This is a genomic window from Mycoplana sp. BE70, assembly GCF_031455855.1.
Classification (GTDB): domain Bacteria; phylum Pseudomonadota; class Alphaproteobacteria; order Rhizobiales; family Rhizobiaceae; genus Mycoplana.
The window spans coordinates 453,393-567,859 of record NZ_JAVDTM010000002.1 but is presented as its reverse complement, the minus strand read 5'-3'; the positions used below and the strand labels follow the sequence as shown (position 1 = coordinate 567,859).

Sequence of the window (114,467 nt, the reverse complement as noted above, 5' to 3'; positions counted from 1 at the left end):
TGGACTTTGCCGTCACTCCGCTCTCCAACGCCCAGACGATGCTGACGTTCGTCAACATCACCGACAGCGTGCGCGTGGAGCGCGCCCTGACGGAGAAGAACGAGGCACTGCGCAAGGCGGACGCCTTGAAGAACGATTTTGTCCAACACGTCTCCTACGAGCTGCGCTCGCCGCTGACGAACATTATCGGGTTCGCCGACCTGCTCAAAACGCCGTCGATGGGGACGCTGAGCGAGCGCCAGGCCGAATATGTCGATCACATCGCCACCTCGTCCGCAGTTCTGCTGACGATCGTCAACGACATCCTCGATCTGGCGACGGTCGACGCCGGGATCATGCAACTCGACCTTTCCGAGATCAGCCTGGCGGGCCTGCTCGACGAGGTCGCGGCGGTGTTTGCCGACCGACTGCAGGAAAGCCACGTGACGCTGGATGTCGTCGCATCGGACGCGCTGGGCACGATCGTGGCCGATCACCAGCGATTGAAGCAGATCCTCATCAAGCTCCTGGCGAACGCTGCGAACTTTGCCGCGGACGGGACGAAAATTGAACTGAAATGCTGGCGTGAGGGCGAGGATCTGGCCTTCACCGTCTCCGACAATGGTCCCGGTATTCCGCAGGACGTGCTGCGCACCGTGTTCAGCCGGTTCGAAAGTCATGGCCGCCGCGGTGGCGCCGGTCTCGGCCTCTCCATCGTCGAGAGCTTCGTCAGCCTGCACCACGGCACCGTGACGATCGATAGCCGCGAGGGAGAAGGCACCCGCGTCACCTGCCGCATCCCGGCCGCCCAACTGCCGACGATCGTGGCAGCGGAATAGGACCATGCTCGTCGGCACGATCCATCTTTCGGACGAAGCGGAAACCATCCGCTTCGGCGAGGACATCGCCCGTGCGCTGCGCCCGGGCGATCTGGTTGCTCTTTCCGGCGATCTCGGCGCCGGTAAGTCGACCTTTGCCCGCGCGCTGATCCGCGCCGTTGCCGACGACGAGTTCCTGGAAGTGCCGAGCCCGACGTTTACGTTGGTGCAGAGCTATACGCTCCGTCTTCCGATCGCGCATTTCGACCTCTACCGCATCGCCGAGACAGCGGAACTGGACGAGCTCGGGCTGGAGGAGGCGCTGGAGGATGGCATCTGTCTCGTGGAATGGCCGGAGCGCGCGGAAGACGCCCTGCCGGCCGAGCGGCTCGCCCTGCGGTTCCTGCACGAAGGAACCGGCCGGCGCGTCGAGATCGAGGCCCCGGACGCCATCGCCGCGCGCGTCAGGCGAACGCTCGACATCCGCGCCTTCCTCGCTGGCGCCGGTTACCCGGACGCACGCCGGCGGCACCTGACGGGCGATGCATCCGTCCGGGCCTACGAGCACGTCTACGTGGGTGGCCAGCGCTTTGTCCTGATGGATTCGCCGCGCCACCCGCCGGGCCCGATCCTCGAGAACGGCAAATACTATCAGCAGATCGCCCACATCGCCGAAGACGTGCGCCCCTTCGTGGCGATCGCAGCCTATCTCGGCAGCCGTGGCTTTGCCGCGCCTGCGGTCTTCCACCACGACCTGGACCGCGGCATTCTCCTGCTCGAGGACCTCGGGAGCGAGGGCGTCCTCGATCCTGAAGGCCGGCCGATCGCCGAGCGCTATCTGGAAAGCGTGGCAGTGCTCGCCGAACTGCATTCGCAGCCGGTTAGCAAAACGATCCCGATCGGCGATGGAGCGAACTTCCGCATCCCCGACTTCGACCACGACGCGATCCAGATCGAGGTCAGCCTTCTGACCGACTGGTACCTGCCCTGGCGGACCGGAAGCCCCGCCAGCGATACCCTGCGGGCGGAATACAGGGCAATCTGGACCAGCCTGGCCAGCCGGTTGGCATCGGCTGAAAAGAACCTGCTGTTGCGCGACTTCCATTCGCCCAACATCATCTGGCGGCCGCAGGCGCAGGGTGTCGACCGCGTCGGCATCATCGACTTCCAGGATGCGATGATCGGGCCCGCAGCCTATGACGTCGCCTCGCTGGTACAGGACGCGCGCGTCGATGTCCCCGTCGAGCTTGCGCAACAGATGCTGGAGCGGTATCTGGACCTCAGGGCGCGGTCGGAAAACTTCGATCGCGACGCCTTTCTCAAGGCCTGGCACATCATGGCCGCGCAACGCAACTGCAAGCTCGTCGGCATCTGGGTCCGGCTCATGCAGCGCGACAGCAAGCCGGCCTATATGAGACATATGCCACGAACCCTGGAAAACCTGCGTGTTGCGCTCGGTCATCCATGCCTCTCCCCCTTGCGCGACTGGTGCAGAAAGGCTGGAATCCTGTCCGACGAATCATAAGGACGGATGCCGGCGATGAAGATCGAAAATGCCATGCTGCTCGCCGCAGGCCTCGGCACGCGCTTGCGCCCGGTCACCGATACGATGCCGAAGCCGCTGGTACCGATCGCGGGAAAGCCGATGATCGACTATGGACTGGACGCGCTCGCTGCGGCCGGCGTGCGTCGCGCCGTCGTCAACGTGCATCACTTTGCCGACCAGATGATCGATCACCTGTCCCGCCGCCAGCGCCCCGACATCCTGATCTCCGACGAGACGAATGCGCTGATGGATTCCGGCGGCGGCCTCGCCAAGGGTCTGCAACTGCTCGGACCTGAGCCCGTCTTCGTCCTCAATGCGGACCTGTTCTGGGTCGGCGAGCGCCAGGGCGAGGAGACGAACCTGCGCCGCCTCGCTGCCATCTTCGATCCGGCCCGGATGGATATGGCGTTACTCTGCGTGCGCCTCGAAAACACCACCGGGCACAACGGCAGGAACGACTTCTCGATGGATGCAGAAGGCCGGCTGACACGTTTCAGCGCGGACCATGGCGAACCGGTGGTCTATGCCGGGGCGATCGCGATGCTGCCCGCGCGTCTCGCCGACGCACCGGACGGGCCTTTCAATCTCAACATCTACTTCGATCGCGCCATCGCTGCCGGCCGTCTCCACGGCCTTATGCTGGACGGGCACTGGATTACCGTCGGCACCCCGGAAGCGATTGCCGAGGCCGAGGCAGCTGTCGGCAGGAAGGCCGGTGCGGCATGAGCAGGCCGATTCAGCAGGCGGGCAACGTCTATTCGATCCATCCCGGCCTGCCGTTTCTGCGGACGCTCGCGCAAAAGATCTGCGAAGGCGCGATCACTCCGGGCTTCCGCTACGATCCGGAAGATCCGCTTTCGCTCGCCGACCTGACGGTCTATGTGCCGACACGCCGATCGGCGCGAACGCTGCGCTCCGAATTTGTCGACCTGCTCGGCGGCCGCTCGGCGATCCTGCCTGTCATTCGCCCGCTCGGCGAAACCGACGACGACAGCGGTTTCTTCGACGAGATCGCTCCGGCCGCGCTCGACATGGCCGAGCCGCTGTCCGGCCCCGCACGCCTTCTCGAACTCGCCCGGCTCGTTCTCGCCTGGCGCAACAGCCTGCCGGCCGCCATCACCGCCGTCCATGCCGAAAGCCCGCTCGTTGCCCCTGCGAGCCCGGCCGACGCGATCTGGCTCGCCCGCGAGCTTGCCGATCTCATCGATGCGATGGAGACGGAGGAACGCGATTGGCAGGCGCTCGAGACGATCGACGCCAATGACCATGCGCAATGGTGGCAACTGACCCTGGCCTTCCTGCGGATCGCCAGCGTGTTCTGGCCGCAACGGCTGCAGGAGCTGAACCGCTCGTCGCCCTCGATTCGCCGAAACGCCACGCTTGAAGCGGAAACTGAACGCTATCGGACCGCACCACCCGCGGGTCCGGTGATCATCGCCGGCTCCACGGGTTCGATTCCCGCTACCGCCCGGTTGATCGAGGCCGTCGTGGCAATGCCGAACGGTGCTGTCGTGTTGCCCGGGCTCGATTTTTCGATGTCGAACGACGAATGGCAGCTGGTCGCGCACGATCCATCGGGCAACCCCTCCCAAGAGGCGTCAAACCGCAGCCACCCGCAATACGGCCTGAGCCGCCTGCTCGAGCGCCTCGGCCTCGACCGCACGATGGTCGCCCCGCTTGGACAACCGCTGCCCGATCTTGAATGGCGGGCCGAGGTGCTATCGCGGGCCCTCCTGCCCGTCCACGCCACCGCCGGCTGGGAAGAGCAACGGCGAAGCGTGGACGAAGGCGCGCTGCGCGATGCCTTTGCCGGCGTCTCGCTGGTGGAGGCGCCCAATGAACGCGCGGAGGCGACCGCGATCGCCATCGCCCTTCGTCTTGCGCTCGAAGCCGGCGAAGAAAGCCAGGCCGCGCTGATCACGCCCGACCGCAAGCTGGCGCGGCGCGTCGCCATCGAACTCGCCCGCTTCGGCATCGAGGCCGACGATTCCGCCGGCACGCCGCTACTGTCGACGCCACAGGGCGGCCTCGTGCGGCTTCTGCTGGAAGCCACGCTTCGTCCCGGCGATCCCGTCGCCCTTGTGGCTCTGCTGAAACATCCGCTGGCGCGCTTCGGCCTGCCCCTCGAGACGATGAGCCAGGCAGCGACCGCATTGGAGCTCTACGCGCTTCGCGGCGGAACGACCGAGGTCGACGTTTCCGCGCTCGAACCCCTGTTGGACGAAGCCCTTTCACGCCACTCCGCCGACAGGAAGCCGCCCGCCTGGCGCGAAGCGATCAGCGACGATGCCGCGCCCATGGCCCGCGACCTGGCAAGGCGGATTGCCGCCGCCGTCGAGCCGCTGGCTGGCGTGTTGGTGCGCCACGGCCGCAGCGGACGGCGCTACACCTCGGCGCTGCCGCTGTCCGATTGGGCCGAGCGCACCGGGCGGGCATTGGAGGCCGTTGCTGTCGACGAGCATGGCAGCCTCGCCGGCCTCTGGTCCGGGGAGGCCGGCGACGGCCTCGCATCGCTCCTCAAGGGCGTCATGGAAGCAGTGGGCCAGCTCGAGGCGGACGGGCCGCAATGGTGCGATGCGCTCGAAGCGCTCGGCGCCAGCGAAACCGTCAAACCGCGCTCCATGCGCCATCCGCGGGTGTTCATCTTCGGGGCGCTCGAATCGCGCCTGCAAAGCGTCGATACGATCGTCATCGGCGGCCTGAACGAGGGAACCTGGCCGGGACAGACGACCAACGACGCCTTCCTGTCGCGCGTCATGAAGGCCAATATCGGGCTGGAGCCGCCGGAGCGGCGCATCGGCCAGCTCGCGCACGATTTCCAGATGGCCTGCGCCGCAAGGAACCTGGTGTTGACCCGCGCGATGCGCAGCGGCACGTCCCCCACCGTCGCCTCGCGCTGGCTACAGCGGCTGCTTGCCGTCGGAGGCGAGGCACTTGGCAACGATCTCCGCAGGCGAGGCAGGGACTTCCTGCATTGGTCGAACCTCCTTGACGAACGCCCGCCGCAAAAGCCGGCGGCGCGGCCCGAGCCTCGTCCCCCGGCCGAGTTCCAGCCGCGCAGCTATTCTTTCAGCGAGGTCGGGCGGCTGCGCCGCGATCCCTATGCGATCTATGCGCGCCGGATCCTGCGCCTTCACCCGGTCGCGCCGTTCAACGTCGATCCGGGTGCTGCCGAGCGCGGAACACTCTACCACCGGATCGTCGATCGCTACGTGCGCGAGCGGTCGAGCGACGGCGCCGATACCCAGCTGATGGGCCGCATTACCGCGGAAGAGTTCGACCGCATCGCTCTGCCCTTGCACATTGACGCCGTCTGGCGTCCGCGCTTCCAGGCGGTCGCGCGCGCCTTTCTCGACTGGGACACCAGGCGACGCGCCTCGGTCGTCAAGAGCCTGACGGAAGTGCCCGCCTCGCTCGAACTCGGCATTCCCGGCTTGCGGCTGACCGGCGTCGCCGACCGCATCGATCTGCACGCCGATGGCCGCGCCGACCTGATCGACTACAAGACCGGCAGCTCGCCATCGCTGAGGATCGCCCGCGCGCTGCTCGATCCGCAGCTTGCGCTCGAAGCCGCCGCCCTCAAGCGAGGCGGGTTCCGCGACCTCAAGCAAATAGCGCCGGCCGACCTCACCTATGTCCGGCTGAAGCCCGGCGACCGCTTCGACGCCGAAAACGTCAACAACGAGCACGCGAAGCCGACGAAGGACCGCCAACCAAAATCGGCCGCGGATCTCGCCGACGAGGCCCTCAGCGAGCTCGAAAAGCTGCTGACGCAGCTGCTTGCCGGGCGCTACGGCTTCGCCTCGCGGGTCATTCCGGAAGCAGAGCGCAACTTTGGCGGCGAATACGATCACCTGGCGCGGGTGGCGGAATGGTCGACGGCCGAAGGCAGCGAAGGAGAGGACGATGCTTAAGGACGACCGGCCGCATGCCGACGATCCCGGCGCCTGGCTGAGCTGGACCGGCCGCAAGCAGGCCGCCGCCTCCGATCCCTCCGGTTCGGCCTGGGTTTCGGCCAATGCCGGCTCTGGCAAGACGCACGTGCTGACGCAACGGGTGATCCGGCTGCTGCTCGCCGGCTGCCGACCCTCGGCCATCCTCTGCCTCACCTACACCAAGGCGGCAGCATCGGAAATGTCGAACCGCGTCTTCGACCGCCTCGCCGAATGGGCGGTGCTGCCCGACGAGGCGCTGGCCGCCCGCGTCGAGGAGATCGAAGGCGTGCGCCCGGACGAGCTGAAGCTCGCGGAAGCGCGCCGTCTTTTCGCCCGCGCGCTGGAGACGCCGGGTGGCCTGAAGATCCAGACCATTCACGCCTTCTGCGAGGCGCTGCTGCATCAGTTTCCGCTCGAAGCCAACGTCGCCGGCCATTTCTCCGTGCTCGACGACCGGGCCGCGGCGGTTCTCCTCGCTGATGCCCGCAGATCGCTCCTGACCGCCACCTCGACGGAGGACGACCCCGCACTTGCCGAAGCGTTCGCGACGGTCCTCGACATTGCCGACGACACCGGGCTCGAACGGCTGATCGCCGATATCATCGCCAACCGGGGCGCCATTCGCGACTTCATCGAGACGGCCACGGACCATGGCGGCACGCAGGCTTTCCTGCGCGAGCAGCTCGGCTTTGGGCCGGGGGAAGACGCGGCAAGCCTCACCGAAGCCTTCTGGCCGCCCCGCAACTTCGACGCAAGCCTGTTCCGGCGGTACATCGAGACGGCGCTCTCTATCGGCAGCGACACCGTCAAGGGCAATGTCGCGGTCCTTGCAACTGTGCCCGAACTGCGCGATCCGGAGCAGCGGCGAACGACCCTATGCGAAATCTTCTTCACCGCCAGCGGGACGCCCGCCAGCCTCGACCGCGCCCTTCTATCGAAGAAGATCAAGGATGCGTCTGCCGATTTCGAGCCGTTCTTTGCCGACTTTCAGAGCGACGTGATCGCCTGCCAGGACCGCTTGCGGCGGTTTGACATGTTCGAGGCCACCTGTGCTGCGCTTGTCATCGCCGAGCGGCTGATCGGAGACTATGAGGACCTCAAGCGCGGCCGTAGCCTGCTCGACTTTGACGACCTCATCGACCGCGCCGCCGCGCTGCTGACCCGCAGCGATGTCGGCGCCTGGATTCACTACAAGCTCGACCAGGGCATCGATCACGTGCTGGTGGACGAGGCCCAGGACACAAGCCCGCGGCAATGGGCGATCATCGGCGCGCTGACCGGTGAATTCTTCGCGGGCACCAGTGCGCGCAACGCGGTGCGCACCGTCTTTGCCGTTGGCGATGAAAAGCAGTCGATCTATTCCTTCCAGGGCGCACGCCCGGAGCGCTTCGCGCAGGAAGGTCGGGAAACGGCGCGCCGGGCGAATGACGCGGAGATCGCCTTCCAGACAATCCGGCTGCTGCTGTCCTTCCGCTCGACTCGCGACGTGCTCTCCGCCGTGGACCAGGTCTTCTCGATTCCCGATCATGCGCGCGGGCTCTCGCCCGACAACGCCGATATCGTCCACGCCTCGAACCGGGGCCGTGAACCCGGCGCGGTGGACGTCTGGGAAGTGATCGCGCCGGTCGAAACGATCGACGAGGAGGATTGGACGGCCCCCTTCGACGCGGTGCCGGAACGGGCCCCGGTCAATATCCTTGCCCGGCGCATCGCCGATACGATTGCCAGCTGGATCGGCCAGGAGACAGTAACGGAAAAGGGCGTCACGCGGCCGATGCGGCCCGGCGACATCATCGTCCTCGTTCGCAAGCGCGATGCCTTCGTCAACGCCCTGACGCGCGCGTTGAAGCAGACGCATCAGATCCCCGTCGCCGGCGCCGACCGGCTGGTACTAACCGGGCACATCGCCGTGCTGGACCTGCTTGCGCTCGGTCGCTTTGCGCTGCTGCCCGAGGACGACCTGTCGCTGGCTGCGCTTTTGAAAAGCCCGCTGTTCGGATTTTCCGAGGAAACGCTGTTCGAGCTTGCGGCGCGCCGGCTGGAACGGACAAGCCTCTGGTACCACCTGCAAACCCAGGCCGAAGGAGACGACGTCGTTTCAGCAATCGTGAGCCGGCTGGAACACTTCGCACAGTTGGCCCGCGCGCTGCCCGTTCATGATTTCTATGCCCGCGTGATCGGCGCGCTCGGCGGCCGTGCAGCCTTCCTTGCGCGCCTGGGGCAGGAAGCCGGCGAAATCATCGACGAATTCCTCTCCTTCGCGCTGGAGCAGGAGGAGAACGGGCTGCCTGGCCTGCAAGCGTTCATCTCCACTCTGGAGTTGGAGGCGCCGAGCGTCAAGCGGGAGCAGGACAAGGGTCGCGACGAAGTGCGCATCATGACGGTGCACGCGGCCAAGGGGCTCGAGGCTCCTGTCGTTTTTCTCGTGGACGGCGGCGGCGCGCCGTTCACGCACACGCATATGCCGAAATTTCGCTTCCTGACCGGAGCAGGCAGCGATGGCGGCGCCCTGCCTGCCTGGCTGCCAACCACCTCCCTCGGCAATGCCCTGACGGAGACCGATGCCCTGCGCCTCAGCACGCAGGCGGAAGAGGAATATCGCCGCCTGCTCTATGTCGCCATGACCCGCGCCGCCGACCGACTGATCGTCTGCGGTTACCGCGGCAAGAAGGAAAGCAAGGGCACCTGGCATGGAATGGTTCAACTGGCACTCTCGCAGGACGCCCGCTGCAGCGAGATCACATTTTCGACCGCGTCGGACCAATGGCTTGGCCATGCCTGGCGGGAGCCCGATGCCCGAGGCGGTTCACCCGAAGCCGTCATTCGGGCCGAGGCGGAGCGTGCATCGCCGCTACCACCGGCGCTGAGCCGCCCCCTGCCGCCGCAATGCCACCTGCCCCGCCCCTTGAGCCCCTCCGGCGCGGCCGCTGTTATCGACACATCGCAATCCGATCTGATTGTTGGCTCGGCGCTCTTTGCGCCGCGCACGGGATCGGGGTCCGGCCGCTCGCTCGAACGCGGCCGGATTCTCCATCGCTTCTTGCAGATCCTGCCCGGATTGCCCGTTGCCGACCGCCCTGCGGCGGCGCGGCGGTACCTTGACCGCGCCACGCGGCATTGGCCCGGCCGTGACCGAGACAATCTGGTCAGTGCCGCTTTTGCGATCATGCAGGAACCATCTCTTGCTGCGATCTTTTCACCGCTCGCACGCGCCGAGGTCTCCATCATGGGCACGCTGAGACTCGGACGGACGGACTATGCGGTGTCCGGGCGCATCGACCGGATGGTCGTCACGCAGGACGCGGTCGAGATCGTCGACTTCAAAACGAATCGGCAGCCGCCAACCTCCAGAGCCGAGCTCCCCTTCGAGCATGTCGCGCAGCTCGCGATCTATCGTGCGGTCCTGGCGCCGCTCTATCCCGGCCGGACGATCCATTGCGGCCTGGTCTATACCGAAGCTCCGCAGGTCTTCTGGCTTGCTGACGAAGCCATGGCCGCAAGTCTTGCCGAGCTTGCGACAAAGTGAGATACCGGCATTGAAATGGCTCCGGCCCCTCATCACATGAAGTGCAACCTCAATCCCCCAAGGAGCAGCCCCTCATGGCTACCGTGAAAGTCGACAATTCCAATTTCCAGGCCGAAGTCCTCAATTCCGCCGAGCCGGTGGTCGTAGATTTCTGGGCGGAATGGTGTGGCCCGTGCAAGATGATCGCCCCCGCGCTGGAGGAGATCTCCGCCGAGCTCGCCGGCAAGGTGAAGGTTGCCAAGCTGAACATCGATGAGAACCCGGAACTTGCTGCGCAGTTCGGCGTGCGCTCGATCCCGACGCTTGCCATGTTCAAGGGCGGCCAGGTGGCGGACATCAAGGTCGGCGCGGCCCCAAAGACGGCGCTGTCGTCCTGGATTTCGACTGCAGCGGCATAATCCGCTTGCGCACTGATGCATTGAAAGGCCCGGTTTTTCCGGGCCTTTTTGTTGTTGGGTGACATTGTTCGACCGGTGCGGCCACCCTCAGGTCGGCGGCGTTCCATTGTCGGCAAGTACGTCGCCGGCGAGATAAAGCGAACCGCCGATAAGGATGCGGGGCGCGACCGCGTCGTCCTCGACGATACGGGCGATCGCATGCAGTGCTTCGGCAACGGAGGAGACCGGCTCGGCCTGCAGTCCAGCATCCATGGCATCGCTTGCCAGCGCGACTGGATCAATGCCCGCGTCCGAGCCGCGAATCGGCACGGTGAAGACGCGCTCGGCAATCCCCCGGAATGCCTCGAAGAAGCCAACCGGATCCTTGGTGTTGATCATGCCGATGACGAGAAAAAGTGGCCGCGGATCGCGTTCCTCGTACGTCGCCATCGTCTCGGCGATTACCACGCCGGCGCCCGGATTGTGTCCGCCGTCGACCCAGATCTCCGAGGATGCCGGCGCGACCTTCGTCAACGCACCGACGGTAAGCCGTTGCAAACGTCCCGGCCACTCGACCGAAACGAGACCCCGTTCGATGGCTCGCTCGGTCACCGGCAGACCGGTTGCCTTGACCGCACGGATTGCCGCAGCGGCGTTCGCAAACTGATGCCGCCCGGGAAGCTTTGGCGGCGGGAGGTCAAAAAGGCCGAACTCGTCCTGATAGACCATGCGGCCAAACTCCTCGTAGGCGAGGAAATCCTGGCCGTAGACCGCATGCGGGCAGGAGAGACGCTCGGCAGTGGCGACGAGCACGTCGCGAGCCGCATCCTCGGCCTGCTGCCCGATAACGACGGGCGCACCCTTCTTCATGATCCCGGCCTTCTCGGCCGCGATCAGCTCGACGCGATCACCGAGATAGGCCTGGTGATCCAGGGCGATCGGCATGATGACCGATACCGCCGGCTGCTCGATGACATTGGTGGCGTCGAAGCGGCCACCGAGCCCGACCTCGATGATCGCAACATCGGCCGGATGCTCGGAAAAAAGGAGGAATGTGACGGCGGTCAGGATCTCGAAAACCGTGATCTTCTCGCCGCCATTGGCTTCGGCAACACGGCGCACGGCGTCGGCCAGGACCGGGTCGGAAACGAACGCGCCACCGCCATCCTTCCGGCCAAGCCGGTAGCGCTCGTGCCAATTGACGAGATGGGGAGAGGTGTGGACGTGGACGGAAAGGCCGGCGGCTTCCAGAATGGCTCGACTGAAGGCGGTGACCGATCCCTTGCCATTCGTGCCGGCGACATGGATCACGGGCGGGAGGTGCTTGTGCGGATCGCCAAGCGCCGAAAGCAGGCGCGTGATGCGATCCAGCGACAAATCGAAACCCTTGGGGTGCAGGGCAAGGAGCTTCTCGATCTCCCGACCCGCCTCGGTCATGTCGGCCGTTTCCATGTCGCGCCTCTGCCCCGGATCAATCAGGCGCTGGCGGCAATGGCGACAACGCCAGCCGACTTGGTGGCCTCTGCAACCGGTTTTTTCGTCAGAATCTTCAGAATGCGCGCCAGCGTATCGGGGATGTCGTGGCGCTTGACCACCATGTCCACCATACCGTGCTCCAGCAGGTACTCGGACGTCTGGAAGCCTTCCGGCAACTGTTCGCGGATCGTCTGTTCGATCACCCGCTTGCCGGCAAAGCAGATCTCGGCACCCGGTTCGGCCATGTGGACGTCGCCGAGCATGGCATAGGATGCCGTGACGCCGCCGGTCGTGGGGTTGGTCAGGACAACAATATAGGGCAGCCCCGCTTCCTTCAGCATCTCGACCGCGACCGTCGTGCGCGGCAGCTGCATCAGCGACAGGATCCCCTCCTGCATGCGCGCGCCACCGGAGGCCGGGAACATCACCAGCGGGCACTTTTCCGAAATCGCCCGCTCAAAGGCCTTGACGATCGCCTCGCCCGCAGCAATGCCGAGCGAGCCGCCCATGAAGTTGAATTCATGCACGACAGCGACGAGCTTCAGGCCGCGGACACGTCCGACGCCCGCCAGAATCGTGTCTTCCTGCTCGGTCTTGGCGCGGCTGTCCTTGAGGCGGTCGACATACTTCTTGGAATCGCGAAATTTCAGCGGATCCTGCGCCACCTTCGGCTGCGGGAGGGCCTCATAGGCGCCGTCATCGAACAGGTCCTTCAGCCGAGCCTTGGCCGGCATCTTCATGTGATAGCCGGAAGCCGGAATCACCCACTTGTTCTCTTCGAGGTCGCGATGAAAGACCATCTCGCCCGTTTCCGGGCACTTGATCCAGAGGTTCTCCGGAACTTCCCTGCGGCCCAGCATCGAATTGATCTTCGGCCGAACGTAGTTTGTGATCCAGTTCACTGAAGTTACTCCTGAATTTTTCGCCCCTATGTGGGGATTTATTCCGCTGCGGCAAGCCGGGCGCCGCGCACGCCCGATGCGAGGCTGCGCACCAGCGCCTCAACACCGGCGACGGTCGCTTCGCTGGCAGCGCCCTCGGCCGTGAGGCTCGACGCGATCTGGTTGACGATTGCGCTGCCGACGACGACGCCGTCCGCCGAGGCGCCGATGGCGCGCGCGTGCTCCGCCGTCTTGACACCGAAGCCGACGCAGACGGGCAGTTTCGTATGGTTCTTGATCTTGCTGACGGCGCCGCCGATCAAGGCCGGATCCGGCAGCGCCGATCCGGTAATGCCGTTCATCGACACGTAGTAGACGAACCCGGACGTGTTCTCGAGCACCTTCGGAAGGCGCTTCGCGTCCGTTGTCGGCGTTGCCAGCCGGATGAAGTTGATTCCCCGCTCAAGCGCCGGAATGCAGAGTTCGTCGTCCATCTCCGGCGGAAGGTCGACGACGATCAGCCCGTCGATACCGGCTGCCAGCGCATCCTCCAGGAAACGGTCGACGCCGTAGATGTAGATCGGATTGTAGTATCCCATCAGCACGATCGGCGTGTCGGCGTCCTCGAGGCGGAAGTCGCGCGCCATCTGCAGGGTCTTGGCCAGTGTCTGCCCGCCCTTCAGCGAGCGCTGGCCCGCCAGCTGGATCGCCGGGCCGTCGGCCATCGGATCGGAAAAGGGCATGCCGAGTTCGATCACATCCGCACCGGCCTTCGGCAAGGCCTTCATGATGGCAAGCGAGCTTGCGTAATCCGGGTCGCCGCCCATGAAATAGGTCACGAGCGCCGGGCGGCCCTCGGCTGCGAGATCGGCAAAGCGTTTGTCCATGCGCGCGGTCATCTTAGAGCTCCATGCCGAGAATCTTGCCGACGGTGAAGATGTCCTTGTCGCCGCGGCCGGAGAGATTCATCAGGATGATTTCGTCCTTGCCCATCTTCGGTGCGCGCTTGATCACCTCTGCCAACGCATGGCTCGGCTCGAGCGCCGGAATGATGCCTTCGACCCGGGTCAGAAGCTGGAAAGCTTCGAGCGCCTCGTGGTCCATGATCGGCACGTATTCCGCGCGGCCGACGTCGTTCAGCCAGGAGTGCTCCGGGCCAATGCCCGGATAGTCGAGACCCGCCGATATCGAATGGCCTTCCTTGATCTGGCCGTCGCCGTCCTGCAGCAGATAGGTGCGGTTGCCGTGCAGCACGCCCGGCGAGCCCGCCGTGATCGAGGCGCAGTGCTCCTCGCCGTCGAGCCCCTTGCCGCCGGCCTCGACGCCGACGATCTTGACGTCCTTGTCGTCGAGGAAGGGATGGAAGATGCCGATGGCGTTCGATCCACCGCCCACGGCGGCGATGACGACGTCGGGCAGCCGGCCTTCCGCCGCCAGGATCTGTTCGCGCGCCTCGCGGCCGATCACGGCCTGGAAGTCGCGCACCATTTCCGGATAGGGGTGCGGGCCTGCGGCCGTGCCAATCAGGTAATAGGTGTCGTCGACATTCGTGACCCAGTCGCGCAGGGCCTCGTTCATTGCATCCTTCAGCGTGCCGTGGCCGGCGGTGACCGGCTTCACCTCGGCGCCGAGCAGCTTCATGCGGAAGACGTTCGGCGCCTGGCGCGAGACGTCGGTGGCGCCCATGTAGACGACGCAAGGCAGACCGAAGCGCGCGGCAACCGTCGCGGAGGCAACGCCGTGCTGTCCAGCACCGGTCTCGGCGATGATCCGCGTCTTGCCCATGCGCTTGGCCAGCAGGATCTGGCCGATGCAGTTGTTGATCTTGTGCGAGCCGGTGTGGTTCAGTTCCTCGCGCTTGAAGTAGATTTTCGCGCCACCGAGATGCTCCGTGAGGCGCTCGGCGAAGTACAGCGGCGAGGGCCGGCCGATGTAATGGGTACCGAGATTGGCCAGTTCCTTTTGGAACTCCGGATCCGTCTTCGCCTCGTCCCATTTCTCCTGCAGGTCGAGGATCAGCGGCATCAACGTTTCGGCGACGAAGCGGCCGCCATAGATGCCAAAGCGCCCGTCCTCATCGGGACCACCGCGAAACGAATTCAGATTGGGTGACTGATTCACATCCTGCTCCCTGCGGCCACGGCCGGATCGGTCGCCCGCCGTACCGCTGCAAAAAACTCTTCCATCTTGCCGATGTCCTTGACGCCAGGGGCACTTTCGACCCCAGACGAGATATCGATGCCCGGCGCGCGCGTCACCGCGATGGCTTCGCCGACATTGTCCTTATTCAATCCACCGGAAAGCATGTAATCGAGGCCGTCGTCAAGCGCATGCATCAGGGCCCAGTCGAAGGATACGCCATTGCCGCCGGGTAGATCGGAACCGGCCGGCGGTTTTGCATCGAACAGGAACCGGTCGGCGATGCCGACGTAGGCGTCGATCTTTTCCAGATCCGCCGCCTCACGCACGGAAAAGGCCTTCATCACCGGCAGCCCGTAAACGGCCTTGATCGTCAGGACGCGCTCCGGACTTTCGCTGCCATGCAATTGCAGGATATCCGGCCGCAGAAGCGCAACGATTTCGTCCAGATCATCGTTGTCGGCGTTTACGGTCACGGCGACGATCTTCGCGCGGCCACGCGCCAGTTCGGCCAGCTCGGCAGCGTCCGCCGGCTCGATATTGCGCGGGCTTTTTGCGAAGAAGATGAAGCCGATGTGGCTGGCACCGAGATCGACGGCACGCTGCACTGCCTCACGGGTTTTCAGCCCGCAAATCTTGATGTCGAGGTTTGTCCTGGCACTGCTGTTCATGGGGATGGACCTCGCATGAAATCGCCGAAGAGTCGAGGACATTCGCCTCGCCCCTGACAAGGCGGTCAGTCGAAATCGAGAGCGTGAAGCATCGTACCGTTACGCTTGAGCCAGTGCTTGGCTTCGTCGACGCGCGGGCACAGCTCTCCGCACAGTCTCCAGAACGCGGGGCCGTGGTTCATCTCACGCAAATGCGCAACCTCGTGAGCGGCGAGATAGTCTATCACGAAGGAAGGGGCCATGACGATTCGCCAGGAAAAGCTGAGCGCGCCATCCGCAGAGCAGGAACCCCAGCGGCTGCGCGTGTCCCGCAGCGTCAGCGAACGGACCTTGCGGCCAACGTTCGGTGCATGGATTGCGACACGCGCCTCCAGGTCCTTCCGTGCTTCCTTCTTGAGAAAGTCGGAAATGCGCCGCGGCACGTGCTCGCTCAGGCCGCTGACACGCAGGACCGGCTCACCGTCGACCATCATGGCCTCTGTCAGGCCGCGCAGCTTGCCGGTTTCCTCGATGCGATGGGCAACCCCGCGGATTAGGATGTGATGGCCGTCCGACAGCGCCGTGGTCGTAGAAAACCGTGCGAGCTTGGTCATCAGCCAAGCCTGATGCCGATCGAGAAAATCCCGGATCTCACGCTCGGGAAGGCCGGTCGGCACCGTCATCCTCAGTGCCCGTCCGCCGGGCTCGATGCGCAGCGTCAGCCGTGTCGCTTGGGCGTTACGGCGGATCGTCAACGGCACGCTCCTGCCATTCACCTCGACCTGCCTGGTCTCCGGTGGAGGCGGCGTCCCGGAGGCACGGCGAGATTTCAGAAGAGAGGAAAACATCAGGTCCTTATTAGCCGATTCGCGTTGCCATTGAACCACGCAAAACCGGCGCCGCGAGGGCGCCGGCAATCACGTCGGCCAGCACATCGCCGTCAGGCGTTCGGGGCGACCGGCACCGAGCCGCCATTGCCGGAGCGGCGCTCGCGCATGAAGCGGTCGAACTCCTCCTTGTCCTTCGCCTTGCGCAGTTCGTGCATATACGCGTCGAATTCCTCGCGCATCTCGTCGAGCTTGCGGCGCTCCTCTTCGAGGCGCTTCAGTTCGGCATCGCGCCATTCGTCAAAGGCGACGTTGCCAGATCCGAAGCCATGGCCGCGAAACCCGCGGCGATGCCCGCGGCAGGAGGCGAAAAAGCCATCCGCTCTCTCGTTGGCATCTTTCTTGAAGCTTTTCAGCCGCTCACCGAAGATGATGTAGGCGAGCATGGCCAGGCCCAGGGGCCAGAAGACCATAAAGCCCAGCACCATCAGCGCGATGGTCGCAGGCGTCCAGTCGGGACGCAGCAGTGCAGACTGGTTCATTTGCAATCTTCCTCACATTCGCCCGACCGCCACCACGGCGCCCGGTGATTTCGATGTGGTAAGGTGAAGATCGCCCTTCAAGACGCCGTCCGGCGGAATCGGACAAGCGCCTGAAAGCTCCACGCAAAATCGATGTGGAGCTATTTCCCGCTTGCGGACTTGCCGCCTTTGACAACGCGCGGGACGGTTTTCTCTCCGCGGCCGTTGGTAGCGATGAAGGAGAGGATGCGCGGGGCGATCTCGCGACGGAAGCGCGAGCCGTTGAACACGCCATAGTGACCGACATCCGGCTGCATGTAGTGCATGCGCATGTTTTCCGGGATGTTGGTGCAGATCGTCTGCGCGGCCTTGGTTTGGCCGACGCCGGAGATATCGTCATTCTCGCCCTCCACGGTCAGGAGTGCGACGTTGCGGATCGCCGTCGTGTCGACGCGCCGGCCGCGGTGCATCATCTCCCCCTTCGGAAGGGCATGCTTCATGAACACCGTCTCGACTGTCTGCAGATAGAACTCGGCCGTCATGTCCATCACTGCCAGGTACTCGTCGTAGAAGTCGCGGTGTTTTTCCGCCGCGTCACCGTCGTTCTTGACGAGATGCGCGAAGAACTCCTTGTGGGCAATCAGGTGTCGGTCGAGGTTCATCGACATGAAGCCGGAAAGCTGCAGGAAGCCGGGATAGACCAGGCGCATGAAACCGGGTTGAGGCCACGGCACCGGCATGATCACATTGTCCCGGAACCAGTCGATCGGACGTTCCTCGGCAAGACGGTTCACCGCGGTCGGGTTGACGCGCGTATCGATTGGACCGCCCATCAGCGTCATGGACGACGGCGAGAGCGGATCGCCGTCCTCTTCCATGCGCGCGACGGCGGCGAGCACCGGCACGGACGGCTGACAGACTGCGATTACGTGCGTGTCCGGTCCCAGCGCGTGCAGCATCTGGACGATGTAGTCGATGAAATCGTCGAGATCGAAGGCGCCATCAGACAGCGGCACCATCCGGGCGTCGACCCAGTCCGTGATGTAGATTTCCGCATCGGGCAGCAGCGTTTCGACCGTGCCGCGCAGGAGGGTTGCGTAGTGGCCCGACATCGGCGCCACCATCAGGATCTTCGGATCGGGCCGGTGCCCGGCCGGCAGGCAGCGCTCGAAATGGATGAGATTGCAGAACGGACGTTGCCAGACGATCTTCTCGTGAACAGACACAGTCTTGCCATCGATCACGGTTTCGTCGAGACCGAACGCCGGCTTGGCGTAGCGCCGGGTCGCCCGCTCCAAAACCTCCAGCCCCGCCGCCATCGACCGACCGAAATAGGTGTGCGAGAGGGGATTGAGCGGGTTGCTGTAGGCAAGCCGCATCTGGTCGGCCACAGCGCGCCAGGGCGCCATCATGGCGTGATTCATTTCATAGAGCTGGTAGTACATTCTAAGCAATCACCCCGTCGTGAACTTTTGGAAGCCGCCGTTCCGTTCGGGCGCGCACTGCGCTCGGTGCATGCTGCTGATCCGTAATTATTAACACACTATCATGTTTTCGCTGCGGTGCAACAGAACGGGCTCTGGCCGATTGGGGGCAAAAACTGCCCCCGATAAGCTGTTGCCGGGTCGCTACCCCGTCCAGCCGCCATCGATCACATAGGCCTGGCCGGTCGTGTAGGTCGCGCCGGAGAGATAGACGGCGAGATCGGCGATCTCCTCCGGCGTTCCGATCCGCCCCATCGGCTGGCGCGCGACAAAGGCGGCGCGCGCCGCCTCGTAGTCACCGCCCGCCCGCATGCGCTCCTGCAGCGACGGACTTTCCACCGTTCCGGGGCAAATCGCGTTACAGCGGATATTCTGGCCGACATAGTCGGCGGCAATGGACTTGGTCAGGCCGATCACCGCAGCCTTGGTCACGGAATAGGCAAAGCGGTTCGGCACGCCTTTCACGCTGCTTGCAACGGAAGACATGTTGACGATGGCGCCGCCGCCCCGCGCCAGCATGCCCGGCAGCACGGCCCGCACGGTGCGCACCATGGAACGGACGTTGATGTCCCATGCAAACTCCAGTTCCTCGTCCTTCACATCGAGGACGGTTCCTCCATGGACGACACCAGCACAGTTGAAGAGAACGTCGACCGCGCCGATCTCTGCGATTGCACCCCTTACCGCCGTCTCGTCGCGGACATCGAGAAGACGCGTGGAAATGCCCTCCACGGTCAGCGTTTGCAGGGCTTCGTTGTTGATGTCCGTTGCGATCACGTTTGCGCCGGCACGCTTGTAGGCGAGCGCCGACGCGCGGCCGATCCCCTGCCCCGCGGCCGTGACCAGCGCCGTCTTGCCCGTCAGGTTTGCGCTCATGTTGCTGTCCTCGACATCTGGGTTCTTCAGGGATGGATGGTACGGCATGCAACCAGCCGGAGACCTTCGCTACCGCCTTGATCAGACCATGCTTCCGCGTCGAAGTGGCCTCGTCAACGGCTGCTGCGGCGGCGCAGCTGGTCGAAATAGACAATCACGATGATCAGCAGGCCGGTGATGATGCGCTGCCAGAACGAATTGACATTCAGCAGGTTCGCGCCGTTGTTGATGGTCGCCAGGATGAAGGCGCCGATCAGCGGGCCATGGACCGAGCCGACCGCCCCGAAAAGGCTGGTTCCGCCGATGACCGACGAGGCGATCGCCTGCAACTCCCAACCCTCTGCCTGCGTCGCGTTGCCGATGCCGATGCGCGAGGCGAGCAACACACCGACGAAGGCCGCGCAGGTCGCCGACAGGATATAGGCCATGTAGATCGTGCGATTCACGTTGACGCCGGAAAGGCGCGCAGCCTCGCTGTTGGAGCCGACGGCGAAGAGATAGCGGCCCCAGCGGCTCAGATGCAGGAACACGTAGGCCGGCACCGCGATCAGGATCACCATCCAGAAAAGGCTCGGAATGCCGAGGAAATCGGATCGGGCGAAATTGGTGAACGCCTCGTTGGTGATCGAGATCGTCGAGCCATTGGTGATCAGCAGACCGATGCCGCGCAAGGCCGTCAGTGTCGCAAGGGTAATGATGAACGGAGGAAGCCCCATGCGCACGATGCCGAAGCCGTGAAAGACGCCGATCGCGACACCCAGGAGAAGCGTGGCTGCGATGGCGATCCAGAGCGGCACGCCTGCCTGCAGAAGCCAGGCGAGGATGACGCTGGAAAAGCCGACGATCGCACCGACCGACAGGTCGATGCCGGCGGTGATGATGACGAAGGTCTGGCCGACCGCGAGGATGGCCGTCATCGCCCCTTGCCGCAGCAGATTGGAGATGTTCAGCGGCGTCCAGAAACTCGCGGTGACGATGCCGAGCGCGATCCACAGAAGAAGAAGCAGGCCGATGAGCGTCAGGCTGAAGAGGATGTTCATCCCGCGCCGCGGTGCGACGGCTGCGGCGTCCGTTGAAGTGATGGTCATGCTTGCTTCTCCCTCTTCACTCTCGCGTCCGCCTAGACGCCAATCGCTTCGCCGAGCACTTCTTCGTGGGTCGCATCATGGAAATCGTGGCTGCCGACGAGCCTGCCGCCACGGAACACGTGCAGTCGGTCCGCCAGCTCGTAGACTTCCGGCAGATAGGAGGAGATCAGGATGATGCCTGCGCCCTCCTTCAGGAGCTTGGCGAAGAGCCGGTAGATCTCCGCCTTCGTGCCGACGTCCACGCCGACGGTCGGCTCATCGAAGATGAAAAGTCGTGCACCGTAGCTCAGCCACTTGCCGATGACGATCTTCTGCTGGTTACCGCCCGACATCGCCGAGGCGAGCGCGCGGCGGGTCGGGGTCTTGATGCTGAGGTCACGGATCTGCTTGTCAGCATTTGCCGCTTCCTCGGCGCGGCCGATCACCGGGCCGTGGCTCAGTTTCCTGAACACCGGAAGATTGATATTGAGGCCGATCGGCAGGTTGAGGCACAGCCCCTGGTCGCGGCGACTTTCCGGGGCAAGGGCAATGCCCAGTTCCATCGCCGTCCGTTCGTTCCTGATCTCGACCTTGCTACCCATCCAACGAATCTCGCCTGCTGAGATCGGATGGCGCCCGTAGAGGCCGAGCGCAAACTCGCTGCGGCCGGCGCCGATCAGGCCATAGAGGCCGACGATCTCGCCCGCCCGCACCGACAGCGAAATGTCTTCGAAGCCCGGACCGGAGAGAGCGCGCGTCTCGAGAATCGTTTCGCCGAGCGGGATCTCCTCCTTGTGGTAGATCTGCTCGATCGAGCGGTTGATCATCAGCGCGATCAGCTCGTTCTCGTTGGTGTCGCCGATATTCCGCGTGCCGACATGCGTGCCGTCCCGCAGAACCGAGACCCGGTCGGCTAATTCGAACACTTCCTCCAGGCGATGGCTGATGTAGACGATCGTCACGCCCTCGCTCTGCAGGCGCCGGATCAGCTTGAAGAGCTGCGCGGATTCCTGGCGCGTCAGATAGGCGGTCGGCTCGTCAAAGATGAGAAACTGCGTGCCGCGCATCGCCGCCCGGGCGGTGGCAACGAGCTGCTGCTGGCCGATCGTCAATGAACCGAGGGGCACATCCGCAGGCAGGCCGAAGCCCAGATCGTCGAGAACGGCCCGGGCCATCTTCTCCATCTGTTTCTTCCGCATCAGGCCGTTGCGGTTTACCTCGTCGCCGAGGAAGAGATTTGCCGCCACCGTCAGGTGTGGGCAGAGGACCACTTCCTGATGCACCGCATTGATGCCGCGGGCGATCGCTTCGTTCGGCGTGGCAAGCGTAACCGGGTGACCGCACCACAGGATTTCGCCGGCGGTGCGCGTGATGACGCCGGTCAAAAGCTTGATGAGGGTGGATTTGCCCGCGCCGTTCTCGCCGACGATCGCGTGGATTTCGCCGGCCAGAAACGTCATCGTCGCCGGCTTCAGCGCCTGCACGTAGCCGTAGTTCTTCTGCAAACCCTTCAATTCAAGGATCGGAGTGCCCGCGGCAATACGGCTTCCTTCGGTCAACAGCGCGTCATCGTGGCGATGCGCGAGTTCTTCCAGCCGACTCATGGACGTCTCCTCCCGTCATGTCCGGTGGCCCCTAAACGTCGGGGACGTCCAAGGGGCCTATGTCAAAGCCAGCCGCGCCGGCACGCCAGTGTCGGCGCGGCTGCGAAGCGCCTACTTGATCTTGGGGTTGATCAGCGCGTCGATTTTCGGGTCGCTCATGTTGACCTTCGTCACCAGGTTCGCGCCGGTGTCGACATTTTCCGGCACACTCTCGCCCTTCGAGACCGCGAGCGCCGTCTTTATGCCGTCATAGCCCATACGGTAGGGGTCCTGCACGACGAGACCGGCAAGCGAGCCGTCCTTCAGGAAGCCGACCGTCTTGTCATCGCTGTCAAAGGCAATGACCTTGAGCTTGCTGCCGAGGTTGTTTTCCGCGATCGCCTGACCGACGCCCTGCCCCAGGATCAGGTTCGATGCAAAGGCACCGACGAGGTTCGGATTGGCGGTGATCAGGTCGGTCATCATGTTGAGCCCGGTCGTTGCCTGACCATCACCGTATTTGTCGGCGATGACCTTGAGGCCGGGATACTTCGTCTTGACCTGGTCCAGGAAGCCCTCGCGGCGCTGCTCAAGCGAGCCGACGCCGGGGAGATTGGTGAGGATCACGACTTCGCCCTCTTCCTTGCCGGTCATTTCCTTGATGGCGGCGGCCAGACCATCAGCGGCGATGCGCCCGCCCTGGACGTTGTCGGTCGTCAGGAACGACTTGAAGGCCTTGGAATCCGCGGCCGAGTCGATGCCGATGATCGGCACGGCTTTTGCCGCTTCGTCGATCGGCTTGCCGAGCGCCTTGAATTCGGTCGGTGCGATCACCACCGCCGCCGGCTTGCCGGCAACCGCGTTCTCGAGAATGCTGATTTGACCATTGATGTCGGCCTCCGACTGCGCACCCAGTTCCGGCACGTTCACGCCGAGATCCTTGCCTGCGGCGCGGGCGCCGGCGAGCACGATCTGCCAGTAGAACGAGGTCGTGTCTTTCACGATGATCGGAATGGTGACGTCCTGCGCAAGGGATGCGGCCGGCGACATCGTCGCGAGAACGGCGGCACCGGCAAGCGCGGTAAAGGCGCGGCGGGACAAAAGCGATTTGGCGATGCGCATTTGAAAGTTCTCCTCTCTCGGGTGCGTTCTCTCCTCCAGAAACCGAACCGCTGAACGCACTGCGGATGGTTTTTATCTATAAAAAACATCTATTCAGGTGCGCTGACCGCAGCGACATCGCTTGGCAAACAATTGGCCGCCCCAGTTTTTCGGCTCCCCCTGCCACAGGCGCTTTGGCACAGTTCCTTCTACTTTCCGCAACCCGACCGACCTTCGATCGACGGAAACTGCCCAAGTGAAACATCGGTTCCGCCTCGTTGTCAACGCAGAACATTCATTCCATTATCCGGTTACGGTCAGGCCTTGAAGACTTCGTTCGGGAGCACGACGCCCTTCCTGAGAATGATATTGCCGTAAAGCCGAAATTCGGTGGTGGCGACGATACAGGCCGCCTTCCTGGCCATCTCGTAGAACGCAAAGCGCTCCACCGAATGGACGGCGAAGTCGCCGGCAAACCGGTTGACGACCTTCTGGAACTCGGCGCAGACCGGCGGCACGTCGGCCGGATCCCCGACGACCTGCATTCGCCAGGCCGCTTGGGGTACGAAGGTGTCGAGCGGCATGTGTGTCAACACCGCCTCGGTCATGCTGATCGCATCGACGCCATCGGCGCGAATGACCCGGGGTCCCATGGAACTCGCCGGAAAATTCGCGTCCGCAATGACGATGTCGTCGCCGTGGCCCATCGTCCGCAACGCATGCAGCAGGTCGGGTCCGAGAAGGGGATGGATGCCTTTCAACATGCGCCAGATTCCTCTTGGTGAACTTCCTACTGACGGACGGCCTCGGTTCCGAGCGGGGGAGCCACCAGGCTATAGGCCGATGCCTCAGCATAGAACGCATCCGGCACGGGCGTCCTCAGCAATTCGGCATTGCGGCGCAGGCTGGACGGCTTGGCCGTACCGATCAGGACGGAGGCAACCGCCGGATGCCGACGAGGAAACTGCATTGCGGCAGCAGCAAGCGGAACACCATTCGCGCCGGCCAGTTCCTCCAGTGCGCGCACCCTCGAAAGTACGTCGTTCGATGCCGGCATGTAGTCGAAATGCGCGCCCTCAGCAGCCCCGGTTGCCAGAATGCCGGAATTGAAGACGCCGCCCGCGACGACAGAGGTATTGCGCTCCAGGCAGAGCGGCAACAGATCATCGACGGCCGTCCGATCCAGCAGCGTGTAGCGGCCGGCCAGAAGAATGCAGTCAATCGACGCATGCTTCATCACGTCGAGACAGATCGGGACCTCGTTCACCCCCAGCCCGTAGGCCTTGATCGTGCCGGATGTCTTGAGTTCCTCAAGCGCCTTCAGCCCGGAATCCATCAGCGCCTTGAAATGGTATGCATTGCTCTCTGCCCCGTGCGTGTAAACGCCGATGTCATGGACATACAGGATGTCGATCCGGTTCAGGCCGAGCCGGGCATAGCTCAGTTCCAGTGATCGCATGATGCCGTCGTAGCTGTAATCATAGCGCACGTCGAACGGCAGCGGATCGATGTAGCCGTAGTTCGGGATCTTGTCGTCGGCGACTGGAAACATGATACGGCCGACCTTGGTAGACAGGACCCATTCCTGCTTCGGCTTGTCTCGCAGGAAATCGCCAAGCTCGCGTTCGGCGAGACCGAAACCGTACCAGGGCGCGGTATCGAAATACCGAATCCCCTCGTCCCAGGCCGCCCGCAACGTTTCCATCGCCACGTCGCGCGGGCAGGCACGGTAGAGACCGCCCAGCGCGGCCGTGCCGAAGCTGTATTCAGTGACGGAAAGACCCGTCGTCCCAATGGCGCTTGTCAGCATGGCGCCTCCCGCAGCACGCTGGACCACCCTGCGCGCAGTGCTTTGCGCTAAACCCTTCTGTCTTTTAACTACAATAGACAGATCAAGGTCAATGGTCTATGTGCTCAGCAGCAGTAGGGAGTAGGAACCGGCGCGCTTCGGCATCAACCGACTGGATAAGGCGCCGACTACTGCTTAAGGGAGCGCGACGGCACCTCATTCCTCCGGGCGGGATTCATGGCCAAGCAGAACACCGTGTTCAAGGATGCATTCAATCGCTGCCTCGGTCTCATCGAGAAGGCCGACAGGCTGCCATCCGAACCGGAACTCGGCAGCCAGCTCGGCGTCAGTCGCACCACCGTCCGTGCGATCCTGGCGCGCCTGGAGGAGATCGGGCTGATCGAGTGGTCCAAGCGCCGCAAGGTCGTCCTCCGCAAACCTTCTCGGTCCGACCACTTCCCGGCGGAAGAGACCGACTCGCTTTCCGAGATCATCGAGCGCAGCTTCATGCGGCGGATTCTCGCCGGCGGCGCCGAGCCCGGCATGCAGATCAACGAACTGGAGCTTGCCCGCGAGATCGGCACCGGCACAACGAGCGTGCGCGAATTCCTGATCCGGTTCAGCCGGTTCGGCCTGATCGAGAAGCGGCCGAACAGCCATTGGGTGCTGAAGGGATTCACACCCGAGTTCGCACTGGAACTGACAGAGGTGCGCGAGATGTTCGAATTGCGCTCCGCAGCCGCCTTCGCACACCTGCCGGCAGAGCATCATGCCTGGGCGGAACTGGACGCGATCGCCGCCCTCCACCGCGAAATCCTCTCCGACGTGGAAAACCGCTACCGCGAGTTCTCCGCATTGGACGAGAGGTTTCACCTGCTCGTGCACAAGGCCTCGAAGAACCGCTTCATCGTCGATTTCTACGACATCATCGCGATCGTCTTCCACTACCACTACCAGTGGAACAAGACGAATGCCCGCCAGCGCAATGCTCGCGCACTGGAGGAACACCTTGCCTATATCCAGGCGTTGCAGTCGCGTGACCCCGCCCGGATCGACGAAGCCTGCAGGCGGCACTTGAAGTCGGCGCGGGAAACCCTGCTGCAATCGATCAGTTGAAGGTCCGGTCGTCTCTTTACGGCTTCAGTAGCCGCCGCCCTTTTGCTGCGTCTCGGCCAGGCCGAGGAAGTCGCGCCGCAACCGGTCGATCGCCCCTACCAGGCAATTGACGTCGGTGCCGATCGCCATGAAATCGGCGCCCATGGCCCGGTATTCGTGCGCCTGATCCAGCAGAACGGTCATAATGCCGCGCGCCTTGCCATGCTTTTGAACGCGCGCGAAGGCATCGCGGATCGCCTCCGTCACCGGCGGAGCCGACGGTTGGCCGAGATAGCCCATGTCGGCGGCGAGATCGGAAGGGCCGATGAAGATGCCGTCGACGCCCTCGATTGCGGCGATCTCGTCGAGCGCGGCCAATCCGGCCCGGCTCTCGATCTGCACGATCAGGCAAATCTCGTCATTTGCCGTTGTCAGATATTCGGGGGTGCGGTTGAAATCGCTCGCGCGCCCGAGCCCGGCCCCGACGCCGCGGATACCGGCGGGCGGATAGCGCACGGCGCGCACTAGCGCGCCCGCCTGCTCGGCGGTCTCCACCATCGGGATCAAAAAGCTCTGCGCGCCCTGGTCGAGCAGTTGCTTCAACAGCCACGCCTCGCCCATGGGCGGGCGGACGATCGGGTGACTGGCGGTGCCGCGCAGGGCACCGATCTGGGCACCGAGCAGCGGCATGTCGTTCGGTCCGTGCTCGCCGTCCAAAAGCAGCCAGTCGTAGCCGCTTCCGGACGCGATCTCCGCCGCATAGGCACTGCCGAGCGCGACCCACAGGCCGAGCTGAAACCGGCCCTCCCGAAGGGCGGCCTTGAAGGTGTTCTTGGGGGCGGACATGGCGCAATTCCTCGGTGCGACGATTGACGGTTCACCGGCCGGTTCGGCCCGGCCGGTGAAGGATTACGTTGATCAGGCGATGCCACCAAGGCAGACATACTTGATCTCAGTGAACTCCTCGATGCCGTACTTCGAGCCCTCCCGGCCCAGGCCCGACAGCTTGACGCCGCCGAACGGCGCCTCGGCCGTCGAGATCAGCCCGGTGTTGACGCCAACCATGCCGTATTCCAGCGCCTCGGCGACGCGGAAGACCCGGGCGAGATCCTTGGCGTAGAAGTACGAGGCCAGTCCGAATTCGGTGTCGTTCGCCTGCGCGATCACGTCCGCCTCGTCCTTGAACCGGAAGAGTGGCGCCACCGGGCCAAAAGTCTCCTCGCGGGCGACCGCCATTTCCGGCGTGACGTCGGCAATGACGGTGGCTTCATAGAAGGTGCCGCCGAGCGCATGGCGCTTGCCGCCCTGGACGACACGACCGCCCTTGGAAACCGCGTCGGAAACATGCTCCTCGACCTTGGCGAGCGCCGCCTGGTCGATCAGCGGCCCGAGGATCACGCCCTCGTCGAAACCGTTGCCGGTCTTGAGCTTGCCGACGGCAGCCGCCAGCTTCTCGGCAAACGCCTCGTAGACTCCGTCCTGCGCATAGATGCGGTTGGCACAGACGCAGGTCTGGCCGTTGTTGCGGAATTTCGCGATCAGGGCGCCCTCGACGGCCGCATCGAGATCGGCATCGTCGAAGACGATGAAGGGCGCGTTGCCGCCAAGCTCGAGACCGAGCTTCTTGATGGTCGGCGCGCTTTGGCGGTAGAGTTCGGCGCCGATCTCGGTCGAACCGGTGAACGTCAGCTTGCGCACGGTCGGATTCGCGGTCATTTCCGCGCCGATCGCCGCCGCCGAGCCGGTGATGACGCTGAACAGGCCGGCAGGCAGGCCGGCACGCTCGGCAAGCAGCGCAATGGCAATTGCCGAGAACGGGGTCTGCGACGCCGGCTTCAACACCATCGCGCAGCCGGCGGCGAAGGCCGGGCCGGCCTTGCGGGTAATCATCGCGTTCGGGAAATTCCACGGCGTGATTGCCGCGACGACACCGATCGGCTGCTTCATCACCAGGATGCGCTTGTCCTTCTGGTGGCCCGGCATGATGTCGCCATAGACCCGGCGCGCCTCTTCGGCGAACCACTCGACGAAGCTGGCGCCATAGGCGATCTCACCCTTGGCTTCCGCCAGCGGCTTGCCCTGCTCCATCGTCAGGATCCGGCCGAGGTCGTCCTGGTTTGCCATCATCAGCTCGAACCATTTGCGAAGGATCGTCGAGCGGTCCTTGGCGGTGCGGCCGGCCCATTCCTTCTGGGCCTTTTCCGCAGTCGCGATCGCTTCCTTGGTCTCGGCGGCACCGAGCTTCGGCACGTAGCCCACGAGCTCGCCGGTTGCCGGGTTCTTCACGGCGATCGCCGACTTCGGATCGGCCTCGATCCAGCGTGTGCCGACCAGGGCTGCCTGGCGCAGCAGTGTGGGATCCTTCAAGCTCATCAGGGGGTCTCCTCGATTCATTTCATTTGGCGCGGTTATAGGCTCTTTCGCGCCGTTTCGACAATCACGTCGAAGGCGGTTTCCGCGTCCGCCTCGGTCATCTCGAACTGTCCCGCCTGGAAACGGATGACGAGGCGCCCGCCGACACGCGTCTGCGTCAGGTAGATGCGGCCGTCATCGTTGATCGCGTCCAGGAGCGCCTGATTGTGCTGATCCGCGTCCCCATCGGTCCGGTGGCGGAAAGAGAAGAGCGACAGCACCGGCTCGGTGACGATCTCGAAATCCGGCTCCGCCGCCAGGCGCTGCGCCAGCTGCTGCGACCAGGCGACGTGATTGCGGATCATCTTCTTCAATCCGGATAGTCCGTGATAGCGGATGAGGAACCAGAGCTTCAGCGCGCGAAAACGCCGACCGAGCGGCACCGACCACTCCGAGTAGTTAATGATGCCGTCCTTGCCGTGCGTCTTCAGATATTCGGGCTGGATTGCCAGGGTGCGGACCAGATCGTCCGGGTTGCGCAGGAAATGCGCCGAGCAGTCGAACTGGGCGCCGAGCCATTTGTGCGGATTGAACACGACCGAATCGGCGCCTTCAACGCCCCGCCACAACGACCTGAACTCCTCGCAGATCATCGCCGCTCCCGCCCAGGCGGCGTCGACATGGACATAGAGCTCGTACCGCCTCGCCACTTCGACGACGGCGCCAATGTCATCGCACGCGCCCGTGCTGGTGCCGCCCGTGCAGGCGACGATCCCGGCCGGTCGGTAGCCGGATTCCAGATCCAACTTGATTGCATCCTCGAGTGCGCCGATATCCATTCCGCGAAGCTGTCCCGCCACCGGAATTCGGACGAGGTTTTCCTCGCCGATGCCGGAAACCCAGATTGCGCGGTCGATGGAGGTGTGGACCTGGTCCGATGCATAGACGCGCACGCGGTCGCCGCCCGACAGGCCGCTCTTGTTGCCTTTCCACTGCAGCGCCCGTTCGCGCATCACCAGCACGGCGGCGAGCGTCGCCGAGGAGGCTGAATCCTGGATCACGCCGGCAAAGCCTTCGGGCAAGCCGATAGCCTGCCGCAGCCAGTCGAGCACTTTCGTCTCGAGTTCGGTTGCCGCCGGCGAGGTCTGCCAGAGCATGCACTGCGCCGCCATCGCGCTGACAAGATACTCGGCGACCACGGATACGGGGGCTGCATTGGCCGGAAAGTAAGCGAAGAAGCGCGGATGCTGCCAATGGGTCATGCCGGGCACGATCTTGTTTTCGAAGTCGGCGAAGATCTGTTCCATCGGCTCGCCTGCTTCAGGCGGCGACGCCGGAATTTTTGATCCGGTTTCACCTGGTACCAGGGCGGGCCGTACGGGACGTTCACGGATGGTCTCTCGATAATCCGCGCCCCATTCGGCCGCCTTGGCCGACCAATGCCTGAATTCGCCTGCGTCCATGTCGTTGTCGCTCCTCGCTCAATCTACTCGACATAAATGCTTTTCGATTGACCGATCAAGCCTCGTGCAGACGCGCTGGCGTCGGCATCTATCCGGCAAGACCTGGCGACTTTTCTCTTCCTATCGACCTACACAACCGCTCGCCCGCGATCGGGAATGGCGTGCACGGTTATCGGCAGGCGCTCGGATGCCGATCCGTCAGCGCTTTCTCAGAACAGCATCTCCTGCGCCGGCCCGACCGGCACGATTCCGGCCGGGTTAAGCGAAGCGATCGAATAGTAGCCGCGTTTGATGTGATCGAGATTGACCGTTTCTGCCACGCCGGGCCAGTCATGCAGGCGGCGGACGAAGGCACGCAGCCGCGGATAATCCGCAAGCCTTCGCAAGTTGCACTTGAACAGGCCGTGATAAGCGGCGTCGAAACGGACCAGAGTGACGAACAGCCGGATATCCGCCTCCGTCGGGTGGTCGGCGAAGAGGAAGGACCGATCACCGAGTTCGCCCACGACCCAGTCGAGTGTCGTAAAGACGTCAAGGAATGCCTCCTCATAGGCAAGTTGTGTCGTGGCGAAGCCGGCGCGATAAACGCCGTTGTTCAAGCCGGGATAGATCCGGGCATTGAACGCGTCGATCGCCTCGCGATGCTGCTCCGGATAGAGGTCGATCATCCCGGTGGCGAGATCGCCGAACCCGTCATTCATCATGCGGAGGATGTCGGCCGATTCGTTGTTGACGATCGTTCCGCGCTCTTTGTCCCAGAGCACCGGCACCGTCGCACGGCCGGTATAGTGGGGATCGGCGCGTGTGTAGATCTCATGCATGTAGGTGGCGCCGTTCACCTCGTCGTGAGTCGACCCCGGATAGCCGCCGAAGCGCCAGCCCTCCTTCGTCAGGGCCGGCTCCACCACAGAGAGGCCGATCACGTCCTCCAGCCCCTTGAGGCTTCGGCCGATCAGCGTCCTGGATGCCCAGGGACAGATATAGGCGACATAGAGGTGATAGCGACCGGCCTCGGCAGCAAAGCCCTCGCCCGTCGGTCCCGGCGCACCATCGGGCGTGACCCAATTGCGAAAACCGGAAATCTGTCGAACAAACCCGCCCTTTTCGTCCTTTGCCTGTACCGGCTGCCAGTCAGTCGTCCATTTGCCATCCACCAGCATGACGGTCTCCTCTGCTCGCGTGTTCTTGCGGACGGGTCAGCCGCGCCATTGGCGACGACCGCGTTCGATCACGAACCAAAACACCAACCGTGTCAATTTTCTGAGGTGCGGGACTTTTGATTTCGCTAAAACAATAATGAAAAGCCCCGCGACAACGCGGGGCTTCCTTATCCGTTCCAGCAAATCGATGCCGACAATACCGCCAATCAGATGTCCAGATTGGCGACGCTGAGTGCATTCTCCTGAATGAACTCGCGGCGCGGTTCCACCTCGTCTCCCATCAGGCGCGAGAACAGGCCGTCCGCATCGGTGGCATCGGACACGCGAACCTGCAGCAGGGTCCGAACGTTCGGATCAAGCGTCGTTTCCCAGAGCTGCTCGGCATTCATTTCGCCAAGGCCCTTGTAGCGCTGCAGGGTCAGGCCCTTGCGGCCGGCCGCGAAGATCGTGTCAAGTAGCATGCGTGGTCCGCTGATCTCGATCTCCGAATCCTTCCGCCGCAGCTTCGGGGGAATCGCGTAGATGTCCTTCAGCCGCAGCGACAACTGGTCAAGGTGGCGCGCATCGGACGAGCCGACCAAGGCCATGTCGAGATGGGCATATTCCCTCACCCCGCGCACGGTGCGCTCGAACGCCAACCCGCCATCGGAGGCGACCGACCCGCTCCAGCCACGTTCGGTTTCTTCGGCAATCAGGTCCAGCCGGCGCGCAACCTGTTCGGCCATCTCGGCGTAGCCTTCGCGGTTGTGGCTCAGTTCCAGATTGAGCGCACCGCAAATGGCCGCCTGCTCGACGATTGAGCGATTGTAGCGCGAATGCAGGCCATCTAGCAGTGCACGCAGCCGCAGTGCGTCCTGGATCACCTCGCGCATGTCCTGCCCGGCGCGCACCTCGCCCGAGCCGAGCTCCAGCGCCGCATCTTCCAGGCCCGCCGAGATCAGGTAGTCGTCAAGCGCCTTTTCGTCCTTGAGGTACTGGCCCGACTTTCCGCGCGAAACCTTGTAGAGCGGTGGCTGGGCGATATAGAGGTGACCGCGCTCGATCAGTTCCGGCATCTGGCGGAAGAAGAAGGTCAGAAGCAGCGTGCGGATATGCGCGCCGTCGACGTCGGCGTCGGTCATGATGATGATCTTGTGGTAGCGCAGCTTATCCGGATTGAACTCGTCCTTGCCGATCGAGGTGCCGAGCGCCGTGATCAGGGTGCCGATTTCCTGGCTCGACAGCATCTTGTCGAAGCGGGCACGCTCGACGTTGAGGATCTTGCCGCGCAGCGGCAGGATCGCCTGGTTCTCGCGCGACCGGCCCTGCTTTGCCGAGCCGCCGGCCGAGTCGCCCTCCACCAGGAAGACCTCGGACTTTGCCGGGTCACGTTCGGAACAATCGGCAAGCTTGCCGGGCAGCGAGGAGATGTCGAGCGCGCCCTTGCGGCGCGTCAGCTCGCGCGCCTTGCGGGCGGCCTCGCGGGCGGCTGCGGCTTCGACCACTTTGCCGACCAATACCTTGGCCTCGGAAGGATGCTCCTCAAGCCAATTGCTCAATGCTTCGCTGACAAGGCTCTCCACGACTGGCCGGACCTCGGACGAGACGAGCTTGTCCTTCGTCTGCGAGGAGAACTTCGGGTCGGGGACCTTGACGGAGAGAACCGCGGTCAGGCCTTCGCGGCAGTCGTCGCCGGTCAGGGAGACCTTCTCCCTCCTGAGGATGCCCGAGCTCTCGCCATAGGAGACGACCTGGCGCGTCAGCGCGCCGCGGAAGCCGGCAAGGTGCGTGCCGCCGTCGCGCTGGGGGATGTTGTTGGTGAAGCAGAGCACGTTTTCGTGGTAACTGTCGTTCCACCACATCGCCACCTCGACCGTGATGCCATCGCGCTCGCCTCGGATGGCGATGGGCTTGGGCACCAGCGGCTTCTTGGCGCGGTCCAGGAAATGGACGAAGGCCTCGAGGCCACCGTCATACATCAGTTCGTCCTGCTTGACGTCGGAGTGGCGCCGGTCGGTGAGGAGAATTCGCACGCCGGAGTTCAGGAAGGCGAGTTCGCGCAGCCGGTGCTCGAGCGTCTGATAGTTGAACTCGATGTTTGAAAACGTCTCCGGGCTCGGCAGGAAGGTCACCGCGGTGCCCGTCTCATCGCCGCAGTCGCCGGTCACCGTCAGCGGCCCGTCGGCGACGCCGTGGGTGAAACTCATCTCGTGGATGTGGCCGCCGCGGCGGATCTTGAGCCTCAGCGAAACCGAAAGCGCGTTCACGACCGAAACACCAACGCCGTGCAGGCCGCCGGAGACCTTGTAGGAGTTCTGGTCGAACTTCCCGCCCGCGTGCAACTGGGTCATGATGACTTCAGCGGCGGAGACACCTTCTTCCTTGTGGATGTCGGTCGGAATCCCGCGTCCATTGTCGGTAACGGTCACAGATCCGTCGGCGTTTAGTGTCACCGTGACGATATCGGCGTGCCCGGCCAACGCCTCGTCGATCGCGTTGTCCACCACCTCGTAGACCATATGGTGAAGCCCCGAACCGTCGTCCGTGTCACCGATATACATGCCCGGCCGCTTGCGCACGGCATCGAGGCCCTTGAGCACCTTGATGGAATCGGCGCCATACTCGGCCGGGCCGCTGTTTTCGGTCTCATGCGTATCGGTCATGCGGGGTGTCTTTCCAGGGTTCCACGAGGAGCACGGACGCGGCGAATCACCACGCATCCAGCCCGTCGAATATAGGGATTTTGGCCCAGCTTTCCAAATCTTGTGGCCGCCAATAGCGGCAGAAATCAGGGGAACACATCATTTTGCCCGGCTATTGCAGGCCTTTTCGAGAATGCCGGCGAGGCGCCTGATGGTTTCTGGCGGCAGATCGCGAATTTCCGCCGCGAGACGATTGGCAAGGGCGGTGTACTCCGGAGGCAATCCGGCCGTGTCAACGGTGATTTTCGGGTCGGAGATGCGCGCCAGCCGGAACAGCTCCTCGGCCTCGTCCCAGATGACGTTGAAGTAGCCTGCGACGCGCTGGAGAAAGTCGAAGCTCGGCATACCGCGCCGGCCGTGCTCCAGTGCCGAAAGATAAGCCGGCGAAACGTTCAGGGCCGCCGCCATCTCCTTTTGCGAGACGCGCTTTTGTTCCCGCAGGTGTCTAACTGCGACGCCGAACGGGGTCGTCATGACCGGTCGGCCTTGTGGCGGGCAAGCCGCACATAGAGCGCACCGTCGCCGCCGTGATTGCGCGCCGCTGGCTCGTAGGAGGAAATCAGCGGACGGAACTCCGGCAACGAGAACCAGAGCGGTACCGCGCGCTTCAGCGCACCGTCGCTGCCGAGGGATGTTCCCTTGCCCGTGATCACCAGCACGTGGCGCATCCCCCGGGCGTGCGCCTTGATCAAGAAACTCAAGAGGAGGCCGTGCGCCTCGCTCTGGATCATTCCATGCAGGTCCAGCCGTGCCTCGAGTGCCAGATGCCCCTTGGCAATCTTGCGCTTGACGGGACGTTCCAGCGGATGAAGGCGGCGCTCGTTCGGGGCGGTCGTTATCCGGATTCCGCTGTCCTTCGCCCCGTTGCGCTGCGCTTCGGGCGTTACGGCGGTCACCAAATGCGCCTCTTCCTTCGGCGCGAGGAATGCTTCCAGTGCTTCCAGCTCCTGCAGCCGGCCCGGCAGGGCGCGGGCACTCCGCGCAACCTTGCCCCAAAGAATGCGGTCTTCGCCGCTGAGGGGCTTATCCTTCGCCATGCTCATATCTCTGCGCGGCCGTTTTCGGTATGAAGACGAAAAAATCGGCAGCGTTGCGGACGTGCCCAGCGAGGTCGCCGGCGGCATAACCGGAACCGGTAAAGATATCACCGCGGTTCGGCCCGACGATGGCTGAACCCGTGTCCAGCGCCAGCATGGTCCGGGCAAAGGGTTCGCCGCCATCGAGATGGGTCAGGCCCTCGCTGCGGATGAAGAACGGCGTGCCGAACGTATGAATCTGGCGGTCCACCGCAAGCGATCGTCCGGCAACGATGGGAACCTTTGCGGCTGCAACCGGACCCAGCGCTGAATCGTCGACGGGCGCGTCCCGGAAGAAAATATAGGATCGATTGTGCCAGAGCACCGCGTCCACCTGCACGGGATGGCGGGCAAGCCAATCGCGGATCGAGGCCATGGACACCGTCGCCGCATCGATCTCGCCGCGCTCGATCAAGAGCTTGCCGATCGGCGAGAAGCGATGGCCGGTCTTGGCGGCATAGGTAATGCGCCGGACGGTTCCGTCGGGATAATGCAGGCGCGCCGCGCCCTGGATGTGGATGAAGAAGACATCCACCTTGGAGCGGCAAAAGGCGATTTCCAAACCGCGGCCGCGAAGCAGTCCCTGGTCGATCGCCGCCCGATCGGGGTATTCCTCGATCCGGCCGTCGCGAAGGCGGCCAAAGGCAAAGTAAGGATCAAAACCCGCCGGGCGATTGGCGTCGTCGATGTCGACAATGTCGTCTGGCCGGCGATAGAACGGGAAGCGGAATTCCGCGTCCGGCTCGGCCCGCACCTCGACCTCCGGCTCGTAATAGGCGGTAACGAGCCCGCTTTCACCGTCCTTCCTCTCGATCAGGAGCGGTTTGAACCAGCTCTCGAAGAATTGCCGCGCCTGTGCGGGGCTCGCCGACGCGTACTCGCTTGCCGCGGTCAGGGCTGGCAGCAGTTCGCCGGCGCTGACGCCAAGCGAGCCCGTGCGATAGGGCTTCGCTGTCACGATCTGGTGGCGACAGCGCGCCATCATGTCGAAGAGGTTTGTCGGATCGTCCTCCGTCCATCCGGGCAGATCGGGGAAAGCAACCGGTTTCAGACGGAATAGCATCTTGCCGATCAGCCTTCCGATTCGGTGGCGATCAGCTTCCAGTTCGGATCGCGCGAACGGACATCTCGGGCGAAAGTCCAGATGTCGTTCACCTCGGCAACCGCTTCCGCATCACCGTCGATCAGGTTGCCATCCTTGTCGTAGGTCGCGGAAATCAGCTGGCTGATGATCCTGATCGTGATGTTGACTTCCTGGTCCTTGACCTCGGCAGAAACGATGTCGGCCTTTTCAATGCCGACGAAATTCGATTTCACCACCTCGCCCTTGCTCTCGCGCTCCGAGATGGCGGCGTCGAAGCCCTCGTAGACCTCGCGGGAGAGGAGATTTTTCAGGGTCTTGCGATCGCCGTCGGCGAAGGCAACAACGATCATTTCATAGGCCAGTTTTGCGCCGTTGACGAATTCGTTCGGGCTAAAGGACGGGTCGCCGTCGACCACGCGGCGAAGCGATTGGTTGAGCGGTCCAGCCGGCGTGAAGGCGTCGACCTGCGCGTAAGGCCCGTCCTCGCCTTCCGAGCCATCCCGGCGTGGCAGGGTGACGACCTTGCCGCGGTCAGGTGTCGGCACCGATTCGGCCGACTCGCGCCGCGAGTAGGGATCGAAGGGTGGTTTCTCGTTTCCCGTGCGCCGACCAAGAACATTGCGCAGCTGCAGGAAAATGACGACCGCCGCCACGAGAAAGAAAATCGTTACAAAGTCGAATGAGCCCATATGATCCGAAACCACCGTTCACCTTTTTTGACTTCTTCCATATAGTCCGCAAACGCCCAATCTTCAAATGTCGACGAGACCGTTCACTCGATTGTGCCAGGCGCAGGGTTGACCATCTGTCGTCGAAACAAGAAAACGGACTACCCCAAACATCGGGCATCCTCATGGCACGGTCACTCATCGCTCTTTTTCTCCTGTCTCTTCCGCTCCTGGAAATCGCCGGGTTCATCGTGGTCGGACGGCGTATCGGTCTTGGGCCGACCTTGCTGCTGGTCATTGCGTCCGCAGTGATCGGCCTGGCCATCCTGCGGCGCCAGGGTTTTCAGGCTCTGACGAAGCTGCGCCAGAGACGTCTGCCGCAGGATCTGCCGGCCGAGCGCTTTTTCGATACCGCCATCGTCCTTCTTTCCGGCCTGCTTCTGATCGTGCCCGGCTTCGTGACGAATTTAATTGCGCTGTTGTTGCTGGTACCGGCCATCCGGCAGCGCGTGGCGAGCCGCCTGGCCAGTCGTTTCGTCGTGGTCGACTTCACCGCCGCAGCCGATCCACACGCCACCAGACCGTCTCCGCCACGCACAATCGATCTCGATGACGGCGATTTCACCCGGGAGGACCGGCCTTAAGCCAATTCGGTCGCCGAGTCTCGCAGGGTTGTAAGCCCTTGGGCGAAGTGCTAGATCGCTGCCCACCATTTTTCGTCCGAGGAAAGACCCATGGCAACCGACAACGACGCATCCGCCACCAGCGCGGCGAGCCCATCCATCAACATCCTGGCGCAGTATGTGAAGGACCTTTCCTTTGAAAACCCGGGTGCACCGCGTTCGCTGCAGGCGCGCGACAAGGCTCCGTCGATCAACATCAACGTCAACGTGAACGCCAATCCGCTGTCGGAAACCGAGTTCGATGTGATCCTGACGCTGAACGCCGAAGCGAAGGACGACACGAAAGTGCTGTTCAATGCCGAGCTGGCCTATGGCGGCGTCTTCCGCATTGCCGGCTTCCCGCAGGAGCACATGCTGCCGGTCCTCTTCATCGAGTGCCCGCGCCTGCTCTTCCCGTTCGCCCGCCAGATCATTGCCGACGCAACCCGCAACGGCGGCTTCCCGCCGCTGATGATCGACCCGATCGATTTTGCCCAGATGTTCCAGCAGCGCATGGCCGAGGAACAGCTGAAGGCGAAGGTGGCGAGCACGACCAACTGATCGTCTCATCGATGATCAAGGTGGAACGCCCGGCTCCGGCCGGGCGTTTTGCGTTTTGGGACCTTAGCCCTGCCGGTCGTACTTCAGCCAGATCGCCTTGCCGCCCATCTTCTCGACCATGGCGGCATGGGCTACAATTTCGGCCGGGCTGATCCGTTCCGGCAGTGGCCGCGGGCGCTCGGGGATGGGCAGCACAATCTCATCGCCGTCCGCTGCGTCAAACGTCTCGCGCCGCTCGGCAACACCCAGCCCGAGTGCCGCCTGGCGCCCGCCGATCATCTCGATATAGACTTCTGCCAGGAGTTCGGAGTCGAGCAGTGCGCCGTGCTTGGTGCGGTGCGAGTTGTCGATGCCGTAGCGCCGGCAGAGTGCGTCGAGCGAGTTCGGGCCCATCGGATGCTTGCGGCGCGCAAGCGCCAGCGTGTCGGTTACCCGCTCACCTGGTACCGGCGGAATGCCGAGCCGCTCGTACTCGGCATTGATGAAGCCCATGTCGAAGGTGGCATTGTGCGCCACCCAGCGGGCATCGCCGAAGAAGGTCTGCAACTCCCCGACGATATCGGCGAAAGGCGGCTTGTCCTTCAGATACTCGTCGGAGATGCCGTGCACCGCGAGTGCGTCCGGATGCACCTTGCGATCGCCCGGGTTGATGTAGACATGAAAGGTGCGCCCGGTCGGAAAATGATTGTCGAGTTCAATGCCGCCGATTTCAATGACACGATCGAGGCGGTTGTCGAGGCCGGTCGTTTCCGTGTCGAAGATGATCTCACGCATCGGCGCCATTTCCCTTTGTCAAACTCTCGACAGTCAGTTCCACCTGTTCGCGCGCGTCTTCAAGACCGTTGTCGGTGTTGACCACAAGATCCGCCCGCGCCCGCTTCTCTGCGTCGGGAACTTGACGCGCCAGCAGCATGGCGAATTTCTCTTCCGTCATGCCCGGACGTGCCAGCACCCGCCGGCGCTGCGTCTCTGGTCCGCAGGTGACCACGACGGTCTTGTCGACGCGACGGTCTCCGCCGGTCTCGAACAGAAGCGGGATATCCAGAACGACGAGCGGTGCGCCTGCTGCGCGTTGCGCTTCCAGGAAGGCGTTCTCCTTCTCGCGCACCAGCGGATGGATGATGGCCTCCAGCCGCTTGAAGTCCTCGGGCCGAGCCGCCAAATGCGCCGCGAGCGCCTTGCGGTCGACGGCGCCGTCTTCAATCACGTCGGGAAACGCCGCACCGACCGGGCCGACCGCTTCGTTGCGATAGAGTGCATGCACGGTCGCATCCGCGTCATGCACCGGCACACCGAGGGAACGGAACATCTCCGCCGTCGTCGACTTGCCGGTGCCGATCGATCCGGTGAGGCCAAGCACGATCATGCGTGGTGCTCCATGTCGTCGATGATGCGCTGACGGAGGGTGGCATCGACGGCGGGCCTTTGGCCGAACCATTTCTCGAAACCGGGGACGGCCTGGTGCAGCAGCATCCCCAGCCCGTCGACCGTCGCAAGGCCCTGGCGTTCGGCCTGAAGCAGGAACGGCGTCTTCAGCGGCACGTAGACGATGTCGGTGACAATCGCTTCGGGAGCAAGCGCGGCGAAATCCAGTTCCGGTGCCGGCTCGCCATCCATTCCGAGCGAGGTCGTGTTGACGAACAAGCCGGCCGCGTCCATCACTTCCCCCAGTGCCTCGACCGGATGGGCATGGATCTTCTCGCCAAAGCGGTCTGCGAGTTCCCGGGCACGGGCGAGCGTGCGGTTGACGACATGGATCTCGGCGATGCCCCGATCGCGCAACGCCTGCAACACGGCTCGGCTGGCGCCGCCGGCTCCAAACACGACAGCGCGTCCCGTGCGGTCCCAACCGGGCGCCCGCTCGTCGAGATTGGCAACAAACCCGCGGCCGTCGGTATTGGTCGCGTGGACCAGGCCGTCTTCCACCCAGAGCGTATTGGCTGCCCCCAGTTCTTCGCTCAGCGCGTCAGGCCGGTCGGCCAGACGGAACGCGGCTTCCTTGTGCGGTATCGTCACGTTGCCGCCGACAAACCGGCGGTCCGCGCCCTTCAGCTCGGCGATGAAAGCGGCAAAGGCTTCCGGCGCCACGTCCTGGCGGGTGTAGCTGCCTGGAATGCCTAGTGCCTCGAGCCAATAGCCGTGGATGAGCGGCGATCGGGAGTGCTTGATCGGATGCCCGACGACAAAGGCATGGTTAATAAATGTTTCACGTGAATCACGCATCGATCGCACCCATTTTCCTCAGCTGGGCGAGCAGCGGAAGCATCGGCAAGCCGATGATCGTGAAGTAGTCGCCCTCTATCTTTTCAAAGAGCTGGATCCCCTCGCCTTCCAGCTGGTAGGCGCCGACGCTGGAAAGCGCCTTGTCGCCGACCCGAGCAAGATGACGCTCGATGAAGCCATCGGACAGCGAACGCATCGTCAGCCACGCTGTCGAGACATGCCGCCACTCCGTCTTACCGCTGAGCGACAGGGCGATTGCGCTGTTGAGCGCGTGCGTGCGGCCGGACAATGCGCGCAGGTGTTCCTTCGCATCCTTCAGGTCGCGCGGCTTGTGAAACACCCGGTCGTCCAGGGACAAGGTCTGATCGGATCCGATGACGAGATGTCCGGGATGCCGCCGCGCAACGTCGCTCGCCTTGGCCTCGGCCAAATGGAGCGCCACCTCCGACGGTGACGGCGCCAGGTGCGCGAGCTCGGCCTCGATCGCCCGCTCGTCGATGTCGGCGGCAATCGCCTGGAAGGAGAGACCGGCACTCTCCATCAACATGCGGCGAAAGGGACTTTGGGAAGCGAGTATCAGGGTCTGGGTCATGGCGCTCACGGGAACTATAGTGCCTTCGCTTAGCGAAGCTTGGGCCGCAGGGCAACAATGGCCGCGGCGGTCTCCTCGATCGAGCGGCGGGTGACGTCGATCACCGGCCAGTTGTGGCGTGCGCAGAGCGAGCGCGCATATTTCAGTTCCTCGGCGATCTGGGCCCTGTCCGTGTAGTCCTCGCCATGGAAGTCCTTCGCCGATCCAAGGACCCGGTTCTGACGGATCTGCGCGATCCGATCGCTCGTTGCAATGAGCCCGACAATCAATGGACGCGCTGCATGCGACAGCCGCTCCGGCAGAGGAACACCAAGCACGATCGGGATATTGGCCGTCTTGATGCCGCGGTTGGCGAGATAGATGCTCGTCGGCGTCTTGGAGGTCCGGCTGATGCCAACGAGGATCACATCCGCCTCTTCCAGGTCGGCGGGCAACTGCCCGTCGTCGTGATCCATCGTGAAGTTGAGCGCTTCGATCCGCGCGAAGTATTCGGCGTCCATCACGTGCTGGGCGCCGACACGTCGGCGCGATGTCGCTCCGAGATAGGATTGGAAAATGTCGAGAATTGGTTCGAGCACCGAGACGCAGGGCAAGCCCATCTCCCGGCAGCGTTGGTCGATGACGGCCGAAAGTTCCCGATCGACGATCGTATAGAGCACGATCCCGGGCGCGCCATCGATCGCGTCGAGAACAGGCGCAAGCTGCTTGCGATTGCGGACGAGCGGATAGACGTGTTCCAGCGCCTGCGATGCCTGGAACTGCGCAGCCGCAGCGCGCCCGGCGGCGATCAGCGTCTCGCCGGTCGAATCGGAGATCAGATGCAGGTGAAAGTAGTTTTTGGGGTTCTCCACATGATCCTCCGGACGCTGTTGATAAGGCGGGATAAAAACGACGGCGCGGCGCGGTGCGGCCAAGCCTCTGGGAAAACCGTCACTTTTTCCACAATTCGCGATTTCGTGGACGCCATTTCCGGCGGCTTGTGGACAAACGAAACCGGGCGACATTGTGTCACGCGATTTCCATCTCTGTCCACAGGCAGCGATATTGCGCGCCCCATGTAACCTATTGAAGGCGATAGCATTTTAACGTTACCCACAAGGCCGCCGCTTTCGGTCGGCATTTTTTCAGGCACTTTTGCCTCTCCCGGCTTCCGCTGGCTTTCTGTGGAGGGAATTTAATCCTTGATACTCACCGACTCTAAGAAATAGAAACCTCTTCAATATGAATTTCTTTGTTAGAAGGAGAACCGCAAAGTTGGCGAGCGGAACGCGAAAGATCGTCGAAGTCCTGAACGGAAAGACCGTTACCCCACCTCCGGTCTGGTTGATGCGACAAGCCGGCCGGTACCTGCCGGAATATCGCGAGACGCGCGCGAAGGCTGGTTCCTTTCTCGATCTGTGCTACTCGCCGGATCACGCGGTTGAGGTGACGCTGCAACCGATCCGGCGTTACGGCTTCGACGCGGCGATCCTCTTCTCCGACATTCTGGTGATACCGGATGCCCTGAAGCGGCAGGTTCGATTCGACGAAGGCCATGGGCCGCGGATGCAGCCGCTTGGCAGCGCGGAAATTCCAGCACTGGCGGCTATGCCAGTCCTTGACCACCTCGAGCCTGTCATGGAGACGGTCCGGCGTCTGCGCACGGCATTGCCGGACGAAACGACTTTGCTCGGGTTCTGCGGTGCGCCCTGGACGGTTGCCACCTACATGATCGCCGGCCATGGAACGCCCGACCAGGCGCCGACGCGGCTGTTCGCTTACAAGGAACCGAAGGCCTTCGCGACGCTACTGGATATCCTGGCGGAGAAATCGGCCGAGTATCTCGTCGCCCAGATCGATGCCGGCGCCGACGCGGTTCAGATCTTCGATTCGTGGGCCGGCGTTCTGGGCGAGAACGAGTTCGCCGCTTATGCGGTGAAACCTGTCAGGCGCATCATCGATCTCGTGAAGGCGCGCCGCCCGCAAGCAAAGATCATCGCGTTTGCCAAGGGGGCGGGAATGTTGCTGAAGGATTACCGGCAGGGCACGGGTGCGGACGCCATCGGGCTTGACTGGACTGTTCCGCTGTCTTTCGCCGCTGACCTGCAGAAGGAAGGGCCTATTCAGGGCAATCTCGATCCGCAGCGCGTCGTTGCCGGCGGGGAAGCACTGCGCGACGGTATCGATGCAATCCTGCAGGCTCTGGGCAATGGTCCGTTGATCTTCAACCTCGGTCACGGGATCACGCCGCAGGCGGACCCTGCGAACGTGGCCGCGCTGGTTGAGCGTGTCAGGGGCTTCTCGCGATGAGTGAGCGGCAGACGGGAGGATCGGTCGGGCGCCGCGCTGCGCGGCGTGCGGCGGTTGTCCTGCTGCTTTTCGCCGGCGCTGCCGCCGCTTTGACCGCCTACCCGCCGTCGGATCTGGCCCTCTGGGTCAAGGCGCTTCACGTCGTCGCGGTGATTTCCTGGATGGCCGGCCTGCTCTATCTGCCGCGCCTTTTCATCTATCACACGGACGCTGCGACGGGCTCGGAGCTGTCTGAGACATTCAAGACGATGGAAAGGCGGCTGTATCGCGTCATCATGAACCCGGCGATGATGCTGAGCTGGGTTCTCGGCCTCTATCTCGCCTGGTTCGTCTATGGTTTTCAAGGCGGCTGGCTGCATGCCAAGCTTGCTTTTGTGCTGCTTCTGACCGGGGTGCACCTGTTCTACGGCCGGTCCGTTTCCGCCTTTGCGCGGGACGACAACCGTTTCAGTGCACGCCAATGGCGCTTCCTGAACGAGATGCCGGCGCTGCTGATGGTGGTGATCGTAATCCTCGTCGTGGTGAAGCCGTTCTGAGGCTTTCGGCGGCTTCGCGTCGATTCCTGCCTGGAAATCGTCCGAGGCACTTGCAGGGTTGCACGTGAACCGCTATTTTCCGCCCCATCTCATCTTTCGTGGCATGTGTATCCCGCTTCGTGAGCTGCATTCCCCCCGCAGTTCGGTCTTGACCCGCACGCCAGCTTTTCTCCTCGAAATCACGCATGGTCCCCTTCATGGCTGAAATGAAGCTACAAGAACTGAAAAACAAAACGCCGACCGATCTTTTGGCCTTTGCCGAGTCGCTCGAGGTCGAGAATGCCAGCACGATGCGCAAGCAGGAGCTGATGTTTGCGATCTTGAAGATGCTCGCGACGCAGGACACCGAGATCATCGGCGAAGGCGTCGTCGAAGTGCTTCAGGACGGTTTCGGCTTCCTGCGTTCGGCCAACGCGAACTACCTGCCCGGCCCTGATGATATCTATATTTCCCCGTCGCAGATCCGGCGTTTCTCGCTGAAGACGGGCGATACTGTCGAGGGACCGATCCGCGGACCGAAGGAAGGCGAGCGCTACTTCGCGCTGCTGAAGGTCAACACGATCAACTTCGACGATCCGGAAAAGATCCGCCACAAGGTCCATTTCGATAACCTGACGCCGCTCTATCCGAACGAGCGCTTCAAGATGGAACTTGAAGTTCCGACCTCGAAGGATCTGTCTCCGCGGGTGATCGATCTGGTGGCGCCGCTCGGTAAGGGCCAGCGCGGGCTGATCGTTGCGCCGCCGCGCACGGGTAAGACCGTGTTGCTGCAGAACATCGCGCATTCGATCACCGCCAACCATCCGGAGTGCTACCTGATCGTTCTGCTGATCGACGAGCGGCCGGAAGAAGTCACCGACATGCAACGTTCGGTCAAGGGTGAAGTCGTTTCCTCGACATTCGACGAGCCAGCCACGCGCCACGTGCAGGTCGCCGAGATGGTGATCGAAAAAGCCAAGCGGCTGGTGGAGCACGGCCGCGATGTGGTCATCCTGCTCGATTCAATCACCCGCCTGGGGCGCGCCTACAACACCGTTGTGCCGTCTTCCGGCAAGGTTCTGACCGGCGGCGTCGATGCCAATGCATTGCAGCGTCCGAAGCGGTTCTTCGGTGCGGCACGCAATATCGAGGAAGGTGGATCGCTGACGATCATCGCCACCGCCCTGATCGATACCGGTAGCCGCATGGACGAAGTGATCTTTGAAGAGTTCAAGGGTACGGGCAACTCGGAAATCGTTCTTGACCGGAAGGTCGCTGACAAGCGCATCTTCCCGGCAATGGACATTCTCAAATCCGGCACGCGCAAGGAGGATCTGCTCGTTCCACGCCAGGATCTGCAGAAGATCTTCGTGCTTCGCCGCATCCTCGCCCCGATGGGCACCACGGATGCGATCGAATTCCTGATCGACAAGCTGAAGCAGACGAAGAACAACGGCGACTTCTTCGATTCGATGAATACCTAAGCCGGATTCTTATCCGGATTCATCAACACGGCGGGGCGCTTAGCGGCGGCTCGCCGTTTTTCGTTTCGATGTCCATGGGCGGGCAATGCTGGACGCCGCTATTTCCATGGTGTATCGAACGTGCGAAATCGGCGAGATGGTCGGCTTTTGCCGACGCGCCCGGCTAAACCCCCGCAGTTGTGATGACAATGGTTGTCAGTGATACCATTTTTGCGCTTTCGAGCGGTGGACTTCCGTCCGGCGTTGCGGTCATACGCATCAGCGGTCCGGGCTGTTCAAATGCACTTACGGCGATGATCGGAAAGATCCCGGCCCCGCGTCACGCCTCGTTGTGTTCGATTCGCAACCGAAACGGCGATATCCTGGATCAGGGGTTGGTGCTGTTCTTTCCCAACCCGGCCTCGTTCACCGGTGAGGATTCAGCCGAACTGCATATCCATGGCGGCCGCGCCACCGTACGCGCGGCGCTCGATGCGCTCGCTGCAATCCCGGGGCTGCGCCCGGCCGAGGCCGGTGAGTTCAGCCGGCGGGCCTTTCACAACGGCAAGCTCGACCTCGTAGAAATCGAGGGGCTTGCCGACATTGTTTCCGCACAGACCGAGATGCAGCGCCGCCTGGCGCTTGAGCACGCCGCCGGCGGTGTATCCAAGCTCTATGATGATTGGACGCGCCGGCTGACGCATGCCAGGGCGATGATCGAAGCGGAACTGGACTTCGCCGACGAGGAGGATGTGCCCGGCGCGGTCGGACAGACGATCCGCGAGGACCTGCGCGCAATCTGCGCCGAGATCGCCCAGCACCTGAAGGGCGCGCGGGCCGGGGAAATCATTCGCGATGGCCTGACGGTCGTCATCACAGGTCCGCCAAACGTTGGAAAATCCAGCCTTATCAATTATTTAGCCGGCCGGGATATCGCTATTGTCACCGATATTCCCGGCACCACGCGTGATGTCATCGCGGTCGACCTCGATCTGGACGGATTTGCCGTACGAGTGCTCGACACGGCCGGGATTCGCGACACGGTCGAGGTCGTCGAGATGGAGGGCATCCGACGCGCACGATCCGCTGTCGCCAGTGCGGACCTCATCCTGCGGCTGGTGGATAAGAGCGAGAGCGTTGCCACCATCTCAACGGCTGCTGCCCAGCATGGCGGCGCGCCGACGATCTACATTGCGCCCAAATCGGATCTGGACGACAGAACGGGCAACACCGCTCGTCCTGGCAGTATCATTCCGATCTCGACCCGTACCGGCGACGGCATGGAGGCCCTGCTCGATACCATCCGGCAGCATTTGCCGCATGTGACGGACGCTGCCGCCTTCGCGATCCCGTCGCGTGAGCGACACAATGATGCGTTACGCACCGCGCTCCATGCGATCGAGGACGCACTGGCCTTTGATGCGCAAAGCCTGGAGTTGCAGGCGGAGAGCCTGCGCATGGCTGCGAACGCCATCGGCCGCATCACCGGCCGCGTCGATGTCGAGAACCTGCTTGACGTCATTTTTTCGGAATTCTGCATCGGGAAGTGATTCACGTGAAACAACCGATGCAACGCAAACGAGTCCGGGGCGGTGTTTCACGTGAAACGATTCCAGTAATGGCGAGCGCCAGGTGGGAAGAACTATGAAGTACGACGTTGTGGTTATTGGCGGGGGGCATGCCGGATGTGAAGCCGCATCCGCGTCCGCCCGCGCCGGGGCGCGCACCGCGCTGCTGACCCACTCGCGACAGACCATCGGTGTCATGTCGTGCAACCCCGCCATTGGCGGGCTCGGCAAGGGGCACCTCGTCCGCGAGGTGGACGCGCTGGACGGGCTGATGGGATGGGTTGCTGACCGCGCGGGAATTCAGTTTCGCCTGTTGAACCGGCGCAAGGGCCCTGCGGTGCGGGGGCCGCGGACACAGGCTGACCGCCGGCTCTACCGCGCCGCAATGCTGGAAGAGATTGCCGCTGTCGCGAACCTCGACATCATCGAGGGCGATGCCTTCGATATCGAGCTCGAACGCGACGAGATCACCGCCGTCCACACCGCGGACGGACGGACAATCGCCTGCCGAGCCGTCGTGCTGACGACCGGAACGTTCTTGCGCGGCATGATTCATATCGGTCACGAGACGGTACCCGCCGGCCGAGTCGGCGAGAAGCCGTCCGTCGGACTGTCGGACACGCTCGCCCGGCTCGGCGTCAACCTCGGACGGCTGAAGACCGGAACGCCGGCACGCCTGTCCGGCAAGACGATCGCCTGGGATGATGTGGGTCGGCAGGCGGCCGACGCGGATCCGGTTCCGTTCTCATTCATGACTGATCGGATCGTGAATCCCCAGATCGAGTGCGGTGTCACGCGCACGACGGGTGAGACCCACCGGATCATCGAGGAGAACATCGGCCAATCCGCCATGTATTCCGGACAGATACAGGGCGTCGGGCCACGCTATTGTCCGTCGATCGAGGACAAGATCGTCCGCTTCGGCGAGCGCGACGGCCACCAGATTTTTCTCGAGCCGGAGGGGCTCGAGGACGACACCGTCTACCCGAACGGCATCTCGACCTCCCTCCCCGCGGACGTCCAGGCGGCGTTCATTCGCACGATCCCGGGTCTGGAGCGCGCGGAGATCCTGCAGCCGGGCTATGCGATCGAGTACGACCACGTCGATCCGCGCGAGTTGACGCATGGGTTGGAAGTGAAGAAACAGCCGGGCCTGTTTCTGGCGGGGCAGATCAACGGCACGACCGGCTACGAGGAGGCCGCCGCCCAGGGGTTGGTGGCCGGCCTGAATGCGGCCCGGCGCGTTGGCGGGCTGCCGCCGCACCATTTCAGCCGCACGGAGAGTTATATCGGCGTGATGATCGACGACCTGACTTCGCGCGGCGTCGCGGAGCCCTACCGGATGTTCACCTCGCGCGCAGAGTACCGCCTGTCGCTGCGGGCGGACAATGCGGATTTGCGATTGACACCGCTAGGGATTGAACTGGGGATCGTTGGGGCGGCCCGCCGGGACCGGTATCAGACGTGGCAAGCGGACCTCGACCGGTTCCGGAGCATGACGCAATCGCTGACCATCACCCCGAGCCAGGCGGTGCAGCATGGTCTGCGGCTGAACCAGGATGGTCAGAGACGAAGTGCCTACGAGTTACTGTCCTACCCGGAGCATTCGATCGGTTCGCTCGAGACGGTCTGGCCGGCATTGGCGCAAATACCCGCCCGCCTGCGCGAGACGTTGGAGATCGAGGCCGGCTATGCGGTCTACATGGATCGGCAGGCGGCCGACATCGCCGATGTGCGGCGCGAGGAGCAGCGCACTATTCCATCGGACTTCAACTTCAGCGGTCTGCCGGGTCTGTCGAACGAGTTACGCGGCAAGCTCGCGCAGCACCGTCCGGCCAATGTGGCGCAGGCGTCACGAATCGACGGGATGACACCTGCGGCTATCTCGCTGCTGTTGACGGCGTTGCGGCGCGAGGAGCTGGCAACCGGAAATGATGTGCGGAGCGCCGGGGCATGACGGATACGGATCTTCCCCTTGCGGGTTTGCCTGTTTCACGTGAAACGAAAGAACGATTGATTCGCTTTGCTGCGCTGTTCAAGAAGTGGGCACGTACCATTAATCTGGTCGCGCCCTCGACGCTGGCTGAGTTCGGCGAGCGGCACATCCGCGACAGCGCCCAGATTTATCAACTGGATCCCGGCCCGCGAACCTGGGTCGATCTCGGCAGCGGCGGCGGTTTTCCCGGCATCATCACCGCGATCCTCCTGCACGAAGTCGGCGGCGGTTGGGTGCATCTGGTTGAAAGCAACAACAAAAAAGCGGCGTTCTTGCGAACCGCGATTGCCGAGACCGGCGCCTTGGCCAGCGTCCATCCCATTCGGATCGAGGCGGCGCCGACCACAATTCCGCGATGCGACGCGATCTCGGCGCGGGCCCTAGCCGACCTGTCGCTCTTGCTTGAATTCAGCGCACCCTGGATGACGCCCAATCCAAACTGCCGGGCCTACTTCCATAAAGGCCGGGATTACCAGACCGAAGTGGATAAAGCAGTTGGTCGCTGGCGTTTTGATCTGGTAAAACACCAAAGTGTCGTTGAGCGCGATTCTGTCGTGCTGGAGATAACGAACCTTTCGCGGATCATTCAGTGACGGCGGAGTCAAATGGCAAGCCTACCCAACCGGATCATAACCATTGCGAACCAAAAGGGTGGGGTCGGCAAGACCACCACCGCGATCAACCTGGCAACGGCGCTTGCCGCCATTGGCGAGCGCGTGCTGATCGTCGATCTCGATCCGCAGGGTAACGCCAGCACCGGGCTCGGCATCGACCGCCGCGACCGGAAGCTTTCGTCCTACGACTTGCTGATCGGCACGCACAGCATCGGCGAGATCGCCCAGCAGACCGCCGTGCCCAATTTGTCCATTCTGCCCTCGACGATGGATCTTCTGGGAATCGAGATGGAGATCGCCGGAGAGAGCGATCGGGTCTTTCGCCTGCGGCGCGCATTGTTTTCCGAAGATGCGTCTGCGTATTCCTATATCCTCGTCGATTGTCCGCCCTCGTTCAACCTGTTGACGATGAATGCGATGACGGCTGCGCATTCGGTGCTGGTGCCATTGCAGTGCGAGTTTTTTGCCCTGGAGGGTCTCAGCCAGCTCCTGGAGACGGTCGACCAGATTCGGCGCACGGTGAACCCGTCGTTGGACATCCAGGGAATCGTGCTGACGATGTATGACTCGCGTAACAACCTTGCCTTGCAGGTTGTCAACGACGTGCGCACCCATCTGGGCGAAAAGGTTTATCACACACTGATCCCACGGAATGTTCGCGTATCAGAAGCGCCCTCCTATGGTAAGCCGGCTATTCTTTACGATCTGAAATGCGCCGGCAGCCAGGCCTATCTGCAACTGGCCTCCGAAGTCATCCAGCGCGAACGGCAGCGTAAAGCGGCATAGTCTTATTGAGAGTGGCAATCATGAGTGACGATAACGCGAAGCGGCGGCTCGGACGCGGTCTGGCCGCACTGATCGGCGAAATGGACCAGCCGGTGGCAATCGGTGCGGCTGAACCGGCGCCGATCAATCCCGACCGTATGGTGCCGATCGAATTCGTCGGGCGAAACCCGCGCAACCCGCGCCGCTACTTCGATGAGGCGGAGTTGCAGGACCTGGCGGCGTCGATCCGCCAGCACGGCATCGTCCAGCCGGTCGTCGTGCGGACGATTGCAGCGGAACGGTTCGAGATCATCGCCGGTGAACGCCGCTGGCGGGCGGCCCAACTCGCAGGTTTCGTGGAAATTCCGGTGATTGTCCGCGATGTGGATGATCGCACGGCATTGGAGATTGCGATCGTCGAGAACGTCCAGCGTTCCGATCTCAATCCGTTGGAAGAAGCGCTGGGCTACGATCAACTGATCGCCGAGCACGGCTATACGCAGAACGACCTGGGCGAGATCATCGGCAAGAGCCGCAGTCACGTGGCCAATAGCCTGCGGCTGTTGAAGCTGCCGGAACCGGTACGGGACATGCTCGCCTCCGGCGCGCTTTCGGCCGGTCATGCCCGCGCGCTGGTGCCGACGTCGGATCCGGTCAGTCTGGCCAAAACGATTGTCGCGAAGGGAATGTCCGTCCGCGATGCCGAGCGGCTGGCGCAGAACGATATCAAGGCGCAGGCCGACCCGGACCACCAGAACCGCAAGCCAGCGCACAAGGAAGAAAAGGACGCCGATACGCTTGCGCTCGAGCGCACGCTATCGGACAGCCTGGGGCTTGAGGTAACGGTCAGCCACAAGGCCGGCGGCGGATATCTGCGCATCGGCTACAAGACGCTCGAGCAGTTGGAAGAAATCTGCCGGCTGCTGGAGCGCCGCTAACCGCTCGTTTCCTTACCCGCGGGCCGACTGGAGCGCGGTCGACAGCAGCGTCTGCAGCGCAATGGTTCCTTCCAACGCAGATCGTTGCCGGCTTTGCAGAATAGTGGCCTGAAGCCTCGACGTCTCGCGCCGGAGCGCGTCGCTTCGCCACCGCCTCAACGCTTGCTCGATCACCGGCTTGCGCCGGAAATGGAGATGACGGCCCATCGTCGCCACCGCCTGCGAAGCGTCGAGGCGTTTCTCGTCCATCTCCGCCCGCATCAGTTCAAGCAATTGGAACTGCTTCAGGCAGGCTTGCAGTACGAGAAACACCGGGGTTTTCGAAGACATGATCTTCTGCATGGCAGTGAGATACGCCGACTGATCGCCTTTCAGAATTGCATCGACTGCGTCATCGACGGAAATTGCGCTGGCGTCGCCGATCGCCGCAATGACATCCTCTTCCTCGACGAGCCCCTGTCCCTGACAGTACAGCGCTAGCTTGCGGATCTCGTTGCGTGAGGCGATGCGATCGCCGCCGATGCATTCCACCAGTCGCTGTCGGGCGGCGGGCGCGATCCGCAATCCAGCTGCTTCCAATTCATTATCGATCAGTCCGTTCAAGGCGCGCGTGTCGTCGGAATAGCAGGGAATGGCGACCGCGCTCCGCGATGCCTCGACGGCTTTGCGTAGCGCCGCCCCTTTCTTCAGGTCGCCAGCCTCGACAATCAGCGTGCTGCCGACGGGCGGCTCTTTGCTGAGCAGGTCGAGAGCCTCGAGCAGCGGGCGCTCATTGGCGGCATCCTTGATCCAGACAAGGCGATCGCCACCGAACAGACCGATCGCGTGCATCTCGTCCAGCAATCTGCCCGGTTGGCCGATGAGGTCTGCCGCGGTGATTCGCAGCGTAGAGAAGGCGTCATCGAGGGGAACGCCCGTCGAGCGCGCCAGCAGGCTCGCGCGCTCGGACACGAGACCGCGATCGGGCCCGTATACCAAATAAATGCCGCCCGATCGGGGTGCTCGTTTTAGAAACGCGTCGAACTCATGCGACTTGATCTCTGTCATAGCCGGCTAACGTTTTGCGAGGCCCGTTGCAATATCTGCGCGTAACAGCTCAGCGAGCTCGCGAGCGGCCCTGTTCTCGGCATCGCGAATTGCCCGCAGCTTGGCGAACTCCTGGACAGGGAAATCGACGAGCGCCACGACTTGCCGCCTGCCGGAACGAATCGTTTCGCCGGAATCGGATCGCGTCAGGTTGTAGTCGGCCGTCATGACGATTCGGCCCGCGCGGGCAACGTCGTCAGACGACGAAACCAGCACATCGACTGCGCGCGAGGCGACGCTCAACTCCAGATGATAGGCGGCCGCGGTTGGCTCGCCGGCGCCGCCGCCGAGCAGAAAGATCAGTTCGTTGCGGACCCGCTGTTCGACGCGATCATCGGCCTCCGACACGGAGACGGACGCGGCTGCTCCAGCGCCGGCCGATCCGGTCGAATGGAGTGGCCGGACCTGGCAACCGGCGGTGACGGTAAGGGCCAAAAGGCCAATCGCGGAAATTGCGAACTTCAAGCTCCTGCCGTCAGACAACAACATTCACGATCCTCTGTGGGATGACGATGATCTTCTTCGGCTTCTGTCCGGCTAGAACGGATTGAACCTGCTCCAGGGCCAGAACGGCCGCCTCGACCGCCATCTGATCTGCGTCGCGGGCGATTGTCAAATCGGCGCGCTTCTTGCCGTTGATCTGGACCGGAAGGGTGATTTCATTCTCGGCCACCAACGCCTCGTTGTAAGCCGGCCACGTGGTCTGGGCGATAAGGTCCTGCCCGCCGATCACAGCCCAGCATTCCTCCGCCAGGTGCGGCATAATCGGGGCGATCATGGCGATCATGATCTCGGTGGCGTTGCGCACCGCGGCGATCATGTCGGCAGTCGCCCTGCCCTCGGCAACCAGGGTCAACGGTGACGCCAGTACGTTCATGAACTCATAGATCCGCGCAACGGCCTTGTTGAAGGCCAGCTTGTCGTAGTCGGCCTGGACCGCCTTCAGCGTCCGGTGGGCGGCGCGCGACACAGCCAAAGCGTCGCCGTCGTCACCTGGCCGGGACGGAGAAGCTTTCAACATGCCAGAAGCTTCGGAGATCAGACGCCAGACGCGCTGCACGAAGCGATGCGCGCCCTCGACACCGGACTCCGACCAGATCACGTCTCGATCCGGGGGCGAATCGGACAGCACGAAGAAGCGCGCCGTGTCCGCGCCGTAGGAGGCGATGATGTCGTCCGGGTCGACGACGTTCTTCTTCGACTTCGACATCTTCTCAATCGAGCCGATGGTAATTTCTTCGCCGGATTCGAGGTGGATCGCGTGACGCTTGCCGTCGACTTCCTCGATGCGGATCTCGGCCGGCGTCACCCAATCGCGGCCGCGCTTGTAGGTCTCGTGCACCACCATGCCCTGGGTGAAGAGGCCCTTGAAGGGTTCCTTCAGGTCAAGATGGCCGGCCACCTGCATCGCGCGGGTGAAGAAGCGGGAGTAGAGCAGATGCAGGATCGCGTGCTCGATGCCGCCGATATACTGATCGACCGGCAACCAGGCGTCGGCTGCCGCAGGATCCGTCGGCCGGCTCTCCCAGGGAGCTGTGAAGCGGGCGAAATACCAGGACGAATCCACGAACGTGTCCATGGTGTCGGTCTCGCGCCGAGCGTCCTTGCCGCACTGCGGGCAGCCGACATGCCGCCAGGTCGGGTGACGGTCGAGCGGGTTGCCGGGGCTGTCGAATGAAACGTCGTCCGGCAGCTTCACCGGCAGGTCCTTGGCCGGCACCGGTACGACGCCGCAGGCCTCGCAATGAATGATCGGAATCGGGCAGCCCCAGTAGCGCTGGCGAGAGATCCCCCAGTCGCGCAGACGGAAATTGACCTTGCGCTCGCCCTGCGGTGCGTTGCCGACAGTCGTCTCCGTCAGCCTTTTCGCGACCTCCTCGAAGGCGGCCTCTGTCGAAAGCCCATCCAGGAAGCGCGAATTGATCATCACGCCGCCGCCGACATAGGCCTCGTCTGCGATGGCAAACGTGGCCGCGTCGGCGCCGTCCGGCATGACGACCGGTACGACCGAGAGGTTGTACTTGCGGGCGAAGTCGAGGTCGCGCTGGTCGCCGGAAGGGCAGCCGAAAATGGCGCCCGTGCCATAGTCCATCAACACGAAGTTGGCGACGTAGACGGGCAGTTCCCAATTCGGGTCGAACGGATGGCGGACACGGATGCCGGTGTCCATTCCCTTCTTCTCGGCCGTCTCGAGCGCCGCAAGCGACGTTCCTGCACGGCGGCATTCCTCGCAAAAGGCTTCGATCGCGGCGTTATGACTCGCGGCGTCCCTTGCGAGCGGATGGTCAGCCGAAATGGCCAGAAACGAGGCACCGAACAGGGTGTCGGGACGGGTCGTATAGACCGTCACGTCGCTGGCATCGGTCAGGCCGGCCTGGTCCGCGATCTCCCAGCGGATCATCATCCCGTCCGATCGGCCGATCCAGTTCTTCTGCATCAGGCGGACCTTTTCCGGCCACTGGTCGAGCGTATCGAGTGCCTGCAGCAGGTCGTCCGAGAAGTCGGTGATGCGGAAGAACCATTGCGTCAGCTCGCGCTGCTCCACCAGAGCGCCGGAACGCCAGCCGCGGCCGTCGATGACCTGCTCGTTGGCCAGCACGGTGTTGTCGACCGGATCCCAATTCACTTTCGACTGCTTGCGATAGACCAGACCCTTCTCGAGGAAGTCGAGGAACAGCCGCTGCTGGTGCTGGTAATATTCGACGTCGCAGGTCGCGAATTCGCGCGACCAGTCCAGCGACAGGCCCATGGCCTTGAGCTGGGCTTTCATCGAGGCGATGTTCTGGTAGGTCCAGGATGCCGGATGGACGCCACGTTCCATGGCGGCGTTTTCCGCGGGCATGCCGAAGGCGTCCCAGCCCATCGGATGCAGCACGTTGAAGCCGCGGGCGCGCTTGTAGCGGGCGACGACGTCGCCCATGGCGTAGTTGCGCACATGGCCCATGTGAATGCGCCCGGACGGATACGGGAACATCTCGAGGACATAATACTTTTCCCGCGGATCGTCATTCTTGGTCAGAAAGACGTTCTCTTCATTCCATTTTGCCTGCCAGCGGGGCTCGGCATCGCGAGGGTTGTAACGTTCGGTTGCCATGTCGTCGATTTGTCCGAAAAGCTGTGGGCATAGCCCATGAGAATTGGTGGCGAGACCTTCACCATGAAACCGCGATAGCGTCAAGTTTTTGACCGCCCCTCGCGCCTCAAACGCGCTTCGCTCCAGGGCCCGCCCTTGGCAAGCCGTACCGATTTCGCTAGGTCCGGGCAGACGATCAGACATCGGAGGCTGGGCATGGAACTGGAAGAGCGTCTCAACGAGGTTCGCGGTCGAATCCGCAAGGCTTCCCTGGCGGCCGGCCGTGCCCCGGACGCGGTGACCCTTGTTGCCGTGTCGAAGACTTTCGATGCGGAGGCGATCCGTCCGGCGATTGCCGCGGGCCAACGGGTGTTCGGCGAAAACCGTGTCCAGGAGGCGCAGGGCAAGTGGCCCGGGCTCCGCGGCGAGACGGCCGATCTGGAGCTTCGCCTGATCGGCCCGCTCCAGTCGAACAAGGCGGCGGAAGCGGTCGCCCTGTTCGATGTGATCGAGACCGTCGATCGCGAGAAGATCGCCAAGGCAATTGCTGCGGAGATGCAACGGCAGGGCCGGCGCCTGCGGCTCTACGTTCAGGTCAATACCGGCCTCGAGGCGCAGAAGGCCGGGATTGCGCCGGAGGATGTGACGTCGTTCGTCGTATTCTGCCGGTCGTTGGGTCTCGATATCGAGGGTCTGATGTGCATTCCGCCTTTTGACGAGAATCCGGGCCCGCATTTTGCGCTTCTGGCCAAACTGGCGAAAGAGGCAGGTGTCGAGCGGCTGTCGATGGGAATGTCGGGGGACTACGAAACGGCCGTGGCCTTCGGTGCGACGAGCGTCCGCGTCGGGTCGGCCATTTTCGGCTCGCGGTAACACGATTTTGAGCGGTTCGACCGTCCGATCGTGATGATCGGCAAATGCGACCGGGAAATCCGGATGCATCTAGCCCAATGGTCTGGCTTCCCTGCGTGAAGGGAGTTGCCTATTCTTTCCTTCGGAGAAGCCGTCTCGACGGCCAGACGAATACCGGAGGAGCATCATCATCATGGCGAGCACATACGCAGCCACCTATGCGCAATGGCAGGCGGACCCGTCCGCGTTCTGGGCGGAAGCCGCCAGCGCGATTGACTGGTTCAAGGCGCCGTCCATCGCGTTCGACGGCGAGCGGGGCGTCTATGGACACTGGTTTCCCGACGGCGAAGCCAACACCTGCTACAATTGCGTCGATCGCCATGTCGCGTCTGGTCGGGCCGACCAGGCGGCGCTGATCTATGACAGCCCGGTGACCGGCCAGAAGCGCCGATACACCTATGCCGAGATGCTCGTTGAGGTTCAGGCGATTGCGGCGGTGCTGACCGATCTGGGCGTCGAGCGCGGCGATCGGGTCATCATCTACATGCCGATGGTTCCGGAGGCGGTCTTCAGTATGCTCGCCTGCGCGCGCATCGGCGCAGTCCATTCCATCGTTTTCGGCGGGTTTGCGGCGAACGAGCTGGCGACCCGCATCGATGACTGCAAGGCGAAGATCGTCATTACGGCGAGCTGCGGTATCGAGCCGGGCCGCGTGGTTGCCTACAAGCCCTTGCTCGACGCCGCGCTTGAGATGGCCGGCCACAAGCCGGAGCGCTGTCTCGTGCTGCAGCGTCCCGAACTCGAGGCTTCATTGATCGAGGGTCGCGACGTCGATTTCACCGTAGCCGTCGCTCGGGCAAAGCAAGGCGGGCGAACCGTGCCTTGCGTTTCGCTGCGCGCGACCGACCCGCTCTATGTCCTCTACACGTCCGGGACGACCGGCCAGCCGAAGGGTGTGCTGCGCGATAATGGCGGGCACATGGTGGCGCTGGCCTGGAGCATGAAGCACTTCTACGGGATTCGACCCGGCGAGGTGTTCTGGACTGCCTCGGACATCGGCTGGGTGGTCGGCCATTCCTACATCGTCTATGGGCCCCTTCTGAACGGGAGCACGACTGTCCTCTACGAAGGCAAACCGGTCGGCACGCCGGATGCCGGCGCCTACTGGCGGGTGATCCAGGAGCATCAGGTCAGTGTCCTGTTTACCGCGCCGACCGCGTTCCGCGCCATCCGCAGGGAAGACCCGTCCGGGTCACTGATCCCAAAATACGACCTGCGTTCACTGCGGGCGCTCTTCCTCGCCGGAGAGCGGGCCGATCCGAACACGCTGCAGTGGGCGGAAAAGGTCCTGCAGGTGCCGGTCATCGATCACTGGTGGCAGACGGAAACGGGTTGGCCGATGGCTGGCAATCCGCTCGGTCTGGGGCTTCTGCCGGTGAAGCACGGTTCGCCCACGGTGCCCCTGCCCGGTTACACGATCGATGTGCTCGATGATGCCGGTCACCCGGTCGAGCCGGGGACGCTCGGCAACATTGTCGTGAAGCTTCCCCTGCCCCCGGGCTGCCTGCCGTCTTTCTGGAGCGCCGACGAACGCTTTCGCGCCGTCTGCCTGGCTGAATTCCCCGGTTACTACAAGACCGCCGACGCAGGCTACCTCGATGAAGACGGCTACGTGTTCATCATGGCGCGCACCGACGACATCATCAACGTGGCGGGGCATCGCCTCTCCACCGGTGCGATGGAAGAGGTCTGCGCCAGCCATCCGGATGTTGCCGAATGCGCCGTCATCGGCATCGCCGATGCGTTGAAGGGGCAGATCCCCGCCGGCTTCCTCGTTCTCAACCGCGGTGTTTCACGTGAATCATCAGTTATCGAGGGCGAGGTGGTGGCGCTAGTGCGCGACCGCATCGGGCCGGTTGCAGCGCTCAAGACCGTCGTCTGTGTCAAGCGTCTGCCGAAGACGCGCTCCGGCAAGATCCTGCGGGGAACGATGCAGAAGATCGCCGATCGGCAGGAGTGGAGAATGCCGGCAACGATCGACGATCCGGCCATTCTCGATGAGATACGCGAGGCGCTGGCGACGCACGGAATCGGCGTCTGAAGTGCATTCACGTAAAGCACCATAAAAAATGCCCGGTCCTTGCGGCCGGGCCATTTTTTTTTCGACTTGCCGATCGCTCAGAGATCGTCGTCTTCATCCTCGGGATGCGACGACTTCAGCGACTTCAGCTTGGCAAAGACGGCGTCGGCGTCGATTTCCTTCTCTTCCTCGCGCTCATGGCCGCCGAAGGGCAGCTTTTCAGTTTCCTGCGCAGATTCGAGCGTTGCGCCGAGTTCCGCAGCCGTCGGCAGCGGCCGGCCCTTGGAGGCGCGCTCGACCTCGAGATCAAGGTCGATCTGCGAGCACAGGCCGAGCGTGACCGGGTCCATCGGCGTCAGGTTGGCGGAATTCCAGTGCGTGCGCTCGCGGATCTGCTCGATCGTCGACTTGGTCGTGCCGACGAGACGCGAGATCTGGGCGTCCTTCAGTTCCGGATGGTTGCGGACGAGCCAGAGGATGGCGTTTGGCCGGTCCTGGCGCTTCGAGACCGGGGTGTAGCGCGGTCCCTTGCGCTTCGATTCCGGCACGCGCACTTTCGGCTCGGAAAGCTTGAGCTTGTGATTCGGATTGGCTTCGGCGCGGGCGATCTCGTCGCGGGATAGCTGGCCGGTGGCGATGGGGTCGAGACCTTTGATGCCCTGGGCCGATTCGCCGTCCGCGATCGCCTTGACCTCGAGCGGGTGCAGCTTGCAGAACTGGGCGATCTGGTCGAACGACAGCGCCGTGTTGTCGACCAGCCAGACGGCGGTCGCCTTTGGCATGAGCAGTTGTTGAGCCATGGATACAATCCTTTGTTCGTCCGCGCCGGTGTCGCGGGCCGTGGGGTCTAACCACTGATTTCCGGGAATTGGGCATCTCTATACCGCCACCATCGCAGAAATGCAATTCTACAAGTAACAAATGACCTTTGTCTAATTGCCGTAAGGGCTTGAGCTGTTATGAATGGCGCTGACCGATCGGGCTGGAGGCCCGAACACCGCATGAGGAGGAGTTTATGTCTGCTAAGACCTATCCGGTCCTGAAATCCGCGAAAAGCCGTGCGCTGATCGACAACGACACCTATCAGAAATGGTATCGCGAGAGCGTCGAAAATCCAGAGCGTTTCTGGGACAAGCACGGGATGCGGATCGACTGGTTCAAGCCCTACACAAAGGTCAAGAACACATCCTTCGGCGGCAAGGTTCCGATCAAGTGGTTCGAGGACGGCATCACCAACGTCTCTTACAACTGTATTGACCGCCATCTGAAGGCGCATGGCGACCAGGTGGCGATCATCTGGGAAGGCGACAATCCCTACATCGACAAGAAAATCACCTACAACGAACTGCACGAGCATGTGTGCCGGCTGGCGAACGTGATGAAGAAGCACGGCGTCAAGAAGGGCGACCGCGTCACGATCTACATGCCGATGATCCCCGAGGCGGCTTACGCAATGCTCGCCTGCGCGCGGATCGGCGCGATCCATTCGGTGGTGTTCGGCGGCTTTTCGCCGGATGCGCTCGCCGGGCGCATCGTCGACTGCGAGTCGACGTTCATCATCACCTGCGATGAGGGCGTGCGCGGCGGAAAACCGATCCCGCTGAAGGAAAACACCGACACGGCGATCGACATCGCCGCCAAGCAATTCGTGATCGTCAACAAGGTGCTGGTCGTCCGCCGCACCGGCGGAAAGACCGGGTGGGCGCCGGGCCGCGACCTCTGGTACCACGAGGAGGTGGCAAGCGTGCCGCGGGAGTGCCCGCCGGCGAAGATGAAGGCGGAAGACCCGCTGTTCATCCTCTACACCTCCGGCTCGACAGGTAAGCCGAAGGGCGTGCTCCACACGACGGCCGGCTATCTTGTCTATGCGTCGATGACCCACAAATACGTCTTCGACTACCACGACGGCGATATCTACTGGTGCACCGCCGACGTCGGCTGGGTGACGGGACATTCCTACATCGTCTACGGCCCGCTCGCGAACCGGGCGACGACGCTCATGTTCGAAGGCGTGCCGAACTTCCCGGACGCCGGCCGCTTCTGGGAAGTGGTCGACAAGCACAAGGTCAACATATTCTACACCGCGCCGACGGCGATCCGCGCGCTGATGGGTGCCGGTGACGCCTTCGTCAAGCGCTCCTCACGTTCATCGCTGCGCCTGCTTGGTTCGGTTGGCGAGCCGATCAACCCCGAAGCCTGGGAGTGGTATTACAACACGGTCGGTGACGCCCGGTGCCCGATCGTGGACACCTGGTGGCAGACGGAGACCGGCGGCATCCTGATCAGTCCCCTGCCGGGGGCGACCGACTTGAAGGCGGGTTCGGCGACGCGGCCGTTCTTCGGCATCAAACCGCAGCTCGTCGACAACGAGGGCAATGTCCTGGAGGGCGCGAGCGACGGCAATCTCTGCATCGCCGATAGCTGGCCGGGCCAGATGCGGACGGTCTACGGCGACCATCCGCGCTTCATCCAGACCTACTTCTCGACCTACAAGGGCAAGTATTTCACCGGTGACGGTTGCCGGCGCGACGAGGACGGCTACTATTGGATCACCGGCCGCGTCGATGACGTGCTGAACGTTTCCGGCCACCGTCTTGGTACGGCGGAGGTCGAATCGGCGCTCGTTTCGCACCATCTGGTGTCCGAGGCCGCCGTTGTCGGCTATCCGCATGGCCTGAAGGGTCAGGGTATCTACTGCTACGTCTCGCTGATGGCGGGCGAGGAAGGTACGGATGCGCTTCGCCAGGACCTAATCAAGCACGTCCGAAAGGAAATCGGGCCGATTGCCACGCCGGACAAGATCCAGTTCGCCCCGGGCCTCCCAAAGACCCGCTCCGGCAAGATCATGCGCCGGATTCTCCGCAAGATCGCCGAAGACGATTTCGGCGCGCTGGGTGACACCTCGACGCTGGCTGATCCGGCCGTCGTCGATGATCTCATCGCCAATCGCCAGAACCGGGCCGCTGGCTGAGCAGCCAAGACGGGCGCAGACCGTTCCCCGCTGTCACCGGCGGGGAACAAATCAACGAGCGGTGGACGAACGCCGTTCCCGGTCCGAAAAAACCGAGGTGTAGCCGAACATGCCCGCGCTTCACTCACTGTCGGCACAGGGCCGCTTTGTTCTACCGTCATAGGGTGTCGCAAGACCCGCAGCCACCAGGTCGTGAGCCGGATTCCGGCCATCAACGAGATGGACATCGGCAACGACCCGGCCGAAATACTTGTCGGCGGAGACATCTGTCAGGAACAGGCTGTCGCCACCCAGGACAAGGCTGGACAATAGATCCCTTGCCGTTTTGGCAGCAGCGCGGTCGCCTGCGCAGCGAGACTTCATCTCCGGCGTATCTATGCCCCGCAGGCGCACGAAGACATCAACGTGCTGTTGCGGCCATGGGCGAGCCGAGACAAGGATGGTGTCACCGTCTACCACGCGTATGACTTGCGCGGCGACCGGACCCGCGATCACATTAGTGGTGATACCGTCGGCACCATGAGCGGTAGCATTGGCCAGGAACAGACTGGTCAATGTCAGGAACAACGCGGAAAGGCGGCGGTGGATTGACATAATAGGAAGATATTCCGCAATTGCGCCGCACGCAATAGGAAATAACGCCTATCAAAAATCGATCGCGCGGCCGTTAATCTCCCAGTCGCCGAAACGGGACGGATCCAGCCCGCCGCGTCCGCCGATTTCCGGGGGAAGCGGAACCGGCTTCTCGGCGGTACGGCGCGCTTCGGCCTCCTTCAGCGCGCGGACCGCTGCGGGGGGAAGGACGCGACCGTCGCCGCCGGAATTGTCATTGTCGCCCTGCATTGCATCCTCGTCGCGAGATATTGAAGATCGGCCCTAGCTTCCCCATCATATAGGCACGATACCAATCGCGGCAAAGCCTTGATTCACGTGAAACATCGCCGCAGCCGCGCTTCTGCCTGGAGGCAACCATGAATCTTGTCCGCACGGCAATGCTGTTGGCCTTTATGACCGCGCTGTTCATGGGTGTCGGCTTTCTGATCGGCGGCACGAGCGGCATGATGATCGCGCTCGCAATCGCCGCAGCCACCAACCTCTTTTCCTATTGGAATGCCGACAAGATGGTGCTGTCGATGTACGGCGCCAAGGAAGTCGACGAGCGCAGCGCACCGGAATACTACGGCATCGTCCGCGATCTCGCGGCCCGCGCCGGGCTGCCGATGCCGCGTGTCTACGTGATCAACAGCGACCAGCCGAACGCTTTTGCGACTGGTCGAAACCCGGAGAACGCGGCGGTGGCCGCCTCGACGGGTCTCCTGCAGGCGCTCTCATACGAAGAGGTGGCCGGTGTCATGGCGCACGAGCTCGCCCACGTCCAGAACCGCGACACCCTGACGATGACGATCACGGCGACGATCGCCGGCGCAATCTCGATGCTCGCCAATTTCGCCATGTTCTTCGGCGGAAACCGGGAAAACAACAACAACCCGCTCGGGTTCATCGGGATCCTGATTGCCATGATTGTCGCTCCCTTCGCCGCGATGCTGGTGCAAATGGCAATCAGCCGCACCCGAGAATATTCCGCCGATCGGCGCGGCGCCGAGATTTGCGGCAATCCGTTATGGCTTGCGACCGCCCTTCAGAAGATCGCCATGGCAGCCGGCCGAATTCCCAACGACGAGGCCGAGCACAATCCAGCTACGGCCCATATGTTCATCATCAATCCGCTGTCTGGTGCCCGGATGGACAACCTGTTCTCGACCCATCCCGACACCGGCAATCGGATCGCCGCGCTCGATCAAATGGCGGCCCAGATGCGCCAGACCTCGACGGGACAGCCGGGGGCTGCTAAGGCCGGGCGGAAATCGCGTTCCGTTCCGACGACCGGCTGGGGACGCGGTGGTTCAGAGCCACCCAAAGGTCCTTGGTCTTGACGAGAAACGAATCGCAACCGAAACAAAAACGCGCGCCGGCCCGAACTCGCGATAGCCGACCGGACGGACAGCCCGAAAAGCCCGGCTTAAAATCCCGTCAGGTCGCCACGAAGTTGCTCGCCGCGGTCATCGATCGGCAGACGTCGCTGGATGGAATGCTTGACGCGGACAATGGCAATCCCGGCTACCGAGCGCTGAACGAAGCCGACCGGGCGCTGGTGCGCGCGATGCTCAACACCGCCCTCCGCCACCTTCCGCGGATCCAGGTGATCATCGATTCGCTGGTGGAAACGCCGCTGCCAGAGGGTGCGCGTGCGCTCTACCACGTACTTACAGTTGCATCTGCGCAGATACTCTACCTTGACGTTCCGGACCACTCCGCCGTGGACTTGGCGGTGGAGCAGGCGCAATCCGACCCGCGCAGCCGCCGATTCGCCAATCTCGTGAATGCCGTGCTCCGGCGTCTTGCGCGTGAGAAGGGACCGCATCTGACCGCAACGCACACCGTTCCGGTCGTTCCGGGCTGGTTCTTCGACCGGCTGGTAGCAGTCTACGGTGAAGATCATGCCCGCAAAATCGCCGAGTCGCTGCTTGCGCCGGCGGCGATCGACCTAACGGTCAAGACCGAGCCCCAGGCGTGGGCAACGCGGCTCGGCGGCAAGGTCTTGCCGACCGGCTCGGTGCGCCTGGCGGCATTTGCCGGCCGGATCCCCGACCTTGATGGCTTTGCTGAGGGCGAATGGTGGGTACAAGACGCCGCCGCGGCGATCCCGGCGCGGCTGTTCCCCTCCCTCGCAGGGCAGCGGGTGGCTGACCTGTGCGCCGCCCCTGGCGGCAAGACCGCGCAACTTGCAAACGCGGGTGCGAAGGTCACGGCCCTCGACCAGAATGCAAACCGACTGAAGCGGCTCGAGGCCAATCTCGATCGGCTCGGCTTGTCGGCCACAACCGTCGAGACGAACCTTCTCGATTTCCGTCCCGACGATCTCTTCGATGCCGTTCTTCTCGACGCCCCCTGCTCGTCGACCGGGACCATCCGCCGCCATCCCGACGTGCTCTGGACGAAGGGTCCGCAGGACATCACAAAACTTGCGCAGCTGCAGGAGAAGCTTCTCCGGCATGCGCTGACACTGGTGAGGCCCGGCGGCCATCTCGTCTTCTCCAACTGTTCCCTTGATCCGCGGGAGGGCGAAGACGTTACCGCGCGCGTCTTGACCGACGCGTCCGGCTGGTCGCGGGTTGCCATCGATCCCGCCCGTTGGCCGGGTTTGGAGGAGGCGATATCGCCGCTTGGCGAGTTTCGCGCCACGCCGGCAATGTTGCCGGGAGATGCGGCCACAGCCGGCGGACTGGATGGCTTCTATGCCGTGCTGCTCCAGCGGCAGTAATGAGAAAAATGCGCACCCCGGCAGCGCATGAAGCCGCCACCGCCGTCCAGCCATCAACAGCCGCGTACGGCACGGCGAATTGACGCAACGACATCCTGTGCCTACCAATGGAATGCGGGAAAGAGTTTGTTAACGATGCGGCTTTCAGACCAGCAGCGGCTTGTCTACCTGTATGGGCATGAGACGTGGCGGCGTTTTTCGCGGCGGTTGGCCGTCGGGCGCGTGTCGGCGCTGCGCTTTGCCGGCCGCACGCCAGACAGGCTTCTCGTCGCACCGACGGATCTGCGGCCGGCCGATTCGTTCACCGCTGAGGAAATCATTGCCGGGCGGTTTCCACTGGCAGGGCGAATGCTCGAGTGTGACGGCGAGTCTCCCTTCGCGCTGGAACTCCCCTCCGAGGAATTCGCCTGCCGGCTGCATTCCTTCGGCTGGCTTCGGCACATGCGCATCGCCGACAAGGAGACGGCCCCGCCCGTCGTGCGATCTGTGATCGGCGACTGGATCGAGACCCATGGTCGTGTCATCGATGGTATCGCCTGGCGACCTGAGGTCATTGCCGAACGCATTATCTCCTGGCTGTCCCATTCTCCTGTTGTACTGCGCGATGCCGACTATTCCTTCTACCGCCGCTTTTTGAAGAACCTCGCCTTCCAGGTTCGCTACCTCAGGCACATTGCCGACGCCACGCGCGAGGGGGAGACCCGGCTGCGCGTGCGCACCGCCCTGGCAATGGCGTCGATCGCCATGCCGAACTCGGGTTCGACGATCCGTCGCGCCGCCCGGCATCTGGACCGGGAGCTGGACCGGCAGATCCTGGCCGACGGCGGCCACGTCTCACGCAATCCGCGCGTCGGCCTGGACCTGCTGTTCGACCTGCTGCCGCTTCGGCAGACCTACGTCAATCTCGGCCACGACGTCCCGCAGCGGCTCATTCCCTGCATTGACCGCATCTATCCCGCGCTGCGCTTTTTCCGGCATCAGGGCGGCGAGCTCGCATTGTTCAACGGTGCCACCTATACACTCGCAAACGAACTGTTGTCGGTTCTGCGGTACGACGAGACCGCTGGCGCACCCTTTCGCGGCCTGCCGCAGACGGGCTACGAACGGATCTCGGCCGGTGACACCGCGATCATCATCGACACGGGCAAGCCGCTCTCCGTCCCCCTTTCAACATCTGCGACAGCCGGTTGCCTCTCCCTGGAGATGTCGTCGGGACGGCACCGGTACCTGGTCAATTCGGGCCTGCCGCGCTTCGCCGGCGACGCGATCCGACAGTTGTCGCGCGCCACGGCTGCCCATTCCGTGGCGACATTGAACGACACCTCGTCGGCGCGCATTTCCGCCTCCCGCTATCTCGGCCCGGTCGTTTTCGCGGGCGCAACGAATATCCGGGTTGCGCGCTATGACGGAACCGACGGCGCAGAAGGCCTGAAGGCCAGCCACGACGGTTATCTCGACAATTTCGGCCTGCTATACGAACGCGACATCTACTTGAACGCTGCTGGCACCGAAATTCGCGGGCGGGAGCGGTTCGTGAAGCCCAACGGGGCCGTGCCGGAGGGCGGCAAGAACATTGCGGTGGTTCGTTTTCATATTCATCCGGCGATCCGTATCGTTCCTTTAAGCGACCATGAAGTCAGGCTTGTCGCCCATGATGGCGAGAGTTGGGTCTTCTCCTGCCTCGATGTCGTTGTCGTCGAGGAAGAGGATGTCTTCTTTGCCGATCCGACCGGCGTTCGCGCCGCGCGTCAGCTGACGCTGACCATGCCGCTCGCGGGTGTTCCAGAGCTGCAGTGGCTCATGCGGCGCGAACGGCGCTGACGGCTCGAAATTGGCGGTTTCCTCGCCTGCGCGCCTATGTTAACGGGGCGCATGCACGCCGCCGGCGACATGCTTGGACGCCGGCCCCTACTCCCGGAGATACCCCATGGCCGTCGCTTCCAAGAAAATTCCCGCCCCCGATCGCGTTCAGGTCAGGACCGCGCTTCTGTCCGTTTCCGACAAGACCGGCATCGTTGAACTTGCAAGCGCGCTTGCCAGTAAGGGCGTCCGGCTTCTTTCCACCGGCGGCACGCACAAGGCGTTGAGTGATGCCGGCCTCCCGGTCACCGACGTCTCGCAGGTCACGGGCTTTCCGGAGATCATGGACGGCCGCGTCAAGACGCTTCACCCGAATGTCCATGGCGGCCTGTTGGCGATCCAGGACGACGCGGATCATGTGGAGGCGATGAAGGCGCATGGGATCGAGGCGATCGACCTCGCCGTCATCAACCTCTATCCATTCGAGGAGGTTCGCGCCAAGGGCGGGGACTACCCGACAACGGTGGAAAACATCGACATTGGCGGCCCAGCGATGATTCGCGCATCGGCCAAGAACCACGCCTACGTGACGATCGTCACCGATCCCGCCGACTATCCGGCCCTGATCGAGGAGCTGGCGACGGGTGCGACCTCCTACGCCTTCCGCCAGCGCCAGGCGGCGAAAGCGTTCGCGCGCACCGCGGCCTATGACACGGCCATTTCCAACTGGTTCGCCGAAGCCCTCGATATCGCCACGCCGGCCTACCGCACGATTGGCGGCGTGCTGAAGGAAGAGATGCGCTACGGTGAAAATCCGCACCAGAAGGCGGCGTTCTACGTCACCGGCGACACCCGCCCCGGTGTGGCAACGGCCACGCTTCTGCAGGGCAAGCAGCTATCCTATAACAACATCAACGATACGGATGCGGCCTTCGAGTTGGTTGCCGAGTTCCTGCCGGAGAACGGTCCGGCCTGCGCCATCATCAAGCACGCCAATCCTTGCGGTGTCGCGACGGCGCTGACCCTGAAGGAAGCCTACGAGCGGGCGCTGGCCTGCGATCCCGTTTCCGCCTTCGGCGGCATCATCGCCCTGAACCAGACCCTGGATGGCAAGACAGCCGAGGAGATCGTCAAGCTCTTCACCGAGGTCATCATCGCCCCGGATGCCGATGATGCCGCGCGCGCGGTCATTGCCGGCAAGCCGAACCTGCGGCTGCTTGTGACCGGTGGCCTGCCGGATCCCCGCACCCACGGCGTTTCGGCAAAGACCGTGTCGGGCGGCCTGCTGGTGCAGAGCCGCGACAACGGCATGGTGGAGGATCTGGAGCTGAAGGTCGTCACGAAGCGCGCACCGACGGCCCAGGAGCTCGAGGACATGAAATTCGCCTTCAAGATCGCCAAGCACGTCAAGTCGAACGCAGTCGTCTACGCCAAGGACGGGCAGACCGCGGGCATCGGCGCCGGCCAGATGAGCCGCGTCGATTCGGCCCGCATCGCCGCACTCAAGGCGGAGGAGGCCGCAAAGGCGATGGGCTTGGCCCAGCCGCTGACACGCGGCTCGGCGGTCGCCTCCGAGGCGTTCCTGCCGTTTGCGGATGGACTATTGTCGGCGATTGCGGCCGGTGCCACCGCCGTGATCCAGCCGGGCGGTTCGATGCGCGATGCCGAGGTGATTGCCGCAGCCGACGAAGCCGGTGTGGCGATGGTCTTCACCGGCATGCGCCACTTCCGTCACTGAGGCGCGGGCAGGCTTAGGTTCCGGTCTCGAACGAGGCCGGAGCCGCCTGCCTGATTCTGTCGGCCTGCTGGCGATTAGCGCGTCGTCTCGGATCCGGGGCGGGCGTTACCCGCGCAGGCCCGGCGCTTCCTGGCCGGTGCGCTCCACGTATTCGGTATAGCCGCCGCCATATTGCTCGATTCCGTCCGGCGTCAGTTCCAGCACCCGGTTCGACAGGGCCGCCAGGAAATGGCGGTCGTGCGAGACGAATAGCATCGTGCCCTCATAGGCCGAGAGCGCTTTGATCAGCATTTCCTTCGTGTCGAGGTCGAGGTGGTTCGTCGGTTCGTCGAGAACGAGGAGATTCGGCGGGTCGAACAGCATCGCCGCCATCACCAATCGGGCCTTCTCACCGCCGGAAAGGACCCGGCAGCGCTTCTCGATGTCATCGCCGGAAAAGCCGAAACAGCCGGCGAGCGCGCGAAGTGGCGCCTGCCCAGCCTTGGGAAAGCGCTCCTCCAGCCATTGCAGGATCGTGCTGTCGCCGTCGAGCAGGTCCATCGAATGCTGGGCGAAATAGCCGAGCTTGACGCTTGCGCCGAGCGACACACTGCCGCTGTCCGGTGCGGCCGTACCCGTTACCAGCTTGAGCAGTGTCGACTTTCCGGCGCCATTGATACCCATGATGCACCAGCGTTCGCGACGGCGGACCATGAAATCGAGGCCGGTATAGATCGTGCGGCTGCCGTAGGCCTTGTGAACATTCTTCAGGCTGATGACGTCCTCGCCGGAGCGCGGCGCCGGCAGGAACTCGAAGGCGACCGTCTGGCGGCGGCGCGGTGGCTCGACACGGTCGATCTTGTCCAGCTTCTTCACCCGGCTCTGGACCTGTGAAGCGTGGGACGCCCGGGCCTTGAAGCGCTCGATGAACTTGATTTCCTTGGCCAGCATCGCCTGCTGACGCTCGAACTGGGCCTGCTGCTGCTTCTCGTTCAGCGCCCGTTGCGTTTCATAGAAGCCGTAGTCGCCGGAATAGGTCGTCAGTGCGCCGGCATCAATTTCTATGATCTTGGTGACGATCCGGTCCATGAACTCGCGGTCATGCGACGTCATCAGAAGTGCGCCGTCATAGCCCTTCAGAAAGGATTCCAGCCAGATCAGGCTTTCGAGATCGAGGTGGTTGCTCGGCTCGTCGAGCAGCATGACGTCCGGCCGCATCAACAGGATACGGGCGAGCGCCACGCGCATCTTCCAGCCGCCGGACAGCTTGGCGACGTCGCCGTCCATCATCTCCTGGGCGAAGCCGAGCCCTGCCAGGACTTCGCGCGCCCGTCCCTCCAGCGCATAGCCATCGAGTTCTTCGTAGCGCGCCTGCACCTCGCCATAGCGTTCGATGATGGCATCCATGTCGTCCATTCGCTCCGGATCCGACATGGCCGCCTCGAGCTCGCGCAGTTCCGCGGCCACGGCGCTCACCGGACCGGCGCCTTCCATCACCTCGGCGACGGCCGAATGTCCGGCCATTTCGCCGACATCCTGGTCGAAATAGCCAACGGTGATGCCCTTATCGACCGAGACCTGCCCCTCATCCGGCTGCTCCTCGCCGGTGATCATGCGGAAAAGTGTCGTCTTGCCCGCGCCGTTCGGCCCGACGAGCCCAATCTTCTCGCCACGGTTCAAGGCGGCGGAAGCTTCGATGTAGAGGATGCGATGGCTATTGGATTTGCTGATGCTGTCGATGCGTATCATGAGGACTTGCCCGGTCGGTTTGCGGGCACTCCTATGACATGCGCCCGATCCACTGTCACGCACGCTCTCGGAGGAACAGCAGTCTACTGCCGGCCAGGCAGCGTCATGTGTCGCGCTTGCCGTGATGCGGCAATACTGAAGCGGCTGCGAATTACCGCGGCGCGACCGTGCGGAAAAGCCCGGATTGATTGATGGTTCGTTGCCTTGGCGATCGCGGCTGGAAACGCAGGTCCAAGCGGCCTGCGTCTCCAAGGTGATTGCGGCTATTCCGCTTCGTTGGCCGGGGCGGCGTTGAGCTGGCCGTATTTTTCGATGCCAAGCTGCTTCAGCAGGCCAAGCTGAGTCTCTAGGAAGTCGATGTGGCCTTCTTCGTCGCTGAGAAGTTCTTCGAAGAGCTTCATGCTGACGTAGTCGCCGGCGTCGTGGCAGATATCGCGCGACTTCTTGTAGGCCGTGCGCGCGTCATACTCGCCGGCGAGGTCGGCTTCCAGGACTTCCTGAACGTTCTGGCCGATGCGCAAGGGGGCGAGGGTCTGCAGGTTGGGATGGCCCTCGAGGAAGATGATGCGGGCCACCAGCTTGTCGGCGTGGTGCATTTCCTCGATCGATTCCTCCCGCTCCTTCTTGGCGAGGAGCGTGTATCCCCAGTCCTCGAGGAGTCGGTAGTGGAGCCAGTACTGGTTGACGGCGCCGAGTTCGAGAAAAAGCGCTTCGTTAAGCTGCTCGATGACTTTTTTGTCGCCTTTCAAGGTCCGCTCTCCTGTTGTCTTCATGGAACTGTTTGAGGCGGATCATGAAATCAAATATCTCTGCGTCCGTCGAGGGCCGCTCGGCATGATACTGTTCGGTGGTGCGCACGATGATGTCGACGACATTGGGGAAGCAGCCGCAGCAGCGGCCGCGCTTTCCCATCGCGTGATAGACTTTTGCGGGCACGATCAGCTGCCAGCAATCCTGGTCGAGGAGTTCGTTGATGACGTCGACGATCTCTTTATCGCTGATGAAGTTGCAGCTGCAAACCAGCATCTGTCCTGCCTGCCCCATGCGCAATGCCTTGAATTCCGGCGATTAAGCAAAAGGGGACCGTTGCTGTCAAGATATAACAAGGCAGCATTGCTGGCGTATCTGTTTGTAATCATTCTAAACTTGAGAAAACTGATCGTGTTTTCAAGCGATTGGGAAGAAACACATCTGGCCCAGGCCGCACAAATACCAGGTCTGTGCGGCCGATCACTTTTTGTTGTGGCTGCACCGCCGGTACCGGGGCTGGGCGTTTGCCTCGATAGGTGGTCCAGCACGTTCAGTGGAAGTTGCGACCTTTGGGCATGACATCTGCGGTCTGCCGCAGGACGGACTTTGCCTCCCTCTCCCGGGTCAGATCTTTTCCCGCCAGGCGCAATTGCCGCAATGCCCGCTTCGCGCGCGCATCCTCGTCCACCGGATGAATGATCTCGTCCGCGCGGCTCATTGCGCCAAAGCTGTGCAACTCGTCTTTCAGAAGACCGAGCATTCCACTCATGTCCTCCAAATGGTCGGCAACGACGTGGATGACGCCGCTTTCCCGCTGCAGCCGGCCGCGCACCTTGACGAGTCGCGCTCCCATCACCACGCCGCGGTATCTTTCCATCATCTTGCGCCAGACGATGATGTTGGCGATTCCCGTTTCGTCTTCGATCGTCATGAAGACGACGCCCTTGGCCGAACCCGGCTGTTGCCGCACCAGCACCAGCCCGGCCACCGTGACGGTGTTGCCTTTTGCCGCCGTCTCAAGCGCGTTGTTCCGCGTAATTCCCTGGCGGGAGAAATCGGTGCGCATAAAGGAGACCGGATGGGCCTTGAGCGAAAGCGTCAGGTAGCGGTAGTCGTTGATGACCTGCTCGCCGTCCGACATTATCGGCAGCCGGACATGCGGTTCGGGCCGCAATTCGTCCGTTTCGCTCCGGTCGAAAAGCGGCAGCGCTTCCGCCGCGCCTCCGTCGTCGAGGGCCTTGACGGCCCAGAGCGCCTGCCGCCGATCGAGGCCCATCGACCTGAAGGCATCGGCGTCGGCAAGACGTTCCAGGACGCTGCGCGACAGACCGGAGCGAAGCCAGAGGTCGCGCACCGAGCGATAACCGCTGCCGCGACAGGCGGCAAGACTGGCCATGTCCGTCTCCCTCAGGCCCTTGACCAGCCGGAAACCCAGCCGCACGGCCTTTTTCGAGCGGATCATCCCGGACATCTGGCGGTGGCGTGGGGCGATTGCGGCAGGGTCGAACAGGCCCTCGCCCTCCAAAAGGCAATCCCATGTGGAACGGTTCACGTCGACGGGACGCACGTCGACGCCATGTTCGCGCGCATCGCGCACCAACTGCGCCGGTGCGTAGAAGCCCATGGGCTGGGAGTTCAGGATCGCCGCGCAGAAGACATCCGGATAATAGGCCTTGAGCCAGGAAGACGCATAAACAAGGAGTGCAAAGGAGGCGGCGTGGCTCTCCGGAAAGCCGTACTCGCCGAACCCCTCGATCTGGCGGAAGCAGCGCTCCGCGAATGCCCGCTCATAACCCTTGCCGACCATGCCCTCGATCATCTTGTCGCGAAAGGTGCCGATCGTGCCGGTACGCTTGAAGGTCGCCATGGCGCGGCGCAGGCGGTCGGCCTCGGCGGGCGAAAAGCCGGCCGCGGTGATGGCGATCTGCATCGCCTGTTCCTGGAACAGCGGCACGCCGAGCGTGCGCTCCAGCACATGCTCCAGTTCCTTGCTCGGATAGCAGATCTTCCTGCCGGCTCTGACCGCCTCGCGCCGCTTCAGATAGGGATGAACCATGTCGCCCTGGATCGGCCCGGGGCGGACGATCGCCACCTCGATGACGAGATCGTAGAATTTGCGGGGCTTCAGGCGCGGCAGCATGCTCATCTGCGCCCGGCTTTCGATCTGGAAAACGCCGAGCGTGTCGGCGCGGCAGATCATGTCGTAGACCTCGTCCTTTTGATCAGGGTAGATTTTTGCCAGCGTTTTGCTTTCGCCGTAATGGGTTTCCAGCAGCGAAAACGCCTTGGCGATGCAGGTCAGCATGCCGAGCGCCAGCACGTCGACCTTCAGGAGCTTCAGCGTGTCGAGGTCGTCCTTGTCCCATTCCACCATGTAGCGGCCGGGCATGGCCGTCGGCATGATCGGCACGACCTCGTCGAGCCGGTCGCGAGTGATGAGGAAGCCGCCGACATGCTGCGAAAGATGCCGGGGAAAATCCATCAGTTGCCCGGCATAGGACAGCACCTTCATCGTCGTCGGGTCGCCCATGTCGAGGCCGGCCGCCTTCACCTGTTCCTCGGAGAAGGACGAGCGCCCCCAGCCCCAGATCGAGCCCGACACGGCCGACTGGACATCCTCCGACAGGCCGAAGGCCTTGGCGACCTCGCGGCCGGCCGAGCGACCGCGGTAGCTGATGACCGCCGCCGCCAGCCCTGCATGTTCCTTGCCGTAGGTCTTGTAGATGTACTGGATGACCTCCTCGCGCCGTTCGTGCTCGAAGTCGACGTCGATATCCGGGGGCTCGTCGCGGTCCTCGGAGATGAAGCGGTCAAAGAGCAGCATGAACCTGTTCGGATCGACCTCCGTGATGCCCAGGCAGTAGCAGACCGAGGAATTGGCAGCCGAACCACGTCCCTGGCAGAGAATTCCTTCGCTTCTGGCAAAGGTCACCAACTTGTGCACGGTCAGAAAGTAAGGCTCGTATTTCTTCCGTTTGATCAGCCCGAGTTCGTAAGACAACCTCTCCTCGACCTTGGCCGGAATGCCATCGGGGTAGCGTTCGGCCCCGCCTTTGCGCACGAGCCGCCTGAGTGTCTCGGCCGGGGTCATGCCCTCCTCGGATTCATCTGGATACTGGTGGCTCAGTTCCTCCAGGTTGAAGGCGAGGCCGTGGAAGAAGCGCGCCGTATTGGCGATCGCCTCCGGATGGTCGCGCAACAGCCGCGCCATCTCGGCGAAACCCTTCAGGTATCGCTCTGCATTGGCCTGCCGGTGAAAACCCAGCTCCGCAATCGGCGTCTTGCGGCGGATGGCGGCGACCACGTCGGCGAGTGGGCGGCGCTGCGCGGCATCGTAAAGCACATCGTTGGTAGCAATCGGCCGGATGCGGTTTTCGCGGGCGAGCTGTGCCAGCACGGCTAGGTCATGCCGGTCGAAACCGTCACGGCGCGGTACCAGCGCCAGATAGAGCCTGTCGTCGACACGCTCCCGCAAGCGCGCCAGCAGGGGCCGAAGACGCTCCGGCTCGGGTCGGCCGGCGGCCGGCATAACGATGAACTGGAGGTCCGCCTGCCATTCCAGAAGGTCTGGCAGGTAAAGGAGGCACTCGCCCTTGCTGGCACGCAGGTTTCCAAGGCTCAATAGACGGCAGAGACGGGCCCAGCCCGACCGGTTTTGCGGATAGGCGAGGACGTCGGGCGTCTCGTCGGCAAAGACAAGGCGGGCACCGGGCTGGAAGGGCAGGTCTTCGACCCGTGCCTTGGAATGTGCCCGCACCACACCGGCAACCGTGTTGCGGTCGGCGATGCCGAGTCCGGAAAGGCCGATCCGGCTGGCGGTTTCCACCATGGCCTCGGCAGGCGCCGCCCCTTCCAGGAAGGAAAAATTGCTGCGCGCGCCGAATTCGTAGAAGGCGAGAGCGTCGCTCATGCGAAGACCCCGTGGATGAACCAGCGCGGCAGTTGTGGCTGCGCTCCATACGCTCCCTCGCGAAAGAGCCAGTAGCGGCGGCCGGCCTCGTCCTCGACTTTGAAGTAGTCCCGGGCCGGCTGGTCCTCGCCGTCGATCCACCATTCGCCGGCAATCCTCTCCGGTCCCTCCGTGCGGGTGATCTGATGAAAGCTCCTGCGCCAGCGGAAGGTCTTCGGCGCATCCTCCGGCACGCCCGCCAGGGTCTCGACCGGCTCGGGCGGGGTGAACAGCCGCAAAGGACGATCGCCGAGGATGGCCGTCGCGAGTGGCGGCTTTCCGTTCCGGCCGACGGCCCGCTCGTGGTCCCAGTGCTCGGCGACGGGCGCAAGGTGTGCGGCGCGCTCCGGCACGTGGCTTTCCGGCAGGGTGACGGCGAGCAGGCTTTCCGGCCCAAAGCGGGCCACGATCCGGTCGGCAAAGCCCGAAAGCGACCGGCTTTCGCCGGTGCCGGCGGCAAAATCCTGCTGCATCGCCGCGAAGGCCTCGCTTGTGAGCACGCAAAGCCGGACAATCTCGAAACCGTAACCGGCATCGAGGTCATCATGCACGGCCGACAGCCGTTCGCGGAAGAGCAGGGCGATCCGCTCGGGGTCTCTGAGTGGCGCCGAGGTGGCGGCCTGGATGCGGAAAACGCGGTCGTCCACCCGAAAGAGCTGCAGCGCGAACAGGCGCCCGCCCTCGCCGCGCCGTTCAAGTCCTTCTTTCAAGGTGCCGGCAAGATGGGTGGCAAGTGCAAGAATGTCCTCCTCGGACTGGATGGGGTCGAACAGCCGCCGCTCCGCCGACAGCATCGGCACGGCCAAGCGCGGTGAAATCGACTCGTCCTCCAGCCCCAGCGCCTGGTCGAGCCTGAGGAGCGGCAGGGGGCCGAAGCGGCGGGCGAGGGGTGCGCGCGGCAGGGGCAGGAGATCGCCTATCGACTTCAGCCCGACCCGGCCGAGCGGCCCGAGCACGTCCTCAGGCAGGCGCAGGGCCGCGACCGGCAGGCGAGCGAGCACAGCCTGCGCCGCATCGGCATCGATCACGCCGCCGTCGCCGAAATGGGCGGCCGCCCAGGAAAGGCCGGGTGAGGCCGCGATCGCCCCGCGCGCCTCGATGCCGAGCGAAAAGAGGCGCGACAGCACGTCATCGAGCAGCGTCCGCTCGCCGCCATGGAGATGGGTGCAGCCGGTGATGTCGAGATAGAGGCCGTCGGCGCCCTCCAGCGCGATGAGCGGCGTGTAACGGTCGCACCAGTCGGCCAGGGCCTCGAGCAGGGCCCTGTCCGCGGCCGGATCGGCAGGAAGAATGTCCAGCGCCGGGCAGATCGCGCGCGCTTCTGTGACGCCCTGCCCCTTGCGAAGGCCGATCCGTTCGGCTTCCCGGTCGAGGAAGGCGATCCGCATGGCACTGTCGCTGCGGCCGGCGAAGGCGACCGGCGGATGCTCAGGACGCCCCCTTGAAAGCCACGACCTCCCCCAACGCTGCCGCGCCACCCGATCGGCGGGCAGATAGGGAAACCACAGACAGAGGATCCGCTGGTCGCTGCTCTTCTTGAGGAACGGCAGGGCGGGGGTCGAGGCGGGAAAAGCGGCGGTCATGGGAGTTCCACTCCAGGAGGATGCCGACGGGGTCGGCGGTCTTGTTCTTCTCCGGCGTGACCAGGAAGACGGGATTGGCGATGCTGCCGGCCAGCGTGGTTCCGTCCGGCAATGGGCGTTCGCAAGCCGGGGCCGGATCGATGCGCAGCCGGTAGAGCGCGCTGCTCGCCTCCTCCTCGCCGGCCTGGCGCAGAAGCAGGAGCAGGGTGCCGTTCGCCCTGGCCCGCAGTTGCAGCCGGCGGCTTTCGGTCAGGCCGAATCCGGCGGGATTGCCGCGGATCTCCAGGATGACGGTGGAAAAGGCCGGCACGCCGAGTGCCGTCTCCGCCATCAAGAGCGCATCCGCGATCGTCCGTGGTCTGGCAAGAAGCATACGGGTCGGATCGAGGCCGTGCTTTTTCAGGCCCGGGCCGTAGGGTATGCCGGCTTCGGAGGATGCCAGCGCCTGACAGATCCAGAGTGTTGCGCCTTGGCCCTTCTCGGTCCGGTCCTGCCGAAGCGCGGCCAAGGCCAGGGAGAAACCGGTTGCAGCCCCCATATCGCGGGTCTGCGCGTTGCGGATCTCGACGAGACCGCAAGCCGGTAGATCGCCATTGAAAACAGCTTCGAGGTCGCCTGTTTCGCCGGATTCGGAAAAAGGCGACACATCGCCCGGCGACCCCTGCATATCCCACTGCCAGCGGCGCTTGCGTCCGGCCAGACCAGGACCATCGGCATTCTCGATGCGGGCGATGGTCTCACGCAGGGCAAAAAGCCGCCTCTGCGCCAAGGCAGGCGTTGCCATGACGTTCGTTCCTTTGTTTGTTCCTGTTATGTTCTTATGGATTCCAGAACGCCGGACAAGAGTCAACGGCAATTTGAACTGGCGCGATCACAAAGCCGCGCGTGCTCCCGGATGCGGGAGTGGCTGACGATATTCGAGGAAAAGCGCGGGACCTGGAAAGATCCGGCGCCGCCAGCGTCGGCAATTTGGGGACGTTAAACCGGCAGTGCCGTCGTGTACTTCACGCTCTTGAGAGCAAAATGCGAGGATGAATTCGCAACGGCCTCATGGGTGAGAATGCCATGCATCAAAAGCCGTTCGTAGTCGCGCACATCCGCCGCCACCACGCGCAGCAGATAGTCCCATTCGCCCGACATCGAATAGCATTCGAGCACCTCGTCGTGGCTTTCGACGAACCGCTCGAAATCCCGCCGGGCAACGGGATCGTGGCTCTTCATCCGCACCTGACAGAAGACGTTCAACCCCCGGCCGATCGCCTCCGGCTCCACCAGGCGAACGGTCTTTCCGAGCACGCCGGCAGCCTCCAGTGCCTTGATCCGGCGCCAGCACGACGCGCTCGAGGCGCCGACCTTCTCGGCCAGGGCGGCGTGGCTGATATCGGCCTGGTGCTGGAGCACGCGGAGGATCTGCCGGTCGATGGCATCAAGCTCGATATGGTTCATTCGTTTTCTTCCCTCATGTGAAACGTATGTTTCAAGGATGCATCATTCCAGCAGAACTCTGAAAGGAACTCACGGTCAAGCCGTATTATCATTTCTCATGGGATTGTATCGCGGAGGAGGACGCCGAGATGGCACAGGCAGCGCTAAGACGGATCGTTCGCAATGCGCCGGACGAGACGATCGACTGGAAGCGCATTGCCTATCTCCTCCAGTTGTCCCGGGCACTCGACGAGATGGAAGAGACGCGGCTGGTGCCGGAGAAGAAGGTGCTCTACCAGTTCTCCGCCCGTGGCCACGACATGGCGCAGATCCTGCTCGGCTGCCGACTGACGGAGCGGCATGACGGTGCATGCGGCTACTATCGCTCCCGCCCTCTCCTCCTGGCGCTCGGCGTTGATCCGGCGGATGCCCTCGCCTCGGCCATGGGCCGGGCCGGCGGCTATTCGGATGGCCGCGACATCGGCGTCGTGTTCAACTACCCGAACCGCAGCGGCGCCTCGGCGCTGCCCATGTGCGGCGGCGTCGGCTCGCAATACACGCCGACGGCCGGCTGGGCCCAGGCGATCGAATATTGCCGCACGGTGCTCAAGCAGTCGGACTACGACCGTGCCATCGCTGTCGTGCTCGGCGGCGACGGTTCGGTCGCCTCGAACGGCTTCTGGTCGGCGCTGACGATTGCCACCACGCAAACCCTGCCGATGCTGTTCTACGTCGAGGACAATGGCTATGGCATTTCGGTTCCCTCCACCCTGCAGACGCCGGGCGGCAACATCGCCGCCAACCTCTCCGGCTGGCGGAACCTTGCCGTGTTCGACGGCGACGGCTGCGACCCCGCCGAGGCCGCGCGGCTGACGACGGAGGCCGTGGACTTCGTCCGTGAAAACCGCGCGCCGGCGCTTCTGCGGCTCACCGTGCCCCGCCTCGAAGGCCATAGTTTCCAGGATACGCAGACCTACAAGAGTGAGAATGTCGTGCGGGCCGAATGGGCCCGCGATCCGCTGCCGCGGCTGAAGGACTATCTCGTTCCCGCCGTGATGAGCGCGGAGGAGTGGCAGGCCTCCGTTGCCCAGGCGTCGTCTGCCGTCGAGGCCGCCCGCGAGGCCGCCGAGGCTCGGCCAGTCGCCGATCCGCAGACCGTTACCAGCCACGTCTTCTTCGAGGGCGAGATGCAGCAGATGGGCGGCCAGCACAGTCTTGGCTACCTTGCGCCGCCGACGAGCGATCAACCGGCCGGCGACGGCAAGCGCATCAACATGGTGACAGCGATCCGGCGCACGCTCGACCGCGAGCTCTCCATCAATGAGCGCGTCGTCCTTTTCGGCGAGGATATTGGGCCGAAGGGCGGTGTCCACGCGGTGACACTCGGCCTGCAGGAGAAATTCGGAAAGGAGCGGGTGTTCGACACCTCATTGTCGGAGGAGGGCATTGTCGGCCGTGCCGTCGGCATGGCGCTTGCGGGCCTCGTGCCGGTCCCGGAGATCCAGTTCCGCAAGTATGCTGAGCCGGCTACCGAACAGATCAACGATTGCGGTACGATCCGCTGGCGGACCAACAACCGCTTCGCCGCCCCGATCGTGCTGCGTATGCCGGGCGGCTTCTTCAAATGCGGCGATCCCTGGCATAGCCAGACGAACGAGGTCGCCTTCGTCCATCAGCCGGGCTGGCAGGTCGCCGTGCCTTCCAATGCCGAGGATGCCGTCGGCCTGCTGCGCACGGCGCTGCGCGGCAACGACCCGGTGATCTTCTTCGAGCATCGCGCGATGCTCGACCATGCCTGGGCACGCCGGCCCTATCCGGGCGACGATTTCGCCCTGCCGTTTGGCAAGGCCCGCTTCACCAGACAGGGCGACGTCATCACCATCGTCACCTGGGGGGCGATGGTGCCGCGCTGCGAGGAGGCCGCAGAAGGCATTTCTGCCGATGTGATTGACCTGCGCACCTTGATGCCCTGGGATCGGGAGGCGGTGTTGTCGTCGGTGCGGCGCACCCGGCGCTGCCTGATCGTGCACGAGGATCTCGGCACGGCCGGCTTCGGCGCGGAAATTTCTGCTGTCGTCGCCGACGAGGCCTTCATGGACCTAGACGCGCCCGTCACCCGCCTGACGATGCCGGACATTCCGAGCCCGCACAATCCGGTGCTGCTCGACTGGGCCGTGCCTTCCGTCGAACGCATCCACGAAAAGATCCAGTCCCTGGTGGAGTTCTGAGCATGACCGCGCTGATGGACGTTCTGGCTCCGCTCGAGCAGGAAGGGACCAAGGCGGTCGTGCGCGCCTGGCTCAAGCGGCCGGGCGAGACGGTCAATATTGACGATCCGTTGGTGGAACTGGAAACCGACAAGGTCACGCAGGAGGTCCCTTCCCCGGTCGCCGGCATCCTTGCGGAAATCCTGCTGCAAAGCGGGGACGATGCCGGGCCGGGTTCGGTGCTCGGGCGCATCCGTGCCGAAGGCGCGCGCCACAGCGCGCCGGCCGTTGCGGCTGTCCTTGTTTCACATGAAACAGCCAAGGCGGTGGCGCCCGATCTCATGCGCTACTCGCCCGCGGTGCGCCACGCCGCCCTGCAGTACGGCATTGATCCGGGAACAGTCGCCGGCACCGGCAAGAACGGGCGCGTAACGCGCATCGACATCGAGGCGGCCTTTGCCGCGCGCTCAGATGCATCCCCCTCAATCGAGCCAACCTCGCAATCCCGTCCCGTACCACCACCGGCCGAGGCCCATTCCGGGCGCGACAAACCTGCCGAACGCGGCAGCCGAAGCGTGCCGCACTCGCCGATGCGGCTTGCGATCGCCAGCAATATGCTCAACTCGGTGACTGTCGCCCCGCACGTCACTGCGGTGTTCGAGGCGGACTTCTCCGCCATCCTGAAGCATCGCGAAGCCAACAAGGCCGCGCTGGCCGCGCGAGGTACCAATCTTTCCTATACCGCCTATATGGTCGCCGCTGCCGCTGCCGCCATGCGGGCCGTGCCGGAGATCAACAGCCGCTGGCATGACGATCACCTGGAGATTTTCGACGACGTCAATATTGGCGTCGGAACCGCCTTGGGCGACAAGGGCCTGGTGGTGCCGGTGATCCGCCGGGTGCAGCACCTGTCGCTGACCGGGATCGCGACCGCGTTGCAAGATCTCACCGCGCGTGCCCGCGCCGGGACGCTCAAGCCCGAGGACATGCGCAGCGGCACGTTCACCATCTCCAATCACGGCGTCTCCGGTTCGCTTTTCGCCTCCCCGATCATCATCAACCAGCCGCAGACGGCGATCCTGGGGATCGGCAAACTGGAAAAGCGGGTGGTCGTGCGCGAAGTCGGCGGTGTCGATACGATCCAGATTCGCCCGATGGCCTACGTTTCCCTGACGATCGATCACCGCGCCGTTGACGGCCACCAGACGAACCTGTGGCTGACCCGCTTCGTCGAGGTTCTGGAAAACTGGCCCGCGTGACATTCCGGCTCGGGAGGCTTCCCAAGCCCGAAACCCCGGCGCTCGATTTGTCCAACTTGGCCGAAAATGCCAAACCGCAAGAAATTTGCCCCGCTAGACTTGCGGCGCGAGCGGGCTGGTGCCCCGGGCGCGTAGCAACAAGTCCAGAGGGAAATCACCATGCCAACTCTTTTGAAGCGTACGGCTGGCCGGCTGCTGGCCGCCACCGTCATCACCGTTGCGGGCGGCAGCGCTGCCCTGTCTCACCCGCTCGACGGCCTCTCCACGGCCGAAATCGCCGCCGTCGTCCAGATCCTCAAGGATGACGGCAAGACGGACGCAGACAGCCGCTATCCGTTGATCGAGTTGCGGGAGCCGGTCAAGGAGGCCGTGCTGAAATGGAAGGACGGCGATCCCGAAGACCGCCGCGCCGTCGTCAACGCCAAGACCTCCAAGGGCGTCTTCAAGGGCGAAGTCGATATCACGACCAAGAAGGTGCTGTCGTGGGAGCCGGTCACCGGCCAGCCGATGCTGCTGCTCGAGGAATTCCTCGGCGCGATGAACCTGGCCGTTCAGAACCCCGATTTCGTCGCGGCCCTGGCCAAGCGCAACCTGAAACCGGACGAAGTCTTCTGCCTGCCGCTGACCGCCGGTGCGTTCGGAACGCCCGACGAGGCCGGAAAGCGCCTGATGAAGGTGCCCTGCTACGTCAATCCGACCCAGAGCAACTTCTATGCGAAGCCGATCGAGGGCCTGTTCGCCACTGTCGATCTGACCAGTCAGAAGGTGGTCAAGGTGGTGGACACCGGCGTCGTGCCGGTGCCGGAGGACGGATGGGGATACGTGCAGGAGGATATCGGTGCGCGCAAGGACATGAAGCTCGCCGAACCGATCAAGGCGGCGACGCTGTCACAGCCGGATGGGGCCAACTTCACGGTCAATGGCAGCCTGGTCAACTGGGACATGTGGAGCTTCCGCTGGCGCGTCGACAAGCGGCCAGGCGTCGTGCTCTCCGAGATCTCCGCCAATGACGGCAAGGGGCCGCGCTCGGTGCTCTATCAGGCCAATCTCTCCGAAGTCTTCGTTCCCTACATGGATCCGAGCGAGGGATGGTACTGGCGCACCTACATGGACAGCGGCGAATACGGCTTCGGCATCTTCCTGAGCCCGCTGACCGCCGGCGTCGACTGCCCGGCCTATGCGAAGTTTCTGCCGGCCGTCGTTCACGCCGACGATGGCTCTCCGGTCGAGATCCCGAACGCCATCTGCATCTTCGAGCGCAACATCGGCGATCCGGCCTGGCGCCACTACGAGATATTCGCCCAGACACCGGACAAGCCGCTGCCGGCGGAAGGCCGACCGGCGACCGAACTCGTCGTCCGCTCGGCTTCGGAAGTCGGCAACTACGACTACCTGATCGACTATGTCTTCCAGCAGAACGGCATGATGCGCGTCATGGTCGGCGCGACTGGCCTCGATGCCGTCAAGGGCGTGGCCTCGACGTCGATGCAGGACACAACAGCGGCGGAAGATACGAAGTACGGCACACTGATCGCGCCGAACCTCGTCGCGCCGAACCACGACCACTTTTTCAACTTCCGCTTCGACTTCGACATCGACGGGCAGAACAACATGTTCGCGCGCACCGGTCTCGTGCCCGCGACCGCGCCGGAAGGCACCCCGCGCCGCACCTTCTGGGAGACGAAGGACGAGATGCCGATGACGGAACTCGAGGGCCGCTACAAGGTCAACCCGGCGACGCCGGCCATGTATCACATCATGAACATGGGCAAGGAAACCAAGCTCGGCCATCATCCCGGGTACATGATCCTGCCGGAAAACAGCGTCGCCTATTCGCCGCTCGACGTCGTCAACGACCCGCCGGCCCGCCGCAACGCCTATATCGAGTACACTTTCTGGAACACCCCCTACGACCCGAAGGAGCGCTACGCCGGCGGCGAATACGCCTTCCAGGGCGACGGCAAGGACAGCCTGCCGGAATGGGTGAAGAAGGGCCGCAGCATCCACGACACCGACATCGTCACCTGGTACACGATGGGCTTCCACCACGTGCCGCACATGGAGGACTGGCCGGTGATGTCGACGATGTGGAAGGGCATCACGCTGATGCCGTACAACTTCTTCGATCACAATCCGGCGATCACCATCCGCAATCCGTCGTAAAGCGCGTCGCGATCTTTTCGATTCGCTTGCCACGCTTTAGGTCCTTGTTCTTGCGCATGTCTTTATTCCGAAACCGGTTCCCATTTTCGGGAGACGTGCTTTGGGCGGAAACAAAGGGCCGGTGCATCGCGCCGGCCCTTTTCTCATTTCGGATCGTCATCAGACCGCCGCCGTCTCAACATGCTCGGTGGCACGCCCTCTGCCCTGCGGAACGCGCGAGTGAAGTCCGATTGCTGGCGGTAGCCGAGCCGGCTTGCGAGTTCCATGAAGGGCAGGTTCGTCTGCAGGATCATCTCGCGGGCGTATTTCATGCGCAGGCGGTCGATCTCATCGCGGAACGATAGACCCTCCTCCAGCAGCCGCCGGCGCAGGGTGCGGGCCGAAAGGCCGATCATCGTGGCGATCGTCGCCTGATCCATCTCGCCCTCGCCGATGCAGGACAGCAGCGCAAGCCGCAACCGGTCGGCCAGCCGTTCGCTGCGTTCAGAGCGCCCCGGGGCATCGGCGACATGTGCACCGGCCGGCCACTCCATCAGCACCGGCAGCGACAGCATTGCGGCGGGAAAGGCGAAAAGATTGCAAGCATAGCCGTAGACGCAAGTAAGCCCGAAGGCGCTGTCGAAGGCGTTTCGCCGCTGGCCGGCCTCGTGCTCGAAAACGAGGCTTTCGGGACGGAAGTCCGGCTTGAAATAGTGGCGGATGACGCCGTCGAAGAAGCCGAAGGTGAACTCGACATCGAAGGCGCGAGGCCAGATCGCCGGATCAAGGATCCGGTATTCGATGAGGGCGAGCGAGTCTTTGACGGAGAGGCGGATAAGGCTGCCGGACTGGACCTCGTTCATCGTTGCGACAAGGGCCGAAAGCACGGTGCCGAGACGGCTCCCGCGTTCGAAATGGGGGAAGAGTTCCGGCAATCCGGACGGCACGAAGGCGCGGCCGCACTGCCAGATACCGGCCGCATCACGAAGCATCCGGCCGGCTTCCTCGAGAAATCCGACGAATTGGCCGAGGCCGATGGTGGAATCGGAATGTTCGCCGCTTGTGACCGGGCAGCCGATGCGCAGGCCGATCGGTTCGGGATCGACGCCCCTGTCGCGCAGTTGCGCACCGACGCCGGCGAGGACTCGCCGGTCGATGCGTCCGCTTGCCTCCGCATGCTCCATCGCCTTTCCTCCAGGACGATCGTGATACGAATTCCGGCATGTGATGGGCGACGCCGGGAAGGCATCGCCAGGCAAATGAGCGAAGCATGGCTTGCGTCCCTCCTCGAACGCAAGCGCTTCGCTTTCATAGCGCCGCACGCCAGGTGCGGCGCTGGATATCGGGACTGTTACGCGACGTTGCGCGCGCTCATCGTCAGAAGGTCGTAGCGGGCGACCGTCTCGTCGTTGTGGTTGAACACCTCGACGTCCCAACGCACCTCGCCGTATTCCGGGCTGCGCGCCGCCTTCTTGTCCTTAACGGTCAGCCGTACGCGGATCGAATCCCCCGGCGAAACAGGCTTCAGGAAGCGCAGGTTGTCTAGGCCGTAGTTGGCGAGCAGCGGGCCCGGCGCCGGATCGACGAACAGGCCGGCGGCAAAGGACAGGATCAGGTAGCCATGCGCCACCCGGCCCGGGAAGAACGGATTGGCGCTCGCGGCCTCCTCGTCCATGTGGGCGTAGAACTCGTCGCCGGTGAAATGCGCAAAATGCTCGATGTCTTCCAGGCTGACCGTGCGCGCTTCGGTCTCGACCGTCTCGCCGACCTTGAGCCCTTCATAGTTGCGCTTGAAGGGATGCTCGGCCGTGACCGGGGTGGCCGCGCCCTTGGTCCAGCGGCGGGTGATCGACGCGATGCGCTCGGGGGAACCCTGCAGCGCCGTGCGCTGCATGTAATGGAACACGCCACGCAGGCCGCCCATCTCCTCGCCGCCGCCGGCCCGGCCGGGACCGCCATGCACGAGCCCCGGTAGCGGCGAGCCGTGGCCGGTCGATTCCTTGGCGCAGTCGCGGTCGAGCAGCAGCACGCGACCATGATAGGGCGCGATGCCGAAGATCAGCGCGTCGGCGACGTCGGCGTCATAGGTGTAGACGGAGGCGACAAGGCTACCCTCGCCCTTCTTCACCAGTTCGACCGCCTCGTCCAGCGTGTCGTAGGGCATCAGTGTGGCGACCGGGCCGAAGGCTTCCACCGAGTGCACCTTTGCCGCCTTCAACGGCTCGTCGCAGCGCAGCAGCACCGGCGCGAAGAATGCGCCCTCGCCTTCCGCGATGTCGGCATGGCCGACGGCGATCTCCGCTTCGGTCCGCAACTCTTCGATCGCCTCGATGACGGAAGCCCGCTGCGCGCGGGAGGCAAGCGCGCCCATGCGGGTTTCATCCAGGCGCGGGTCGCCGGGAACGGCCTTGCCGAGGGTCGCTTTCAGCGCTTCGGTCACGGCGGTTTCCTGCGCCCGCGGCACGACCACGCGGCGGATCGCCGTGCACTTCTGCCCGGCCTTGACCGTCATCTCGCGCGCCACTTCCTTGACGAAGATGTCGAACTCCGGCGTTCCCTGTACCGCATCCGGACCCAGCACGGCGGCGTTCAGCGAATCGCGCTCGGCGATGAAGCGCACGGCATTGCGCGAGATCGCGGGCTGGTTGCGCAGCTTTTCCGACGTGTCGGCCGAGCCGGTGAAGGAGACAATATCCTGGCCGGTCAGGTGGTCGAGCAGGTCGCCGGTGGAGCCGGCGATGAACTGCAGCGCTCCCTTCGGCAGGATGCCGCTTTCGACGATCATCCGCACGCAGGCTTCGGCCACGTAGGCGGTTGCCGTCGCCGGCTTGGTGATGACAGGAACGCCGGCGAGGATCGTCGGCGCCAACTTCTCCAGCATACCCCAGCAGGGAAAGTTGAAGGCGTTGATGTGGACGGCGACGCCGGTCAGCGGCGTCAGTATGTGCCGGGCGACGAAGGTGCCGCCCTTGGAAAGCGGTTCGGTCTCGCCCTCGATGACGAAGCGCTCGCTCGGTAGCTCCTTCTTGCCGCGCGAGGCATAGGCGAACAGCGTGCCGATGCCGCCGTCGATGTCGATCCAGTTGTCGCGGCGGGTGGCGCCGGTGTCGAAGGCCAACTGATAAAGCTCTTCCTTGCGTTCGTTGAGGTAGACCGCAATCGCTTTCAGCATCCCCGCACGTTCGTGGAAGGTGAGCGCACGCAACGCCGGTCCGCCGACCTCGCGCGCATGGCGAAGGGCTGCGACGAAATCGAGGCCCTTGGTCGAGGCGCGTGCGACGACGCGGCCGTCGATCGCGCTCGGAATGTCGGCAAAGCTGCTTTCCGGCATGAACCAGCGGTCCTCGACATAGCTTTTCAGGATGGTCGACATGTCATGATCTCCTTGTTTGCGCTGCGCTTAGCGGCGCCACGCGGCAAAGGTGCTGCCCGAGCGGGCAAGTTCGGTGAGAAGCGGGGCCGGTTCGGAACCGGTGCCGCCGGCCTTGTGTGCCGCCTCGACTTCTTCGAGGACGCGCGTAAGCCCGATCTGGTCTGCGGCCCACATCGGCCCGCCCTTGAGACGCGGGAAGCCGTAGCCGTTGACGAAGGCGAGATCGATGTCGGAGGCGCGCAGCGCGATCCCCTCGGCGAGCACTTTCGCGCCCTCGTTCGCCATGACGGCGACAAGGCGGCGCTGGATCTCTTCCGGCGTGAAGGCGCGGGGCGAAATGTCCTTCGCTGCGCGGGCGGCCTCGATCGTCTGCGTGGTCACCGGATCGACCGATTTCTTGCCGGCCGCGTCATAGGCATACCAGCCGGCGCCGGTCTTGCGGCCGAGGCGGCCGGCTTCCACCAGGGTATCGGCGATCGTCACATAGCGCTCGCCGGAATCGCGGCTGGCGGCGCGGCGCTTGCGCATCGCATAGGCGATGTCGAGGCCGGACATGTCGGAGACGGAAAAGATGCCCATGGCGAAGCCGTAGGCCTCGAGTGCCGCATCCACCTGCTCCGGCGTCGCGCCGTCTTCGATCACGTATTCGGCATGGCGGCGATAGACCGCGTAGATGCGGTTGCCGATGAAGCCGTCGCAATTGCCGGCGACGACCGGGACCTTGCCGATCTTCTTCGCGAGCGAGAGCGCGGTCGAAAGCGCCTCGGCGCTGGTCTTTTCGCCGCGCACGACCTCCAGCAGCTTCATGACGTTGGCCGGCGAGAAGAAGTGCAGGCCGACCACGTCTTCCGGCCGCTTCGTCATGGCTGCGATCGCATCGAGGTCGAGATAGGAGGTGTTGGACGCAAGGATCGAACCGGGTCTGCAAAGGTCATCCAGCCGCTTGAAGATGTCGGCCTTCACGGCCATGTCCTCGAAGGCCGCCTCGATGACGAGATCCTGCTCGGACAGCACGTTCCAGTCGGCCACGACGGAAAGACGCCCGAGCCGCTCGGCCATCGTCTCGGCGCTGATGCGGCCGCTCTTGACTTGCCGGCCGTAGAGTCCCTTCACGCGCTCCTGTCCCGCCGAGGCGGCCGCCTCGTCGCGTTCGAGGACGGTGACCGTCAGTCCGGCATCCGCGAGCGCCACGGCAATGCCGGCCCCCATGGTGCCGGCGCCGATAACGGCGACCTTGGCGACCGGCCGCGCACTCGGCAGCCCCGGCACCTTCCAGACCTCGCGCTCGGAGAGGAACAGGTGGCGCAGCGACTTGGCTTCCGCACTCTCGCGCAGTTGCAGGAACGCGGCGCGCTCGGTGGCGAGCCCGTCGGAGAAGGCCGGGTTGCGCGCCGTGCGGATGATCGGAATGACTTCTGTCACCGCCGGCACGCCCTTGGCGCGGGCGATGGCGGCCGCGGCTGCTTTTTCTTCTTCGGCCTCGTCGCCTTCGGGGACCGGCAGTTCGCGCACGCGGCGCTTCTCCATCGTCTCCGCCGCCGCGATCGCCGCAGCCAGCAGATCGCCCTCGATGACGCGGTCGACGATGCCCTGCTTCTGGGCCTCCACCGCCTTCAATATCTTGCCTTCGGCGATCAGGGTGATCGCTGCGGCCATGCCGGTCAGACGCGGCAGCCGCTGGGTGCCGCCGGCGCCGGGAATGATGCCGAGCCGTGTCTCCGTCAGTCCGACCATCGCCTTCGGGCCGGCGATGCGGTAGTCGCAGGCAAGCGCGATCTCGAGCCCGCCACCAAGGGCGGCGCCGTCGATGGCGGCGACAACCGGCTTCTCCAGCGCATCGATCGCCGCCACCACGTCGGGCAGGAACGGTTCGTCCGGCGGCAGCGACATTTCCTTCAGGTCGGCGCCGGCGATGAAGCGGCCCGGACCGCCGTAGATGACGGCGGCGGTGACGCTGTCGTCCGAGGCGACCTCCGAAGCGGCAAAGGCAAGGCCCTCGCGCACCGCCTTGGAAAGCGCATTGACGGGCGCATAGTCGATGGTGATGACGGCGATGCCGCCGTGGCGGGTAATGGAAACGGGATGGGCAGGGCTGGTCATCTCACACCCTTTCGATCAATCCGGCGATCCCCTGGCCGACGCCGATGCACATGGTGGCGATCGCCCGCTTGCCGCCGCGCACTTCCAGGGCGCTGACGGCGGTCATGGCAAGGCGTGCCCCCGACATCCCGAGCGGATGGCCGAGCGAGATCGCGCCGCCATGCGGGTTGACGTGCTCGGCGTCGTCGGCCAGGCCGAGCTGGCGCAAGACCGCGAGCCCCTGCGAGGCGAAGGCCTCGTTCAGCTCGATCAGGTCGATGTCGGCGAGCGACAGCCCGGTCTTTTCCAGAAGCTTCTTCGTCGCCGGGGCCGGGCCGATGCCCATGATGCGCGGAGCGACGCCGGCGCAGACGACCGAAACGACGCGCGCGCGCGGCGTCAGGCCATAGCGCTTGACGGCGGCCTCGGAGGCGATGATCAGCGCGCCGGCGCCGTCATTGACGCCCGACGCGTTGCCGGCGGTCACCGAGCCGCCCTCCTTCCGGAACGGCGCCTTCAGCTTGGCGAGCTGCTCCAGCGTCGTCTCCGCACGCGGATGTTCGTCCACGCTGACGGTGGTCACAGCGCCCTTCTTACCGACGATGTCGAGCGGCGAAATCTCGCGGGCGAAGAAGCCGGCATCCTGCGCCGCCTTGGTGCGCTGCTGCGAGCGATAGGCAAAGAGGTCCTGGTCCTCGCGCGAGATGTTGAAGTCGGCGGCGACGTTCTCCGCCGTCTCCGGCATCGAATCGACGCCGTACTGCGCCTTCAGCACCGGGTTGACGAAGCGCCAGCCGATGGTGGTGTCAAAGATTTCCGCCTGGCGCGAGAAGGCGTCAGTCGCCTTGCCCATGACGAAGGGCGCGCGCGTCATGTTTTCGACGCCGCCGGCGATCACCAGGTCGGCGTCGCCGGTCTTGACCGCGCGTGCCGCCATGCCGACGGCATCGAGGCCCGAGCCGCAGAGGCGATTGATCGTCGTGCCCGGCACGCTCACCGGCAGGCCGGCGAGCAGCACCGCCATGCGCGCCACGTCGCGATTGTCCTCGCCCGCCTGGTTGGCGCAGCCGAGGATCACGTCGTCGACCGCCTCCCAGTCGATCCCCGGATTGCGCTCCTTCAGCACGCGCAGCGGATGGGCGGCGAGGTCGTCGGCGCGGACGTCCTTGAGCGCGCCGCCATAGCGGCCGATCGGCGTGCGGGTGAAGTCGCAGATATAGGCTTCCGACATGAAATCCTCCTTGGAATGCAGTTCAGGCCGCTGCCGGACGGCGGACGCAGACAACGCGGAAGCGCTGGGCAACAAAGGCCGTGTCGGTCAGGCAGGCATTGCCGGCGGGGTTGGCGCCGGTGACGTGGAAATCGCTGAAGGCGGCACTCTGGTTGACATAGATGCCGCCGGTCAGGTTGACCGAAAGCGGAACGCCGGCCTGCGCATAGAGCCCGACGGTCTTGTCGATCAGGTCGCTGTCGCGGCTGTAGAGTGCGGCGGTGATGCCGCCCTTCGCTCTGGCCGCGCGCGTGGCGCGATCGATCGCGTCCGTGGCATTTTCGCAGGATACCACGAAGCTGATCGGGCCGAACTGTTCCTTGAGGTAGGCTGTCTCGGCCGCCGCGTCGACCGCAAGGATCAGCGGGGTCGCGGTGCGCGCATTCTCGAGCCCGTCGACGGAAGCGCTGGCGCGAATGACGCGACCGAGGACGGCCGCTTTGCCGACACGCTCGAGCGTCGCCGGGTTCTGGATCGCGCCGCAGACCGCTGCCGCACGCTGAGGGTCGGCAAGCAGCCCATCGACGGCCGCAGCGATGGCGCCAGCGACCTCGTCAAAGCTCTTGTGCTCTTCATTCGTATCGATGCCGCCGCGCGGTACGAAAATGTCCTGCGGGGTCGTGCACATCTGGCCGCTGTAGAGCGACAGCGAAAAGGCGATGTTCTGGCACATGGCCGAAAAATCGTTCGTGCTGTCGATGACAATCGTGTTGATGCCGGTTTCCTCGGTGAAGACCGGCTTGCCGCGAACATGCTCGCGCAGCCAGCCGCCGAACTCGGAGGAACCCGTGAAGTCGACTAGGGCAACCGCCGGGTGAATGGCCAGCGTCGGCGCGACAGGTGCCTCGGGTGTGTCGACCGCGAGCTGAATGACATCTGCGTCAAAGCCGGCCTCGGACAGCACCTCGCGGGCGATCTTCACGGTGATCGCCAGCGGCAGGATCACCGCCGGATGCGGCTTGACGATCACCGGGTTGCCGGTGACGAGGTCGGCGAAGAGCGCCGGATAGCCGTTCCAGGTCGGGAAGGTCGCGCAGGCAATGACGAGGCCGATGCCGCGCGGCACGATGTGGAATTCCTTCGTCAACCGAATGACGTTGCGGCCGGCCGGCTTCTCCCAGGCGACGCCGCCGTGCGGGATGCGCGTCATCTCGCGATAGGCGTAGGCGACGGCTTCGAGAGCGCGGTCCTGCGCGTGCGGGCCGCCGGCTTGGAAGGCCATGGCGAAGGCCTGGCCGGTCGTCTGCTCGACCGCGTGCGCCATCAGGAAGGAGGCCTGATTCAGCCGGGTGATGATCTCAAGCGCCACGCCGCAGCGTGCCTCGACGCTCGCCTGCGCCCAGCCCGCGGAAGCTGCGGAAGCGCGCGCGATCAGCCGGTCGATGCCGGTGCGCGGATAGGTGATGCCGAGCGTGCGACCAAAGGGCGAGACCTCGCCGCCGACATGGCCGTCATCGGTCCCCTGGTCGAGCGCGAAGGGCTGGTCGAGCAGCGCCTCGAAGGCGGCCTTGCCCTCGGACGGCAGCGCTTCGCCATAGGTGCGCGGGACTTCCGAAAACGCGCTCCAGAAGCCGCGCGTATCAATGGCATTCCCTGCATCGGCCAAGAGGTCGCGATGCTTCTCGAACAGTCCGGTCATGCTATCCTCCACGGTCGGCCCTGGCTGTGCCCGGCTGTGCTTGACAGTTGACACGAGGTCGATTTCGGCTAATTATTAACCGAACGATCGGTCAATTCAAGTGAAACTTATTTGACCCAGCCATGGGAGGCGGAAAGTGACATCGACGATCAAGGTGGACCGGCGCGATGGCTGGACCAGGATCACGCTGAACCGGCCGGACCGGTTGAACTCCTTTAATGAGGAGATGCACCGCGCGCTTGCCGCAGCCCTCGAGGAGGCCGCCGACGAAAGCTGTCGCGCCGTGCTGCTGACCGGCGAAGGCCGCGGCTTCTGCGCCGGCCAGGACCTCTCCGATCGCGTCGGCAAGGACGGCCCGCCGGATCTCGGCTACACGATCGAGACCTTCTACAATCCGCTGGTGCGCCGCCTGCGCGCGCTTCGCAAGCCGGTCGTCTGCGCCGTCAATGGCGTCGCTGCCGGTGCGGGCGCCAACATCGCCTTTGCCTGCGACATCGTGCTCGCGGCGCGCTCGGCCCGCTTCATCCAGTCTTTCGCCAAGATCGGCCTCGTGCCGGATTCCGGCGGCACCTTCTTCCTGCCGCGCCTGATCGGTGAGGCGCGCGCCAAGGCGCTCGCATTCACGGCCGAGCCGCTTTCGGCGGAGAAGGCCGAGGAATGGGGCCTGATCTGGAAAGTCGTTGATGACGACAAGCTGATGGCGGAAGCCGAGGCGCTTGCCGCCCATTTCGCCATCCAGCCGACCCAGGGCCTGGCGCTGATCAAGGAAGCGATGCAGGCCTCCAGCGCCAACGACCTCGACACTCAGCTCGACCTGGAGCGCGACCTGCAGCGCCAGGCCGGCCAAACGCCTGATTATGCCGAGGGCGTGAAAGCCTTCATGGAAAAGCGCCCGGCGGTCTTTACGGGAAAAGCGAAATGACCGGTGCCGAACTCGCAACGCTTTCGGCCGAGACCATGTGGGCCAGCGACCTGGCCAGCCAGGGGCTCGGCATGGAGGTCGTTTCCGTCGAGCCCGGCAAGGCAACGCTGACCATGACGGTCCATGAGGCGATGACCAACGGCCATGGCACAGCCCATGGCGGCTTCATCTTCGCGCTTGCCGACAGCGCCTTTGCCTTTGCTTGCAATTCCTATGGCGAGACCACCGTCGCCGCCCATTGCAGCATCAGCTACATCCGGCCCGGCCGGCTTGGCGATCTGCTGACGGCCGAGGCACGCGAGGTCTCGCGCTCCGGCCGTTCCGGCATTTACGACGTAAAGGTCAGCGTCGGCGGCGTGACGATTGCCGAGTTCCGTGGCCACTCGCGCAGCCTCGGCAGTTCCTTCATCGGAATTGATGGACCGCAAACCAACAAGCCTGCATGATCCTGTCGGAGGACAGGTCGCGACGGAGGAGAATATGAACATGAGGTTCCCCAACATCCAATCGAGCCAGGATTTTGTCGGCCTCGATGAGCACGAGCGCGCTTCGCGCGACCGCATCCAGTCGCTGCAGCGCGAACGTCTCGCCTGGTCGCTGCGGCACGCCTATGAGAATGTGCCGTTCTACCGGCAGAAGTTCGACGCGGCCGGCGTCCATCCCTCCGATTTCCGCGATCTGTCCGATCTCGCCAAGTTCCCCTTCACGGTGAAGCAGGACCTGCGCGATACCTATCCCTACGGCATGCTCGCCGTACCGAAGGAAAAGCTCGCCCGCGTGCACGGCTCCTCCGGCACGACCGGCAAGCCGATCGTCGTCGGCTACACGAAGAACGACATCGACATGTGGGCCGACGTCATGGCCCGCTCGATCCGTGCGGCCGGCGGCAAACCGGGCATGATGGTCCACGTCGCCTATGGCTACGGCCTGTTCACAGGCGGTCTCGGCGCCCACTACGGAGCCGAGCGGCTCGGCTGCACCGTTGTTCCGATGTCCGGCGGCATGACCGAGCGGCAGGTCCAGCTCATCAGCGACTTCCAGCCGGACATCATCATGGTGACGCCGAGCTACATGCTGGCGCTGCTCGACGGCTTCACCAGGGCCGGCATCGACCCGCGCTCCACCACGCTGAAATACGGTATTTTCGGTGCCGAGCCGTGGACGAACGCCATGCGCCAGGAGATCGAGCACGCCTTCGACATGCAGGCGACCGACATCTACGGCCTGTCCGAGGTGATCGGCCCCGGCGTCGCGCAGGAATGCGTCGACACCAAGGATGGACTGCACATCTGGGAAGACCACTTTCTGCCGGAAATCATCAATCCGGACACCGGCATGCCGGTCGAGGACGGCGAATATGGCGAGCTGGTCTTCACCTCGCTGACGAAGGAAGCCTTCCCGATCATCCGCTACCGCACCCGCGACCTCACCCGCCTGCTTCCCGGCACCGCACGTCCCGGCATGCGCCGCATGGAGAAGGTCACCGGCCGCTCCGACGACATGATCATCCTGCGCGGCGTCAACGTCTTCCCAAGCCAGATCGAGGAAGCGCTGCTCGCCACCAACTGGTGCGCCGGCCACTTCGTCATCGAGCTCTCCCGCGAAGGCCGCATGGACAAGATGACCGTGGTCGCCGAAGCGCGCCAGGAGCATTGGGACGGCGAGGGCCTGCAGGCGCATGCACAGCGCCTGGCCAAGCACATCAAGGACACGATCGGCATTTCGACCGCCATCGCCATCCAGGCCCCGAACTCGGTGATCCGCTCCGAAGGCAAGGCCAAGCGCGTCATAGACAAGCGTCCAAAGGATTAGGTTTTTCCGATCGACCAAGGGCCGGATCTAAGTCCGAGCCCAGACTGCTGACATACTAACAGTTGCCTCCGTCACCCGGATTTGATCGGGATCCAGTTGCGCCGCGTTCGCGGCGCAAAAGAGGCTTTTTGCGCTCAAACACTTGAGCGCACTGGATGCCGGATCGAGTCCGGCATGACGGAGTCGCGCGGGTGCGGTAAGTTTTCACAACCTCGCTTGCAAAAGCACAAGGACAACGGACGCATCGCGTGCGACTTTGCCTCCGCGACGCATCTTGGGGGGAAGTGCGCTGCCAAGAACGAACAGCCGGACACGAACCGGCGCGCTTTACAGGAACCCCTCGCGCGCGAAAGGCATCGTATGCATCGATGCGCTACGCTTTGCTGGCCTGGGGCTGGGGGATGAAAGGCCGGTCGCTTTGAGCGCCGGCCTTCTTTGTATCCTGCTCGTCGTGAACGGTGGGGCGGTCGCAGCGCCCCACCCCAAGGCCTCACATCTGGTCGAAGTCGACCACGACATGGGCGCTTTTCGGATGCGCCTGGCAGGTCAGCACAAAGCCGGCTTCCACTTCCCAGGGCTCCAGCGAATAATTGACCTCCATCGGCGCCTCGCCCTCGACCACCTTGGCCCGGCAGGTCGAGCACATACCGCCCTTGCAGGCGAACGGCAGGTCCATGCCGGCGCGCAGGGCCGCGTCGAGGATCGATTCACCCTCGGCAACCGGCACCTCGCGGCGCTTGCCGTCGACCGTCAGGAGCGCGGTATGCGCCGGCGGTGCGTCGGGCGCGACCTTCACCGGCGCCCGCGGGCGGCCATTGAAGACCGAGACGAAGCGCTCGGTGTGGATGCAACTCTCGGCGATGCCGAGGTCCTTCAGTGTCGCCTCGAGATCATCGATCATGCCGGTGGGGCCGCAGATGAAGACGTGGTCAACCATCTTCGCCGGCACCATCGAGGTCAGCAGCACCCGTGCCTTCTCGCCGTCGAGACGGCCGTTGAGAACGGAAATATCCTGCTCTTCCTTGCTCAGCACGTGGAACACGGCGAGGCGGCCAAGGAAGCGGTCCTTCAGTTCCTCCAGCGCCGTGCGGAACAGCATGTCGCCGGTCGAGCGGTTGCCGTAGAATAGGAAGAAGTGGCTGTCGGGCTCCATCTCTAGCACGCCGCGCATGATCGACAGGATCGGCGTGATGCCCGAGCCGGCGGCAAAGCCGACATGGATGCGGCCATCACCGGGTGCGTTGGCGAGGCCGAAACGTCCGGTCGGCGTCATCACCTCCATCTCGTCGCCGGCCTTCAGCCCGTCGTTCACCCAGTTGGAGAAGATGCCGTCGTCGAGGCGCTTGATCGCGACCCGCAGGTCGCCGTCCTTCGGCCCGGAACAGATCGAATAGGAGCGGCGCAGGTCCTCGCCGCCGATCGTGGCGCGCAACGTCAGGTATTGGCCCGGCTCGAAACTATAGTCATCCGCCAGATCATCCGGCACGTCGAAGGCGACGGAGACGGCGTGGTCGGTCTCGCGCGTGATGTCGGCGACGCGCAGCCTGTGGAAGCGCGGGGCGTGCTGTGGAGCGGACGTCGGCGCATGGGCCTGGGCGGCGGTCGTGGTTTGTTGGGAAACGGACATCCGGATCACCTCGTCAATGACATTTGAAATAGTCGAAGGGCTCGCGGCAGTCCTGGCACTGCCAAAGAGCCTTGCAGGAGGTCGAGCCGAACTCGGCAAGCCGGTTTGTGCGGACGGACCCGCAACGGGGACATTGCACCTCGTCGGCGCCGAACAGGGCGCCGCGGCCGGCACGCTTTTCGGAGGGCGGGGCGATGCCGTATTCCTTCAGCTTGCGCTTGCCGTCCTCGGTCATCCAGTCGGTCGTCCAGGCGGGCGACAGCACCGTCGTCACCTTGACCCGGTCGAAGCCGGCCTTCTCCAGCGCCAGCTCCAGTTCCAGCGTGATCATGTTCATCGCCGGACAACCGGAATAGGTCGGGGTGATGAAGACTTCGAGCGCGCCGTCCTCGGCAATCTTCAGGTCGCGCAGGACGCCGAGATCATCGATCGACAGGACCGGGATTTCCGGGTCGGAGACGGTGGCGGCAACCGCACGTGCGTGCGCCAGCAGCGCGTCAGTGTCCGCCGGCGGAAAAGATGCCGGCATCGGCTGGCTTTCCCGCCCGGCCATCACCAGACCGCTCCGGGGATCGTGTGCTGGACGTGCTGCATTTCGGAGAGCAGGTGGCCGAGGTGCTCGCTGTGAATGCCGGTGCGGCCGCCCTTCTGCATCCAGCCGTCCTCGGGCGTCGTCAGTGTCGCTTCGTCGAGGACCGCCTTGACGTTGGCGCGCCACTGGTCGCGCAGGCTGCCAAGATCGACGGCGATGCCGGCGTCCACCAGAGCCTTTTCGGAGGCGTCCATCTCGAACAGCTCGCCCGTATAAGGCCAAAGCTCGTCGAGTGCCGCGGCGATGCGGGCATGGCTTTCCGTCGTGCCGTCACCGAGCCGGATCACCCACTCGGCGGTATGGCGCACGTGGTAGGCCATCTCCTTCTCGCTCTTGGCCGCGATCGCAGCGAGCGTCTCGTCCTCCGACTTCATCATCGCCCGCCAGTAGAGGTCGGCAAGGTTGGCGTAGAGGAACTGGCGCATGATCGTGCGGGCGAAATCGCCATTCTGCTGCTCGACGAGCAAAAGATTGCGATAGCCGCGCTCGTCGCGCCAGTAGGCGAAATCGTCTTCGGTCCGCCCCTCGCCCTCCGCCTCACCGGCGTAGGTGTAGAGCGAGCGCGCCTGGCCGATCAGGTCGAGCGCCATGTTGGCAAGCGCCATGTCCTCTTCCATCATCGGCGCGTGGCCGCACCATTCGGAGAGGCGATGGCCAAGGATCAGCGCGTCGTCGGCGCGGCGGAGCGTATAGAGAACGAGCGGCGTTTCGTTGACGCGAATGGTCTTCGCCATGGGTTTCCTCCAGGGTCGTCCGTCTTGGCGAACGATGAACGGGTCCTTCCGGCAGCGCACCACCGGGTCGTCATGCACGGATCGTCAGGCCATAAGCCTAAGCTTACATGTGGCCGACTTCCTCCGGCACGTCGTAGAACGTCGGGTGGCGATAGATCTTCGAAGCGGTCGGCTCGAACATCATGTCCTTGTCGGCCGGATCGGAGGCCGTGATCGCGTTCGACGGCACGACCCAGATCGACAGCCCTTCACCGCGACGGGTGTAGATGTCGCGGGCAGCCTGCAGCGCCAGCGTGGCATCGCTCGCATGCAGGGAACCGACATGCTTGTGGGCCAGGCCGTTGCGCGAGCGGATGAAAACTTCCCAGAGCGGAAAAATGTCCTTCATGTCCTGTTCTCCTTAAGCCGCTGCCTTGCGGGCGCGACGTTTTTCGGCGAAGGCGAGTGCGGCTTCGCGCACCCAGGCGCCTTCCGCATGGGCCTTGTTGCGAGCGGCGAGACGCTCCCGGTTGCACGGGCCGTTGCCGGAAATCACTTGCTTGAACTCGTCCCAGTCGATCGCGCCATATTCCCAGTGGCCGGTTTCCTCGTTCAACTTGAGGTCCGGGTCGGGCAGCGTCAGCCCGAGATAGTGGGCCTGCGGCACGGTGGCGTCGATGAATTTCTGGCGCAGCTCGTCGTTGGAGAAGCGCTTGATCTTCCAGCGGGTGGACTGGTCGGAATGCTGGCTTGCCGCATCCGGCGGGCCGAACATCATCAGGCACGGCCACCACCAGCGGTTCAGCGCGTCCTGCGCCATTTCCTTCTGTTCGGCATTGCCCTTCGACAGGGTCACCATGATCTCGTAGCCCTGGCGCTGGTGGAAGGATTCTTCCTTGCAGACCCGGATCATCGCCCGCGAATAGGGGCCGTAGGAACAGCGACAGAGCGGGATCTGGTTCATGATCGCAGCCCCGTCGACGAGCCAGCCGATCGCGCCGATGTCGGCCCAGGTGAGCGTCGGATAGTTGAAGATGGAGGAGTACTTCGCCTTGCCGGTCAAAAGCTGGTCGACCAGCTCCTCGCGCGAGACGCCGAGCGTTTCGGCGGCCGTATAGAGATAGAGGCCATGGCCGCATTCGTCCTGCACCTTGGCCAGCAGGGCCGCCTTGCGGCGCAGCGACGGCGCGCGGGTGATCCAGTTGCCTTCCGGCAGCATGCCGACAATTTCGGAGTGGGCGTGCTGGGAAATCTGGCGCGTCAGCGTCTTGCGGTAGGCTGCCGGCATCCAGTCGTTCGGCTCGATGCGATCTTCCGCATCGATGCGTGCCTGGAACTTTTCGAGCAGCGCCGCATCCTCGAGCTGGCGGTCGCCGGCATCGGGATTGGCGTTGAGAGCTTGCGTATACATGGCATCCTCCATCGAATGGGGGCACTATATGTAACAGAAATCAGTTCGACAACGATTTTTTGTAACACTTTGCGCTGCAACAAAGACACGTGGCTTTGAGCGTTGAAAATGAAAGGTTTTATACGAAACGGTCGGCCATCGAGATGCGCGACGGTTTCAGCGGTCCGTCCTCGTCCATGCCGTTCTGGTCGAGCCAGCGTTCCGACGCGGCGGCGAGATGGCGATAGAGCGCGGCGCACAGCTGCCGCGCCGCCGTCCCCGGCCAGTTCGCCGGCAGGATCGCCGCCGGCAGACCGGGATCGCGCAGCACGATGCGGCGATACTCGTAGATCATCAGCACGCGCGCCGTGATGGCGCCTAGATCGGACGGGTGCAGGCCCTGTTCGAGGGCGGCCAGCAGCGGGCTGAAATCGGCGATGAAATGGCGGTAGTGGTCGGCGAGGACGGCGAGCGGCCAGGCCCGTTCTGCAAGCGCGCGCATGTCGGCCTCCGAGCCTTGCGCCACAAGCCGTGGCTCATCGCGGGCGACCTCGGGGATGGTCCAGCCGGAGGGCGCAATCCAGGTTCCCGGCAAGGGAGCGCCATATCCGGCCTGCTCCAGCGCCTTGCGCAGGATGTCCCGGTCCGGCCCCGGCGCCGGCATCAGTATGGTAAAATGGCCATCCCAGTCGGCGACCTTCGGATTGTAGATACGGTTGGCCGCCTCGAAGAACGTCTCGCGTCCCTTCGCACCGAGCCGGTAGAAGCTGTTGCGGCCGACCTTATTGCGCTCCAGCCAGCCGTCCGCCGCCAGTCGCGACATCGCCGTCCGCACCACGCCGTCGGCGATGTCCAAGCCCTTGAAGAAGGAATTCAGCGTGCCGAGCCAGACCGAGCCGCCCCGCGGCAGCAAGGCGTCACCGTAAAAGGTGATTATGATCGACCAGGTGCGCGATGGCTGCGACTGCAGCCGGTCGAGCACCTGCGACAGTGCTTGCCGCAGGGCGGCTGCATCCGGCGGCTGTGTCCGGGTCTGTGTCGTCATCGCTGACCGATCTGGCTGATCTTGCCATCCGAAGCTTCGGGCAGGGCAACCTGCGGCGCGCCGGTCAGGATCAGGCTCGTGACCATGTCGGCATACGCCTCGCGCGTCAGCCCCTTGCCTTCGCGGAACCATAGGTAGTGCCAGTTGAGCATGCCGAACATCGACATGGTCAAGGGCTTCAGAAGCGGCCCCTTGCCAATCTCCGGCAGCGCTTCGGCCAGCGCGTCGGAAAGCAAGACGACAAGCTGGCGCTCCATCGCAAGCAGAACTTCGCGTCGGTCGTCGGAGAGGAGCTTCAGGTTGGCGATCTGTACTTGGTGCTCCGCATCGGCGTCGCGATATGCGTCAAGCAGGGCCATCGCAATCGCCCGAACCCGCAGCTTCGGATCCTCCGTCGAGGCGGAGGCCTGCCCCATCACCTCGACCAGCTCCTGCAGATGGTCGTTGAGGATGTCGAAGAGCAGCGCTTCCTTGTCCGGGTAGTAGTGGTAGAGAAGCGCCTTTGACACGCCACAGGCTTCCGCGATCATGTTGATCGAGGTTCCGGGAAAGCCGAAGCGGGCAAACAGCTCCGCCGAGCGCTGCAAGATCGCCAGACGCTTGGTGTCGTAGTCCTGGGCGCGGGTGCGGGCCATGTGCAGAAGTCCAATCGCTAGCCATTTTCGCCGCCGGCGCGCCGGCGCGCGGTATAGTTGCTTGATCGGTCTATCAATCGCCTGGGCCGGCGTAAAGTCGCGCCGGATCGGCGAACCGCCTGAAGCGTCAAGCGGAAATTATTGATTGACCAATCGGTCGGTTAATCATAACCTGACTTTCGCAAATTGCAAACTGGCCCTGTCGCGCCTCTTCGGGCGCCCGCCGAACCTGGACACTTTGGGAGGAGTTCCGATCATGACCTTCACGTCGACCCGTCGCGCGATTCTCGGCGCCGTCGCTGCCTCAGCCCTTCTTGCAGCAGGCGTTGCCCCGGTTGCCGCAGCCGACCCGATCAAGATCGGCTCCGTCGTGTCCGCCACCGGCTCCACCGCCTTCCTCGGCGATCCCGAAGCCAAGACGCTCAAGCTCGTCGCCGACCAGATCAACGCCAAGGGCGGCATTCTCGGCCGGCCGATCGAGCTGATCCTCTATGACGACGGCGGCGATGCCAACAAGGCGCTCACCTACGCCACCCGCCTGGTCGAGGACGACGGCGTCGTCGCCATGGTCGGCGGCACGTCGACAGGCGCCACGATGGCGATGGTCCCGGTGTTCGAGGATGCGGAAATCCCCTTCATCTCGCTAGCCGGCGCAATCGAGATCATCGACCCGGTCAATCCGTTCGTCTTCAAGACGCCGCACACCGACAAGACCGCCTGCATGAAGATCTTCGAGGACATGAAGGCGCGCGGCCTGATGAAGATCGGCATGATCTCCGGCACCGACGGCTTCGGCAAGTCGATGCGAAACCAGTGCATGAACGTGATCGGCGACTACGGCATCGAAGTGCTCGTCGACGAAAGCTATGGCCCGACCGACGCCGACATGACGCCGCAGCTGAACAAGATCAAGAACACGGAAGGCATCCAGGCAATCGTCAACCCGGGCTTCGGCCAGGGCCCGGCGATCGTGACGCGCAACTACGCGCAGCTCGGCCTGACCGCTCCGCTCTACCAGTCGCATGGCGTCGCCTCGAAAAGCTTCATCGAGCTGGCCGGCAAGGCGGCCGAGGGCGTGCGCCTGCCGGCGCCGGCGCTTTTGATCGCCGACAAGCTTGCCGACGACGACAAGCAGAAGCCGGTCGTCACCGCCTACAAGCAGGCCTACGAGGCCGCCACCGGCCAGCCCGTCTCGACCTTCGGCGGCTACGCCTATGACGGCCTGTCGCTGCTGGCCGCGGCGATTGAGAAAGCCGGCTCGGACGATCCGGCGGCGATCCGCGACGCGATCGAGGCGACGAACGGCTATGTCGGCGTGACCGGCATCTACACGATGTCGGCCGAAGACCACTTGGGCCTCGGCACCGAATCCTTCCGTCTGCTGCGGATCGAGAACGGCGACTGGGTGCCGGAGACGGCCGCGCAGTAAGTCGCGTCCCATTACAATCTTCGACGAGCGGGTAACCGGGCCATGAGCGAATTCCTGCAGCTGTTGATATCCGGGTTGACCGTGGGCGCCGTCTACGCGCTCGTCGCCCTCGGCTTCACGCTGATCTACAACGCCTCCGACGTGATCAACTTCGCCCAGGGCGACTTCGTCATGATCGGCGGCATGGGAACGGTGTTCCTCATGGCGGCCGGCCTGTCGCTGCCGATCGCGGCGCTGGTCGCCGTGATCGGCGCCGTCCTCGTCGGCCTGCTATTGCACCGGCTCGCGATCGAGCCGGCGCGCGGCGCCTCGCCCGTCACCCTGATCATGATCACGATCGGCGCCTCGATCTTCATCAAAGGCGTGGCGCAGATCGTCTTCGACAAGCAGTTCCACACCCTGCCCGCCTTCTCCGGCGCCGACCCGATCAATATCGCCGGCGCCGCCATCCTGCCGCAGAGCCTCTGGGTCCTCGCCGGCGCTATCATCCTTTTCGTCGCGCTCTACCTCTTCCTGACGCGCACGCTGACCGGCAAGGCGCTGATCGCCACCGCCGCCAACCGGCTCGCCGCCCGCCTCGTCGGCATCAACGTCCGTGTCATGCTCGGCCTCGCCTTCGGGCTGTCGGCCGCGATGGGCGCGCTTGCCGGCATTCTCGTCGCACCGATCACCCTGACCCGCTACGACATCGGCACGATCTTCGCGCTCAAGGGCTTCGCCGCCGCCATGGTCGGCGGCATGGGCTCGCCGCAGGGTGCCCTCGTCGGCGGGTTGTTGATTGGCATTCTGGAAGCGTTCGGCGCCGGCTACATCAGCTCGGCCTACAAGGACGCCGTCGCCTTCCTCGCCATCCTGCTTGTGCTGTTTGTCATGCCGCGCGGCCTGTTCGGCTCGAAGAGCGTGGAGCGCGTCTGATGGCGAAGTCGCTGCTCAATAGCCGCTTCCTGCCGCTTGTCGTACTTGCGGTCATCATCGCGATCGTCCCCCTCGTCGCGCCGTCCGGCTTCTATCTGCGCGTCGCGGCTCTCGTCTGGACCTTTTCGCTCGCCGCGATGGGCCTGACGATCCTGATGGGCTATGCCGGGCAGGTCAGCCTCGGCCACGCCGGCTTTCTCGGCATCGGCGCCTATTCGGTGGCGCTCGGCCCTGAATATCTTGGCCTGCATCCGCTGGCAGCCCTCGTTCTCGGCGCCGTGCTTGCCGGCCTGATCGCCTGGATCGTTGGCAAGCCGATCCTGAAGCTGAAGGGCTACTATCTGGCGATCGCCACGCTCGGTTTCGGCATGATCGTCTCGCTCGTCATCACCGGCGAGAGCGATTTCACCGGCGGTCCGGACGGCATGAAGGTCGCGCGGGCGACGCTGTTCGGGCTGAAGCTCTCCGGGGCGTCCACCTGGTACTGGGTGACCGCCGGCGTCATGCTCGTCGGCGCCGCGATCGCGCTGAACATCGGCGCAAGCCCCACGGGCCGCGCCCTGCGCGCACTCCATGACAGCGAGGTCGCCGCGTCCGCCACCGGCATCGACGTAGCCTCGAAGAAGCTCAACGCCTTCGTGCTCGCTGCGATTTACGGCGCGGTTGCCGGCGGCCTGATCGGGTTGATGAACGGCCTTGTGACCCCCGACGTCGCCGGCTTCATGAACTCGATCGAACTCGTCGCCATGGTCATCATCGGCGGCCTCGGTTCCGTCTTCGGTGCGGTGGTCGGGGCTGCCTTCCTGGTGGTGCTGCCGCAGGCGCTGACGGCGCTGCACGACTACGAACAGATGGTACTCGGCCTCCTGATCATGGTCTTCATGATCTTCCTGCCGGCCGGCATCGTGCCTGCATTGCGCAAGGTTTGGACGGAGCGTGCGGCATGAGCATTCTCCAGGTCGAAAACACCGGAATTTCCTTCGGCGGCCTCGTCGCGGTCGACAATGTCTCCTTCGCGGTCAAGCCGGGCGAGGTCTTCTCGATCATCGGCCCGAACGGCGCCGGCAAGACGACGCTGTTCAACATCGTCACCGGTGTCTACCAGGCCGACCGCGGCACCGTCATGCTGGACGGCGAGAAGGTCAGCGGTGTCGCCCCCCACCTGCTTGTCAAGCGCGGCATGGTGCGCACCTTCCAGAACCTGCAGATCTTCTTCCGCATGACGGCGCTGGAAAACGTTATGGTCGGGTTCCACCTGACCGAGAAGACGTCGTTCCTGTCCGACCTGCTCGGCCTGCCGGGCGTGGCCCGCCAGAACCGCACCACCCGCGAGGCTGCGCTGCAACTCCTCGACCGCGTCGGCCTTGCGCGTTACGCCGACATGTCGGCCGGCTCCCTTCCCTACGGCGCCCTGAAGCGCCTCGAGATCGCCCGCGCGCTCGCGTCCGAGCCGAAGGTGCTGCTCCTCGACGAGCCGGCCGCCGGTTGCAACGCCGTTGAGAGCGAGGCGATCGACCAACTGATCAGCGAGATTGCCGCAAGCGGCATCGCCGTCGTCCTGATCGAGCACGACATGAAGCTCGTCATGCGCATCTCCCACCGCATTCTCGTGCTGGCCGAGGGCAAGCGACTTGCCGAAGGCACCCCCGAGACCGTCCGCAACGACCCGGCGGTGATCGCCGCCTATCTTGGTGAACATGGCGCAAGGGAGGCGGATCGTGCTCAAGGTTGAGGGACTGAATTCCGCCTACGGCCGCATCCGCGTGCTGCACGACGTGTCGCTGGACATCGGCAACGGCGAGGTGGTGGCGATCGTCGGCTCGAACGGTGCCGGCAAGACGACGCTGCTGCGCGCGCTTTCGGGCGTGCAGCCGATCCTGTCGGGCCGTATCCAGCTGGCAGGCAAGGAGATCCAGAAGTTGCCGCCGCACGAGCGCGTCGCCCGGGGCCTCGTGCAGTCGCCGGAGGGACGGCAGATCTTCGGCCCGCTCAGCGTCGAGGACAATCTTCGCCTCGGCGCCTTCCGCCGCGGCCGCGACCGGACCGACGAGAGCCTCGCCGACGTCTATGCCATGTTCCCGATCCTTGCCGAGAAGCGCGCCCAGCCCGCTTCCGGCCTGTCAGGCGGCCAGCAGCAGATGCTGGCGATCGGGCGCGCCCTGATGGCCGAACCGGAGTTGCTGCTGCTGGACGAGCCCTCGCTCGGCCTATCGCCGCTTCTGATCGACCAGATCCTGGCCGCTGTCACCAACCTGAAGGCGCGCGGTATGGCGATCCTGTTGGTCGAGCAGAACGCATCGGCCGCGTTGGCAATCGCCGACCGCGGCTATGTGCTGGAAACCGGCGAGGTGGTCCTTGCCGGCGCGGCGAGCGCGCTGCTGACCGATCCGAAGGTCATGGAAGCCTATCTGGGATTGTAGCGGATAGCGCGACCCGCATCCGGAGCGGAGTTGCGGTCTGTCATCGCGGCGGCGCGTGCCTCCGATCAGGCCGTGCTCCCGTTTGTCGCTGTCGGTCTGCAGAAATCAGTAGAACACGTGGATGGGCCAGGCCGTGTGCTCCTGCCGCGCCTTCTGGGGAACGGCCGGCTTCAGCAGGTCCAGCAGCCTTATGCGGATCCTGGTCTCGGCCGGAGCTGGGTCCCGTTTGTCGGCTTCGCCTTCATCGGCTTGTCTCGGAATCGGCGACAGATAGCCGAGAGTCATTCCGCCCATATAGAACATGCATCCACCCCCGTCGTGCCCGACCGTTAACGGTCCAGCAACGATCATGGCAAAATCGTGGCGCGTGTCAATAGTCTATAGATTTGGTGGTTTAATCCGTTACGATCGGCCGACGACCTTCTTTGCCGGTTCGTCCTCTTCGGCCAGGCCGGCCACGCCGGGCGCGGCGACGAATTGTTCCAGCGTCATCGTGTCGAGGATGGCGGCGATGGCATCGCGCACTTCCGTCATCGAGCGGCGCACCTGGCAGGTCTCGGGGTCGGCGCAATCGTCGCAGGCTTCGTAGGCCGTACGGCTGGCGCAGCGGATCGGCGCCAGTGGCCCGTCGAGGACGCGGATGGCGTGGCCAATGCGGATTGCCGACGCCGGCTGTGACAGCGCATAGCCACCCCCCGGCCCTTTCTTGGACCGAAGGATGCCGGCATTGCGCAGTTCGAGCAGGATGGTGTCGAGAAACTTCTTCGGAATGTTGTTGCGCAGCGCGATCTCGCTGACGAATGCGGTTTCGCCGGGTGCAAGCCGCGCCAGGTCGACCAGAGCCTTCAGCCCGTACTTGCCCTTTTTCGTCAGCATGCCCGCCTGCTTTCTGCCTGCAAATCGACATTCGCCGGGTCGCGCACCAGGCGCACCCGCTTCCAGGAATTCACCCGTGTGTTCGGGGGATGATCGTCAGCCACCCATTACGGATGATTCCGACGCATTTTAGGCGCCAAGTGCTAAAAACGTATAAAAAATATGTATTTTATCGCAACTGCTTATGCAAGCCGACGGGTGTAAGGATAGCCACTCCCTGCTCGGTTTGCACGGAGCGCTGCCAAATGCATCCCGGCGGGTCGATCAGCCCCGCACAGCCTCGTCGCGCGTCGCATCCGCCAGGTGCCGGCGGCGAAGTTCGGCCTGGACCTCGTCCTGGAAATCCAGCACCTGCAGGCGCATTTCCGCCTCGGCGCAGCCAAGCGCCAGCAATTCGTCGGCAAGCTTGCGGCATTCCGTGCGCCAGTACCGCTGGGCCGCTTCGCCATGCAGAGCCTCCAACTCGGCAGCACAGCGCCGGACGATCCCCGTCCGCCGGGCCATCGGAAACGGCACTGGGCCAGTGCGCGATGTCAGGCCGATGTTTACAGATGCTGCGGTCATGTATGCTGTCCCCTCATGTGCGGTAAGTCCTGCATACGGGGCGCATGGTTAACGTCAGGTTTCCGGTCCGGTTGTGCTGTGCCGAAGCGGCTTGATGCAGATACGACAGAGTTGCCTACAGCAGGGCGGTGGGGATGTTTGTGGCGCCGCTATCCTTGACAGCCTGCATGACCACGAAGGTTGAGGTGTTGGCGACATTCGGCAGGCTGGAGATCTTTTCGCCCAGCACCTCGCGATATTTGCGGATGTCGGAGGTCCGCACCTTGAGCAGATAGTCGAAGGAGCCGGCGATCATGTGGCATTCCTCGACCTCCTGGATGCGGCGCACGGCGTTGTTGAAGGCCTCCAGCGCCTTTTCGCGCGTGTCCGAAAGCTTCACCTCGGCAAAGGCGATGTGGTCGAGGCCGAGCTTGCGCAGGTTGATCTCGGCATGGAAGCCGAGGATGAAGCCCTCGTCGATCAGCCGCTTCAGGCGCGCCTGGCAGGGAGTCTTTGACAATCCCACCCGCTTGGACAACTCTGTCACCGAGAGCCGGCCGTCCTGGCTGAGGACGTCGAGGATGCGAATGTCGAACTGATCCAAATCGTCGGTAGTTTGCGTCTTTGCCATTCATTCAGCCTTTCAAGTCGTCGATAAATAGATCGATCGGCCTAAATGAAGCGAAAATCAAGTCAACATGGTTTCAGCTTCGGTGCTACCATCCGGATGCTGCGCAATGTCACCATCCGGTGCGGGCGCGGCCAGGCCGGACGACCGGCTGAAACGACCAATCACCGACGAGCGCGCCACGATGATCAAGACCTCCTCCTCTCCGGAAACCGCCGGCTCCGCCGGTGAACGTCGCCCCTTTGCCGATTTTGCCCCGCCGATCCGCGAGCAGGGTCCGCTGCGCCAGGCGATCACCGCCGCCTATCGCCTGCCCGAGGCCGAAGCGCTGGCGCTGCTGCTAGAAGCCGCTACGGTCACGCCTGAACAGCGCGCCGCCATTGCCGCCACCGCCGGCAAGCTGATCAGCGCGCTGCGCGCCAAGCACAAGGGCACCGGCGTCGAGGGCCTGGTGCAGGAGTATTCCCTGTCGAGCCAGGAGGGCGTGGCGCTGATGTGTCTCGCCGAGGCATTGTTGCGCATTCCGGATACCGCGACGCGCGACGCGCTGATTCGCGACAAGATCGCCGATGGCGACTGGAAGTCCCATATCGGCGGCGGTCGCTCGCTCTTCGTCAACGCCGCCACCTGGGGCCTCGTCGTCACCGGCAAACTGACCGGCACCGTCAACGATCGCGGCCTGTCGGCAGCCTTGACCCGCCTCATCGCCCGCTGCGGCGAGCCGGTCATCCGCCGCGGCGTCGACATGGCCATGCGCATGATGGGCGAGCAGTTCGTCACCGGCGAAACCATCGACGAGGCCGTCACCCGCGCCCGTGCGCTGGAGCAGAAGGGCTTCCGTTACTCCTACGACATGCTGGGCGAGGCCGCGACGACCGCTGCCGATGCCGAGCGCTACTATCGCGACTACGAAAATGCCATCAATGCGATCGGCCGGGCTTCGGCCGGCCGCGGCATCTATGAGGGCCCGGGCATCTCCATCAAGCTGTCCGCCCTGCATCCGCGCTATTCGCGCGCCCAGGCCGAGCGGGTCATGGACGAACTCCTGCCCAAGGTGAAGGCGCTGGCACTGCTGTCGAAGACCTACAACATTGGTCTCAACATCGACGCCGAAGAGGCCGACCGGCTGGAGCTGTCGCTCGACCTGCTTGAGAGCCTCTGCGTCGACCCGGATCTGGCCGGCTGGAACGGCGTCGGCTTCGTCGTGCAGGCCTATGGCAAGCGTTGCCCGTTCGTGCTCGACTTCATCATCGATCTCGCCCGCCGCTCGAACCGCCGTATCATGGTGCGCCTCGTCAAGGGCGCCTATTGGGACGCGGAGATCAAGCGCGCGCAGGTCGATGGGCTGGCGGAGTTCCCCGTCTACACCCGCAAGATCCACACCGACGTCTCCTACATCGCCTGTGCCAAGAAGCTCCTGGCGGCGACCGACGCGGTGTTCCCGCAGTTTGCCACCCACAACGCCCAGACGCTGGCGACGATCTATCATCTTGCCGGCCCGGATTTTTCCGTCGGCAAGTACGAGTTCCAGTGCCTGCACGGCATGGGCGAACCGCTCTATGACGAGGTTGTCGGCAGCGGCAACCTGAACCGGCCCTGCCGCATCTATGCGCCGGTCGGTACCCACGAGACGCTGCTGGCCTATCTTGTCCGCCGCCTCCTGGAGAACGGCGCAAACTCCTCCTTCGTCAACCGCATCGCCGACCCGGCCGTGTCGATCGACGATCTGATCGCCGACCCGGCGGAGGTCGTTCGCTCGATGGCCGTCGTCGGCGCGCGCCACGACCAGATCGCGCTGCCTGCTAACCTTTACGGTGCGCGGCCGAACTCCGCCGGTTTTGACCTTTCCGACGAGACCGCCCTCGCCTCGCTCAGCGAAGCGCTCGAAGCCAGCGCGGCGGTCGCCTGGAAGGCCGAGCCGCAGCTTGCCACCGGTGTCGCCGGCGGCGAGACCCGCCCCGTCCTCAACCCGGGCGACCTGGGTGATGTCGTCGGCCAGGTCACCGAAGCCTCCGATGAAACCGCGCGCAAGGCCGTTGGCCTCGCAGCCGCTGCCGCGCCGCGCTGGGCCGCCGTTTCGCCGGCCGAGCGTGCCGCTTGCCTCGAGCGGGCCGCCGATGCGATGCAGGCGCGCATGCCGACGCTGCTCGGCCTGATCGTCCGCGAGGCGGGCAAGTCGCTGCCGAACGCCATTGCCGAAGTGCGCGAGGCGATCGACTTCCTGCGCTACTACGCCGACCAGGCACGCCGCACCCTCGGCCCGGCGCATGCGCCGCTCGGCCCGGTCGTCTGCATCAGCCCGTGGAACTTCCCTATGGCGATCTTCATCGGTCAGGTCGCCGCCGCCCTGGTCACCGGCAATCCGGTGCTCGCGAAGCCGGCCGAGGAGACGCCGCTGATCGCCGCCGAAGGCGTGCGCCTCTTGCATGAGGCGGGTGTTCCCGCCGAGGCGCTGCAGCTGCTTCCGGGCGACGGCCGTGTCGGTGCTGCGCTCGTTGGGGCACCGGAAACCGCCGGCGTCATGTTCACCGGCTCGACCGAGGTCGCCCGCCTGATCCAGGCGCAGCTCGCCGGGCGGCTTTCGGCCGATGGCCGGCCGATCCCGCTGATCGCCGAGACCGGCGGCCAGAACGCCATGATCGTCGATTCGTCCGCGCTCGCCGAACAGGTCGTCTTCGACGTGATCGCCTCCGCCTTCGACAGCGCCGGTCAGCGCTGCTCGGCACTGCGCGTGCTCTGCCTGCAGGACGACGTCGCCGACCGCACGCTGACGATGCTCAAGGGCGCATTGCACGAGTTGAAGATCGGCCGCACCGACAAGCTGTCCGTCGACATCGGCCCGGTCATCACCGCCGAGGCCAAGGGCATCATCGAGGGGCACATCGAAGGCATGCGCGGCAAGGGCCGCAGGGTCGAGCAGATCAGCCTCGATGCCGCGACGGCGAAGGGTACGTTCGTCCCGCCGACGATCATCGAGCTCGGCGGCATTTCGGAACTGAAGCGCGAGGTCTTCGGTCCGGTCCTGCACGTCATCCGCTACAAGCGCGACGACCTGGACCGGTTGCTCGACGACATCAACGCCACCGGCTATGGCCTGACCTTCGGTCTGCACACGCGCCTCGACGAGACGATCGCCCATGTGACGAGCCGGGTGAAGGTGGGCAATATCTATGTCAACCGCAACGTCATCGGCGCCATCGTCGGCGTCCAGCCCTTCGGCGGCCGCGGCCTGTCCGGCACCGGCCCGAAGGCCGGTGGCCCGCTCTATCTAGGCCGACTGGTCAAGACCGCGCCGATCCCGCCGCAGCACAGCTCGGTGCACACCGACGCGGCCCTTTCGGACTTCGCCAAGTGGCTCGGCCAGCGTGGCATGAACGCGCTGGCGCAGGCCGCCCGCGATACTGGAAGTGCTTCGGCGCTGGGCCTCGACATCGAGCTGCCCGGCCCGGTCGGTGAGCGCAACCTCTATGCGCTGCATCCGCGCGGCCAGATCCTTCTGGTGCCGCAGACGGAAGCCGGTCTCTTCAGCCAGATCGTTGCAGCGCTTGCAACCGGCAACCGGGTTGTGATCGATGCGGCCTCCGGCCTGCAGGCATCGCTCAAGGATCTGCCGGCGAGCGTTGCCGGCCGCCTTGCCTGGTCGAACGACTGGGCCAAGAGCGGCCCCTTCGCCGGCGCGCTGGTGGAGGGCGACGGCGAGCGCATTCGTGCCGTCAACGAGAAGATCGCAACCCTGCCCGGCCCGCTGGTGCTCGTCCAGGCGGCGTCGACGGAGGCGCTTGCGGCGCAGAACGCGGATGCCTACTGCCTCAACTGGCTGCTGGAGGAAGTCTCGACCTCGATCAACACCACCGCCGCCGGTGGCAATGCCAGCCTGATGGCAATCGGCTGACTCTGTGCGCTCCCCGCCCCGGACCTGCTCCGGGGCTGGGCGAAAGAACACGAAAGAAAATGGCGGCTCCGGTGAGCCGCCATTTTTGTTTCTTGATTGGCAATCGCTCGAAGGGGCGAGCCTTTAGCCCGGCCGAGCTTCAAAGTTCGCCCGGCCGCAGCGGCGCATAGTCGGCGGCATCGACCGCCGTCGGCCGCCCCTCAAGCTTCAGCTCGCTGAAGCGTGGCGCCGAGCGGGCGATGACCTTGCCGCGCCGCATGACGACGAGGCGATTGGCCTTCAGCCGCAGCGCTTCCAGCGTATCGCGTGCCTGCAGGATCACCAGGTCGGCGTTGCAGCCCTTTTCCAGGCCATAACCCTGCAGCCCCATCGTCTTGGCCGAATTGACCGTCAGCGCGTCGAAAATCTTCCGCTTGTCCTCGATGCCGGCCATCTGTGCGACGTGGATCGCCATGTGGCCGACCTCGAGCAGGTCGCCGGAGCCCATCGAGTACCACGGGTCCATAACGCAGTCGTGGCCGAAGGAGACGTTGAGGCCGGCCTCCATCAGTTCGCGCACGCGCGTCATACCGCGGCGCTTGGGGTAGGTGTCGTGCCGGCCCTGCAGCATGATGTTGATCAGCGGGTTCGGGATGACGTTGATCTCCGCCTCCGCCATCAGCGGAATGAGCTTGGAGACGTAGTAGTTGTCCATCGAGTGCATCGAGGTCAGGTGCGAGCCGGCGACGCGGCCCTGCAACCCGTAGCGCACCGTCTCGGCGGCGAGCGTTTCGATGTGGCGCGACATTGGATCGTCGGTCTCGTCGCAGTGCATGTCGACCGGCAGGCCGCGGTCGGCGGCGATCTTGCAGAGTGCGGACACCGACGCCGCGCCGTCGGCCATGGTGCGCTCGAAATGCGGGATGCCGCCGACGATGTCGAGGCCCATGTCGAGCGCACGGTTCAAGGATTCTACGCCGTCCTTTGCACGGTAGTAGCCGTCCTGCGGGAAGGCGACGAGTTGCAGGTCGATATAGGGGGCGACCTTCTCGCGCACCTCGATCAGCGCCTCGGCGGTGACGAGTGCCGGATCGCTCGTGTCGACATGGCTGCGGATGGCGAGCAGGCCCTGGGCGACGGCCAGATCACAATAACGCAGGGCGCGCTCCACCAGCGCCTCGCGCGTCAGCGTCGGGCGCAGCTCGGCCCAAAGCGCGATGCCCTCGAGCAGCGTGCCGGAGACGTTCATGCGCGGCAGGCCGAGTGAGAGCGTCGCATCCATGTGGAAATGCGGGTCGACGAAAGGCGGCGTCACCAGCCGCCCGCTCGCCTCGATCACCTCGCCGGCCTCTGCCTCGATCCGCGGCCCGACGTCGACGATCTTGTCGCCCTTGATTGCAATGTCGATGCCCTCGCGACCGTCGGGGAGATTGGCATTCTTGATCAGCACGTCGAACATGGGGGCACCTGTATAAATGGACGGAGGAAGACTCACGTGAGCTATCGGGAGGTTGTCGATTCGGCCCGGCCGGAAATTCTGAGCTTGTCGAAGCTTCAGTGATTCGCGGAGGCCAAATTGAACATTCACAAGAATGCCCGTTTGACGCCGTTGCGTCGAGAGGAGATGGCCGCGCCGTTGTTGAAGGCTACCTTTGCAAAGCCCATGCGCCGCAGACCTAAGGCGTGGCGGTTACTGATCTTTCCCACACCAACTTCCCGGGCAAGGCGCGCATCGCCTGGCGCGGTGTCGAGGTCGCGGTCGATTTCAGGTCGAGATCCGGAAAGGTTTGCACCGCCAGCCTTGGCAGAATGAAAACCTCGATCGCCACCGTCGCCGTAGCCCGGTGGGACAACGTCTTCTCGACGTCCAGCACGCCGTGATAGCCGCCAGTGCTCGGGCGGTCCTTGAGCCGACCCGCCTTACAGGACGTCGACAGCCTTCCCGAAACGCGCCTGCTTTCCATCATCGAGAACCAGGTCGACCGTCAGCGACGAATTCCTGCTGACGATCGTCTCGATCTCCGCCTGTCCCACGAGACTGGCCGCCGTCGAGAAGGCATCCGCCGTCGTCGCGTCGGGAGCGATCACCGTCACGCGGCGATAGCGGGGCGGCATGGCGCCGGAGCGCGGGTCGAGGATATGACCGAAACGACCGGCCCGATCGAAATGGAAGCCGGCGGCGCTCGAGGTCGCAACCGCTTTGTCGATCACGCCGAGCACGGTGTCGGGCTGCGCGCCCGCTTCCGTATCGGCAAGCCCGATGCGCCAGGCGCTGCCGTCCGCCGTCGCGCCGATGGCGCGGTTCTCCCCCATGCTGACAAGGCTGCTCGTAATGCCCCCAGCGCGCAACAGGGCCACCACGCGATCGGTGACATAGCCTTGCGCGATGCCATTCAGCGTCAGCGCCATGTTCGGGCGCGCGAAAGCGATCCGGTCACGGCTGAAGCGAACGGCATCGAACCCTGTCCGTGTCTGCGCTTCCTTGAGGTCCTGCCGCGACGGACCAGCCGCGTCGGCCGCGGGCGAAGAGAAGTGCCGGGCGTAAAGTGCCCACAGCGGCTGGATGGTCGGATCGAAAACGCCGTCGGTCGCTTCCCAAGCCGTCCGGCAGGCGCCCAGAACCTCAACCAGTTCCGGCGGCGGCACGGCCAGGCCGCCAACCCTGTTCAACTCGTTGAGGGCGGAGGCTTCCCGATAGAGGCTGAAGATGGATTCCAGCCTGTCCACTTCGCTGACGACGCGGCTGATCAGCCGTTCGGCAGCACTTCGGTCGGGATGGTTGATGATCAGCGTTGCCGGTGCACCGAGCGCCTGACCCTTCCAGATGACCGGTTCCACTGCGGCCTTAGCGAGGTCGGAAACGGATAGCAGCGGCAGGCCGCCGACCGCCGCGATGATCGTGATTGCCCGACGCCGGGAGATCAACTCAGCCATGGTCCTGCCCATCCGTGCCTGTTGTTTCATCGGCGGCGCCGGCGTCCTCCGGAGAAGCCTCGGCGCCGGATCCGAGGATATAGTCGTGCGGCATCTCCTCGAAGCGCACCACGCGGCCGCCGTGCGTGCCCGCGAAGGCGCGGGCATCGGCCTCACTGGAGAAGGGCACCGCCTCCTCCGTGCCCATCCCGCCTCGCCGCGAGCTGCCGATCACGAAGAATGCCGTCTTCGCATCGATCCAGTTCTCCGCGCCCGGCTCCTCCCAGTTCGGAGCCTTGCCCATGTCCGAGACATAGATTGCCGCAATATCGCGAGGTTCCTCGGGCAACATGGTGAATGCGAGCGTATCGCGCGCCGAGGAAAACCAGATGGCCTCCGGAACCTGCTGCAGGATGATCTGCCCCTTCGGGCCGGGATGCTCGAGCACGTTCATGCCGCAATAGCGGCCCATCGCATCCTCCGTCAGGGCAAACGGAGGCGGGGCGGCCACGTCCTCCTGCTTGTTGCAGGATGCCAGGAGAAGTGCGGCGCCCAGGACGGCGCACAGGACAGAAGGCTTCATACTTCCCTCCTCGAAAAGACGATATTCGCCCAGCCGAGCGGCACGGCGATCCAGGCGATCAGTGCCCCGATCAAAATCGGAGCCGACAGGCCGGTGTGGCCGGCGATCCCGCCCATGCCGGACAGGGCTGCGGTGTTGCCGGAGCCGAGGTTGAGCAGACGATAGGCGTCGGTCGGGTTGGCGACCAGCAACAGATCGAGGAGCAGCGCCGGAACGGCATGGCCCTGGGCCGCCACCAGCCCGCCGAGCAGAGCCATGTCGTAGATGAGGACGAAAAACAGCCAGATGCCAATGGCTATTCCGCCGGCCGTGCTGCGCTCCCGGGCAAGCGTACTGGTGAGATAGCCGATCGCAAGAAACACCGCCCCAAGCAGGACCGAGGATGCGACCATGAAGAGAAACGCCTGCCAGCTTTCGACGCTGATCTCAGAGCCGGTTATCGTCAGTGCCGCAGCCGCCGCGCCGTAACCGAACAGGGTGGCAAATGCGAGGATCGCCAGATGGCCGAGGAACTTTCCGAAAACCACCTCGCTGCGTCCGAGCGGATAGCTCAAAAGCAGCAACAGCGTCCCGCGCTCGGCCTCGCCGACAATCGCGTCGTGCGAAAGCAGCAGCGCAATCAGCGGCACCAGGAAGATCGTCAGGCTGGAAAGGCTGACGATGACGATGTCGAGGCGGTTGACGCCAACATTGCCGGTCGGCGCACTGCCGAGAAACGACAGCGTCAGCGCCAGCGTCGCCAGCAGCAGCGTGGTGGCAAGGACCCAGCGATTGCGCAGGCCTTCCTGGATTTCCTTGCGGGCAACGATCAGGACGTTCATCGGCTCATCTCCTGGCCGTCGAGAAAGTGGGCATAGAGATCGTCGAGCGTCGGCTCTGTGATGGTC

At 64.0% G+C, this 114,467-nt stretch carries 99 protein-coding genes and 1 pseudogene (2 of these 100 cut by a window edge); 38 read left to right on the top strand and 62 right to left on the bottom strand.

Features of this window, described 5'->3' with window-relative positions; translation table 11 throughout:
• The 6 genes from J2Y48_RS05985 to trxA all read left to right on the top strand — a co-directional run.
• Positions 1-818: the end of an ATP-binding protein gene (locus tag J2Y48_RS05985; RefSeq protein WP_310414190.1), read on the top strand. Its footprint begins 1,687 nt before the window's first position; only the last 818 of its 2,505 coding nucleotides appear in the window; its start codon lies beyond the left edge, outside the window; its stop codon occupies positions 816-818.
• Positions 819-822: 4 nt separating this feature from the next.
• A complete protein-coding gene (tsaE, locus tag J2Y48_RS05980; RefSeq protein ID WP_310414187.1) occupies positions 823-2,322 on the top strand; it encodes a tRNA (adenosine(37)-N6)-threonylcarbamoyltransferase complex ATPase subunit type 1 TsaE in 1,500 nt (499 codons plus the stop codon).
• A gap of 15 nt (positions 2,323-2,337) precedes the next feature.
• On the top strand, positions 2,338-3,069 hold the full coding sequence (locus J2Y48_RS05975; RefSeq protein ID WP_310414185.1) for a nucleotidyltransferase family protein: 732 nt from the start codon (positions 2,338-2,340) through the stop codon (positions 3,067-3,069).
• Positions 3,066-6,257 carry a double-strand break repair protein AddB gene (gene addB, locus J2Y48_RS05970; protein WP_310414181.1) on the top strand — a complete coding sequence of 1,064 codons (3,192 nt, stop codon included), beginning with the start codon at positions 3,066-3,068 and terminating at the stop codon, positions 6,255-6,257. The genes J2Y48_RS05975 and addB overlap by 4 nt, the downstream gene beginning before the upstream one ends.
• A complete protein-coding gene (gene addA, locus J2Y48_RS05965; RefSeq protein WP_310414178.1) occupies positions 6,250-9,804 on the top strand; it encodes a double-strand break repair helicase AddA in 3,555 nt (1,184 codons plus the stop codon). Before addB ends, addA begins: the two co-directional genes overlap by 8 nt.
• 74 nt (positions 9,805-9,878) lie before the next feature.
• Complete coding sequence (gene trxA, locus J2Y48_RS05960) at positions 9,879-10,202, top strand: thioredoxin (protein ID WP_310414175.1); 324 nt, start codon at positions 9,879-9,881, stop codon at positions 10,200-10,202.
• Between the two features lie 87 nt (positions 10,203-10,289).
• Here the strand turns inward: trxA and J2Y48_RS05955 are convergent, their stop codons facing one another.
• From J2Y48_RS05955 to J2Y48_RS05890, 14 genes are all read right to left on the bottom strand, one after another.
• A complete protein-coding gene (locus tag J2Y48_RS05955; RefSeq protein WP_405030165.1) occupies positions 10,290-11,618 on the bottom strand; it encodes a bifunctional folylpolyglutamate synthase/dihydrofolate synthase in 1,329 nt (442 codons plus the stop codon).
• Between the two features lie 38 nt (positions 11,619-11,656).
• On the bottom strand, positions 11,657-12,559 hold the full coding sequence (gene accD / locus J2Y48_RS05950; RefSeq protein WP_310414170.1) for an acetyl-CoA carboxylase, carboxyltransferase subunit beta: 903 nt from the start codon (positions 12,557-12,559) through the stop codon (positions 11,657-11,659).
• Between the two features lie 38 nt (positions 12,560-12,597).
• Positions 12,598-13,437, bottom strand: coding sequence for a tryptophan synthase subunit alpha (gene trpA / locus J2Y48_RS05945; protein ID WP_310414168.1), 840 nt, complete (start codon positions 13,435-13,437; stop codon positions 12,598-12,600).
• Position 13,438: 1 nt separating this feature from the next.
• On the bottom strand, positions 13,439-14,659 hold the full coding sequence (gene trpB / locus J2Y48_RS05940) for a tryptophan synthase subunit beta (protein ID WP_310414165.1): 1,221 nt from the start codon (positions 14,657-14,659) through the stop codon (positions 13,439-13,441).
• Positions 14,656-15,348: a phosphoribosylanthranilate isomerase gene (locus tag J2Y48_RS05935; protein ID WP_310414162.1), complete on the bottom strand. Its 693-nt coding sequence runs from the start codon at positions 15,346-15,348 to the stop codon at positions 14,656-14,658. The genes trpB and J2Y48_RS05935 overlap by 4 nt, the downstream gene beginning before the upstream one ends.
• A gap of 65 nt (positions 15,349-15,413) precedes the next feature.
• Positions 15,414-16,175: a M48 family metallopeptidase gene (locus J2Y48_RS05930; RefSeq protein ID WP_310414159.1), complete on the bottom strand. Its 762-nt coding sequence runs from the start codon at positions 16,173-16,175 to the stop codon at positions 15,414-15,416.
• A gap of 92 nt (positions 16,176-16,267) precedes the next feature.
• Positions 16,268-16,696 (bottom strand): DUF2852 domain-containing protein, encoded by a 429-nt coding sequence (locus J2Y48_RS05925; RefSeq protein WP_310414156.1) that lies wholly within the window; start codon positions 16,694-16,696, stop codon positions 16,268-16,270.
• Positions 16,697-16,836: 140 nt separating this feature from the next.
• Positions 16,837-18,120: a polyhydroxyalkanoate depolymerase gene (gene phaZ / locus J2Y48_RS05920; protein WP_310414153.1), complete on the bottom strand. Its 1,284-nt coding sequence runs from the start codon at positions 18,118-18,120 to the stop codon at positions 16,837-16,839.
• A gap of 183 nt (positions 18,121-18,303) precedes the next feature.
• Positions 18,304-19,035 carry an SDR family oxidoreductase gene (locus J2Y48_RS05915; protein ID WP_310414150.1) on the bottom strand — a complete coding sequence of 244 codons (732 nt, stop codon included), beginning with the start codon at positions 19,033-19,035 and terminating at the stop codon, positions 18,304-18,306.
• A 113-nt stretch (positions 19,036-19,148) separates the two neighbouring features.
• On the bottom strand, positions 19,149-20,123 hold the full coding sequence (locus J2Y48_RS05910) for an ABC transporter permease (RefSeq protein WP_310414147.1): 975 nt from the start codon (positions 20,121-20,123) through the stop codon (positions 19,149-19,151).
• A 32-nt stretch (positions 20,124-20,155) separates the two neighbouring features.
• Positions 20,156-21,706, bottom strand: coding sequence for a sugar ABC transporter ATP-binding protein (locus J2Y48_RS05905; protein ID WP_310414144.1), 1,551 nt, complete (start codon positions 21,704-21,706; stop codon positions 20,156-20,158).
• Positions 21,707-21,817: 111 nt separating this feature from the next.
• Complete coding sequence (locus J2Y48_RS05900) at positions 21,818-22,807, bottom strand: ABC transporter substrate-binding protein (protein WP_310414141.1); 990 nt, start codon at positions 22,805-22,807, stop codon at positions 21,818-21,820.
• 296 nt (positions 22,808-23,103) lie between these two features.
• Positions 23,104-23,550, bottom strand: a complete 447-nt coding sequence (locus J2Y48_RS05895) for an RbsD/FucU domain-containing protein (RefSeq protein ID WP_310414138.1) — start codon at positions 23,548-23,550, stop codon at positions 23,104-23,106.
• Positions 23,551-23,576: 26 nt separating this feature from the next.
• The gene (locus J2Y48_RS05890; protein ID WP_310414135.1) at positions 23,577-24,596 is read right to left on the bottom strand and encodes an aldo/keto reductase; all 1,020 of its coding nucleotides are present in this window, start codon (positions 24,594-24,596) and stop codon (positions 23,577-23,579) included.
• Between the two features lie 216 nt (positions 24,597-24,812).
• Between J2Y48_RS05890 and J2Y48_RS05885 the strand changes: the two genes are divergently transcribed.
• Entirely contained in the window at positions 24,813-25,691 is an 879-nt protein-coding gene (locus tag J2Y48_RS05885) for a GntR family transcriptional regulator (RefSeq protein WP_310414132.1), read from the top strand.
• Positions 25,692-25,715: 24 nt separating this feature from the next.
• Here J2Y48_RS05885 and J2Y48_RS05880 read toward each other — a convergent pair whose 3' ends face one another.
• From J2Y48_RS05880 to J2Y48_RS05840, 9 genes are all read right to left on the bottom strand, one after another.
• Positions 25,716-26,516, bottom strand: coding sequence for an HpcH/HpaI aldolase/citrate lyase family protein (locus J2Y48_RS05880; RefSeq protein ID WP_310414129.1), 801 nt, complete (start codon positions 26,514-26,516; stop codon positions 25,716-25,718).
• A 72-nt stretch (positions 26,517-26,588) separates the two neighbouring features.
• Entirely contained in the window at positions 26,589-28,043 is a 1,455-nt protein-coding gene (gabD, locus tag J2Y48_RS05875) for an NADP-dependent succinate-semialdehyde dehydrogenase (RefSeq protein ID WP_310414125.1), read from the bottom strand.
• A 35-nt stretch (positions 28,044-28,078) separates the two neighbouring features.
• Positions 28,079-29,485, bottom strand: a complete 1,407-nt coding sequence (locus J2Y48_RS05870) for a pyridoxal-dependent decarboxylase (RefSeq protein WP_310414122.1) — start codon at positions 29,483-29,485, stop codon at positions 28,079-28,081.
• A 209-nt stretch (positions 29,486-29,694) separates the two neighbouring features.
• Positions 29,695-30,645 (bottom strand): glutathione S-transferase family protein, encoded by a 951-nt coding sequence (locus J2Y48_RS05865; protein ID WP_310414119.1) that lies wholly within the window; start codon positions 30,643-30,645, stop codon positions 29,695-29,697.
• A gap of 206 nt (positions 30,646-30,851) precedes the next feature.
• A complete protein-coding gene (gyrB, locus tag J2Y48_RS05860) occupies positions 30,852-33,287 on the bottom strand; it encodes a DNA topoisomerase (ATP-hydrolyzing) subunit B (protein ID WP_310414116.1) in 2,436 nt (811 codons plus the stop codon).
• A gap of 138 nt (positions 33,288-33,425) precedes the next feature.
• Positions 33,426-33,800 (bottom strand): helix-turn-helix domain-containing protein, encoded by a 375-nt coding sequence (locus J2Y48_RS05855; protein WP_310414114.1) that lies wholly within the window; start codon positions 33,798-33,800, stop codon positions 33,426-33,428.
• Positions 33,797-34,363, bottom strand: a complete 567-nt coding sequence (locus J2Y48_RS05850; protein ID WP_310414111.1) for a Smr/MutS family protein — start codon at positions 34,361-34,363, stop codon at positions 33,797-33,799. The genes J2Y48_RS05855 and J2Y48_RS05850 overlap by 4 nt, the downstream gene beginning before the upstream one ends.
• Positions 34,350-35,465: a murein transglycosylase A gene (locus J2Y48_RS05845; RefSeq protein WP_310414107.1), complete on the bottom strand. Its 1,116-nt coding sequence runs from the start codon at positions 35,463-35,465 to the stop codon at positions 34,350-34,352. The genes J2Y48_RS05850 and J2Y48_RS05845 overlap by 14 nt, the downstream gene beginning before the upstream one ends.
• Positions 35,466-35,473: 8 nt before the next feature.
• Positions 35,474-36,175 (bottom strand): Tim44/TimA family putative adaptor protein, encoded by a 702-nt coding sequence (locus tag J2Y48_RS05840; RefSeq protein WP_310414104.1) that lies wholly within the window; start codon positions 36,173-36,175, stop codon positions 35,474-35,476.
• Between J2Y48_RS05840 and J2Y48_RS05835 the strand changes: the two genes are divergently transcribed.
• Both J2Y48_RS05835 and secB read left to right on the top strand, forming a co-directional pair.
• Positions 36,166-36,798: an FxsA family protein gene (locus J2Y48_RS05835; protein ID WP_310414101.1), complete on the top strand. Its 633-nt coding sequence runs from the start codon at positions 36,166-36,168 to the stop codon at positions 36,796-36,798. The two genes, J2Y48_RS05840 and J2Y48_RS05835, sit on opposite strands and share 10 nt — an antisense overlap.
• Before the next feature lie 90 nt (positions 36,799-36,888).
• Complete coding sequence (gene secB / locus J2Y48_RS05830; protein ID WP_310414097.1) at positions 36,889-37,377, top strand: protein-export chaperone SecB; 489 nt, start codon at positions 36,889-36,891, stop codon at positions 37,375-37,377.
• A 63-nt stretch (positions 37,378-37,440) separates the two neighbouring features.
• Here the strand turns inward: secB and dnaQ are convergent, their stop codons facing one another.
• The 5 genes from dnaQ to J2Y48_RS05805 are packed head-to-tail and all read right to left on the bottom strand — an operon-like array spanning position 37,441 to position 41,043.
• Entirely contained in the window at positions 37,441-38,151 is a 711-nt protein-coding gene (gene dnaQ / locus J2Y48_RS05825) for a DNA polymerase III subunit epsilon (protein WP_310414093.1), read from the bottom strand.
• Complete coding sequence (coaE, locus tag J2Y48_RS05820) at positions 38,144-38,743, bottom strand: dephospho-CoA kinase (RefSeq protein ID WP_310414090.1); 600 nt, start codon at positions 38,741-38,743, stop codon at positions 38,144-38,146. The genes dnaQ and coaE overlap by 8 nt, the downstream gene beginning before the upstream one ends.
• Positions 38,740-39,600 (bottom strand): shikimate dehydrogenase, encoded by an 861-nt coding sequence (locus J2Y48_RS05815; protein ID WP_310414087.1) that lies wholly within the window; start codon positions 39,598-39,600, stop codon positions 38,740-38,742. The genes coaE and J2Y48_RS05815 overlap by 4 nt, the downstream gene beginning before the upstream one ends.
• Positions 39,593-40,192, bottom strand: coding sequence for a Maf-like protein (locus J2Y48_RS05810; protein WP_310414085.1), 600 nt, complete (start codon positions 40,190-40,192; stop codon positions 39,593-39,595). The genes J2Y48_RS05815 and J2Y48_RS05810 overlap by 8 nt, the downstream gene beginning before the upstream one ends.
• Positions 40,193-40,221: 29 nt before the next feature.
• Entirely contained in the window at positions 40,222-41,043 is an 822-nt protein-coding gene (locus tag J2Y48_RS05805; RefSeq protein ID WP_310414081.1) for a pyruvate, water dikinase regulatory protein, read from the bottom strand.
• A 403-nt stretch (positions 41,044-41,446) separates the two neighbouring features.
• Between J2Y48_RS05805 and hemE the strand changes: the two genes are divergently transcribed.
• From hemE to J2Y48_RS05765, 8 genes are all read left to right on the top strand, one after another.
• Positions 41,447-42,481: a uroporphyrinogen decarboxylase gene (gene hemE / locus J2Y48_RS05800; RefSeq protein WP_310414079.1), complete on the top strand. Its 1,035-nt coding sequence runs from the start codon at positions 41,447-41,449 to the stop codon at positions 42,479-42,481.
• Positions 42,478-43,017 carry a protoporphyrinogen oxidase HemJ gene (hemJ, locus tag J2Y48_RS05795; RefSeq protein WP_310414076.1) on the top strand — a complete coding sequence of 180 codons (540 nt, stop codon included), beginning with the start codon at positions 42,478-42,480 and terminating at the stop codon, positions 43,015-43,017. Before hemE ends, hemJ begins: the two co-directional genes overlap by 4 nt.
• A gap of 197 nt (positions 43,018-43,214) precedes the next feature.
• Complete coding sequence (rho, locus tag J2Y48_RS05790) at positions 43,215-44,480, top strand: transcription termination factor Rho (protein WP_310414073.1); 1,266 nt, start codon at positions 43,215-43,217, stop codon at positions 44,478-44,480.
• Between the two features lie 188 nt (positions 44,481-44,668).
• Entirely contained in the window at positions 44,669-46,009 is a 1,341-nt protein-coding gene (gene mnmE / locus J2Y48_RS05785) for a tRNA uridine-5-carboxymethylaminomethyl(34) synthesis GTPase MnmE (RefSeq protein ID WP_310414335.1), read from the top strand.
• Positions 46,010-46,103: 94 nt separating this feature from the next.
• Positions 46,104-47,984, top strand: a complete 1,881-nt coding sequence (gene mnmG / locus J2Y48_RS05780) for a tRNA uridine-5-carboxymethylaminomethyl(34) synthesis enzyme MnmG (protein WP_310414070.1) — start codon at positions 46,104-46,106, stop codon at positions 47,982-47,984.
• Positions 47,981-48,616 carry a 16S rRNA (guanine(527)-N(7))-methyltransferase RsmG gene (rsmG, locus tag J2Y48_RS05775; RefSeq protein ID WP_310414068.1) on the top strand — a complete coding sequence of 212 codons (636 nt, stop codon included), beginning with the start codon at positions 47,981-47,983 and terminating at the stop codon, positions 48,614-48,616. The genes mnmG and rsmG overlap by 4 nt, the downstream gene beginning before the upstream one ends.
• A 12-nt stretch (positions 48,617-48,628) precedes the next feature.
• Positions 48,629-49,423 carry a ParA family protein gene (locus J2Y48_RS05770; RefSeq protein ID WP_310414065.1) on the top strand — a complete coding sequence of 265 codons (795 nt, stop codon included), beginning with the start codon at positions 48,629-48,631 and terminating at the stop codon, positions 49,421-49,423.
• A gap of 20 nt (positions 49,424-49,443) precedes the next feature.
• Positions 49,444-50,340, top strand: a complete 897-nt coding sequence (locus tag J2Y48_RS05765; RefSeq protein WP_310414062.1) for a ParB/RepB/Spo0J family partition protein — start codon at positions 49,444-49,446, stop codon at positions 50,338-50,340.
• Positions 50,341-50,352: 12 nt separating this feature from the next.
• Here J2Y48_RS05765 and holA read toward each other — a convergent pair whose 3' ends face one another.
• From holA to leuS, 3 genes are read right to left on the bottom strand one after another with little or no spacing between them, the layout of a single operon-like run.
• Positions 50,353-51,387 carry a DNA polymerase III subunit delta gene (gene holA, locus J2Y48_RS05760; RefSeq protein ID WP_310414059.1) on the bottom strand — a complete coding sequence of 345 codons (1,035 nt, stop codon included), beginning with the start codon at positions 51,385-51,387 and terminating at the stop codon, positions 50,353-50,355.
• A 6-nt stretch (positions 51,388-51,393) separates the two neighbouring features.
• Positions 51,394-51,915, bottom strand: a complete 522-nt coding sequence (lptE, locus tag J2Y48_RS05755; protein WP_310414055.1) for an LPS assembly lipoprotein LptE — start codon at positions 51,913-51,915, stop codon at positions 51,394-51,396.
• Positions 51,902-54,520 carry a leucine--tRNA ligase gene (gene leuS / locus J2Y48_RS05750; RefSeq protein WP_310414052.1) on the bottom strand — a complete coding sequence of 873 codons (2,619 nt, stop codon included), beginning with the start codon at positions 54,518-54,520 and terminating at the stop codon, positions 51,902-51,904. Before leuS ends, lptE begins: the two co-directional genes overlap by 14 nt.
• A gap of 195 nt (positions 54,521-54,715) precedes the next feature.
• Here leuS and J2Y48_RS05745 point away from each other — a divergent pair, with 195 nt between their 5' ends.
• Both J2Y48_RS05745 and J2Y48_RS05740 read left to right on the top strand, forming a co-directional pair.
• Positions 54,716-55,372, top strand: coding sequence for a YggS family pyridoxal phosphate-dependent enzyme (locus J2Y48_RS05745; protein ID WP_310414046.1), 657 nt, complete (start codon positions 54,716-54,718; stop codon positions 55,370-55,372).
• Between the two features lie 172 nt (positions 55,373-55,544).
• Complete coding sequence (locus J2Y48_RS05740) at positions 55,545-57,452, top strand: propionyl-CoA synthetase (RefSeq protein WP_310414044.1); 1,908 nt, start codon at positions 55,545-55,547, stop codon at positions 57,450-57,452.
• A gap of 77 nt (positions 57,453-57,529) precedes the next feature.
• On the opposite strand, the gene J2Y48_RS05735 is transcribed toward J2Y48_RS05740, so the two are convergent.
• Positions 57,530-58,231, bottom strand: a complete 702-nt coding sequence (locus tag J2Y48_RS05735; RefSeq protein WP_310414041.1) for a DUF1013 domain-containing protein — start codon at positions 58,229-58,231, stop codon at positions 57,530-57,532.
• Between the two features lie 215 nt (positions 58,232-58,446).
• On the opposite strand from J2Y48_RS05735, the gene acs reads away from it, so the two are divergent.
• On the top strand, positions 58,447-60,402 hold the full coding sequence (acs, locus tag J2Y48_RS05730) for an acetate--CoA ligase (RefSeq protein WP_310414037.1): 1,956 nt from the start codon (positions 58,447-58,449) through the stop codon (positions 60,400-60,402).
• 120 nt (positions 60,403-60,522) lie between these two features.
• Here acs and J2Y48_RS05725 read toward each other — a convergent pair whose 3' ends face one another.
• Entirely contained in the window at positions 60,523-60,996 is a 474-nt protein-coding gene (locus tag J2Y48_RS05725; RefSeq protein ID WP_310414034.1) for a thermonuclease family protein, read from the bottom strand.
• Between the two features lie 51 nt (positions 60,997-61,047).
• Positions 61,048-61,245: a DUF1674 domain-containing protein gene (locus J2Y48_RS05720; protein ID WP_310414031.1), complete on the bottom strand. Its 198-nt coding sequence runs from the start codon at positions 61,243-61,245 to the stop codon at positions 61,048-61,050.
• A gap of 128 nt (positions 61,246-61,373) precedes the next feature.
• Here J2Y48_RS05720 and htpX point away from each other — a divergent pair, with 128 nt between their 5' ends.
• The 4 genes from htpX to purH all read left to right on the top strand — a co-directional run bounded on the left by htpX (position 61,374) and on the right by purH (position 67,262).
• Entirely contained in the window at positions 61,374-62,336 is a 963-nt protein-coding gene (htpX, locus tag J2Y48_RS05715) for a zinc metalloprotease HtpX (RefSeq protein ID WP_310414028.1), read from the top strand.
• A complete protein-coding gene (locus J2Y48_RS05710; protein WP_310414026.1) occupies positions 62,327-63,724 on the top strand; it encodes an RsmB/NOP family class I SAM-dependent RNA methyltransferase in 1,398 nt (465 codons plus the stop codon). The genes htpX and J2Y48_RS05710 overlap by 10 nt, the downstream gene beginning before the upstream one ends.
• A gap of 135 nt (positions 63,725-63,859) precedes the next feature.
• Positions 63,860-65,545, top strand: a complete 1,686-nt coding sequence (locus J2Y48_RS05705; protein WP_310414021.1) for a heparinase II/III family protein — start codon at positions 63,860-63,862, stop codon at positions 65,543-65,545.
• Between the two features lie 106 nt (positions 65,546-65,651).
• The gene (purH, locus tag J2Y48_RS05700) at positions 65,652-67,262 is read left to right on the top strand and encodes a bifunctional phosphoribosylaminoimidazolecarboxamide formyltransferase/IMP cyclohydrolase (RefSeq protein WP_310414018.1); all 1,611 of its coding nucleotides are present in this window, start codon (positions 65,652-65,654) and stop codon (positions 67,260-67,262) included.
• 105 nt (positions 67,263-67,367) lie between these two features.
• Here the strand turns inward: purH and abc-f are convergent, their stop codons facing one another.
• From abc-f to J2Y48_RS05665, 7 genes are all read right to left on the bottom strand, one after another.
• A complete protein-coding gene (abc-f, locus tag J2Y48_RS05695; RefSeq protein ID WP_310414016.1) occupies positions 67,368-68,990 on the bottom strand; it encodes a ribosomal protection-like ABC-F family protein in 1,623 nt (540 codons plus the stop codon).
• A 263-nt stretch (positions 68,991-69,253) separates the two neighbouring features.
• Positions 69,254-69,739, bottom strand: a complete 486-nt coding sequence (bfr, locus tag J2Y48_RS05690) for a bacterioferritin (RefSeq protein ID WP_310414013.1) — start codon at positions 69,737-69,739, stop codon at positions 69,254-69,256.
• Positions 69,705-70,016 (bottom strand): (2Fe-2S)-binding protein, encoded by a 312-nt coding sequence (locus J2Y48_RS05685; RefSeq protein WP_310414332.1) that lies wholly within the window; start codon positions 70,014-70,016, stop codon positions 69,705-69,707. The genes bfr and J2Y48_RS05685 overlap by 35 nt, the downstream gene beginning before the upstream one ends.
• 274 nt (positions 70,017-70,290) lie before the next feature.
• Positions 70,291-73,650: an error-prone DNA polymerase gene (locus J2Y48_RS05680; protein ID WP_310414010.1), complete on the bottom strand. Its 3,360-nt coding sequence runs from the start codon at positions 73,648-73,650 to the stop codon at positions 70,291-70,293.
• Entirely contained in the window at positions 73,647-75,167 is a 1,521-nt protein-coding gene (locus J2Y48_RS05675; protein WP_310414329.1) for a DNA polymerase Y family protein, read from the bottom strand. Before J2Y48_RS05675 ends, J2Y48_RS05680 begins: the two co-directional genes overlap by 4 nt.
• The gene (locus tag J2Y48_RS05670) at positions 75,118-76,056 is read right to left on the bottom strand and encodes a hypothetical protein (protein ID WP_310414007.1); all 939 of its coding nucleotides are present in this window, start codon (positions 76,054-76,056) and stop codon (positions 75,118-75,120) included. The genes J2Y48_RS05675 and J2Y48_RS05670 overlap by 50 nt, the downstream gene beginning before the upstream one ends.
• A 194-nt stretch (positions 76,057-76,250) precedes the next feature.
• Positions 76,251-76,718, bottom strand: coding sequence for an Lrp/AsnC family transcriptional regulator (locus tag J2Y48_RS05665; protein ID WP_310414004.1), 468 nt, complete (start codon positions 76,716-76,718; stop codon positions 76,251-76,253).
• A gap of 128 nt (positions 76,719-76,846) precedes the next feature.
• Between J2Y48_RS05665 and J2Y48_RS05660 the strand changes: the two genes are divergently transcribed.
• The 3 genes from J2Y48_RS05660 to J2Y48_RS05650 all read left to right on the top strand — a co-directional run bounded on the left by J2Y48_RS05660 (position 76,847) and on the right by J2Y48_RS05650 (position 82,326).
• The gene (locus J2Y48_RS05660; RefSeq protein WP_310414002.1) at positions 76,847-78,925 is read left to right on the top strand and encodes a transketolase C-terminal domain-containing protein; all 2,079 of its coding nucleotides are present in this window, start codon (positions 76,847-76,849) and stop codon (positions 78,923-78,925) included.
• A 2-nt stretch (positions 78,926-78,927) separates the two neighbouring features.
• Complete coding sequence (locus J2Y48_RS05655) at positions 78,928-80,163, top strand: 2-oxo acid dehydrogenase subunit E2 (protein WP_310413999.1); 1,236 nt, start codon at positions 78,928-78,930, stop codon at positions 80,161-80,163.
• 159 nt (positions 80,164-80,322) lie between these two features.
• On the top strand, positions 80,323-82,326 hold the full coding sequence (locus J2Y48_RS05650) for a tyramine oxidase (RefSeq protein ID WP_310413996.1): 2,004 nt from the start codon (positions 80,323-80,325) through the stop codon (positions 82,324-82,326).
• Positions 82,327-82,469: 143 nt separating this feature from the next.
• Here the strand turns inward: J2Y48_RS05650 and J2Y48_RS05645 are convergent, their stop codons facing one another.
• The 5 genes from J2Y48_RS05645 to paaN form a co-directional block, all read right to left on the bottom strand.
• Positions 82,470-83,489, bottom strand: a complete 1,020-nt coding sequence (locus J2Y48_RS05645; protein WP_310413991.1) for a helix-turn-helix domain-containing protein — start codon at positions 83,487-83,489, stop codon at positions 82,470-82,472.
• Positions 83,490-83,656: 167 nt separating this feature from the next.
• Positions 83,657-85,678, bottom strand: a complete 2,022-nt coding sequence (gene paaZ, locus J2Y48_RS05640; protein ID WP_310413988.1) for a phenylacetic acid degradation bifunctional protein PaaZ — start codon at positions 85,676-85,678, stop codon at positions 83,657-83,659.
• 27 nt (positions 85,679-85,705) lie between these two features.
• Positions 85,706-87,778: an FAD-dependent oxidoreductase gene (locus J2Y48_RS05635; RefSeq protein WP_310413984.1), complete on the bottom strand. Its 2,073-nt coding sequence runs from the start codon at positions 87,776-87,778 to the stop codon at positions 85,706-85,708.
• 1 nt (position 87,779) lies between these two features.
• A complete protein-coding gene (pcaF, locus tag J2Y48_RS05630; protein WP_310413980.1) occupies positions 87,780-88,988 on the bottom strand; it encodes a 3-oxoadipyl-CoA thiolase in 1,209 nt (402 codons plus the stop codon).
• Between the two features lie 22 nt (positions 88,989-89,010).
• The gene (gene paaN, locus J2Y48_RS05625) at positions 89,011-90,666 is read right to left on the bottom strand and encodes a phenylacetic acid degradation protein PaaN (protein ID WP_310413977.1); all 1,656 of its coding nucleotides are present in this window, start codon (positions 90,664-90,666) and stop codon (positions 89,011-89,013) included.
• 136 nt (positions 90,667-90,802) lie between these two features.
• Between paaN and paaG the strand changes: the two genes are divergently transcribed.
• From paaG to paaK, 3 genes are read left to right on the top strand one after another with little or no spacing between them, the layout of a single operon-like run.
• Positions 90,803-91,588 (top strand): 2-(1,2-epoxy-1,2-dihydrophenyl)acetyl-CoA isomerase PaaG, encoded by a 786-nt coding sequence (gene paaG, locus J2Y48_RS05620; protein WP_310413974.1) that lies wholly within the window; start codon positions 90,803-90,805, stop codon positions 91,586-91,588.
• A complete protein-coding gene (gene paaI, locus J2Y48_RS05615) occupies positions 91,585-92,034 on the top strand; it encodes a hydroxyphenylacetyl-CoA thioesterase PaaI (protein ID WP_310413971.1) in 450 nt (149 codons plus the stop codon). Before paaG ends, paaI begins: the two co-directional genes overlap by 4 nt.
• Positions 92,035-92,068: 34 nt before the next feature.
• Positions 92,069-93,400 carry a phenylacetate--CoA ligase PaaK gene (gene paaK, locus J2Y48_RS05610; protein ID WP_310413968.1) on the top strand — a complete coding sequence of 444 codons (1,332 nt, stop codon included), beginning with the start codon at positions 92,069-92,071 and terminating at the stop codon, positions 93,398-93,400.
• A 490-nt stretch (positions 93,401-93,890) separates the two neighbouring features.
• Here the strand turns inward: paaK and paaE are convergent, their stop codons facing one another.
• From paaE to J2Y48_RS05575, 7 genes are all read right to left on the bottom strand, one after another.
• Positions 93,891-95,027, bottom strand: coding sequence for a 1,2-phenylacetyl-CoA epoxidase subunit PaaE (gene paaE, locus J2Y48_RS05605; RefSeq protein WP_310413966.1), 1,137 nt, complete (start codon positions 95,025-95,027; stop codon positions 93,891-93,893).
• Between the two features lie 13 nt (positions 95,028-95,040).
• Positions 95,041-95,556: a 1,2-phenylacetyl-CoA epoxidase subunit PaaD gene (gene paaD, locus J2Y48_RS05600; RefSeq protein ID WP_310413963.1), complete on the bottom strand. Its 516-nt coding sequence runs from the start codon at positions 95,554-95,556 to the stop codon at positions 95,041-95,043.
• Between the two features lie 23 nt (positions 95,557-95,579).
• On the bottom strand, positions 95,580-96,353 hold the full coding sequence (gene paaC / locus J2Y48_RS05595) for a 1,2-phenylacetyl-CoA epoxidase subunit PaaC (RefSeq protein ID WP_310413960.1): 774 nt from the start codon (positions 96,351-96,353) through the stop codon (positions 95,580-95,582).
• Positions 96,354-96,456: 103 nt separating this feature from the next.
• Positions 96,457-96,741: a 1,2-phenylacetyl-CoA epoxidase subunit PaaB gene (gene paaB / locus J2Y48_RS05590; RefSeq protein ID WP_310413957.1), complete on the bottom strand. Its 285-nt coding sequence runs from the start codon at positions 96,739-96,741 to the stop codon at positions 96,457-96,459.
• Between the two features lie 12 nt (positions 96,742-96,753).
• Complete coding sequence (gene paaA, locus J2Y48_RS05585; RefSeq protein ID WP_310413955.1) at positions 96,754-97,743, bottom strand: 1,2-phenylacetyl-CoA epoxidase subunit PaaA; 990 nt, start codon at positions 97,741-97,743, stop codon at positions 96,754-96,756.
• A gap of 118 nt (positions 97,744-97,861) precedes the next feature.
• Positions 97,862-98,767 carry a phenylacetic acid degradation operon negative regulatory protein PaaX gene (paaX, locus tag J2Y48_RS05580; RefSeq protein ID WP_405030159.1) on the bottom strand — a complete coding sequence of 302 codons (906 nt, stop codon included), beginning with the start codon at positions 98,765-98,767 and terminating at the stop codon, positions 97,862-97,864.
• A complete protein-coding gene (locus J2Y48_RS05575) occupies positions 98,764-99,402 on the bottom strand; it encodes a TetR/AcrR family transcriptional regulator (protein WP_310413952.1) in 639 nt (212 codons plus the stop codon). The genes paaX and J2Y48_RS05575 overlap by 4 nt, the downstream gene beginning before the upstream one ends.
• A gap of 256 nt (positions 99,403-99,658) precedes the next feature.
• On the opposite strand from J2Y48_RS05575, the gene J2Y48_RS05570 reads away from it, so the two are divergent.
• Genes J2Y48_RS05570 through J2Y48_RS05550 form a run of 5 tightly spaced genes read left to right on the top strand, consistent with a single transcriptional unit; the run spans position 99,659 to position 104,166 of the window.
• Positions 99,659-100,831 carry an ABC transporter substrate-binding protein gene (locus J2Y48_RS05570; RefSeq protein ID WP_310413950.1) on the top strand — a complete coding sequence of 391 codons (1,173 nt, stop codon included), beginning with the start codon at positions 99,659-99,661 and terminating at the stop codon, positions 100,829-100,831.
• 42 nt (positions 100,832-100,873) lie between these two features.
• Positions 100,874-101,746, top strand: coding sequence for a branched-chain amino acid ABC transporter permease (locus J2Y48_RS05565; protein WP_310413947.1), 873 nt, complete (start codon positions 100,874-100,876; stop codon positions 101,744-101,746).
• Positions 101,746-102,693, top strand: a complete 948-nt coding sequence (locus tag J2Y48_RS05560) for a branched-chain amino acid ABC transporter permease (protein ID WP_310413944.1) — start codon at positions 101,746-101,748, stop codon at positions 102,691-102,693. Before J2Y48_RS05565 ends, J2Y48_RS05560 begins: the two co-directional genes overlap by 1 nt.
• Complete coding sequence (locus J2Y48_RS05555; RefSeq protein ID WP_310413941.1) at positions 102,690-103,478, top strand: ABC transporter ATP-binding protein; 789 nt, start codon at positions 102,690-102,692, stop codon at positions 103,476-103,478. The genes J2Y48_RS05560 and J2Y48_RS05555 overlap by 4 nt, the downstream gene beginning before the upstream one ends.
• Positions 103,465-104,166 (top strand): ABC transporter ATP-binding protein, encoded by a 702-nt coding sequence (locus J2Y48_RS05550; protein WP_310413938.1) that lies wholly within the window; start codon positions 103,465-103,467, stop codon positions 104,164-104,166. The genes J2Y48_RS05555 and J2Y48_RS05550 overlap by 14 nt, the downstream gene beginning before the upstream one ends.
• A gap of 105 nt (positions 104,167-104,271) precedes the next feature.
• On the opposite strand, the gene J2Y48_RS05545 is transcribed toward J2Y48_RS05550, so the two are convergent.
• The 4 genes from J2Y48_RS05545 to J2Y48_RS05530 form a co-directional block, all read right to left on the bottom strand.
• Positions 104,272-104,517, bottom strand: coding sequence for a hypothetical protein (locus tag J2Y48_RS05545; RefSeq protein WP_310413935.1), 246 nt, complete (start codon positions 104,515-104,517; stop codon positions 104,272-104,274).
• A gap of 51 nt (positions 104,518-104,568) precedes the next feature.
• Positions 104,569-105,042: an Rrf2 family transcriptional regulator gene (locus J2Y48_RS05540; protein ID WP_310413932.1), complete on the bottom strand. Its 474-nt coding sequence runs from the start codon at positions 105,040-105,042 to the stop codon at positions 104,569-104,571.
• Between the two features lie 264 nt (positions 105,043-105,306).
• The gene (locus tag J2Y48_RS05535) at positions 105,307-105,606 is read right to left on the bottom strand and encodes a DUF6074 family protein (protein WP_310413929.1); all 300 of its coding nucleotides are present in this window, start codon (positions 105,604-105,606) and stop codon (positions 105,307-105,309) included.
• A gap of 115 nt (positions 105,607-105,721) precedes the next feature.
• Positions 105,722-106,216: an Lrp/AsnC ligand binding domain-containing protein gene (locus tag J2Y48_RS05530; protein ID WP_310413926.1), complete on the bottom strand. Its 495-nt coding sequence runs from the start codon at positions 106,214-106,216 to the stop codon at positions 105,722-105,724.
• Positions 106,217-106,397: 181 nt separating this feature from the next.
• Between J2Y48_RS05530 and putA the strand changes: the two genes are divergently transcribed.
• Complete coding sequence (putA, locus tag J2Y48_RS05525; protein WP_310414323.1) at positions 106,398-110,105, top strand: trifunctional transcriptional regulator/proline dehydrogenase/L-glutamate gamma-semialdehyde dehydrogenase; 3,708 nt, start codon at positions 106,398-106,400, stop codon at positions 110,103-110,105.
• Between the two features lie 139 nt (positions 110,106-110,244).
• Here the strand turns inward: putA and J2Y48_RS05520 are convergent, their stop codons facing one another.
• Positions 110,245-111,543, bottom strand: coding sequence for an amidohydrolase family protein (locus J2Y48_RS05520; protein WP_310413923.1), 1,299 nt, complete (start codon positions 111,541-111,543; stop codon positions 110,245-110,247).
• 117 nt (positions 111,544-111,660) lie between these two features.
• Here J2Y48_RS05520 and J2Y48_RS05515 point away from each other — a divergent pair.
• Together J2Y48_RS05515 and J2Y48_RS05510 are read left to right on the top strand one after the other, a co-directional pair.
• Positions 111,661-111,758: pseudogene (locus J2Y48_RS05515) on the top strand (IS481 family transposase); the annotation flags it as partial.
• A 9-nt stretch (positions 111,759-111,767) separates the two neighbouring features.
• Positions 111,768-111,965 (top strand): hypothetical protein, encoded by a 198-nt coding sequence (locus J2Y48_RS05510; protein WP_310413921.1) that lies wholly within the window; start codon positions 111,768-111,770, stop codon positions 111,963-111,965.
• Positions 111,966-112,004: 39 nt separating this feature from the next.
• On the opposite strand, the gene J2Y48_RS05505 is transcribed toward J2Y48_RS05510, so the two are convergent.
• The 4 genes in view from J2Y48_RS05505 to J2Y48_RS05490 are tightly spaced (each overlapping or abutting the next) and all read right to left on the bottom strand, a layout consistent with a single transcriptional unit that may run on beyond the window.
• Positions 112,005-113,018, bottom strand: a complete 1,014-nt coding sequence (locus J2Y48_RS05505; protein WP_310413918.1) for an FAD:protein FMN transferase — start codon at positions 113,016-113,018, stop codon at positions 112,005-112,007.
• On the bottom strand, positions 113,011-113,580 hold the full coding sequence (locus J2Y48_RS05500; protein ID WP_310413915.1) for a nitrous oxide reductase accessory protein NosL: 570 nt from the start codon (positions 113,578-113,580) through the stop codon (positions 113,011-113,013). Before J2Y48_RS05500 ends, J2Y48_RS05505 begins: the two co-directional genes overlap by 8 nt.
• Positions 113,577-114,401 carry an ABC transporter permease gene (locus J2Y48_RS05495; protein WP_310413911.1) on the bottom strand — a complete coding sequence of 275 codons (825 nt, stop codon included), beginning with the start codon at positions 114,399-114,401 and terminating at the stop codon, positions 113,577-113,579. The genes J2Y48_RS05500 and J2Y48_RS05495 overlap by 4 nt, the downstream gene beginning before the upstream one ends.
• Positions 114,398-114,467, bottom strand: partial view of an ABC transporter ATP-binding protein gene (locus tag J2Y48_RS05490; RefSeq protein WP_310413909.1) — the 3' end only. It continues 848 nt past the right edge of the window; 70 of the gene's 918 nt are visible here — the last part of the coding sequence; its start codon lies off the right edge, out of view — the gene reads right to left on this strand; it ends in the stop codon at positions 114,398-114,400. Before J2Y48_RS05490 ends, J2Y48_RS05495 begins: the two co-directional genes overlap by 4 nt.

What these genes read in the sequence shown, in the direction of transcription:
- tsaE (WP_310414187.1), top strand. Translation starts at nt 823, where the DNA reads ATGCTCGTCGGCACGATCCATCTTTCGGACGAAGCGGAAACCATCCGC.
- J2Y48_RS05975 (WP_310414185.1), top strand. Translation starts at nt 2,338, where the DNA reads ATGAAGATCGAAAATGCCATGCTGCTCGCCGCAGGCCTCGGCACGCGC.
- addB (WP_310414181.1), top strand. Translation starts at nt 3,066, where the DNA reads ATGAGCAGGCCGATTCAGCAGGCGGGCAACGTCTATTCGATCCATCCC.
- addA (WP_310414178.1), top strand. Translation starts at nt 6,250, where the DNA reads ATGCTTAAGGACGACCGGCCGCATGCCGACGATCCCGGCGCCTGGCTG.
- trxA (WP_310414175.1), top strand. Translation starts at nt 9,879, where the DNA reads ATGGCTACCGTGAAAGTCGACAATTCCAATTTCCAGGCCGAAGTCCTC.
- J2Y48_RS05955 (WP_405030165.1), bottom strand. Translation starts at nt 11,618, where the DNA reads ATGACCGAGGCGGGTCGGGAGATCGAGAAGCTCCTTGCCCTGCACCCC.
- trpA (WP_310414168.1), bottom strand. Translation starts at nt 13,437, where the DNA reads ATGACCGCGCGCATGGACAAACGCTTTGCCGATCTCGCAGCCGAGGGC.
- J2Y48_RS05935 (WP_310414162.1), bottom strand. Translation starts at nt 15,348, where the DNA reads ATGAACAGCAGTGCCAGGACAAACCTCGACATCAAGATTTGCGGGCTG.
- J2Y48_RS05930 (WP_310414159.1), bottom strand. Translation starts at nt 16,175, where the DNA reads ATGTTTTCCTCTCTTCTGAAATCTCGCCGTGCCTCCGGGACGCCGCCT.
- J2Y48_RS05925 (WP_310414156.1), bottom strand. Translation starts at nt 16,696, where the DNA reads ATGAACCAGTCTGCACTGCTGCGTCCCGACTGGACGCCTGCGACCATC.
- phaZ (WP_310414153.1), bottom strand. Translation starts at nt 18,120, where the DNA reads ATGTACTACCAGCTCTATGAAATGAATCACGCCATGATGGCGCCCTGG.
- J2Y48_RS05915 (WP_310414150.1), bottom strand. Translation starts at nt 19,035, where the DNA reads ATGAGCGCAAACCTGACGGGCAAGACGGCGCTGGTCACGGCCGCGGGG.
- J2Y48_RS05910 (WP_310414147.1), bottom strand. Translation starts at nt 20,123, where the DNA reads ATGACCATCACTTCAACGGACGCCGCAGCCGTCGCACCGCGGCGCGGG.
- J2Y48_RS05905 (WP_310414144.1), bottom strand. Translation starts at nt 21,706, where the DNA reads ATGAGTCGGCTGGAAGAACTCGCGCATCGCCACGATGACGCGCTGTTG.
- J2Y48_RS05900 (WP_310414141.1), bottom strand. Translation starts at nt 22,807, where the DNA reads ATGCGCATCGCCAAATCGCTTTTGTCCCGCCGCGCCTTTACCGCGCTT.
- J2Y48_RS05895 (WP_310414138.1), bottom strand. Translation starts at nt 23,550, where the DNA reads ATGTTGAAAGGCATCCATCCCCTTCTCGGACCCGACCTGCTGCATGCG.
- J2Y48_RS05890 (WP_310414135.1), bottom strand. Translation starts at nt 24,596, where the DNA reads ATGCTGACAAGCGCCATTGGGACGACGGGTCTTTCCGTCACTGAATAC.
- J2Y48_RS05885 (WP_310414132.1), top strand. Translation starts at nt 24,813, where the DNA reads ATGGCCAAGCAGAACACCGTGTTCAAGGATGCATTCAATCGCTGCCTC.
- J2Y48_RS05880 (WP_310414129.1), bottom strand. Translation starts at nt 26,516, where the DNA reads ATGTCCGCCCCCAAGAACACCTTCAAGGCCGCCCTTCGGGAGGGCCGG.
- gabD (WP_310414125.1), bottom strand. Translation starts at nt 28,043, where the DNA reads ATGAGCTTGAAGGATCCCACACTGCTGCGCCAGGCAGCCCTGGTCGGC.
- J2Y48_RS05870 (WP_310414122.1), bottom strand. Translation starts at nt 29,485, where the DNA reads ATGGACGCAGGCGAATTCAGGCATTGGTCGGCCAAGGCGGCCGAATGG.
- J2Y48_RS05865 (WP_310414119.1), bottom strand. Translation starts at nt 30,645, where the DNA reads ATGCTGGTGGATGGCAAATGGACGACTGACTGGCAGCCGGTACAGGCA.
- gyrB (WP_310414116.1), bottom strand. Translation starts at nt 33,287, where the DNA reads ATGACCGATACGCATGAGACCGAAAACAGCGGCCCGGCCGAGTATGGC.
- J2Y48_RS05855 (WP_310414114.1), bottom strand. Translation starts at nt 33,800, where the DNA reads ATGACGACCCCGTTCGGCGTCGCAGTTAGACACCTGCGGGAACAAAAG.
- J2Y48_RS05850 (WP_310414111.1), bottom strand. Translation starts at nt 34,363, where the DNA reads ATGGCGAAGGATAAGCCCCTCAGCGGCGAAGACCGCATTCTTTGGGGC.
- J2Y48_RS05845 (WP_310414107.1), bottom strand. Translation starts at nt 35,465, where the DNA reads ATGCTATTCCGTCTGAAACCGGTTGCTTTCCCCGATCTGCCCGGATGG.
- J2Y48_RS05835 (WP_310414101.1), top strand. Translation starts at nt 36,166, where the DNA reads ATGAGCCCATATGATCCGAAACCACCGTTCACCTTTTTTGACTTCTTC.
- J2Y48_RS05840 (WP_310414104.1), bottom strand. Translation starts at nt 36,175, where the DNA reads ATGGGCTCATTCGACTTTGTAACGATTTTCTTTCTCGTGGCGGCGGTC.
- secB (WP_310414097.1), top strand. Translation starts at nt 36,889, where the DNA reads ATGGCAACCGACAACGACGCATCCGCCACCAGCGCGGCGAGCCCATCC.
- dnaQ (WP_310414093.1), bottom strand. Translation starts at nt 38,151, where the DNA reads ATGCGTGAGATCATCTTCGACACGGAAACGACCGGCCTCGACAACCGC.
- coaE (WP_310414090.1), bottom strand. Translation starts at nt 38,743, where the DNA reads ATGATCGTGCTTGGCCTCACCGGATCGATCGGCACCGGCAAGTCGACG.
- J2Y48_RS05815 (WP_310414087.1), bottom strand. Translation starts at nt 39,600, where the DNA reads ATGCGTGATTCACGTGAAACATTTATTAACCATGCCTTTGTCGTCGGG.
- J2Y48_RS05810 (WP_310414085.1), bottom strand. Translation starts at nt 40,192, where the DNA reads ATGACCCAGACCCTGATACTCGCTTCCCAAAGTCCCTTTCGCCGCATG.
- hemJ (WP_310414076.1), top strand. Translation starts at nt 42,478, where the DNA reads ATGAGTGAGCGGCAGACGGGAGGATCGGTCGGGCGCCGCGCTGCGCGG.
- rho (WP_310414073.1), top strand. Translation starts at nt 43,215, where the DNA reads ATGGCTGAAATGAAGCTACAAGAACTGAAAAACAAAACGCCGACCGAT.
- mnmE (WP_310414335.1), top strand. Translation starts at nt 44,669, where the DNA reads ATGGTTGTCAGTGATACCATTTTTGCGCTTTCGAGCGGTGGACTTCCG.
- mnmG (WP_310414070.1), top strand. Translation starts at nt 46,104, where the DNA reads ATGAAGTACGACGTTGTGGTTATTGGCGGGGGGCATGCCGGATGTGAA.
- rsmG (WP_310414068.1), top strand. Translation starts at nt 47,981, where the DNA reads ATGACGGATACGGATCTTCCCCTTGCGGGTTTGCCTGTTTCACGTGAA.
- J2Y48_RS05770 (WP_310414065.1), top strand. Translation starts at nt 48,629, where the DNA reads ATGGCAAGCCTACCCAACCGGATCATAACCATTGCGAACCAAAAGGGT.
- J2Y48_RS05765 (WP_310414062.1), top strand. Translation starts at nt 49,444, where the DNA reads ATGAGTGACGATAACGCGAAGCGGCGGCTCGGACGCGGTCTGGCCGCA.
- holA (WP_310414059.1), bottom strand. Translation starts at nt 51,387, where the DNA reads ATGACAGAGATCAAGTCGCATGAGTTCGACGCGTTTCTAAAACGAGCA.
- lptE (WP_310414055.1), bottom strand. Translation starts at nt 51,915, where the DNA reads ATGTTGTTGTCTGACGGCAGGAGCTTGAAGTTCGCAATTTCCGCGATT.
- leuS (WP_310414052.1), bottom strand. Translation starts at nt 54,520, where the DNA reads ATGGCAACCGAACGTTACAACCCTCGCGATGCCGAGCCCCGCTGGCAG.
- J2Y48_RS05745 (WP_310414046.1), top strand. Translation starts at nt 54,716, where the DNA reads ATGGAACTGGAAGAGCGTCTCAACGAGGTTCGCGGTCGAATCCGCAAG.
- J2Y48_RS05740 (WP_310414044.1), top strand. Translation starts at nt 55,545, where the DNA reads ATGGCGAGCACATACGCAGCCACCTATGCGCAATGGCAGGCGGACCCG.
- J2Y48_RS05735 (WP_310414041.1), bottom strand. Translation starts at nt 58,231, where the DNA reads ATGGCTCAACAACTGCTCATGCCAAAGGCGACCGCCGTCTGGCTGGTC.
- acs (WP_310414037.1), top strand. Translation starts at nt 58,447, where the DNA reads ATGTCTGCTAAGACCTATCCGGTCCTGAAATCCGCGAAAAGCCGTGCG.
- J2Y48_RS05725 (WP_310414034.1), bottom strand. Translation starts at nt 60,996, where the DNA reads ATGTCAATCCACCGCCGCCTTTCCGCGTTGTTCCTGACATTGACCAGT.
- J2Y48_RS05720 (WP_310414031.1), bottom strand. Translation starts at nt 61,245, where the DNA reads ATGCAGGGCGACAATGACAATTCCGGCGGCGACGGTCGCGTCCTTCCC.
- htpX (WP_310414028.1), top strand. Translation starts at nt 61,374, where the DNA reads ATGAATCTTGTCCGCACGGCAATGCTGTTGGCCTTTATGACCGCGCTG.
- J2Y48_RS05705 (WP_310414021.1), top strand. Translation starts at nt 63,860, where the DNA reads ATGCGGCTTTCAGACCAGCAGCGGCTTGTCTACCTGTATGGGCATGAG.
- purH (WP_310414018.1), top strand. Translation starts at nt 65,652, where the DNA reads ATGGCCGTCGCTTCCAAGAAAATTCCCGCCCCCGATCGCGTTCAGGTC.
- abc-f (WP_310414016.1), bottom strand. Translation starts at nt 68,990, where the DNA reads ATGATACGCATCGACAGCATCAGCAAATCCAATAGCCATCGCATCCTC.
- J2Y48_RS05685 (WP_310414332.1), bottom strand. Translation starts at nt 70,016, where the DNA reads ATGCTGGTTTGCAGCTGCAACTTCATCAGCGATAAAGAGATCGTCGAC.
- J2Y48_RS05680 (WP_310414010.1), bottom strand. Translation starts at nt 73,650, where the DNA reads ATGAGCGACGCTCTCGCCTTCTACGAATTCGGCGCGCGCAGCAATTTT.
- J2Y48_RS05670 (WP_310414007.1), bottom strand. Translation starts at nt 76,056, where the DNA reads ATGGCAACGCCTGCCTTGGCGCAGAGGCGGCTTTTTGCCCTGCGTGAG.
- J2Y48_RS05665 (WP_310414004.1), bottom strand. Translation starts at nt 76,718, where the DNA reads ATGAACCATATCGAGCTTGATGCCATCGACCGGCAGATCCTCCGCGTG.
- J2Y48_RS05660 (WP_310414002.1), top strand. Translation starts at nt 76,847, where the DNA reads ATGGCACAGGCAGCGCTAAGACGGATCGTTCGCAATGCGCCGGACGAG.
- J2Y48_RS05655 (WP_310413999.1), top strand. Translation starts at nt 78,928, where the DNA reads ATGACCGCGCTGATGGACGTTCTGGCTCCGCTCGAGCAGGAAGGGACC.
- J2Y48_RS05650 (WP_310413996.1), top strand. Translation starts at nt 80,323, where the DNA reads ATGCCAACTCTTTTGAAGCGTACGGCTGGCCGGCTGCTGGCCGCCACC.
- J2Y48_RS05645 (WP_310413991.1), bottom strand. Translation starts at nt 83,489, where the DNA reads ATGGAGCATGCGGAGGCAAGCGGACGCATCGACCGGCGAGTCCTCGCC.
- paaZ (WP_310413988.1), bottom strand. Translation starts at nt 85,678, where the DNA reads ATGTCGACCATCCTGAAAAGCTATGTCGAGGACCGCTGGTTCATGCCG.
- J2Y48_RS05635 (WP_310413984.1), bottom strand. Translation starts at nt 87,778, where the DNA reads ATGACCAGCCCTGCCCATCCCGTTTCCATTACCCGCCACGGCGGCATC.
- pcaF (WP_310413980.1), bottom strand. Translation starts at nt 88,988, where the DNA reads ATGTCGGAAGCCTATATCTGCGACTTCACCCGCACGCCGATCGGCCGC.
- paaN (WP_310413977.1), bottom strand. Translation starts at nt 90,666, where the DNA reads ATGACCGGACTGTTCGAGAAGCATCGCGACCTCTTGGCCGATGCAGGG.
- paaI (WP_310413971.1), top strand. Translation starts at nt 91,585, where the DNA reads ATGACCGGTGCCGAACTCGCAACGCTTTCGGCCGAGACCATGTGGGCC.
- paaK (WP_310413968.1), top strand. Translation starts at nt 92,069, where the DNA reads ATGAACATGAGGTTCCCCAACATCCAATCGAGCCAGGATTTTGTCGGC.
- paaE (WP_310413966.1), bottom strand. Translation starts at nt 95,027, where the DNA reads ATGTCCGTTTCCCAACAAACCACGACCGCCGCCCAGGCCCATGCGCCG.
- paaD (WP_310413963.1), bottom strand. Translation starts at nt 95,556, where the DNA reads ATGCCGGCATCTTTTCCGCCGGCGGACACTGACGCGCTGCTGGCGCAC.
- paaC (WP_310413960.1), bottom strand. Translation starts at nt 96,353, where the DNA reads ATGGCGAAGACCATTCGCGTCAACGAAACGCCGCTCGTTCTCTATACG.
- paaB (WP_310413957.1), bottom strand. Translation starts at nt 96,741, where the DNA reads ATGAAGGACATTTTTCCGCTCTGGGAAGTTTTCATCCGCTCGCGCAAC.
- paaA (WP_310413955.1), bottom strand. Translation starts at nt 97,743, where the DNA reads ATGTATACGCAAGCTCTCAACGCCAATCCCGATGCCGGCGACCGCCAG.
- paaX (WP_405030159.1), bottom strand. Translation starts at nt 98,767, where the DNA reads ATGACGACACAGACCCGGACACAGCCGCCGGATGCAGCCGCCCTGCGG.
- J2Y48_RS05575 (WP_310413952.1), bottom strand. Translation starts at nt 99,402, where the DNA reads ATGGCCCGCACCCGCGCCCAGGACTACGACACCAAGCGTCTGGCGATC.
- J2Y48_RS05570 (WP_310413950.1), top strand. Translation starts at nt 99,659, where the DNA reads ATGACCTTCACGTCGACCCGTCGCGCGATTCTCGGCGCCGTCGCTGCC.
- J2Y48_RS05565 (WP_310413947.1), top strand. Translation starts at nt 100,874, where the DNA reads ATGAGCGAATTCCTGCAGCTGTTGATATCCGGGTTGACCGTGGGCGCC.
- J2Y48_RS05560 (WP_310413944.1), top strand. Translation starts at nt 101,746, where the DNA reads ATGGCGAAGTCGCTGCTCAATAGCCGCTTCCTGCCGCTTGTCGTACTT.
- J2Y48_RS05555 (WP_310413941.1), top strand. Translation starts at nt 102,690, where the DNA reads ATGAGCATTCTCCAGGTCGAAAACACCGGAATTTCCTTCGGCGGCCTC.
- J2Y48_RS05545 (WP_310413935.1), bottom strand. Translation starts at nt 104,517, where the DNA reads ATGATCGTTGCTGGACCGTTAACGGTCGGGCACGACGGGGGTGGATGC.
- J2Y48_RS05540 (WP_310413932.1), bottom strand. Translation starts at nt 105,042, where the DNA reads ATGCTGACGAAAAAGGGCAAGTACGGGCTGAAGGCTCTGGTCGACCTG.
- J2Y48_RS05535 (WP_310413929.1), bottom strand. Translation starts at nt 105,606, where the DNA reads ATGACCGCAGCATCTGTAAACATCGGCCTGACATCGCGCACTGGCCCA.
- J2Y48_RS05530 (WP_310413926.1), bottom strand. Translation starts at nt 106,216, where the DNA reads ATGGCAAAGACGCAAACTACCGACGATTTGGATCAGTTCGACATTCGC.
- putA (WP_310414323.1), top strand. Translation starts at nt 106,398, where the DNA reads ATGATCAAGACCTCCTCCTCTCCGGAAACCGCCGGCTCCGCCGGTGAA.
- J2Y48_RS05520 (WP_310413923.1), bottom strand. Translation starts at nt 111,543, where the DNA reads ATGTTCGACGTGCTGATCAAGAATGCCAATCTCCCCGACGGTCGCGAG.
- J2Y48_RS05505 (WP_310413918.1), bottom strand. Translation starts at nt 113,018, where the DNA reads ATGGCTGAGTTGATCTCCCGGCGTCGGGCAATCACGATCATCGCGGCG.
- J2Y48_RS05500 (WP_310413915.1), bottom strand. Translation starts at nt 113,580, where the DNA reads ATGAAGCCTTCTGTCCTGTGCGCCGTCCTGGGCGCCGCACTTCTCCTG.
- J2Y48_RS05495 (WP_310413911.1), bottom strand. Translation starts at nt 114,401, where the DNA reads ATGAACGTCCTGATCGTTGCCCGCAAGGAAATCCAGGAAGGCCTGCGC.